The organism is Clostridium sp. LY3-2 (assembly GCF_024705715.1).
Classification (GTDB): Bacteria; Bacillota; Clostridia; order Clostridiales; family Clostridiaceae; genus Clostridium.
In genome coordinates, this window is record NZ_JAMDLQ010000025.1 from 1 (window position 1) to 115,343 (window position 115,343).

Genomic DNA, 115,343 nt, shown 5'->3' on the forward strand with positions numbered 1-115,343 from the left:
TTGGTTTAAGGCACCGGTCTTGAAAACCGGCGTACCTTTGCGGGTACCCAGGGTTCGAATCCCTGTCTCTCCGCCAGTTTTAATCTTTACATTTAAAACGTAAGGCACATGGAGAATTACTCAAGTGGCTGAAGAGGCGCCCCTGCTAAGGGCGTAGGTCGGGCAACTGGCGCCCGGGTTCAAATCCCGGATTCTCCGCCAAAAAACACCTAACTATAGTTAGGTGTTTTTTTATTATAATTTTATAAGTAAAAAATATATAAACAGTATACTTTTTACAATTATTTCTTCGAGTATATAATTATAAGTAATAAAGGGGGGAGAATTTTGAAAAAAGTTTTAATATCATGCATAAGCATTATTATGCTATCAGCTTTAATATTAACAGGATGTGGTGATAAGGATTTATCTATTAAAAGATTATTTGACGATCTAAAGACAGGGAATATAGAAGATGCTAGAAGTCTTATAGTAAGCCCTAATATGGAAAGTATATTTGGTAATGTAAAATTAGACTTAGTAAAGTCAGATTTAGGGAAAGAATATTATAGTCATATATCATTTGATATGTCTGATGTTAATATAAAAGATGATACAGCATCAGCTACAGTAAAATTTACTTATCCAGATATGGAAAAGGAAGTAGATAAAGCTAGTAAAGAAGTATCTAACGTTAAAAATCCAAAAGATATAAAAGATTTTAATAAATTAGTTATTTCAAAAGTAACTGCTAATTTAAAATCAGGAAATTTTGATAAAAAAGAGAGCAATTTAGAAATGAGATTTGAAAAAGGGATAAATGAATGGTTAATAAAAGATAATAATGAGTTAAATAATATTATTTTTGACGAGTTGAATTTAGTTAATGAGTCATTGATTCCAGATTAATAATAAAAAGACAAGTATATATATCAAAAAATAAGTAAAATTTCAAAAAAACTGTTGACAGTAAAGAATTACATTGATATAATCATACTTGTCTTTGATACGGAGAGATGGTCGAGTTGGTTTAAGGCACCGGTCTTGAAAACCGGCGTACCTTTGCGGGTACCCAGGGTTCGAATCCCTGTCTCTCCGCCATTTAAATATTTAAATTTAAAATGTAAGGCACATGGAGAATTACTCAAGTGGCTGAAGAGGCGCCCCTGCTAAGGGCGTAGGTCGGGCAACTGGCGCCCGGGTTCAAATCCCGGATTCTCCGCCAGAAACATCTAACTTAAGTTAGATGTTTTTTTTATATAAATAATTAAAATATAGCAAGTGGTTTAAAATATAGAAGTGTACTATAATTAAAAATAAAGGAGCTGAAGTTTTATGAAAGAAAAATTAATTGATATATTTATGGGAATTGCAATAGTTGTAATAGGATTAGCTTTCTTAGGTGAAGCATTAGGTTTTTGGGATGTATCATTATTTGATGGTTGGTGGACATTATTTTTAATAATACCAGCAGCTATAAATATATTTAAAAATGGATTTAAAATATTAAACTCAGTTACACTTTTTATAGGTGTTTCACTTTTATTAAGAGCACAAGGAATATTTAGAAATGTAAATTCAGGATTATTATTATTTAGTGTATTACTTATAATAATTGGAGTAGATAAAATTTCAGATATTATAAAGGGAAAAAATAAAAATAATAGAATAAATTAATATATAGCCTACTCAAGATAATAGAGATTGAGTAGGCTTTATTTTTGATATAATTATAATAAATAAAAGTATAGGAGATAAATTTATGGGAATTAGATTTATTTATGGTAGAGCAGGTTCAGGTAAGACTAGATTCTGCTTAAATCAAATAACTAAAAAGATTAATGATGAAAAACAAAATAGATTAATAATGATAGTTCCAGAACAATATACCTTTCAAACAGAAAAAGATTTACTCGCTTTAGCTGGAGAAAAGGCTTTATTAAGAGCGGAAGTTTTGAGTTTTAAAAGAATGGCACATAGAGTTTTTGAGGACGTTTCTGGAAGAGTCCACAAAACAATGAAAGATGAAGGTAAGAGTATGCTTATCTATAAAATATTAGAAGAAAAGGGAGAAGACTTAGAGTATTTTAATAAGATTTCAAAAAAACAAGGTTTTATAGGGATAGTATCAAAAACTTTAACTGAGTTTAAGAAATATAATATTTCCAAGGAAATTTTGATAGAAGGTGCAGAAAAAACAGAGGATCTAGAATTAAAAGAAAAACTTATAGATTTATCAGAGCTATTTGATGATTATAACGAGAAAATAAAAGATAATTTTATAGATAGTGATGATGAACTTACTATATTAGCTAAAAAATTAAAATATTCAAAGCTTTATGAGGGCGCTGAGATTTGGATAGATGAATTTACAACATTTACGCCTCAGCAGATGGAAGTTATAAAAGAACTTGCAAGTGTATCAGATAAGATAAACATAACTTTATGTATGGATAGAAATTCTGTTAATAAAGATGAAGTTACAGATATATTTAATGCAATAAGTACAACTGAAAAAAGAATAGTTAAAATGATGGAGGAAAATAATATAGGTTATTTAGAACCTATTGATATAAATAAAGGAACTCCTTATAGGTTTAGAGATTCTAAAGAGCTTTCTCATATAGAAAAACATTTCTTTTCATATCCTTTTAAAATATATAAAGGGGTAAATGATTCTCTAAGACTTTATAAAGCTAATAATAGTTATGATGAAATAGATATGGTAGCTAGGGATATAGTTAGGCTAGTAAGAGATAGAGGTTATAGGTATAGAGATATCTCTGTAGTTTGTAGAGATATAGATTTATATGAAAAGGTGGCATCTGTAATATTTAATCAATATGATATTCCATATTTTTTAGATAAAAAGATAGAGGTATTAAGTAACCCATTAGTTATATTAATAATTTCAGCTTTTGAAATATATATTCAAAACTGGTCTTATGAAAGTGTATTTAAATATCTAAAGAGCGGACTTATTAAAATAGATAGAGATTATGTAGATAAATTAGAAAACTACGTTTTAGCTCACGGAACAAAGGGGAATAGATGGAAAAGTAAAGAAGTAAATGCAGGGTTTTGGGACTCAGAAGATATTTATGAAAATCCTGATGAATTAGAAATAAAAGAAATTATGGAAGATATAAGAGAACCTTTATTAAAGTTCCACAAAGAAATAAAAGGAGAGAAAACTGTTAGAGAGATATGCGTTTCTATATATGAGTTTTTGGTGGATTTAGATGTATTTAGTACAGTAGATTTATTTATAGAAAAATTCACAAAAGAAGGGTTAGAAAGCAAGGTTAAAGAGTACGAGCAAGTTCCGTCTATTGTTATGGAAGTTTTAGACCAGGCTGTAGAAGTACTCGGAAAAGATAAGATAACAGTTTATGATTTTTATAAGGTTTTAAACACTGGCTTTGAAAATAAGGAGATTGGAGTAATTCCAGTAGCTTTAGACCAAGTCAATATAGGAGACATAGCAAGGATTAAAGGAAGAGACGTTAGAGCTTTATATATAATTGGTGTTAATGATGGAGTACTACCTTCAGCTAGCAAAGACGAAGGTATACTTTCAGATTTAGATAGAGACAACTTAAAAGAAATGGGGATAGATTTAGCTCAAACCACAAAATCAAGAGCCTTTGAGGAACAATTTATGGTATATACAGCTCTTACTATAGCTAGTAGATATATGATGATAACTTATCCTATGGCTGACTTTGAAGGTAAGTCTTTAAGACCTTCTATAATAATTCCTAGATTAAAAAGAGTTATAAAAAATCTTAAAGAAGAAAGCGAAATTTTTAACTATGCAGAGGAAAATGATAAGTTTGATAAAGTAACAACTAAAATACCTACCTTTAATGAGCTTATACTAGCGCTTAGAAGGCAATGCGATAGAGAAGATATAGATAGTTATTGGAATGAAGTTTATACTTGGTTTTCTAAGGAAGAGGATTATAAAGAAAAGATAGATTTAATAGTAGATGGAGCTTATTACACTAATTTAGGAGATAAGATAAATAAATCTAAGATAAGGTCATTATATGAAAATGAGTACGGAAATTTAAGATTTGATGTATCTAGATTAGAAAAGTATGCTCAGTGTCCTTTTTCATACTTTGTAAAGTATGGATTAAAGGCAAAGGATAGAAAGATATATGAGTTTTCGTCTCCAGACCTTGGATCTTTTATGCATGAAATATTAGATAAGTTTACTAAAAAAATAAAAGACGAAAATATTTCTTGGTCTGATTTAAATAAAGAAAAATGCAAATCAATAGTAGATCATTTAATAAATACTAAATTAAACGAAGAGAGCAATTCTATATTAAACAGTACTAAGAGATATAAATACTTCACTGATAGATTTAAAAGAGTAATAACAAGGTCTGTAACTGTTATTTCAGAGCAGATGAAAAGAGGAGAGTTTGAAGTATTTAAAAATGAATTTGCTTTTGGAACCAGTGATGGGTTAGAGCCTATAAAACTTGATTTACCATCAGGAGATAGGGTAAGCCTTACAGGAAGGATAGATAGAATAGATAAACTAGATATGGATGGTGAAACGTATCTTAGAGTAATAGATTATAAATCAGGGTCTAAGGAGTTTGATTTAAATGAGTTATATTACGGACTTCAAATGCAACTATTAGTTTATTTAGATGCCCTAATAAAAGATTCAGAGCACTTCTTAAAAACTGGGGCTGTTCCTGGGGCTATACTTTACTTTAAAATAGATGACCCAATAATTAAAAGTAAAGATGATATGGATATAGAAGAGGTGGAAAAAGAAATACTTAAAAAGCTTAAGATGAATGGTCTTTTATTAAAAGATGCAAAGCTTGTAAGGGCTATGGATAGGAGTATGGATACAGTTTCTCTTATAATTCCAGCTGCATTTAAAAAAGATGGAGATTTTAGTAGCAGAGGTTCATCAGTTGCAACAGAGGAGCAGTTTGACCTTTTAAGAAAATATGTAAATGAAAAAATGGTAGAGCTTTGTGAAGATATGTTAAGCGGCAAGATAAAAATAGAACCTACAAAGACTCCTAAAATGGCATATTGTGAATACTGCGATTATTCTTCTATATGTCAGTTTGATACTAGTATAAAAGATAATAAATACAAAATAGTACTTAAAAAGAGTGATGATGATTTGTGGAATAAGATAGATGAAAAGGTTAATGGAAAGGAGGAGATTTTAGGTGGGGACAAAGTGGACTAAAGAACAACAATTAGCTATAGATACTAGAAGGTGCAACTTATTAGTAGCGGCAGCTGCAGGTTCTGGAAAGACAGCGGTATTAGTTGAAAGAATCATAAAGATAGTAACTAATGAAGAGAACCCTGTTGATATAGATAGGTTATTAGTAGTTACTTTTACAAGTGCTGCAGCTTCAGAGATGAGAGAAAGGATAGCATTTGCTATAACTAAGGCACTAGAAGAAAACCCAAGTTCAACTGTATTACAAAAGCAATTAACGCTTTTAAGTAGGGCAAATATAACTACTATGCACTCATTTTGCTTAGATGTTATAAAAAATAATTTTCACACTATAGATTTAGATCCAGCATTTAGGATAGGTGATGAAACAGAAGGAGTTTTACTTAAAAATGAAATTATAGATGAACTTTTTGAAGAACTTTACGAAATTGAAGATAAGGAATTTTTAGATTTAGTTGAGGCTTATTCTAGCAGTCGTGATGATTTAAGATTAAAAGAAATAGTTTTAGACTTATTTAAATTCTCTATGAGTGGTCCTTGGCCTGAAAAATGGCTTTATGATAAAGCGGAAGAGTTTAATTTAAATTCTATAGAAGATTTAGATAAAACAGATTGGCTTAAGGTAATTTCAGAAAATACAGCTATAGAGATAGATAGTTATATAAATACTTATATGAAATGTATAGAGATTATTAATTCTGTAGAAGGGTTAGACCCGTATCTTCCAAGCTTTAATGATGAATTAACTGGATTAGTTAATTTAAGAGGAAATATAGAAAATGGTTTAATAAGTATAAATGAGAGCTTATTAAGAGTTACATTTGGAAGATTAAAAACAGTTAAGAAAACAGCTGTAGGGGATGAAAGTTCTTTAGAGTTTGTTAAAAAATCTAGGGATGGAATAAAGAAAAAGATAGAAGAACTTAAAAAGACTTTTTCTATGAAGCCAGAAGAGGTTTTAAATGGAATTAAAATTTGCTATCCATTTATGAAAAAACTAGCTTGGTTAACTTTAGAATTTAGTAAAAGGTTTAGTGAAAAGAAAAAAGAAAAAAATATATTAGATTTTAATGATTTAGAACATTTATGCTTAAAAATCCTTATAGAAGATAGAAACGAAAATGAAGTAAGACCATCAAAGGTAGCTATTAAATTTAGAGAGTATTTTGATGAAGTTTTAGTAGATGAATATCAAGATTCTAATAACGTTCAAGAGGCTATAATAGATTTAGTTTCAAGAAAGCATTTAGATAATCCAAATGTATTTATGGTTGGAGATATAAAACAAAGTATCTATAAGTTTAGGCAAGCTAAGCCAGAGCTATTTTTAAGAAAATATAACTCTTATAAAAGAGAAGAAGGTTTTAATGATAGAGTTATACAGCTTTATAAGAACTTTAGAAGTAGGGAAGAAGTTATAAATGGATGTAACTTTATATTTAAACAAACTATGTCTTTAAGTGTTGGGGATTTAGAATACACTGACGAGGAAGCTTTAAATTTAGGAGCAAGTTTTAAAGACGCAGAAAAAGATACTACTGTTGGAGGGCCTTTAGAACTTCATATATTAGATAAAAATGATACCGGTTCTTTTGATGATGAGGAAGATGATATAGATTCAATAAATCTAGAAGCTAGGGTAGTAGCTAAAAGAATAAAAGAGCTTATGAATAATTCAGAAGATGAAAAGTTTAGAGTAGTAGACAAAGAAACTGGAGAATACAGACCTCTTAAATATAAAGATATAGTAATACTTTTAAGAGCTACTAAAAACTTCTCAGATGTTTTTGTTGATGAATTAGGCTTAGAAGGGATCCCAGTTTACGCAGATACAGGCTCAGGATATTTTGAATCTATAGAAATAAGAACTATAATGTCTCTTCTTAAAGTTATAGATAATCCAAGGCAAGATGTTCCTATAATAGCTACTCTAAGGTCGCCTATAGTAGGGTTTAATTCAGAGGAACTTGCAGATATAAGGATGATAGATAAAAGTAAGTATTTTTATGAAAATATTTTATCTATAGCAAATGGTGAAGCTTCTGTATCTAGTAAATTATTAAAGGGATGCAAAAAATTTATAGAGAATCTTGAACTTTGGAGAGATAAGGCGATTTATATGCCTATAGATGAATTTATTTGGTATTTATATATGACTACTGGGTATTTCGGCTATGTAGGTGCTATGCCAAACGGAGTTTTAAGGCAGGCGAATTTAAAAATATTATTCCAAAGAGCTAAGCAATACGAATCTACAAGCTTTAAAGGTTTATTTAATTTTATAAACTTTATAAATAAGCTTAGAAAATCATCAGGAGATATGGGAAGTGCTAAGATTCTTGGAGAAAATGAAGATGTAGTTAGAATAATGAGTATCCACAAAAGTAAGGGGTTAGAGTTTCCTGTAGTTTTTGTAGCTGGTAGTGGAAAACAATTTAACCTTATGGATTTAAATAATCCTGTTTTATATCATGATGATTTAGGGTTTGGACCAGATTGTATAGATTTAGAAAAAAGATTAAGTTATCCGACTATTGCTAAAGAAGCTATAAAGAAAAAAGTTAGACTTGAAACTCTATCAGAGGAAATGAGAATACTTTATGTTGCATTTACTAGAGCAAAAGAGAAACTTATAATAGTTGGTTCAGCTAGGGATATAGATAAAACTGTGGAAAAGTGGTATAGTGCAGCTAATATTTTAGATAGTAGGGTATCAGAGTCAGAAGTGCTTAAAGGTAAATCATATCTAGATTGGGTTGGAATGGCGCTTTGCAAGCATAAAGATGGAGAAGTTTTAAGAAATAAAATAGGAGTTTCTTTAGGGGCTATAGTTGTTGATAACTCGATGTGGAAAGTTAAGCTGTGGGAAAAATCAGAGTTGTCTGTGGAAAAAACTTTAGAGGATGTGGATGAAATTGCAATAGATAACACCTTTATAAGATGTCCAAGTGCAGATATAAGTGAAGAAATTAATCACAGGTTAGGATATAAATATCCTTTTAGTGAAATAACTACTATTAAGAGTAACTATTCAGTTTCAGATTTAAAGAAAGCAAATATAGATAGCATTGAATATTATGAAGGTGAAAGTCTTTATAAAGAAAAGCTAACTGTAAAACCAAACTTTATGAAAGAAGAAAAAGGTCTATCAGGTGCTGAAAAAGGTACGGCAGTTCACTTTGTTATGCAAAAAATAGACTACGATAGAATAGAAAATATAAACAGCATAAAAGAGCAACTAGAAGAAATGTATGATAGCGAACTTATAAGCAAAGAAGAATTAGAAGCCGTTAACCCTTTTAAGATACAAAAGTTCTTTAAAAGTGATATAGGAAAAAGACTTTTAAAAGCTTTTAAAAATAATAAAATGATTCATAGAGAATTACCTTTCTTTACAGAAATATCAGTAAAAGAATTAAATAATGATATTTCTGATAGTTTAAAAGACGAAAAGGTAAGACTTCAAGGAGTTATAGATTTATTTTTTGAAGAGGATAACGAGATAGTTTTAGTTGACTACAAAACAGATTACGTTAAAGATAACGTAAAAGAAGAGATGGAGAAAAAGTATAGGATTCAATTAAATTATTATAAAGAAGCTTTAGAAAAAATAACTGGAAAGAAAGTTAAAGCTAGTTACCTTTATTTATTTTATTTAGAAAAAGAGATAGAAATATAAATAAAAAAGAAATGAGCTAGAAAGTTTAGCTCATTTCTATAATGATTTAAATGTTTAAAGAGAAATTTCTTAATAAAATATGAGTAATTAAGGTGACGTATTGATGTTAAAATCCATTGTGATATAATGTTATAGACATTTAAATTTATGTAATATTTTAGAAAAATTTAGAAAAAACTAAATTAAAATAATACACGTTTATTTCGAAAGGAAAGTTAAAATGAAAAAATTATCTATAATTATACCTATGTATAATGAAGAAGAATCGTTGCCACATCTTTATAAAAGATTAGATAAACTAGGAGAAAGTATTCCAAACTACGAATTAGAATTCTTATTTGTTAACGATGGAAGTAAGGATAGTTCTTTGGACATAGTAAAAGCCTATAGAAAAAGTGATAACAGAGTTTGTTACTTAAATCTTTCTAGAAACTACGGAAAAGAAGTTGCTATGGGAGCAGCTTTTGATTACGTTACAGGAGATGCAGTAGCAATAATAGATGCAGATTTACAAGATCCGCCTGAACTTATAATAGATATGCTTAAATATTATGAAGAAGGTTATGATGATGTATTTGCAAAAAGAAGAAGCAGAGACGGCGAAACGTGGCTAAAGAAGTGGACTTCAAAAAAGTTTTATAAGATTCTACAATCTGTATCAAAAGTACCAATTCAAACAGATACAGGGGATTTTAGACTTTTAAGCAGAAGAGCAATAGAAGCACTTAGAGCATTCCCAGAAAAACAAAGATACACTAAAGGAATGTTTAGTTTAATAGGATTTAAGAAAAAAGATATAGAGTTTGACAGAGACCCAAGAGTTGCAGGTGAAACTAAATGGAATTACTTTAAATTAATAGATTTAGCTATAGAAGGTATAACTTCATTTACAACTGCACCACTTAGATTATCAACTATAATAGGAACTATAACAGCATTTTGTGCCTTTGTTTATATGATATATACAGTAGTTAAAACTTTAGTTACAGGTGTTGACGTACCAGGTTATTCAAGCCTTATATGCGTAATGCTATTTATCGGAGGAATTCAACTTATATTCTTAGGAATAATAGGAGAATACTTAGGTAGAATATTTACAGAAGTTAAGAGAAGACCTTTATACTTTATTGATGAATATTCAGGAACTGATAACTCTAAATCACCTATTACGAACGAAATAACTAAAAACTGTGATACTAAAATAGAGAGGGACTTTGAATAATGGAAAAGGGTTCAGCTAAAGTAGAAGAATCAAAAAAAGTAGCTAAGTTTGCTATAGTAGGTGTTTTAAATACTCTTATAAGTTGGGTATTATTTATTGTTTTAAATTGGCTTGGAGTATATTACTTAGCAGCAAACATAATTGCAAACAGTATAGCTGTTGTTCATAGTTATTTATGGAACTCTATTTGGGTATTTAAATACAAAGGTTCAGCTAAAGCTAAGCTTAAAGCATCTATAAAATTTATTCTTTTAAATGTTGTAGGAATAGGTATAAATGCTTTAATAATGTATGTAGCTGTTGACTTCTTTAATCTAAATAAACTTATTGCTATGGTTGTAGCTACAGGATTTGTTATGGTATTAAATTATGTAGTTAATAGACTTTGGGTTTTCAAAGAAGAAGTAGAAGAAGTTATTGAAGAACTTGATGAAGTAAAAGAAGAATTAGACGAATTAAAACATTAAAAAAAACCTTAGGATTAATTTCCTAAGGTTTTTATATATTTAGTAGCATTTTCTAAAAGAATAGGATATGAATTTAAAGAAGGGTCATCTATTACTAAACTTAAAAGGTGATTTAAGATTTCTCCTATTATTTTAGAGGGCTTAATATTTAATTCTTTAATTAATGCGCTTCCATCGATATCTAAATCTTTTATAGAAATAGGTTCTTTTAAATTTATTATCTCGATAGCCTTTTCTTTCATAATATAAAATTTAGCTAGAGGTTCTTTATTTATAGCTAAAGATTTTATATCTGCTTCTTGAAGAGAAAAAAGATTATAAATATCATCTAAAGAAACTCTACCTATAAGTCTTTTAATAGCGCCTTTAGTAGGAGGGTCTAAAACATTCATATGTTCTCTAACTAGTTTTGAGACTCTGTCTATAGTCTTGTTATCAAATTTTAAGCGTCTTAAAGCTTTTTTAGTTATTTTTTCTCCTACTGTGTTATGACCATAAAATCTACCTTTGTTGTTTTCATCAAAGAAGAAAGAATCAGGCTTACCTATATCGTGAAATAACGCAGATAACCTAACTATTAAATCATTTGGAGTATTTTCTACAACTGATAGTATGTGTGAAAAGACGTCTTCATTATGATAAGGGTTGTGCTGATTAAAACCTACAGTTGGAACTATTTCAGGAAGTACATACTCTAAAAGATTAAGTTCTTTTAGAAGGTTTAATCCTTTTTTAGGGTTTTTTGAAATAAGTATTTTAGTAAGTTCATCTCTAATACGTTCAGCGCTTATATTTTTTAAAAGTTCTTTATTCTTTTCTATAGATTTTAAAGTCTCATCTTCTATAGAAAAATCTAATTGAGATGAAAATCTAATTGCGCGAATCATCCTTAAAGCATCTTCTTTAAATCTTTTATCTGGATTGCCACAAGTTCTGATAAGTTTTTTATTTAAATCTTCTTTTCCGTTGAAAAAATCTAAAAGACCTATTTTTTTATTGTAAGCAAAAGCATTTATAGTAAAATCTCTTCTAGATAAATCATCTCTTATATCAGTTACAAATTTAACACTATCTGGTCTTCTATTATCTTTGTAGTCACCATCTTTTCTGTAAGTTGTAACTTCAAAGGGCTCAGGGCCTATTAAAACTGTAACTGTTCCGTGTTTAAAGCCTGTTGGTATAGTTTTATTAAAAAGACTTATAGTATCGTTTGGCAAGGCAGAAGTTGCTATATCATAGTCTTTTGGAGTTTTTAAAAGAAGAGCATCACGAATGCAACCTCCAACCATAAAGGCTTCAAAACCATTTTTATAAAACTCATCTATTATAAATTGAACATTTTCTGGAATAAAGATATTCATATAATTCCTCCTAAAAAATAACCTTATCTTTTATTATAAAAGATAAGGTTATTATAACACTAATTAATTATTACCTTTGTTCCTTTTGGGATGTTATCAAATATCCATTTAGCATCATCTAAATTTAATCTAATACACCCGTGAGAAGCTGGTGTTCCTAAAGTATAATCTACTACTGTTTTAGCATCTTTTCCGTAAGGAAGGGAGTGGAATAAATAATCGCCTTTAAATTGAGTATAGTATTTTCCACCTTGACCGTACTTTTCAGAGAAGAACCAGTTTCCTTTTTCACGAATATCAAATACACCACTAGGGGTTTCTCTTCCTTTTATACCTGTAGAACAAGGCATTTCCTTTTCTAAGCTCCAATCATTTACCTTACCGTTATAGATATAAGTCTTTTGAGAGGGTTGGTCTACAAATATAAGGTAGGGAGTAAGACTTTCAACCCAAAGTGAATTTATATTTGAAGTTGAAATACTAGTTATTATATTAGAAGTTTGAGCTGAAGGCTCTTTTTTAGTTGTAGTATTTAGATATTCATCCTTTTGTTTTTTAAGTTCATCTATCTTGTTTAAGACATCTTTATCGTTTTTTAAGACATCTAAATTATTTTCTAAAAGTGTTATAGCTTTAGTATAATAATCATTCTTTGAAAGGTTTGAAGCTTCTTTTAAGATTGCTTCTTTTAAAGAACTCATACTTTTATCTATATAATTAGTTGAAGTAGAGTAAGATAAATCATCTTTAGGTATAGAACTTAAAGTTTCTATAGCTTCTTTAAAGTTACCTTTTTCAAATTCAGATATACCTTTAGTTAAAATAGAATTATCACTAATATTATTAGAAATTACAGATAAAGTATCAGTAACTTCTGTTTTAGCTAAATTATATTTATTAATTTCGTTTGCTATTATAAAAGCATCATCAGAATTTAAAGTTTTAGATTCAAGTCCTTTATTTACTTCTTCTAATTTTTCTCTAAAATAATTTGATAAGTTATTTTCAAGGAGTATCTCTCTAAAAAGATTAAAGTTACAGTTTTCAGATAAATAATTACTAGCTGTGTTAAATTTATTATCGTTAAAATAACTTTTATACTCTGTTAAAAATGACTTATACTTAAAGCCTTGAAGCGATAATATTATTAATATTGTAGCAATAGTTAATAATAATGCCGTAAGGGATTTTTTATATTTAACTTTTATATCTTTAAATTTCATAAACTCGCCTCCTAAACGTGATATATTAGAATTATTGACAAGTAAAAAATCTTTTAAACAAGCAAATATAAAATTTATAATGTTTAACTAATATGATAAGATATATATGTAAAATATTCAAAATAAGATAATTAAAGGAGAAGAGACGTGAAGAGGGATAACTTTTTTATAAAATTAAAAAACAATCTGTACAACTTAAAAACATTTCCTAAATACGTAAAAGAAGGTTTCGGTCGTGCAGTTTTATATGGATTTATATTATTTTTAATAGTAAGTGCGATTCAAGGAGTATACATAGGATACAAAGTAAATGAAGCCACTAGCAAAACAATAACTGAATTAGAATCATCAAAAAATGAGTTCAGTATTAAAGATGGAGTTTTAAACTTAAGTGAAGCACCAATAAAGGTTGAAGAAGCTGGAGCATTAGTTTATGCAGATAATAAAATAGATTTAAATAATGCATCAGAATTAAAAAATCAATATCCTAGTAAAGGTGCTTATGTTTTAATACTTAAAGATGGGCTAGAAATAGAAGGTGGAGGAATGAATCAGACTTTTAAATATACAGATTTATTTCCAAACGGTTTAACTAAACAAAACATAATAGACCAAGTTAAATATACAAGCAAAATTATGATTCCAGTAGCTATTATTATGTTCTCAGTATTTAACCTTATAAATACTATTTTAGATATATTAATAGTAACAGCTATAGGTGTGTTTATAAGTATGGCATTAAGAATAAGAACTAAGTTTAAAGATATGGCATCTTTAACTATATATGCGATGACACCTATATATATATTAGTTACTCCAATCAATATGTTATATAGCACATCATATTCAGATTTACCTCTTATTTTAGGAACAATAGTATTTATATTCTTTATTTTAAGAGATATAAAATCAGATTTAGTGAAGAGAAATAATTAATATAGTAAAATATAAAGGTAGAGATTCATCTCTACCTTATTTTAATTTTTAGGGAGGGTATTTATGAAAATAATTCATACTAGTGATTGGCATATCGGAAAGATTGTAAATGAGATGTCTATGATAGAAGATCAAAAGATAATATTAAATAAATTATTAGAGTTAACTAAAAAAGAAAAACCTGATGTTTTAATAATAGCAGGAGATTTATATGATAGATCAGTACCTCCAGTTGAAGCAGTAAGTCTTTTAGACGAAGTTTTAAGTAAACTAACAGTAGATTTAGGAATAAAAGTAATAGCTATATCAGGAAATCATGATAGTGGTGAGAGAATAAGCTTTAGCAATAAACTTTTAGAAAAGCAAGGATTATATATTGCAGGTGAGTATGAATCTTTATATAAAAAGGTAACATTAAATGATGAATTTGGAGAGGTTAATTTTTATTTAATTCCATATAAAGACCCAGCAATAGTTAGAAAGCTATTAGAAGATAAAGAGATAAGAAATCACAACGATTCTATGAAAGCTACATTAGATATAATAAATAAAGATTTAGATAAGACTAAACGCAACATACTTGTAGGGCATGGATATGTAACTATGAGTAATAAAGAAGAGGATATAACAAGTTATGAAGAAGCTAATATAGAAGTATCAGATTCAGAAAGGCCTTTAGCTATAGGTGGAACTGATATTATTGATGGAAGAATATTTGATGATTTTGATTATGTAGCACTTGGTCATCTTCACGGAAGACAAAAGATAGGAAGAGAAACTATGAGATATTCAGGTTCCCTTCTTAAATATTCTTTTTCAGAAGTAAATCAAAAAAAGGGAGTAGTTGTACTTTCTATAGATAAAGATAAAAAAATAGAAATAGATTTTAAAGAACTTATTCCTATAAGGGATTTAAGAAATATTAAGGGTGAGTTAGATAGCCTTATAGAAGAGGGAAGAGAGTTAAAAGACGGAAGAGATGATTACATTCAGGCTATATTAACTGACGAGGGTGAACTTATAGACCCTATGAACAAAATAAGGGCAGTTTATAAAAACACTATGATAATAACTAGAGAAAATAAAAGAGATAACTCTAATTTAGATTCTGCTAAAGAAGGCTTTAAAGTAAAATCAGAAGAGGAACTTTTCAAAGAGTTTTATGAAAACTTCGGTAATAGCGAGTACGATGATATTAAGGAAGATATCATAAAGGAAGTAATAAATGAAGTATTAAAAGAGGAGGTGTAGATAGGATGAGACCAACAAAACTTACAATATCAGCGTTTGGGCCTTATGGAGATACTCAAAAGCCCTTAGATTTTACAGAACTTAACGGACAAAACATATTTGTTATAACAGGTAAAACTGGAGCGGGTAAAACTACTATATTTGATGCTATATGTTATGCCCTTTACGGAGAGGGGAGCGGTGAACTAAGAACAGATGCTGAAAAGCTTAGAAGTGATTTTGCAACTTTAAAAGACGAAACCTTTGTTGAACTTGAGTTTGAGTTAAAAGGTGAGATATATAAAATAAGAAGAAGTCCAACTCAAGAGAGAGCAAAACAAAGAGGCGAAGGAACTACTATAAAAAAAGCTGAAGCAGAGCTTTTAATGCCTGATGGTAAGGTTATTACAAAGCCAAAGACAGTAGATTCAAAGCTTATAGAGATATTAGGGATAACTAAAGACCAGTTTAAACAAATAGTTATGCTACCTCAAGGTGAATTTAAAAAACTATTAGTAGCACCTTCTAAAGATAAAGAAGAAATATTTAGAAAAATATTTAACACATACAACTTTAAAAAGATTCAAATCAAACTAGAAGATAGAGCGAGGGAATTAAGAAAAGAAACAGAAGAATTAAGAACTAAGATGGGGGCTTTTATAAGTAATATTAAAGGTGAACATAATATTATTAATGATGAGTATATGGACTTCATTAAAGTTATAGGAGACCTTAAAATTCTTATAGATGAAGAAGAAAAAACATATAAAGAAAACAAAAAAGAATTAGATAGTTTAAAAAAAGATATAGATTTATTAAAGGAAAAAAAGATAGAAGCTCAAAACGAGAAAAAGCTTTTAGAAGATAGAGAGTTAACTGAAAAGAAATTAGAAGAATTAAAATTAAGGGAAAAAGATATAGAAGAAAAAACTGTTATTTTAAAAAAGATAGATTTAGCAAAAGAAATAAAATTTAAAGAAGATAAAAATACAGAAAATGAATTAAAACTTGAAAAAAGATATGAGGAAAATATAAATTTATCTAAAGAAATTGAAAAAAATAAAGAAATATTAGTAAGATTAGAAAATCAGGTTTTAATTGAAGAATCAAAGGAACCTAAAAGAAAAGAAATAACTATAGAAATATCAAAGCTTAAAGATATAAAACCAAAAATCTTAGAGTTTGATAAGGTAAAAGATTTAGTAAAAGAGAAGTTAAGTGAGCAAACCTCTTTAATTAAAGAAAAAGAAAAGAATAAAAAGCTTATAGAAGAATCTAAAATAAAAAAAGAAGATTTAGAAGATAGATTTAAAAATATAAGTAATTTAGAGATAGAAAAAGCAAATCTAGAAAAAGAAAATAATGAAAGAAATGCTGAAATAGTAAAACTTAGAGATGCATATAAGATAGTTGAAAGATACGAAAAAGCAAAAACAAATCACGAAGAAAAAAGTAAAGGTATTAAAACAAAAGAAGAAAAGTATTTAAAGATAAAAGAAAAATACGAAAAAACGCAAGATATCTTTATGAAAGAAAAGGCTGGTGTTTTAGCTAAAGGATTAGAAGAAAATAAACCTTGTCCTGTATGCGGTTCTTTAAACCATCCAAGCCCAGCAATTTTAACAAATGAAGCTATAACAGAAGAAGCTTTAGAAAAAGCAAAAGAGCTATTTGAAAAAAATAGAGAAGAATGGAACGCTTATCTAAACCAACTTGAAATTTTAAATAATAATATTAAAATTTCTAAAAAAGATATGGATGAGTTTTTAGAAAGCTTTAATAAAAGCATATATAAAGATGGGATTTTAGAGGAATTCTTAGAAAAAGGGAAGAAAGTCTCAAAAGAAATAAAAAATATAGAAGATAAAATTAAAAGCTTAGATGAAGAAATAAAAAATAAATCTAAATTAGAAGAAGAAGTTAAAAAAACTATAGCTTTTATAAAAGGATTAGAAGAGAAGCTTGAAAATATAAATAATAAAGATAGCATTTTATCTGGAGTTATAGGTGAAATAAAATCAAAATATGAAGCTTTAAAAGAGGAGATTCCAAAAGATATAATTTCTTTAGAAATATTAGAAAATAAAATATTAGAAAAAGAAAATGAACTAAAGAATTTAGAATTACTCTTAAAAAAATCTATAGAAGATAGAGATAACTCTAAAATAAAATTAAATAAATTAGAATCAGAAAAAGTTCAAGGAATTAAAATAATAGATGAATTAAAAAAAGAAATAGAATCTTTAAATTTAGAAATAAAAAAAGATATATTAGAAAAAGGATTTGAATCTAAAGAAGAATATGAAAAAATAAAATCATTTATATCAAGTGCTTTAAAAATAAAAGAAGATATAGATAGATACATTATAGAATTAAACCAAACTATAGGTAAGAAAAAGGATTTAGATGAAAAGTGTAAAGATTTAAAAAATATAGATATAGAAGAAGTAAAGGAAAAATTAGATATCCTTTTAGATAAAGAAAAAGATCTTGATAAGTTAAGAGAAGAAGAGATATCTATCCTTAAAAATAACAAAACTATGCTTAAAAACATAGAAGATTTAAACTCAAAGTTTGAAGATTCGGGAAAAGAGTATAAAGTTATCGGAGAACTTGCAAACACTACTAGCGGTAAGTCAGCACCTTATATAAGTTTTGAAAGATACGTTTTAGCATCTTATTTTGAAGATATTATAGATGCTGCAAATATTAGATTAAAGAAGATGACAAACAGTAGATATAAATTAATAAGAAAAACAGATAAAGCAAAGGGTGCAGGTGCTAAAGGATTAGATTTAGATATAATAGATGCAAATACAGGAAAAGAAAGAGATATAAGTTCAATATCTGGTGGAGAAAGTTTTAAGGCATCACTTTCACTAGCGCTAGGACTGTCAGATATAGTTCAAGAATCATCAGGAGGAGTATCCCTTCAAACTATCTTTATAGATGAAGGTTTTGGTACTTTAGATGATGAGTCTTTAGAAGCTGCAATTTCAACTCTTTTAGACTTACAAAGTGCAGGTAGACTTGTTGGAGTAATATCTCATAGAGAAGAGCTAAAGGAGAGAATAGGGGCTAAATTAGAAGTATCTTCTTCAATTAAGGGAAGCTTTGCTAAATTTAATGTATTTTAAATAAAAAGAGATTACGCTTAGGCGTAATCTCTTTTTTGTATCTGTATATGGTATGTATTAATTTAAACCATGATATTATAAAACTTTTTCAAAGAATCCTATAGGGTGGTGGCAAGACGGGCAAGAAGCAGGAGCTTCTGTACCTTCAAAAATATAACCACAGTTTCTACAACGCCAAGTAATAGGTTTGCTATTTTTATAAAGCAAATCATTACTCATTTCATCGTATAAAGATTTGAATTTAGCCTCGTGGTGTTTTTCGATAGATGCTATAAGCTTAAAAGCTTCAGAAACTTCTAAAAAACCTTCCCGATTTGCTATGTCTCCATATTCAGGGTACACAGATCCCCATTCATGATGCTCACCCTCTGCGGCATATTTTAAATTATCTAAGGTGCTACCAATTCCTATAGGAAAACCTGAATCAACAGTTATAATATCATGACTAAATCCTTTAATTATTAAGTCATAAAAGACTTTAGCATGAGCTCTTTCATTATCTGCAACTTCTAAGAAAACTGCTTCTACTTTTTTGTGACCTTCCTTTTTTGCTTTTTCAGCATAAAAAGTATATCTATCCCTAGCTTGAGCTTCGCCAGCAAAAGAGTTAGCTAAGTTTAATAGAGTTTTACTGTTTTTAAGACTTTTCATAAAAATCCCCTTTCTATCTGTAGCTTTTAAGGATAGTTTTAGCTAAGAACTTTGGGATTATTCAATTTAATCTTCTTCTCTATTATTTCCTGTGCAGAATATTGCAAGTGCATTTGCACCTGTGTGGCTACCTATTGCTAAACCTATATAATTTATAACAACTGGTATAGAAAACTCTTCTTTTATCATATCTGATAATTTTAAAGCATCTTCCATACAATCAGCGTGAGAAATATATATAGTTTGATTTTGAGGGTCTACAATTCTATTTTTAATCTCTTCGAAAAGAGTTTTAATAGATTTTTTTCTTCCCTTTACCTTTGAATAGCTAACTAAGCTGCCTTCATTAGAAACTCTTAAAATAGGTTTTATGTTTAGAAGACTTCCAAAAGTAGCAGCTGCACTTGAAATTCTTCCACCTCTTTTAAGGTGATTTAAATCATCTACAGTAAATATATGATTAATTTTATATTTAAAATCATTTAAATATTTTACTGCATCATCTAAAGTATAACCTGAATCTCTTAATTTGCAAGATTCCATTACTAGTAAACCGACTCCTAAAGAAGCAGATTTACTATCTATTATTTCAATTTTAGCATTTGGATACTGTTCTAAAGTTTCTTCTTTTGCAATTAAGGCGCTATTATAAGTTCCACTTAAACTAGAAGAAAAACTTACGTATAAAAGCGGTTTTTCAGATTTTGCATATTCTAAAAAAGTTTCTGAAAATCTAAAACTATTTATCTGAGAAGTAGTTGGCATAGTACCTTTTCGTATTTCTTCATAAAAATCAGAATAAGAAAGTGATGTGCCACAGTCTTCAATATAATCTTTATTATTAAAATTACAAATAAGTCCTAAATAGTCTATTGAGTTTTTTTCTATTAAATCCTTTGGTAAATCACAAGATGAATCTGTCAGTATATAAAAATTAGCCATGTTAAAAACCTCCTTTCAGTAAATACTATTAGTATATGAATTTATTTAGTTTAATTATGTAAATTATAACAAAAAAACCACCATAAACATAAGTAAAAAAAGTATTAAATTACATAAAATGGTTGTTACATGTCTTTTTAAATGATAAAATTAGAGATAGTAAGAAGTTAGGGGATGTTACTATGAATGAAGAAATAGATAAATTATTAGATAGCCTTAACGAAATAGAAGATAAAGAAATTGCAAAACAATTAGAAGAAATAATTAAAGTTAATAAAGATGGTGAAAATTTTATAATAAATTTATCTCATGATTTAAGAACACCTATAAATATTATTATAAGTGTGGTACAACTATTACTTAGTAGAGATAATATAAAAAAAGATTTAAAAACTGTAGAATATCTTGATATATTAAGAAGAAATAGCTATAAGTTATTAAAACTTGCAAATAATATGGTAGACGCAGCTAAAATATCAAATAATTGCTACAAGATACATAAAGAAAATATAGAAGTTATAAGTTTTATAGAAAACTTAATAATATCAATAGATAAATATGCAAAGCAAAAAAATATAGATATAATTTTTGATACAAACAAAGAGGAAGTAATTATAGGGATAGATCCGGACGCATTAGATAGAATTCTTATAAATATAATTTCAAACTCTATTAAATATTCTAAAGAAAATACAAGTATATTTGTTAATGTGTTTGCTAAAAATGATTATATAAATATTCATATAAAGGATTCAGGTAGAGGAATAAGTAGTGATAAGTTAGAACTAATATTTAACAGATACGAACAAGCAGAAGATTCAGATAGTAAGATGGGCTCTGGTATAGGATTAGATTTAGTAAAGGGGCTAGTCTACGCCCAAAATGGTAAAATAGATATAGCTAGTGTAATTAACGTTGGAACAGAGATAATTTTAAAATTCCCTAACAAAAAAGAAGTAAATATAAGAGAAAGTAAGAAAATGAACAGTGATGACAAAATTCAACAGTTAGAAATAGAATTTTCCGATATATATCTTTAATTTAATTTGCACTTACATTAGATTTATGTTAATATTATGCTGTTAAAGGCTAATAAGGAGCGTTAGTTAAATGGATATAACTTACCGCTACGGACGGTACATTATGGGTTCGATTCCTATACGCTCTACCAAATACTTAAAAACTGTTGTTTTGAAGTATTTTTTTTATTTAAAAGTTAAGAGTTTTTAAATAAATACACATAGAAATTGTGGTATAACTTAAAATAGGTGAATTGATATCTTTAAAATGTGATATAATTTAGCTAGTTAACGATACATAACCTTATGTTATTTAGAAAATTAAATAGAAGGTGAATTTAGAAGGAGAAGACTTATGAATTTCTTAGAAAGCTTAAAATTAGTATGGCGTGAGCATATATGCAATTATAAGCAAATATTCCAAATGGCTCAAAAAGATCTTAAGAAGCAGTTTTCTGGAACTGCCCTTGGAATAGCGTGGCCTATTATTAAAAACCTAATATTTGTTTTTGCTTATTGGTTTACAATTCAAGTTGGATTAAAGGGTGGAAAAAGTCCAGAGCATGTACCTTATATGGCATGGCTTGTAGTAGGACTACTACCTTGGTTCTTTATAAGAGATACTTTAGTTCCAGCTGCAAGTTCAATAAGAAAAAATAAATATTTAGTTACTAAGATGGTTTTTCCAGTGTCTACAATACCAACTTTTAAAGTATTGTCAGCATTCATTAGTAGTTTTATGTTTGTAGGGATAGGATTTTTAGTATGTTTTGCATATGGTATATTTCCGAATATTTACTGGATTCAAATAATTTATTATGCAGTAGCAGCGGGAATTTTATTAGTTGCGATATCTTTAACTACGTCAGCGTTAGTTGTTGTAAGTAGAGATTTAGAGTTTTTATTAAACTCTATAATCGTATTAATATTCTGGGTGAGTCCAATTTTATGGCCAATCGAAAATTTACATGGAACTATAAAAATGATAGTAAAATTAAACCCATTTTTCTATATCATAGAAGGATTTAGAGAATCTATGCTCTATGGAAAGTGGTTCTTCGAAAGTCCAGTTTTAACAGCTTATTTCTGGGCAGTTGTAATAATTTTATTTGTAATCGGTATATTTATCCATGGTAAATTAAGAGATTACTTTGCAGACATTTTATAATGTTTATAGAAGGAGATTATAATTATGTACGCTATCAAATTAAATAATATATGTAAAACATATAGAATATATCAAAAACCTTTTAAGAGAGTTATGGATTTAATATTCAATAAAAAAAACTATATTGAATATGACGCTCTTACAAATATAGATGTTAATATTGAAAAAGGAGAAGCTGTCGGAGTTTTAGGTAAAAACGGGGCAGGTAAATCTACTCTTTTAAAAATAATAACAGGTGTAGTAGCACCGACTTCAGGTAGCTGTGAAATTGAAGGTAAGATTTCAGCTATACTTGAGTTAAATTCAGGATTTGATGACGAATTAACAGGATATGAAAATATATTTGTTAAAGGGGCTATACTAGGTTATACAAAAAGCGAGATAGAAGCTAAAGTCGAAGATATTATAGACTTTGCTGATATAGGTGATTATATATATCAACCAGTTAGAACTTATTCAAGCGGAATGAAATCAAGATTAGGATTTGCTATTTCTGTTAATGTCGATCCAGATGTTTTAATAGTTGACGAAGCGTTAGCTGTAGGAGACGATATTTTTAAAACAAAATGTTTAAGAAAAATGAGTGAATTTAGAAAATCTGGTAAAACAATATTTTTCGTAAGTCACTCTCTTTATACAGTATCATCTTTTTGTACTAAATGTATGTGGATTAAAGATGGTCACTTAATAGATTACGGAGATACTTGTGATATACTCCCTAAATACGAAACATTTTTAAAAGAAGAAAAAGCAAAAGAAACTAAAAAGAAAAAGACAGAAAAGAAAACAGCTATCGATAAGAAAGACTTTATAGAAGTTAAGAACTTTAAATTTAAAGATGGTTCTAAATTTAAATATAAAGATTATATAGAATATTCATTTGATTACATCATAAAGCAAGAAATGCCAGGATTAAAATGGTCATTTACTATAAGAGATGCAGATACAAATGAGATATATAGCAGTGATAAAATGGAAGAATCATATTTAGTTCAAAATGATTTGGGGGAACATTCTATCAAAATAAGATTAAAGCCTGATTTATTACCAGGAAAGTATATGCTTTCAGGAGAACTTAGAGAGGGTACAGGTATTTTCTTTGTAGGATATTCAAACAAGAGAAGCTTTGAAGTTACAGGAAAAGAAGATACTTCTGGTAAGGGAATAATATATGTTGAACACGAATTAATTTCTAATAATTAGGAGAGTAAATTATGAAAAGAGTTCTTGGATATATAGACGAATTAGAGTGGGTCGATGAAACAGGTCGACTGTATCTTGGCGGGTATGCCTTCGTTGAGGGAGAATCTATAAATTTAGACCACAGAGTTAAAAAATCACTTATTATAAAAAATAAAGAGAAAAAGTATTATATTCCTGCACAAAACGTTTTTAGAAGCGATATAACAGAACAGTGTGGAGAAGGTAAATACAATTACGATTACTCAGGTTTTTACGGGTTTATAGACTTAGAATTTATTGATAATATGGGACCTTTATCACAAGGTACGTGGGAGATATCAATATATATAAATGCTAACGGTGAAGAAATAGAGCACCCTTTAAATTATTTAGGAGACCCTAAAGTTAAAAAGCAAAAATTCTTAGCTTTAAATAGTTATAAAAGAGCTAAAAGTTTAAGAATAAAGGGTTCTAAAGGAAGACTTGTTGTAGAATCTATAAATAAAAAGGTTTCTTTAAAAGAATATTTCAAGCTTGTAAAAAGTCAAAGTAAAACAGTTAAAAAGTTTAAAAAATACATTAAAAAACAAAAAAGAAAGCTCGGAAATAAATCTCTACAATTTGTATACTTCTTTACTAAAAGAATGAAAATAAGAAATAATAGAGTAGTATTTTTATCAGATAGTAGGGTTGATTTTTCAGGTAACTTTGAATTTATTCATAAAGAACTTTTAAGTAGAGGTGGATATGAGATAAATCATATACTAAAACCTAGTATAACGGCACCTAGAAGCTTAAAAGATATGTATTCTTTAGTTTATTATATTTCAACTAGCAGGTACATCTTACTTGATGATTACTATCCTCAAATATACAAATTTAAAATCAGAGAAGGCGTTGATGTTATTCAATTATGGCATGCAACAGGAGCTTTTAAAACTTTTGGATTTAGTAGACTTGGTAAAAAAGGTGGTCCAAAGGCAAGGTCTAAAAACCACAGAAACTACACTAAGGCTATAGTTAGTTCTGAATCAATAAGATCTCATTACGCTGAAGCTTTTGGAATTTCAGAAAGTTCAGTAGTTTCAACTGGTGTGCCTAGAACAGATATATTCTTTGATGAAGAATATAAAGATAAAACTATAGAAACTTTATATAGCAAATATCCTAGTTTAAAGGATAAAAAAGTTATATTATTTGCACCAACATTTAGAGGGAATGGACAAAAGTCAGCTTATTATGATTTTGATAAATTCGATTTAGAAAAATTAAGAAAAGAGTTTGGAGAAGACTATAAAGTAATAGTTAAATTACATCCATTTATAAATACTCCATTTGTTATTCCTGATACTTGCAAAGATTTCGTTATAGATTTATCATCTGAAAGAGAAATAAATGATTTATTATTTATAACAGATATTTTAATAACAGATTATTCTTCAGTATGTTTTGAATGTTCATTACTTAAAAAGCCTATGATATTCTTTGCATACGATTTAGATGAATATATAGCAAGTAGAGATTTCTACTATCCTTATGAAACTTTCGTACCAGGACCTATTGTAAAAAATATAGATGGTATGATAAAAGTAATAAAAGAAGAAAATTTTGAACTTGATAAATTAGATAAATTTAGAAAAACATTCTTTGATCAATTTGACGGAAAATCTACTCAAAGAGTTGTTGATCAATTATTAAAGATAGAAGATTAAAAATACTTTTAAGGAGTGAAATTATGATTTACGCAGAGATTTTAGCTGGTGGAAAAGGAACACGTATGGGAAATACGGAGATGCCAAAACAATTTTTAAAAATAGGAGAAAAGCCTATAATAATTCATACTTTAGAGACTTTTTTAGTTAACACTAAAATAAACAAAGTAATAGTAACAACACCTAGTCAATGGATTCAACACACAAACGATTTAATTAATAAATATATACCAAAAGATATGATAGAGAGAATAAAGGTTTGTGCTGGAGGTTCTGACAGAAACGAATCAATAATGAACGGAATAAAATTTATTGAATCAAATTACGGAATAAAGGAAGATGATGTTATAGTAACACACGATGCTGTAAGACCTTTCTTAACTCATAGAATAATAGAAGATAACATAAAAGCTGCACTTGAGTTTGGTGCTTGTGATACTGTAGTACCAGCATTTGATACTATAGTAGAATCAGTAGATTCAGAAAACATAAGTAGTATACCAAGAAGAGATTTTATGTATCAAGGTCAAACTCCTCAAAGTTTCAACATAACTAAATTAGTAGGAATGTATAATGCATTAACTAAAGAAGAAAAAGAGATTTTAACTGACGCTGCTAAGATATTTGTTGTTAAAGGTGAAAAAGTAAAATTAGTTAACGGGGAAGTTTACAACATGAAAATAACTACTCCATACGATTTAAAATTAGCTAATGCCTTAATAAAGGAAGACTTATAAGATGATTAATAAAGTATATAGATTAATAGCAGCGAAACAAATAACAGTTGAGTTTGAAGATAGATCTTTAGGTGGCAATGGAATAATTGTAAGACCTACAAGACTTTCAGTTTGTGCAGCAGACCAAAGATATTATACAGGAACTAGAGGAAAGGAAGCTATGAAGAAAAAGCTTCCAATGGCTTTAATCCATGAGGGCGTTGGAGAAGTTGTTTACGATCCAGAAGGAGAATTTAAACCGGGTGATACAGTAGTAATGATTCCAAACACTCCAACAGAAGAAGATAATATAATTGCAGAAAACTATCTAAGAAGCAGTAAATTTAGAGCTAGTGGATTTGATGGATTTATGCAACAATACGTATTCATGGGAAGAGACAGAATAATAAAATACGATAAGATAAATCACGATGTTGCATCATTTTTAGAACTTATAAGTGTATCAATGCACTCTATAGATAGATTTGATAAAAAATCACATTCAAGAAGAGATGTTTTAGGAGTTTGGGGAGACGGTAATGTTGGGTTTATCACAGCATTAATACTTAAAAAGAAATTTCCAGATTCTAAAATCGTAGTATTTGGTAAGAACGAAGAAAAGCTTAACTTCTTCTCATTTGTAGATGGAACTTACCAAATAGATAATATACCAGACGACTTAAAAGTAGATCACGCCTTTGAAGCTGTTGGTGGAAAAGCAAGTGAATATGCAATAGATCAAATAATAGATTATATAAATCCAGAAGGAACAATAGCTATACTTGGAGTTTCAGAAAATCCTGTTCCTATAAATACTAGAATGGTATTAGAAAAAGGGTTAAGTATCGTAGGTAGCAGTAGAAGTGGTAGAGTAGATTTTAAAGCTGCAGTTGATTTCTTAGAAGAGCATGAAGATGCTCAAAATCAACTTGAAAAACTTATATCAGCAGTTATAGATGTAAATGGAATTGAAGATATAGTTAAAGGCTTTGAACATGATTTAACAACACCATTTAAAACAGTTTTAAACTGGAGAATATAATTGTAAGCTAATATACTTTGGACCCTTTATTAAAAGGGTCCTTATTTTTGATTTATAGCGGGAGGAAGTTTATGAAAACTTTAGAAAGATTAATATTAAAATACCTTCTTAGAATAGTTTATTATGTTTGTTATATAGTTCCAGTTAAAAAAAGGATTGTATTTGCAACGTATAGAAAAGATACTATGAATGGTAATTACCAATATATATATTCTGAAATACAAGAAAGTCAAATAGATTATAAATGTGTATTCTTATTTCAAAAATACCAAGGCGGATTAAGTGGAACCATAAAGTATTTTCTTCATATGATGAGAGCAACTTTCTATTTAGCTACATCAGAGTTTTTCTTAATAGATGATTTCTACTTTCCAGTTTACGTAGTAAATAACCTTAGAAAAGGAACAGAAGTAGTTCAAGTTTGGCATGCATGCGGAGCATTTAAAAAATTTGGATTTAGTATTTTAGATAAAAACTATGGTGCAGATAATAATTACGTAAAATATATTCCTATCCATAGTAACTATACTCACGTATTAGTAAGCTCAGAGGAAGTTAAAAAATACTATGCAGAAGCTTTTAATATGAAAGAAGAAAATATAGACCCTATAGGAATTCCAAGAACTGATATTTTCTTTAATGAAGGTTTAAAAAAGATTGCAAAGGAAAAAGTTTATTCAAGATATCCAAAGCTTAGAGATAAAAAACTAGTTCTTTATGCACCAACATTTAGAGGAACAAGTCAGTCAGATGCAAAGATGAGTATAAACTTTGATATTTCAAGATTAGTTAATTCTCTTCCAGAAGATTATATATTAGGGTTTAAAATGCATCCTTTTGTAAAAGATACAGGGAATGTAGATAACGATAGAGTAATAAACTTATCAGATTATGAAGCTATAAATGACATACTAGTTATGACTGATATGCTAATAACTGATTATTCATCTATAGTATTTGAGTATTCATTACTTGAAAGACCTATGATTTTTTATGCTGATGATTTAGATACTTATATAGATGAAAGAGATTTTTATTATGATTATGAAAGCTTTGTTCCAGGTCCTATAGTAAAAAATACAGATGAACTTTTACACGTTTTAGAAAAAGATTGTGACTATGAAAAGATTAGAGAATTTAAAAATAAATTTTTCGATTATACAGATGGAAAAGCTTCAAAGAGATTTGTAGATAGGATTATATTAAAGAAAGATAAGTAGGTGATTTTATGAAGAAGGTTTTATTTATTTCTTCAACTGGGGGACATTTATCAGAGCTTATGCAATTGAAACCTATTTTTTCAAATTTTGATTATCATATAATAACTGAAAAGACAGATACAACTATAAAATTAAAAAAAGAATACGGAAAAAGAATAGATTATTTAGTTTATGGTGCTAGAAATTATATGCTTAGCTATATGTTTAAATTTCCATATAACATATTAAAATCTATTTATCTGTATTTTAAAATAAAGCCAGATGTTATAGTTACAACAGGGGCACACACCGCTGTTCCTATGTGTTATATAGCAAAATTTTTCAAAAAGAAAATAATATTTATAGAGACATTTGCTAGAGTAAAGTCTACAAGTATGTCAGGTAGAATGATAACTAAAATAGCTGATAAGTTTTTAGTACAACACGAAGAAATGCTTGATGTATATGATAAATCTATATATGAAGGAGATTTATATTAATGATATTTGTTATATTAGGTACTCATGAGTTATCCTTTGTTAGATTATTAAATTATCTTGAAAAGATGGATATAAAAGAAGAAGTAGTAATTCAATCAGGTAATACACCTTTTACTTCAAAAAAATATAAAGTTATCCCTTTTTTAGCTCAGGGAGAGTTTGATGAATATATAAATAAAAGTGATTTAGTTATTACCCACGGGGGAGTAGGCTCTATATTCACTGCGTTTAAATATAATAAAAAAGTTATAACTATGCCAAGGCTATCAAAATATAATGAGCATAACGATGACCACCAATTAGAGATATGCGAAAAGTTTGATAGAGAAGGCTATACTAAAAATTGTACAGACTATGATACTTTAGAAAAATCAATAAAAACTTATAAAGACATAGAATTTAAAAAATATAAGTTTGATAATAGTAGGATTTTAAACTATTTAAATAAAATAATTTTAGAGTAATAGGTTTAAAATTATTTTATAAGGTTAATCTAATAATATATTTAAGAGTAAGGAGACATGCTTATGTACGATACCTTAATAACATTATTAGATAAACATAACGAAAGCATTATAATAATTTCAAAAAAGTATAATATAAAAAATATTAAAGTTCTAGAGAGGCATCCTCAAAATGCTCAATTTAAAGAATCTATAAATGAAATGTTTACTAATAACTTAGATACAAATATTGAATTTATAAAAATTTCTGATTTGAGTGAAGACTTAAAAGATTTATTAAAGGGAAAAGTTTTAATAAATCTTACAGGTGGTAAAAGGATAGACTCTTTAGAACTTTTAAAATTATCATTAGAATTAAATATAGATAGAGTTTATTTAGATATATTGGAGAAAAAAGAATATTTCTTGGGAAATGGAGAAAAAAATATTTTAAAAGATATTGATTTAAATATAGAAGATATATTAAATAGTGGAGGAAATGATTTAATTTACGATTCTTCTAACCTTTCATACAAAGAAGATATAAAAAGATATACAAAATTAATATTTAATAATATAGAACTTTGGCACAAATACAAACAAAGAGTTTCTGATACTAGTATATTTGAACACCTTTATAAAGACCCAAAATACGTTATAATTCATAAAGAAAAATTAGAAAAAGAAGAATTAAAATTATTAAACAAAATACTTTTAAGTCTAAAAGAAGAAGGAAAAATAAAATTAAGAGATGAAGAAGACACTATAAAAGTAGAATTTTTAAATGATTATTTAAAAGGGTTTATCTTTAAGAGTGGAACTTGGCTTGAAGTATTTACTTAAAATATAATAAAAGAAATAGAAGATATAGACGATGTTAAAAGTGGGCTTATATTTTTGTGGAACAAATATGACGATGTTGTTAGAAACGAGCTAGATGTAGTTGCAGTTAAAGATTCAAATATGATATGCATATCTTGCAAAGACAGTGAAAAATACGATGAGAATGCATTAAACGAGCTTAGTATTTATAGTGAAAGGCTTGGAGGAAACAAAACAAAAAAGATTTTAGTTTCAACTAAAAAGCCTTCAAAGCAAACTATAGAAAAGCGAGCTAAAGAGATGGGAATTCATTTAGTTATACTAAATAAAGATAGAGAAAAATTTAAAAATGAACTTAAAAGTATTATAGATAAATAAAAGAAGCTAATAATTAAATTAGCTTCTTTTTGTTCCGATTTTTTCTCCAAATAATACTCTAGTTTCGTATCCAAGAAGAGATTGTTCAACTATATCTTTATCAATTTTTACTATACCTTTTTTAAAGAACAGGATAGTAGTAGAACCTCCAAATTTAAAATAACCTTTTTCGTCACCACGGTTTACGTGTTTAAAAGGTGTATAGCTTTGGATTATAGTTCCAACACAAGTTGCCCCAACTTCTACATATATTACATCTCCGAAATTATCTGATTTAAATAAAGACCATTCACGTTTGTTTTGACAGAATAATTTAGGTATTCTATCTAATGCTATAGGGTTAACAGAATAGTAGCTACCAGGTATTTTTGTTATTTCACCTGGAACACCAGAATCTATAAAGTGATATCTGTGATAATCAGTCGGACAAAGCCTACAGATTAAACAAGTTCCGCCTTCATATTCTTTAGCAATTTCGTCGTTTCTTAAAAGTTCTTTTAGGCTGTATTTGAAGCCTTTTACTTGAACTATATTATTCATATCAATATCTTCATAAGCTAAAAGTCTGCAATCGACTGGAGATATTAAGACATTTTTATCTTCGGGAATAGGTCTAGAAGTAGATTTTAATTTTCTTGCAAAGAATTCGTTGAAGTTTTTAAACTCACATGCATCTTTAGCGTATAAATCCATATCTATATTAAAATCATCTATAAATTCAGGGATTTTTTTTCTACTTAATTTAGTATTACAGAAAGAACCGTAAAGCTTAGATGGTAATTTCTTTTTTATTATCATCTTAGTTACTTTTTTACCTACAGGTGATTCGTAGCACCAAGCAAGGTACTTTTTACCTGCAACTTTTTCTTCTTCATATTTTTTAGTATCTCTATTATAAACAAGTATCATAGTATACTCCTTTAGATTTATTAAGACTTTTTTCGAAATATATAATAAAGTATAGAATAAAGTATATACATATGCAAGGAATAAAAAAATGGATTTGAAAAAATAGGGAGATTAATGTAAACTTAATAAGTATGTATTTAATTTACATTAAAAAAATAATGTAAATTAAAAATGTTTATGATAGAATGGATATAGTTAAAAATATAACAAAGGCATAAAAATTTAAAATTACAGAGGTTTTAAATTTAATATAGATGGAGGTCTTTATTAGAATGAAAAAGTTATTTATTAATGAAAAAGAGATAGAAGTAGCAGAAGGTACATCGATATTAGATGCTGCAAGAGCAAATGGTATAGACGATATTGCAACACTTTGTTACTTAAAAGAATGTGGAAATGTTGGAAAATGCGGAGTGTGTGCCGTAGAGATAGAAGGAAAACCAAACTTAGCTTTAGCTTGTTTAACTAAAGTAGAAGATGGAATGGTTGTTAGAACTAATACAGAAAAAGTTCAAGAAAGAGTTAAGATGAGAGTTTCAACTTTACTTAACAAACATGAATTTAAATGTGGACCTTGTCCAAGAAGAGAAAACTGTGAGTTCTTAAAATTAGTTATAAAAACTAAAGCAAGAGCAACAACACCTTTCTTACCAACACCAGAAGAAAAAGAAAAATTAGTTGATGAAAGAAGTAAATCAATTGTTATAGATAGATCTAAATGTGTTTTATGTGGAAGATGTCAAGCTAGCTGTAAAACTAAGTCAGGTACTGAAGTTATAAAAGTAGCTAACTTTAACGGAGTAAGACAAGTAGCACCAGATGCTGAAAAATGTTTTGATGATACAGATTGTATATTATGTGGTCAATGTGTAACTGCATGTCCAGTTGCAGCATTAAAAGAAAAAAGCCATATAGAAAGAGTTGAAGAAGCTCTTCAAGATCCTGAAAAGCACGTATTAGTTGCTATGGCACCTTCAGTAAGAACTGCCTTAGGTGAGTTATTTAAGATGGGTTACGGAGTAGACGTAACAGGTAAAATATACACTGCATTAAGAGAATTAGGTTTTGATAAAGTATTTGATATTAACTTTGGAGCAGATATGACTATAATGGAAGAAGCTACAGAGCTTATTCAAAGAATAAAGAATGGCGGACCATTCCCAATGTTAACTTCATGTTGCCCAGGATGGGTTAGACAAGTAGAAAACTACTACCCAGAATTAATAGAAAACTTATCATCAGCAAAGTCACCACAACAAATATTTGGTGCAGCTACTAAGACTTACTATCCAAAAATTTCAGGTGTAGAGCCTAAAAATGTATATACAGTAACAGTTATGCCTTGTACTGCTAAAAAATACGAAGCTGATAGAGAAGAGATGGAAGTTAACGGTTTAAGAGAAATCGATGCTGTTATAACTACTAGAGAATTAGCTAAAATGATTAAAGATAGAAAAATAAACTTCGCTGGATTAGAAGATAGCGATGCAGACCCAGCTATGGGAGAATACACAGGAGCTGCAACAATATTTGGAGCAACTGGTGGAGTTATGGAAGCTGCTCTTAGAACAGCTAAAGACTTCGTTGAAAACACTAACTTAGCTGAAATTGACTACGAAGAAGTTAGAGGATTAAAAGGAATAAAAGATGCAACTGTATCTATAGATGGGGTTGAGTATAAAGTTGCTGTTATAAATGGTTCTTCAAATCTTTTCGAATTTATTGAAAGTGGAAGAATGAAAGAAAAAGACTACCACTTTATCGAAGTTATGGCATGTCCAGGTGGATGTGTAGATGGTGGTGGACAGCCACACGTAAGTGCAGAAGAGAGAGAAAAACATAATATAAGAGCTTTAAGAGCATCTGTACTTTACAACCAAGACAAGAAATTAAATAAAAGAAAATCACACGAAAACGAAGCATTATTAAAAATGTATAAAGAGTTTATGGGAGAGCCAGGACACGGTGTAGCACATGAACTATTACACAGAAAATATAAGAAAAAAGATAAAAAATCAGAAGAAATAGTTTAAAATTAATGATATAATAACTTTAAACATGCGCCGCATAATCTATATGTGGCGCTTTTTTTCTAAGGAGGAAGGGAATACATATGAAAATTTTAGCAAGTGATTTAGATGGAACTCTAATGATTGATCAAAAAATTTCACCGAAGGATTTAGAGGGAATTCAAAAGCTTAGGGAACAAGGACATAAATTTGTAGTATCTACAGGAAGAACTGTAAATGGAATGAAGGAAGTTTTTGATAACTATGACTTAGAATGTGATTATATGGTTTTAAATAATGGAGCTGTTGTTTTAGATGGCGATGGAAAAAAGATTATAAGCAAAACTATAGATAAAGATATTCTAATTAAGATAGTAGAAGAATTTCATGATAAAGAAGAGACATTAATTTATTTCGATTACGGACAAGCTATAGGATTAATAAATAATCCTAATGTAGATATAAAAAACTCTGAGTTTTTATCATTTATCCCAGCAAATGTTATGGAAGTTTCAGAAGTTAAGGATTTAAATAAAGATGCCTCTATAATAGGAGTTTTTGCAAGCGATAAGTCAGTTGAAAGAGCAGAAAAAATTAAAGAGAGATTATATGAATTATTAGGTGATGATTTATCTATGTTTAGAAATCAATATTTTATTGATATAATGCCTAAAGGGTGTTCTAAAGGAAATGGATTAAGAGAAGTTTTAAGACTTGAAAATAAAGAGTTAAAAGATTTATATACAGTTGGAGACTCTTTAAATGATATATCAATGCTTGAAATTACAGAAAATAGTTATACATTTAATAGAGCAGAAGAAATAATAAAAGATATTGCAAATAATCATATAGATTTCGTGCATGAAATAGTAGATAAAATCATATAAATAATTTAATGATATTTAATAATTATTTGTGAATAATACTTGTTTTTAAACAGTGTATGAACAACTGTTTAAAACAAGTATTTTTTATTATTAATGTGATAAAATTTTATAAATAAGATAAAAATGAGTAGCAAAACTCATTTTAGAAAACAATAAATATAAGAAATATTTTTTGGGAGGAAGTTTATGAAAGGGAAAGTATATAAATTGCTTGAACGAATAAACTACCCTATTTTAGCAGTTATATTAGTTATAGTTATTGGAAGTTTAACATTATTTTTTAAACCATATGTTGGTATGGCAAATAACGGTGATTTTTATAGGATAATGATAAATAATAATTTATATTATCCAGACAAACAACAAACAGATAAAGATTATTTTAAATATTTTGAAAAAGATTATGGTATAAGCGAATTTTATAATGATAATTCTAAGATGCTTGTATCAACTCAATCGCTCGTAATAAAACCTGCAATATTTTTAGATAAAGTTTTCACCGGAAACGATAATTTATTTGATATAAGGTTTTTAGGAGCGATTCTTTTAGTTATCCATGCTATAGCAGCATATCTTATTATAAAAGGGCTTACATACGATTTAAGAAGTCCCTTTAAAAAGTTAATACTTACTCTGTTATATGTTTTGATTTTTATGGATACAGGTTATATAGCTTACTTTAATTCATTCTTTGGAGAAGGTGTAAATATACCTTTCTTTTTGCTTAGTATAGGCATAATGATATGTATGATTAAATTTAACAAAGTAACTTGGTATAATATTATTCTATTTTCAGTAATAACCTATATATTTATAGGGTCAAAGCAGCAGTTAGCTCCTACAGGCATTCTTGTAGCTATTTTAATTTTTAGGATGATAAGATTTGATAAAAAAAATAATGTTGCAATTATAGGCTTTTTTACGATAATTGCACTAATACTAGGATCCTTATTTTTATATAAGAAAATCGAAGGAGATTTTGATTATATAAATAGGTATCATGCTTTAAATAGAGGTATTTTGTTATATGAAAGTGATCCAGAAAAAATATTAGAAGAGATGGGGATAAATAAACAATACGCCCTCCTTCAAGGAACAAATTATTTTGAAGCTATTTCGCAAATTAATTTAAAAGATGAAAGTCTAAAAAAAGATTATTATGACCATTTTACAATGGGAAAAATAATAGCATATTATGCAAAGCACCCAACAAAAATATACAAAATGGCAAAAATAGGGTTTAAAAATGCCTATTATATAAGACCGGCTGTATTAGGAAATTATGAAAGAAGTGCAGGAAAAGAACCTGGAGAGAAGAGCTATTTCTTTTCTGCCTGGAGTTCATTTAAAACCTATCTATTACCTAAAAATTTAAATCTTTCTATAGTATATATAATAATTTTAGCTTGGCCAGTCATGAAGATATATTTTAGAGAAAGAAAAGATAAAAATGGAATAGAAAGCCTTATGGGAGAGCTTTTTATTTATATATTCTTAGTTGGACTATTGCAGATAATTGCATCCTTAGTAGGTGCAGGAGATGCAGATTTAACTAAACACGAATTTATGTATAATATGAGCTTTGATATGATGGTAATTTTATTTACCTACTCATACTTTAAACTAAAAGAAGAAAAAAGGGAGGCGAAATAAGTGAATTCTTTAGATATAAGAAAAAAAGTAGACCTTAGTATAACAACACTTATTGCATTTTTCTTTGCACTTGGACTTAGCTTTAGTATTTTAAATTTTAAACAAGGATATGAAAACTATACTTTGTTTCTAGTAGCAATGATGGTAACTATAGTTAGTTATTATACAAATGTAACTTTTGCATTATTAACTGTATTAGTAGTAGATTTTGGTTATATAACTTTTAAATTATACCAATATATAATTCACGGGATAGAGATAGATTTTAATACTTACTTTTGGCTTGCATTTATTTTTATAGCGGCATTAGTTACATCTATTTTGTCAGTTAATATAAACAAATTACAATAGAAAGTAAAAGACTTAGATATTAAAAATAAAAACTTAGTTATGATAGACGAAGACACTAACCTTAGAAACTTAAAATCATTTATGAATGAGATGCCTATTTATATTAGCATGACAAAAAGGCATAAGGAACTACCTTTATCTTTGATGATAACTAAATTAAAGTATAGTGAAAATATAAAAAATATTTTAGGTAAAGACGAGTATAGAAATGTTATGAAAGAAATTACTTCAGCAATAGAAGAATTATTAAGAGATGAAGACAGGAAATATATCTTAAATGAAGATTCATTTGCTTTTATTTTAATTACAAATAACGAAGGTGCAAAAGTAGTAAAAAACAGAATAAAGAAAAGAATAGATGAAATTGCAATAAGTGAAAGTAAAGTAACAGGAAGGCTTGTAAAACTAGAATTGCAAACAGGATTTTTAGAGTGGAACCCTGAAATAAAAAATACTTTAGAATTTTTAGAACGTGCGGAGTCTCAATTAGAATATGATGTTTAAAAAGAAAAAAATTCTTATGATTTTTTGCCTTTTTGCAATAATATTTAGTTTCAAACCTGTTTATGCAGTAGAAAAGGGTGAGAGTACATTAATTTTATTTGATACTTACAATAGGTATGGAATAGACGAAGATATATTAAATGAAGTTAATATAATAGCTATGAAAGCAAGTGATGAAGTAACTTTTAAAAATTACAAGTTTTATAAAGATGGAGATATATTCAAATATAAAAATATAATAATCCTAAACAACAACAGAGATGATATAGGAAAAACTCTAAAGTCTGACTTAACTAAATATAAAGGAAAACAGATAGGGATAGGTCAAAAAGTTAATGGACTTAATATAAGTTTAGATAATTTTCTAAATAGTAAAATAAGTTCAGAAAACAAAATCATTACCTATATAAAAGGTAATGATTCTTTAGATAAAGAAAAGTTTTTAGTTTTAGACGATGTAGATGCTTTTATGGATTTAAATTCTTTAGTAGAAAAGATAGATTTTTTAAATAATAGAGGTATTCCATTTATTTTAGATGTAAGACCTATTTATTTAAATACGGAACTACCTTCTATGGGAAAATTCACTGAAGTATTAAGATATGCTCAAGCTAAAGGTGGATTTATTATATTAGATACACCTTATATAGAGTTAAAAGACAAAGTTACATCAAAGGAATTAATAGATTCTATTAGTGCTGGGTATAGCAAATTAGTTGACTATAAGGTTTATCCCATAGCATTAGCTATTCCAGACTGGTTAATTTATAATGGAAAGTTGAAAGAGTTTTTAGAATCAAGTAATACATTGTTTATTAAAAATGATGAGAAATCGTCTTTAGATATAAATGAATTTAATGATCCGAAAATAGAAAATATAGTGACTTATTTTAACTATTCAAAAGACAAAAATATAGAAGATTTAAAGAGGGGCAGTGATTTTGCAGTTTCTATTAAAGCTAATTTAGATAATAAAGAGTTTATAAAAGATATAAAGAATGTTTCAGATAGTATTGATTTTAAAAATCCTGAGGATTTAAAAACAAATATAAAAATAGACGATAAAGAAATTAAATCAAGTGAACTTGGAATTTATTTAAATGGAAGTGATGTAACTCAAACTAGATTTATAAATAGCGAAGAGTTTAAAAATAAGGTAAATAATACAGAAAATAAAAACGAAGATAAAGGAATTGATATTAGTAAGTTTAGTAAAGTTGTAATTATGTTTGCAATAGCAGCTTGTAGTATTTTTATAATTATAGCGATATTAAGTAGAAAGATTGATAGGAAGAAGTACTTTAAATAAGGAGAATGATAATGAATATTTTTGATTATTTAGCTATTTATTCATTAATAGTGATTTGGATAATCATATTTATAAATGTGCTTTTAGTTATAGGAGGATATGTTTATTATACAAAGATAGAAAAACTAAAATTAAAAGAAGAATTAGATGAATATCCTTTTGTAACTATAATGGTACCAGCTCACAACGAATCAAAAGTAATAAGAAAAACTGTAGAGGCATTATTAGATTTTGATTACCCGAGTGATAGATATTAAGTAATAGTTATAAATGATAACTCAAGTGATAATTCTCATGAAATATTAACTAATATTCAAAAAGAAAAACCAGATAAAAATTTAATAGTTATAAGTACAGATAGTATAACTGGGGGAAAAGGAAAATCAACAGCATTAAATATCGGATTTAAAGAGAGTAAAGGGGAATATATCGCAATTTATGATGCGGATAATACTCCAGAAAAATCAGCACTTAAATACCTAGTTCAAACTCTACAAGAGGATGATAGCTTAGGGGCTGTTATAGGGAAATTCAGATGTAGAAATAAAAGAAAAAACTTATTAACTAAATTTATAAATATAGAAACTTTAACATTTCAATGGATGGCTCAAGCCGGAAGGTGGCAGTTTTTAAATCTTTGCACCATTCCAGGAACTAATTTTATAATGAGAAGAAATATTATAGAAGAAATAGGTGGATGGGATACTAAAGCCGTCACAGAAGATACAGAACTTAGCTTTAGAATATATAGAATGGGATATAAAATAAAATTTATGCCAAAGGCAGTAACTTGGGAACAAGAGCCACAAACCCTTAAAGTATGGATAAAGCAAAGAACAAGGTGGGCTGAAGGGAACACATATGTAGTAATTAAGAACTTCAAATATCTATTTAGAAAAGATGCAGGAGTAACAAGGTTTGATATTTTATATTACTCTATGATTTACTTCTTATTTTTATCAGCTAGTATAATCTCTGATGGATTATTTATATTAGGAGGTCTTAGTTTAATTACCCTACACTTAAGCGGATATAGTCTTTTCTTTTGGATTTTAGCAATTTTAGTATTTATTCTTTCAATAATGGTTGCTATATCTACAGAAAAAGGTGAATTAACAATCAAAAATACTTTTATAATCTTTTTAATGTACTTTTTTTATTGCAAGCTTTGGGCAGTTGTAGCTATTTTAGGATTTTATAGATATATAAAATTCACATTATTAAAGAGAGAAGTAAAATGGTATAAAACAGAAAGATTTTAGAAGGGAGGAAATCCTATGATAAGAAAAAGGAATAAAATTTTTAAATTTATTATAGCTTTATTTATATTCACGATAGGAATTATAAGTTTTGGATATAAAGAAGCAGATGCAATTATTAACCCTAAAAACGTAACAAAACAAACAGGTCAAAAAACATATCCTCTAGGAAGTGATGTAGTATTTAGAGGTGTATTTTCATCGCATAGTTGGTTTTTTAATACCGATAGAGAAAATTTTTGGAGAGTAAACTCTGCAGAACTTGAGTTTAACTACAGTATAAATCAAATATTAGATAAAAACGCTAAAGCATATTTAACTTTTTCAGTGAATGGAATTCCATTTAAATCTCAAGAAGTTAAATATAAAAAAGATACTACAACTCAAACTATAAAATTAACTATACCAAAAAAATTAATAACTGTAGGTAGTAATGAAATAAAGGTTGAATCCTATTCTAGAATTTCAGATTTACCTTGCGTTGATGATGTAAATAATGCAAATTGGTTAACTATAAATAAAAATACAAAAGTAGTAGTTAATTTTAATAAATTAAGAGCAGATAATATGATATCTAACTTCCCATACCCTTTTATTGAGGTTTCAGATGAGAAGAAAAGTAACAATCAAATAGTAATACCAGACAAAAATGAAAATAGTGAAATATCAGATTCACTTATGTTAAATACTCATCTTGGAGGACTTATAAAAGATCAAAAATACAACGGGACAATATCTAAATATAGTGATATGTCAAAAAATAAAAATACTATTTTTGTAGGTCTTTATGAGAATCTTCCAAAGGAACTTAAAAAAGAAGTTAATGGGGGAAAAGCTATTTCAGATAATGAGGGAATACTAAAGCTTATAGATTCGCCTTACACAAAAACTGATAATACTAAAGTTCTTATAATAACTGCAAAAAACGATAAATACTTAGAAAAGGCAGTTAGGACTTTGATGAACGAAAGTATAGTAAAGCAGCTAAATATAAGCGAATACAAGGTAACAGAAAATGTAGATGAATTAGATAAATTAGATAAAGACATAGATAAAGTTAAGTTTAGCAAACTTGCAGGAGATAACATCCTTTTAAAAGGACCTTTTAGAAGAAGCGTTAATTTAGGTTATTCTATACCTAAAAATAAAATATTAGCAGTTGGAGGGCAAGTTTCATTAAACTTTAGATATGCAGAGAATCTTGATTTTGATAGATCGTTAGTAACTGTTTATATAAACAAAGTTCCTATAGGAAGTAAGAAGCTTACGCAAGATAAGGCAAATGGAGACTCAGTAGTATTTAACATACCAAACGATATTAAAGATACAAGTTACCTTGATATAGAAGTTGCATTTGACTTAGAGATGAAAAACACTTGGTGTGAAAAAAGGCAAGAAGAAACGCCTTGGGCTTACGTAACTGGAGATTCATATATTTATATTCCAACAGCAGACAATACAAATTATTACTTTAAACAATACCCTAGTCCATTTATAAAAGATAATAATTTAAATGATCTTTTATTAGTAGTTCCAAAAGATATTAATTCAAGTGATTTAACTGCGTTAGGAGATATGTTCTCATATATAGGAAATGATGTTCACTACAACAGAGGAAGTTTAACTGTAGCATCTGGAGATAACGTAGGGGATTTAAAAAATGATAAAAATATAATAGTCTACGGAACTCCAAAAAACAATGAGTTTATTAAAGAGATAAATAATAACTTATGGTTTAAATACAAAGATAACTTTACTGCATTTGATTCAAATGCAAAAGAATTTTTAACAGACCCATACAGTAAAGAAATTTCAACATTCCAATTAGATGTTTCACCATTTAACTCACAAAGAGGAATGCTTGTTATGACAGCTCCAAACGAAAATATTTTAAAAGATTCACTAGAATATATATCAACAGATAAGGTATATAAATTAAATGGTGACTCAGCTATTATAGATTCTTATGGTAATGTTAAAAACTTTAAGATGAAAGAAGAAAAAGATACAAAACCTGTCTTTGATAAATTCAAAGAAGCAAGCACTTTAACAAAAGGACTTATAGGAGTCTTTGGATTATTCTTCATTTTAATAATTGTTTCAGCTTTACTATATATAAACAAATACAAAAAAGATAGTGAAGATGACACAACAAAATCACATAAAAAGACAATAAAAAAATTATTTAAAAAATAAAAAAATCCCTAGGCTAATAAAGCCTAGGGATTTTTAATTACTTAGTTTCTAAGTATTCGTCATAAGACATTTGTTTATCTATTATAGTTCCATCTTCTTTAATTTCTATAATTCTATTTGCCACAGTTTGGATAAACTCGTGGTCGTGAGAAGAAAATAACACTACGCTATTAAAGTCTTTAAGACCATTATTTACGGCAGTTATTGATTCTAAGTCTAAGTGGTTAGTAGGTTGGTCTAACATAAGAACATTAGCGTTTGAAAGCATCATTCTTGAAAGCATACATCTAACCTTTTCTCCTCCTGAAAGTACAGAAGCTTCTTTAAGTGCTTCCTCTCCTGAGAATAACATTCTTCCAAGGAAACCTCTTATGTAACTTTCTGACTTCTCTTCTGAGTATTGTCTAAGCCAATCAACTAATGAAAGGTTACAGTCGTTAAAGAATTCTGAGTTATCTTTATGGTAGTAAGAAGTTGTTATAGTTACACCCCATTTAAAATCTCCTGAATCTGCTTCCATTTCGTTGTTTAATATTTTAAATAATGATGTTATAGCTCTTTCGTTTGAACCAACTAAAGCTATTTTATCTTCTTTATTAACTCTGAAGTTTATATCTTTAAGTACAACTTCTCCGTCAATAGTTTTATTTAAACCTTCAACAACTAGTATGTCGTTACCAACTTCTCTTTCAGGTTTGAAACCAACGAAAGGATATCTTCTAGTTGAAGGTTGAATGTCGTCTAAAGTTATTTTGTCTAAAAGTTTCTTTCTTGATGTAGCTTGCTTAGATTTAGAAGCGTTAGCACTAAATCTTGCGATAAAGTCTTGAAGTTCTTTAATTTTCTCTTCTTTTTTCTTGTTTTGATCTTTAGCCATTTGAAGAGCTAATTGACTTGACTCATACCAGAAGTCATAGTTACCAACATAGATTTTGATCTTTCCAAAATCAACGTCAGCAATATTAGTACAAACTTTGTTTAAGAAGTGTCTATCATGTGATACTACGATAACAGTTCCTTCAAAGTTAATTAAGAACTCTTCAAGCCAGTTTATAGATTTTATATCTAAGTGGTTTGTAGGCTCATCAAGGATAAGAATACCTGGGTTACCGAATAAGGCTTGAGCTAAAAGTACTTTAACCTTCTCTGCACCTGTTAATTCAGAAACATTTTTAAAGTGTAATTCAGTACCAATTCCAAGTCCTTGTAGTAATGATGAAGCTTCTGATTCTGCTTCCCATCCATTCATATCAGCGAACTCACCTTCAAGTTCTGAAGCTTTTATTCCATCTTCATCTGAGAAATCAGGTTTTGCATATAGGGCATCTTTTTCTTGCATGATTTGATATAATCTAGCGTTACCCATAATAACAGTTTGAAGTACCTCAAACTCATCATATTCAAAGTGGTCTTGTTTTAAAACAGACATTCTAGTATTTGGAGCTATAGATACATCTCCAGTGTTTGGTTCAACTTCTCCTGAAAGTATCTTAAGGAATGTACTTTTTCCAGCACCATTAGCACCAATTACGCCGTAGCAGTTTCCTGGAGTAAACTTTAAATTAACATCTTCGAAAAGTTTACGTCCACCATATCTTAAACTAACATTTGATACAGTAATCAATCTTATTCTACCTCATTTCATAATATATTCATCTGCATATTATAACATATAACTCGAAAAAATGCCTGTTTCAAAAAAACAGTTAAAAATAATGTTATGTATATAGAAATTTGTTATAAAAGTTAACTTAATAAAATAGATTTAAATATAGAGTTTTTGTAGATGGAGGGTTAAATGAGGGGGTTATTTATAAAAAGTATTTTAGATAATACAGAAGGACTATTTAGTGAAGCTAGAAAAGGTAAAAAAACAAATATATTTTTGATAATATTTTTACCTATAATAATAATGTTTCTATCTGGAATATTACTTTCAGGTGCATTTTATATTTTTGCAATAGCTGCAAGTTTTGTTCCTGAAATTATAAAGTACGCATTTCAGATTAATTTAATAACTTCGACAGGAATAACTATATTACTGTATTTTCTATTTGTTAAGTTTATTGAAAAGAGGAGTATAAGTTCTCTTGGACTTAAGTTAGAAAAAGGATTTATATTTAAATACCTTAAAGGCTTTTTAATAGGGATTCTTATGATAGAAGTTGTTACTGTTATTATAGTTGGTTCTGGTAACGGAGTATTTGAAATAAAGGGAAAGCTAAATTTAGAGTTTTTAGTTCCTTTAATAATTACAATGATAGCTTGGGTTATTCAAGGGGCATCAGAAGAAATAATGATAAGAGGACATATGCTACCAAAGCTTGGAGTTAAGGTGGGAGCAGTTTTGGCAATTATAATATCGTCATCTTACTTTGGGTTGCTTCACTTAGGAAATCCTGGAGTATCTAAGATTTCTATTTTAAATTTGATATTGTTTGGGGTATTTTCAGCAGTGTATGCACTGCAAGAAAAAAGTATATTAGGGGTTTGTGCACTTCATAGTGCTTGGAACTTTGCACAAGGTAATATATTTGGATTTTTAGTAAGCGGTCTTAAAGCTGAGGGAGGTTCAATTATGGTTACTACTGTAACTGATAATGAAATAATAACAGGAGGAGCCTTTGGACCTGAAGGTGGGCTTGCAGTAACTTTTGTTTTAGTGGTTGGGGTGGTTTTAGTATCTCTTTATTCATTTAAAAAAGGTAGTTCAAAGTATAAATAAAAGATAGCTTTTTAGCTATCTTTTATTTGTGACGTATCTATTTTTTTAGACTTAAAATAATTAATTGCTTTCTCATCTACTTTATCTTTAATAGATTTAGTATCTACTTTGTTAAGTTCAGATTTATAACTTCCTTTAAATAAATCTTTTGCATCACTTGTAGAAGCTGGGAAGTTATAGCTTGATATTATATACTTATCATTAATTTTACTAAGAGTTATGGTACCAATAAATTCTCCACCTGAATTATAATAGGCTTTATCATTAGAGACTTTAAAAGACATACTAAATCCGTATACGTATGCTATTATTTTATCTGTTTTTGCCCTTGTTCCTATAAGGACATGTTCTTCAAAAGTAGGTATAGAAGAATTAGATAAATTAGCCTGCTCTTTTAAGCAGTTTGATATTAAGCTATTTAATTTATTTGAGTCGATCATATCTTTAGCCTTATTTAAATCCTTAGTATAAGTTACAAATATAGTACAGATGATAATTAAAATAACTAATAAGAACTTTTTCACTTAAAAACCTCCTATACTTTTATATAATATGAAGTATAGAATAAACTAAAGCCTAAAAGGTGAAGAAACGGATACTATTAGTAACAGAGTAGTTACAAGAAAAGGTGTATAATATATGTATATTAACTTTTGGGAGGAATAAAAATGGCAAAGATTCAAAAAACCAATGCTATGAGAATATTAGATAAAAATAAGATTGAATACAATTCATTAACATACGATGCTACAGATGGTCATATAGATGGGGCAGCAGTTGCAAAGAAAACTGGGCAAGCGCCTGAAACTGTATATAAAACATTAGTTACTATAGGGAGTTCTAAAGAACTTTATGTTTTTGTAATACCTGTTTTAGATGAATTAGACTTAAAAAAAGCAGCAAAGGCAGCACTCGAAAAAAAAGTTGAGATGATTCATGTGAAAGATATAAATAAATTTACAGGTTACATAAGAGGAGGTTGTTCTCCTATAGGAATGAAGAAAAACTACAAAACATTTATACAAAAAGAAGGATATGACCTAGAGAAGATAGTTTTTAGTGGGGGAAAAATTGGACTTCAGATAGAGATGAATCCAAAGGATATAGAAAAAGCTATAAATGTTTCTTTTGTAGATATAGTTAAATAAAAAAATAGACCAACCGAAATTTTCGGTTGGTCTTTATATATAAAATTATAAAACATAAAAGAAAACAGATAAAAAGTGACATAGAGTTCCAAGCATTATGAAAATGTGGAATATCTCGTGGTTCCCAAAAGAACCTATTTTAATTCTTTCGGATTTTAAGGCGTAAATAACACCTCCGATTGTATACATTATTCCTCCTAAAACTAAAAGTATAAAACCTCCTGTAGGCAATACTTTTGAAAGAGGGTAAATAGCAAAGATTGCAAACCAACCTACAGCTATATACATTACGCTAGAAACCCATTTAGGGCATGTTACCCAAAACATTTTAAAGATTATTCCAGCGATACCGAAAGATAAAACAGCAGTAAAAAGAATATAGCCGACCTTGTTATGTAGTGCAATCAAGCAATAAGGTGCATAAGATCCTGCTATAAGGATAAAAATCATAGAGTGATCTAATTTTTTAAGGTTTTTTATTACTTTGTCTGTTGAGATTACTGAGTGATAAGTAGCTGATGCGCTATAAAGTAATATCATACTTATTCCAAACATAATAGAAGACACTATAGCAACTGCAGTTCCTATATCAAATATAGATTTTAAAGTCAGGGCTATAAGAGCTAATACTGAAAGGATAGCGCCTATAAAATGTGTTAATCCGTTAATTGGTTCTCTTAAATATTTTTCCATTTGAATTACCTCCAAAACAGTACGTAGTTTTTAAAACTACATCTTATAGTCTTATTATATGATGATATATTAAAAAAGGTCAAAATTAATTATTCCCTAAAAAAGATTGGTTTATCCAATTTATGTTATAATACCTTGAAATATCTCTTAAATACTATTATTATTAAAATATATACTACTACACGTAGTTTTTAAAACTAGATTGGAGGATCCTATGAATAAAAATGAGATTTTAAGTTATTTAGACCAGTTAGAATTAGATAAAAACATCACTCTAGACGAGATTCCAGAGATTGATTTATATATGGATCAAATTATTCAATTATTTGAAAATAAATTTGATAGCACTAAAAGAAATGAAGACGATAAAGTGCTTACAAAGACTATGATAAATAATTACGCTAAGGGAAAACTTCTTATTCCTATAAAAAATAATAAGTATTCAAAAGAGCATCTTATACTTATAAGCCTTATATATAATTTAAAAACTGGGTTATCTATAGGTGATATAAAAGAAGCATTAAACGAAATAGTAGAAAAAAATGAAACAGAAGAAGAGATACTTTTAAGAGAATTATATAAAGAATATTTAAAAGGGTCAGAAGAGGATTTAAAAGAATTAAAATCTAGTTTAGATAAGATAATAAATAGAATAAACGATTCAGAAAAGATAAATGAAGAGTATGAAAAGAAATTATTACTTCTTTTGTCTATGATAAATATGAGCAATATGTATAAAAGAATGAGTGAAAAACTTATAGATGAGTATTTTAAAAAATAACATAAAAGGGAGAGTATCAAATGAAAGATTTAGATGATTTAAAAAGAGAACTCTACAAGATAGATGGAAGAGGATATAAAGCGTATAAAAGCCTTGAGGGGGATTATAAATTCTCAAATTATGTTCTTCATATAGACCACGTACAAGGTGACCCCTTTGCAGCACCATCAAGAATAAGAGTAAGCCTTAATTCTAATTTTAATAAAATACCAGAAGAACTTTTCGATACAAATAACAAAAGAATTGCTGTTTGTGATTTTTTAACAAGAACATTTAATAAAAATATAAATAAGTATGCAGGAAGAGTAAGTGGTTCTGGAAAAAGTGGAATAATTAATATAAGTAGATGTACTCAAGAGATTTTAGATAGAACGGCTGTAACTATAGATAAAGAAAAGTTAGAAGCTAGATTTGAAGTTGGCTTTCCAGCTAGAGGCAGAAGTGTTTTAGCAAAAGAATTAGAAAAAATACTTTATGAGTTTTTACCTAAAATAGTTGAAAACAGCTTGATTTATAACAATATAGATAAAGATAAGCTTACAAACAGAGTAAAGCTTGTTGTAGATCAAGAGTTTATAAGAAAAGAATTAAAGAAACTGGATTTAGTAGCTTTTGTAGCTAATGGATCAATACTTCCTAGGGAGAGTGGAGTTTCAGAAAAGCCTCTAAAAGAAGCTAAAAGATTCAAATCACCTAAAAATTTAGAAGTAACTTTAAATTTACCAAACAAAGGTGAAATTAAGGGGATGGGAATAAAAAAAGGTATAACTATAATAGTTGGTGGAGGATACCACGGAAAATCAACTCTTTTAAACGCTTTAGAACTTGGAGTATACAACCATATAGAAGGTGATGGAAGAGAATATGTTATATCTAATGATGATGCTGTTAAAGTTAGAGCAGAAGACGGTAGAGCTATAACTAAAGATGATATATCATTATTTATAAGTAATCTTCCAAACGGTAAAGACACAGTGAAATTTACTAGTGAAAACGCTAGTGGAAGCACATCTCAAGCTGCAAATATAGTTGAAGCTATAGAGTCTAAGACTAAATTATTACTTATAGACGAGGATACATCTGCAACTAACTTTATGATAAGAGACGATGTTATGCAAAGATTAGTTTCTAAAGAAGAGGAACCTATAACTCCTTTTATAGAATTAGTTAAAAGCATATATGAAAAGAAAGATATATCTACTATATTAGTAGTTGGAAGTTCAGGAGATTACTTTGATATTGCAGATACTGTAATTCAAATGGATGCATACGAACCTAAAAATGTTACAGAGAAAGCAAAAGAACTTTCAACAGGTCTTATTCTTAAAAGAATAGAAGGAAAAGATATTAAAATTAATATAAATTTCGAGAGAAAAATATTAAAAGGTTCAGTAGAAAAAGGACCAAAAGGAATTAAAATAAAGACTCTTGGAAAAGACGGATTAAGTATAAACAGAGAAGATATAGACTTAAGGTCAGTTGAGCAAATAGTAGATAGAGAGCAAGTTACAGCTATAGGAAATTTAATTAAGTTTGCAGAAGAAAACATAATTGATAACAATAAAACTTTAATAGAAGTTACTGATAAACTAATTAAACAAATAGAAAAGAAAGGGCTTATATCTATAAACACTACAAAAGGTGGAGTAGGAAACCTTTCTATGCCTAGAAGGTTTGAGATAATGGCTGCTTTTAATAGATATAGAAAATTAAAGATAAAATAAAAAAAGTTATACCACAAAATAAGTGGTATAACTTTTTTTATATATTATATTTAAAATTAATCTTTTATTTTATACTTCATACTTAAAGGTTCAATTAAAAATAAGCCTATAGCTGCAAGTAATATAAAAGGAATATAAAAAGTAACTATTCCATACATATCTAAAATTTGAGATATTCCATAGATAACAACCATATAAATTCCCGTAACAAAAGTACTATATAAAGTTGCTATAAGAGGGGTATTACAGTTTGGACATTTAGTAACTCTTCTCATAGAGACATCATTCATATTAAATTCCTTATTACATTTAGGACAAGTCTTTTCTTTATTAAAAATTTTTTTAAGCAAAAAATCACCACCAATATAAGTTGTTTTTAGGAAAATTATAACATAAAAGCAATTCCTTAAGAAAGTAAAGGAATTGCTTTTATTATAACTTATATATTAAATTGTGTAATAAAATAATACTTTTATAAATTAATTGATTTGTTATATATAGTATAATTCATAAAATTATCATCAAATTTATAAATTTCAAGATTTAATTTATCATTTTTTATTTTAGCATCAACAATTTGTTCCCCATAAGATTTTTCTGCTACTAATTTAGTTTGACCTGTTTTTAAATTAAGAGAATATAAAGAACCTCCATAGTTTAGTGTTCCAAATGCACCACCAACAATTATGTATACTGTATCATCAGTACCACATGTTATTTTTAAAGGTGAGTATTGATAATTAGGATTGTTTGATTGGAATCTAAATTCAGAATATGAATTAGTTATAGTATTTTTTATTAATACAGTTCCAACTCCTTCCTCTTGACCAGTATCTGTTTTACCTACAATAGAAGCTTCGTAAACTGTATTGCTTATTTGCTTTAAAGGAGTTCTATTGCCTATATCATTTATTGATGATGAGCTTGGTGAAAATTTGATAAATTGAGATTCAGCAACTGAATTTAAAGTTGTACCTGATTCAGCTGCATTAGCAATTGTACTAGGTAATACCATAGTAGTTGTAAGTGATCCGATAATTAGTGTTGATAATATAATTTTCTTCATTTCAGTCCTCCATATATTTATAATTCATAAATATATTAAAAGAAAATACACAAAATGTAAAATTATAAAAAGTATTTCAAATAATAATAAATTAACAATTTAAATATAAAGGAAACAATTTGTATGTTGGATTATGTTGCAATATATCGAAACAATAAACTATGGGAAGTATAAATGATCACAATATGAACAATTAGTTAAAAAATTCAATAAAAAGTAAATTTGTGGAAAGTTTGATTACAAAATAATGAATTTATAAGTAATCAATTTATGTAGTTTATTACATAAAGGGGGATTTTTCATGAATTTAATTACATATCTTAAAAAATATCAAGAGGGAGAAAAAGAAGCGTTTGAAGTTATATTTGAGGAATTAGAGGAATTATTTAAATTCTTAAAATATAGGTTCAATGATGAAGAAATTGAAGAAGTTATATTATGCTTATTACCAGAACTTTTAAAAAAATTAAATATAGAAAGATTTAATGATGATAAACATATAAAAAATTACTTGAAAAGATGTTTTGAAAATAAGGCAATTGATATGATAAAAATTAGATATAGAGAAAATGAGATTATATCATATAATACAGAAGTATTAAATATCGAGGGAAATACAATCAATAACTCTATAGCATTACAAAGTGAATTAGAATTTAATAACATAATAAAAGATTTAAATAAAAGAGAAAAATATATAATAGAAAAATTTTATAAAGATAGAGATAGCATAATAGAGATAGCAAAAGATTTGAATTTATCTAGGCAATTCGTAAATAGAGTGAAGAATGAAGCTTTAGAAAAATTAAAGTTTAAATATAAGAAAATAATTAATTAGGAGGTGGAAATATGGAGAGTGAAGTGATGAAAGTTGCAATGTCTCAGGGTATTTGGGCTGTTTTAAGTATATTTTTGATTATATATATACTTAAAGTTCAGGAGAAAAGAGATTCAAAACAAGAAGAAAGAGAAAAAAATTATATTAATCTTATCAACGAATTAACAGAAAAAATGGATTTAATTAATAAAGTTGATTTGGGCATTGAAAAAATAAAAGAAAAAATAATTGTTTAGTTTATAAAAATAAAACAAAATTCGTATTAAGTGGTGAAAATAAAATTAAAAGGAGAGAGCAAAATGTTATTAAAAAAAGGATCTAAGGGAGTTTATGTAAAATTCCTTCAAATAGGTTTAAATATGGAGGAAGATGCTGGTTTAATACATGATGGGATTTTTGGTTATAATACGTATATAACAACAAAAAGATTTCAAAGAAAGTATAATTTGAATGATGACGGAATAGTTGGAAATGCAACTTGGAATAAACTGTGCGAAAGGGTTAGATATTGGCAAAGAATATTGAAAAATGCTGGATTTTACCATAGCAGTATAGATGGATTAGCGGGAGATGGAACTTGGGATGCATGGTGCAAGTATAGATGTCCTTAAAAGGATTTTGGTAATATATATATAAGTAAAAGACTTATGAAAAAATGTAGAATATCTTTATTTTAAAGTGTAATATACTACTGCATAATAGACAGTAAGTGTATTACACTTTAATTATTATATATACTTTTGAAATTACTAATTTATACATATGATTAATAGACTTTATTCAGAAAACTTAAAAAATCTATAATTTATAGATTGAAAATCAACTAAATGTTTTTAAAATTAATAGTAAATTTAATGTAAAGATTTTTTATTGAAATTGAAGTGTAAGTTTATTTATAAGCTGTAAAGTTAATTAGTGGAATAACTATATAAATATTATTTAAAAAATTAAATTTGCTAGTAAAACTATCACTGGTAAAGTAACTAAAGTTCTTTCTATAAACAGTATTATTAAATCCTTAATGTTTATTGGTATCTTAGAACCAAGTAAAAGCCCACCAACTTCTGACATGTATATAAGTTGAGTTACAGAAACTGCAGCTATTATAAATCTAGTCATATCACTTGCTATGTTAACTGCCATAACTGAAGGTAAGAACATATCAGCAAAGCCTATTACAAGTGTTTGAGATGCAGCAGCAGCCTCAGGGACTTGTAATAAATTAAGTAGTGGTATAAATGGTGCACCAAGCATTTGGAATACGCTAGTGTATTCAGAAATTATAAGTGCTAAGCCTCCCATAGCCATAACTATTGCTAAAACTCCGATCCACATATCTAAAACATTTTTAATACCTGCTATTACAAATTGCTTTGGATGAGTATTAGAATTTGCTTTTTTAAGAGCGTTTTCTAATCCAAATGAAAATGGTGTATAACCTTCTGGTATAACTTCAAGATTTTTAGTTTCTTGATCGTTATAGTAAGTATCAGGTTTTCTTGATAGTGGTGGTATTCTAGGGATTATTATAGCAGCTACTATACCTGCAAAAGTTACTGTTAAGTAAAATGGAACGAATAAATGTGCAAGGCCTACGTTAGTTAAAACTATTAAACTAAATGTAATTGAAACAGCTGAAAAAGTAGTTCCGATAACAGCAGCTTCTCTTTTAGAATAAAAACCTTGTTCATATTGCTTTGAAGTAAGTAATATACCGATACTTCCATCTCCAAGCCAAGATGCTATACAATCTATTGAAGAACGACCAGGTAAATTAAAAATAGGTCTCATAACTTTAGTAAGAAGTGCGCCTACGAATTCTAATAAACCAAAATCTAAAAGTAAAGGTAATAAAAATCCTGCAAATAAAAATACTGAAATTAAGCTAGGTAAAAGGTCATTTAAAACTAAGCCTGCAGTATTTTTAGACCATATAAATTCAGGACCAATTTCAAAGTATGCACAGATTACAAATACAGTACCAATTATTCTTAAAACAAACCAAAAAGGAGTAACATCGAAAAGACGATTAAAAAATTCAAATCTACTAGCAGTATCTATCTTTGCTATTCTTAATATCTTTACGATTAAGCTTCCTAAAGAAGATATTGAAATTAAAATAAGTGCAAAAGTTAAAAGATTATCGCCTAAAAGATTTAAAAAGTTTTTAGATAAAACAGCTATAGGAATAGTTATTTCACCATTTACGTTTATAGGAATCATAAATAAAAAGATACCTATTAAAGATGGTAGTAAAAATTTTAAAAATGAAATTTCTCCATATTTTGCTTTTAATAATTTGATTGAAATATTTTTAGTCGTGGTGCTTTCCATAATTCTCTCCCCTTTATCGTGATTATTTATGCAAATTAAATTCATATATATACATAATGCTTATATTAATCTTAATATAAAATGACATAAAAAGCTAGTATTTTTTAATAAAATCCATTAATTTATGAATAAAATATTTTATAAATGCATAAAAATACATATTTGCATTATAAAATGGAAAACCTTCCGAATGATTACACGTATTAATAAATTAATTAAGCAGATACTATTAGTGTAAATTAATTAATAAGGAGAGTGTTTGAAATGAAAAAAAATGCTATACAAAACGTAGAATGTTCATTATCAGATTTAAAAGAGGCTAAAGCAGACTTAGAGCAAGCGGTAAGTACTGTAGAAAAAGCAAGTAACAAAGAAATGATTCAAAAATCATTAGATTCTGTTTGTAATACAATAAAAGATTTAGAATGTACTATAAACAACTACCAAGAAAAATAATTTTATTAAAAAAAAGAACTCCCGATTAGTTTTACTAATTGGGAGTTTTTATATAAAAAAGGACTATTATATTAAAAACATTTAGGGGATAAATAATTTTAATATAATAGTCAGGGGATGCAAAAATTATTTTGAAGTTTTCATTTCATCTTCCATTTGTTTTTCTAATTTTTTAGCATATTCTTTTTCGTCTTTTTCTGCTTCTTTTTCTTCTTTATCTAATTCTTCATTGATTTTTTTACCTAATTTTTCAGCAGCTTTTTCATCTTCTTTCCAAGCTTTACTGTTTTCATCAGTTACATGTAAATCAACTTTTGCTTTATTTTCTATTTCATCTTTTAGAGCTTCTACTTTTGGTGAATGTTTATGTTCATTTTGTTTTTCTAATTTTTTAGCTTCCTCATCTAATTTGAATTCATGTTCTGCTTTTTTGATATCATTTCCTATTTTACTCATATAAATCATTCCTTTCATTTCTTCCTTTTATGATTTTATTATAACAACTAAAATAGCAAAAAAAATATTTATAAATCAAAATTAACAGTTATTGTAATAACCTTTAATAATTACAAAAAATAGTTCATAAGTTTATGAACTATTTTTTGTAATTTTATATATTGTTAACTTTTTTGGGGTTACAAATAAGTGGTTTTAAAGGTAATTATTTATGAAAATCAAAAAAAAGGAGAGATGAAAATGGATAAAATGGTGCAAGCTGCACAAAAGTGGTTAAATAAAAATTATGAAGGTAAAATTAAAGTGGATGAAGATGGAGTAACAGGATGGGGAACTATAAATGCATTAACTAAAGCATTACAAATAGAATTAGGTTTAAATCCTGATGGTTTATGGGGACCGGGGACATTAAGTAAGTGCCCAACTATAAATAAAGATAGTAGAAACAAAAATATAATAGGAATATTACAATGTGGGTTGTATTGTAAGGGATATGATGGAGATGAAATAGATGGATTATTTACATTAAGAACATCGGATGGAGTAGTGAAATTAAAAAAAGATTGTGGACTTTCTGATAATACAAGTGATGCAACGCCTATTATATTTAAAGCTTTATTATCAACTATGGATGGTTTTGTATTAGCGAGATCAGGAGATGAAAAAATTAGAAAAATACAGCAAAATTTAAATAGAGATTACAATAAGGTGATAGGTTTAATACCTTGCAATGGAGTTTATTCTAGGGAAACAAATAGAGCGTTGATAAAAGCATTGCAACTTGAAGAAGGGGTTGGAGCAGATGGAATATGGGGAAATGATACAATGAAATTATGTCCAACTATTCCAGGATCTAAGTCAAATAAAAGGTTTGTTTTACTTTTACAATATGCACTTTATGTTAATGGATTTGATCCGAATGGATTTGATGGATTATTTGGAGTGGGACTATCTAATGCAATAAAAGACTTCCAAAAATTCTGTTCATTAGGTGCAGATGGGTATGCAGGAAAACAAGTATGGGCATCATTGTTAGTAAGTACTGGTGATAAAAATAGAAAAGGGACTGCTTGCGATTGTGCACAGAGTATAACAGACGAAAGAGCAAAATCTCTTAAGAATAATGGATATAAGGTTGTTGGAAGATATTTGACTGGAAAGTATAAATTAACTTATAATGAAATGAATGTAATATTTAAAAATGGATTGAGAGTATTTCCTATATTTGAAATAGGAGGAAATAAAAACTCATATTTTACAGCAAAACAGGGGATGAAAGATGCAATTGACGCAATCAATGCGGCCAAAGAATTAAAGTTTGGTGATAGAACAATTATCTATTTTGCTGTAGATTATGATGCTTATGGATCTAATATAACGGAGAATATATTACCGTATTTTGAAGCAATTAAAAATAGATTTGATATAAATAATCAAAGAAATTATAGAATAGGCATATATGCACCTAGACATATATGCTCAATTGTTTCAACGAAAGGATATTCTTGTAGTAGCTTTGTCTGTGATATGTCTAGTGGGTTTAGTGGAAATTTAGGATTCCCGTTACCTAAAGATTGGGCATTTGATCAAATAACAACTATATCTGTTGGTGAAGGAAATGGGCGAATAGAAATTGATAAGGATATATGTTCAGGAAGAGACTTAGGAGTAGATAGTACACAAGAAGAATCTGATTTAATATATTATGCAAATAGGAGTAAAATTAATCAGCTACTAGGAGTCAAATTTGAACATGATTTATTAGAAGACACATTATATTGTGGGCCTCTTATATTAACTTATAAAGTATCTGAATCTGGGACTATTGGGTCAGGAAGTAGTAAATTAATTTTCAGTAAATCTGGTGTTGACCTTGAGATATCTAAAGATAAGGCAGCGGGAAAATTTCAGGTAATTGATGTTGAAGAATTAAAAAATAAATTTTTAACACCTATGGCAAAATCTATGAGTATGGTATTATACGATAATGGAGTTATAGCTATAAATTATTCAGTAGATTCCTTCAATCCATTTAGTTTTAATATTGAATTTGAATCAATAACTAAAATAAAAGATGGTTCTGATGTAAGGTTAACCCATACAATTAATATTAAGTACAATAATGGTGATACAAGCAGATATACAACTAAATCAAATCTTATAGTATATGTATTAAATGTAGCAATATTGGGTATGATTACTGATCAGCCTGTAGATGTAAAAAATAAATTTGGTACACCGGTTATAATAAAAGGTATGGAACAAAAATGGTATACAGATATAGTAAATAATTTAATAAATGCTATAGAGGGAATAGATTACAAACAGGTTATTAGTGTTGATGCTGATGGGTTTGGAATTAATGAAATGGTAAAATATATACAAGATAATATTGATAAAGTAAGTGATGCAACATTAGAAAAAATAAATACAATATGTGCAAATGCTGGATTTAATATAACTGAATTTATAAAAAATCCAATAGTTAAATTCGCTACGTATAATATTATAGCAACAATTGCTATGGTTCTTTTTATTGGTTCTTTGGGCATAGGGTTTTAAAATAGGAGAGAGTATATGAAAGAAATACATTATGATATATCATGCAAAGATGTTTTAATGAATTGTGAAATGAATTACAATACTAAATTTTTTAAAGTGCTTAGATGTGTGATGAAATTTTGTCTAGCCATATTATCAATTATCGCTTTATTAATAATTATGGCTATGTTTATTACGCCTAAGAGTATGGATTTAATGCTGATTATTTTTAGTATGTGCATAATAATTATGCCGATAATTATTTTTAAGGCGAGTTGTACTTTAAAAGGAATGTGTTCATCATTAAGAGTACTTGCAAGTCTAAAATTTTATAAGAGATCTATATATTATGATGATGAAAATATTATAATATATACAAAAATTTTAAATTTTAAAATTAAAAATAAGATTAAAATTGAAAATATAAAAGAATATAATAATTTATATTTTTTAAAGGCACCTAGAAATAGGACATGTATGAAAGATTTTAATAATATAGTTTTAATACCTAAAACAGTATTTAAAAATGAAGATGATGAAAATGACTTTAAAAGGTATTTTTATTTAAACATGAAAGATGATTTTGAAAAAGTAGATGAAGATTTTGATTGTTCTGTAGATACGAGTAATTTAAAAAAAGAAAAGACTTATGCTTTGATATGTGTTTTTTGTATGATAACTTATTTTTTTATAATAACAATAATATAGGTTATAAATAGTTTATATTAATAAATTAGAGGTGGTAACAGTTTATCATCTCTAATTTTTTTCTTTAGATTAAATTCTAATAAATTTATAAAGAATAATAGAAAAGATTATAATAAAAAGATATAAGATTTATGTTAATAAAGCTGATTCCGAAACAATTTCGAAATCAGCTTTTTGAATTTATATTTATAGAGCTCTTGATTACTTTATATCTTGCGTTTCAAATAATAATTTTCCTAGTGATATAATGACAATTGGAATTATCATTATAATTCCTGCTGTAATTACAGTTTGGAGTTCTTTAACACCATTAGATATATCTAATACTGTATTCAACCAAAATGTTTGTGATAATGTGAGGAATAGCCCCATTATAAAAGTCGAAATTACTGTTGCAATAGTTCCATCCCTTATAATAATAGGTACAAGGAATGTTATACTAGCAATACATAATGAAAATAATATATTAATTAGTATATATATTATAGTAAATGTTAGTTCAGAGTTGTCAAAAGGAACTCCCCATCCATAAAAAATTGTATAGATTCCACCGTTAATAATAATATTAAAAATTATTATTATTAAACACCCTATTAAATATGATAAAAATTTACTAATTAAAATAGAAAATCTACTATGTCCTGATACGATTAAATGGAATATAGTTCTTTTTGAAAATTCATTACCAATAAACATTCCAGAGAAAATCGCACAAGATATTAATGAAAATATTGCTGTAGATTCATCTAAAAGATTTTCACGGCCTGTAGGATTACCATGGAAATATATAGTGATAGTTCCTATTATAATAATTAACAATAATGTAAGTTTTAATTCTTTACTATATTTAAGTTTATATAATTCTGCCTTTAAGATATTACACATTTATTCGCCCCCGATGCTTTTTAAAAAATAAGATTCTAAGCTATCACCTTTTATTGTTATTTCTTTTGCATATATATTATTAAGAGCTAAGCACTCATTTATCTCAGAACCTTTTTCTATATGATCATATATTTTTAAAATATTATTTGGATAACCGATAATTTTTTTTATATTCAATGAATTCTTTAAGATATTCATTGCCTCATCTATATTACTAGCCTCGATAAATAAATGTTTTTTACATTTTTCATCTAATTCTAAAGCTGTTATTTCTTCAACAAGCTTACCTTTGTGTATTATTCCATAACAAGTTGCAAGTTTATGTAGTTCACTTAGAATGTGGCTTGAAATAATTATTGTAATTCCTTTTTCTTTATTTAATTTAATTAAAAGTTCTCGAAGGTCTTTAATACCAGTTGGATCAAGTCCATTTAAGGGCTCATCTAATATTAATAATTCAGGATCTCCAAGCAAAGCAATTGCTAAACCCAATCTTTGTTTCATTCCTAAAGAAAAGTCTTTAGCTTTTTTATGCTTTGTGTCATTTAGGTTGACTAGTGATAAAAGCGTATCTGTACAGTCTTTATCTAAAATACCTTTTTGAATTCTTTGGAACTCCAGATTTTGTTTAGCTGTCATTTCCAAATATAAAGCAGGAGTTTCTATAATAGATCCAAGCTTTGTTCTAGCTAGTGATATATTTTTTTCATCGTGTTTGTTGAACAATTCTATTTTTCCGCTAGATTTAAAAATTAAACCAGTTAGTATCTTAATTAATGTAGTTTTTCCAGCCCCATTTTCTCCAATAAGGCCATAGATTTCGCCACGTTTAATCTCAATATTTATATTTTTTAATATTGAAGTTTTTTTATAATTTTTATTTAGGTTTATTATTTTACAAATAATCTCATTCATTCCATCAATTCTCTATTAAATGTTGTTTTAACATCTAATATATTTGCTAGCAAATTGAAAAATAATCATCTTTGTTACTCACTATTAATCATCTCTAATTTTTTTGCTTTAGATTAAATTCTAATAAATTTATAAAGAATAATAGAAAAGATTATAATAAAAAGATATAATAAAATCAGTTTAAAATAAATTTAATATCGAGGGGTCGAAAAAAATGAGCAATAGAAATGAAATCAAATCAGCAAAAAGAGTAGTTATTAAAGTAGGAACATCTACACTAACTTATGAAAATGGAAATATAAACTTAGGTAGAATAGAGAAATTAGCTAGAGTTATATCAGATTTAATGAATTCAGGAAAAGAAGTAGTACTTGTAACATCTGGAGCTATAGGTGTTGGAAGTAGTAAGTTAAAGCTTAAAGAAAAACCCCAAAGTATTAGAGAAAAGCAAGCTGTAGCAGCTATAGGGCAATGCGAACTTATGCATATTTATAGTAAGTTTTTCGGAGAGTATAGCCACACTGTCGGACAAGTTTTACTTACTAGAGATGTAGTTGAAGACGATCATATAAGGGAGAATGTTGTAAATACATTTGAAACTCTTTTAGAGATGGGAATTGTGCCTATAGTAAATGAAAATGATACAGTATCTATAGATGAAATAGAAAATATAGTTAAGTTTGGAGATAATGATAATCTTTCAGCAATAGTAGCATCACTTATAAGTGCTGACCTTTTAATAATATTATCAGATATAGATGGATTCTATGATAAAAATCCAAGAGAAAATGATGATGCAAAACTTTTAGAAGAAGTTTTAGAAATAACAGAGGAACTTGAAAATGCAGCAGGTGGTGCTGGTACAAACTTTGGAACTGGCGGAATGATAACTAAGCTTATGGCAGCTAAGGTTTCAAATAAGGCTGGAGTTAATATGGTTCTTGCAAACGGAGAGTGTCCTGAAGTTTTAAGAGATGTATTAGAAGGAAAAGAAATCGGAACATTATTTATAAGAGATAAAAAATAAGGAGGAGAGAATTTTGAGCGAATTAATAATTAAAGGTCAAAAAGCTAAAGAAGCATCTTATATATTAGGAAATTTAAAGAATTCTGAAAAGAATTTTGCTTTAAATAAGATGGCTGATAAATTAATAGAAAAATCTTTGGACATAATAAAAGAGAACAAAAAAGATTTAGATAAAGCTATAGAAAAAGGAACTTCTAAATCTATGTTAGATAGATTATCTTTAGATGAAGATAGAGTTAAAGGTATGGCAGACGGGCTTAGACAAGTTGCAGCTTTAAAAGACCCAGTAGGGGAAGTTATAGAGATGTGGAACGCAGAAAACGGCCTTCAAATCGGTAAAAAAAGAGTTCCTATGGGTGTTATAGGAATAATCTACGAAGCTAGACCAAACGTAACTTGTGATGCTGCAGGGCTTTGTTTAAAGACAGGAAATGCAGTTATATTAAGAGGCGGAAGTGAAGCTATAAATTCTAATATAGCTATAGTTAAAGTTTTAAGAGAAGGTTTAAAAGAAGCAGGAATCACAGAAGATGCCCTTCAACTTATAGAAGATACAAGCAGAGAGTTAGCTACAGAAATGATGAAATTAAACGACTATATAGATGTTTTAATTCCAAGAGGCGGCGCGGGTCTTATAAAAACTGTAGTTAATAACGCAACAGTACCAGTAATAGAAACTGGAACTGGAAACTGTCACATATATATAGATTCAGATTGTGATTTTGATATGGCAGAAGCTATAGTTATAAATGCAAAAACTTCTAGACCTGCTGTTTGTAATGCAGCTGAAAGCTTAGTTATACACGAAGGTGTAGCTAAGGAAATCTTACCAAGGCTTTCAAAAGCTTTAGAAGATAAAGGTGTAGTTTTAAAAGGTGATAAAAAATCTAGAGAAATAGTTTCTTCTATAGAAGAAGCTTTAGAAGAAGATTTTTATAAAGAGTTTTTAGATTATATAATGAGTGTAAAAATAGTTAAAGATATAGATGAAGCGATTTATCATATAAACAAACATAATACAGGACACTCAGAAGCAATAATAACAAACAGCTATGAAAATTCTCAAAAATTCTTACAAAGGATAGATGCGGCAGCTGTTTATGTTAATGCATCTACTAGATTTACAGATGGAGGAGAATTTGGTTTTGGAGCAGAGATTGGAATAAGTACTCAAAAGCTTCATGCTAGAGGACCTATGGGACTTAAAGAACTTACAACAGTAAAATATATTATTTTTGGGAATGGTCAAATAAGATAATATTTTTTAGAAAGGGATGAGTTTATGGATATACAAATCAAAAAATTTAATGAATTAACAGCAGAGGAACTATACAGTATAGTAGTAGCTAGAACAGAAGTATTTATTTGTGAGCAAAAAATCACAAGTGAAAATGAATTTGATGGTATTGATAGAGAAGCGTATCATGTATTTATAAAAGAAAATGATAATACGAAGGCGTATTTAAGAATACTAAAAAAAGGACTTAGCTATAAAGATGGAGTAGGTATAGGGAGAATGCTTGTGGTAAAGGAAGCTAGAAGAAAAGGCCTTGCACAGGAACTTCTTAAAGAAGCGGTTAGGTTTATTAAAGAAGAGTTTAAAGGGGAGAGAATATTACTTTCAGCACAGTTATACGTTAAAGACCTTTACGAATCAGTAGGGTTTACGCCTATATCTGATGTTTATGATGAAGTAGGAATTCCTCACATTAAAATGGAATATAAAGAAAGATAAAATTTTGGACTCGCAATAATGCGAGTCCTTTTTTAATAATAATAAGGGCGGTCAGTTCTACGAGAAAAATAGTAACTGCCTTAATTGTCTGAATATTCTATAATTTAATTATAATACTTTTATTTTAAAAAAGCAAATGAAACTGTTACAAGAAAAATATAGTTTAATATACAAAATATGGTATAATATAAGGGGTTATTTAATTTTTAGGGGGATAAATATGGGGAAAATTTTTAAAAATAAATTTATTTCATTATTTTTATGTATGGGGATAGTTGTAGCTCCGTTTTTAACAGGGTGCAATTCAAAAGAAGTAAATTCTGATGCAAATAAACCTATAGCAAAAGGTGTTCAATGGGAAGTTAAAAAAGATAATAAAACTATGTATTTAATAGGAACTATGCATCCTATTAATCCAGATTATAATTATTTTTCTGATACTATAAATGATATTTTAAAAAAGACTGACGTTTTAGGGGTAGAGATAGACCCACTTCCTAGCGACTATACAGAAGTTCAAGCAAATGCAGTATATTCAGGAAATGACACTATAGAAAAAGATTTAAATAAAAAAGAAATAGAATCATTAAAAGATATAAGCAAGAGTTTAGGGTTAGATTATGAGAAGTTAAAATTTAATAAATCAAATTTTATAATTCAAAATATAAGTTCATGTATTTATACAGAAGCAAATTTAGTTATGGAAACTTTTGATGATAAGCTTATAGCTGTAGCTAAGACTTCAGGAAAATAAGTAAAGCAACTTGAAACTATACAAGACCAAATGAAACTTTTAGAAAAAATACATGGAATAGATGCTTTAAAACTTATGCTTAAAGATTACTCGAAAGAAAGCTTTGAAGAATACAAAAAAAGAGATGTAGATTATTCTAAAAAACTTATGGACTCGTATGCTAAAGGCGATGAAAAGTTTATGGAAGAAGCAGTATCTATGCAAAAGGAGAATAAAGAAGCATATGATGCTATGATTTTAGATAGAAATGTAGCTATGGTTAAAAAGATGGAAAATTATTTTAAAGAAGATAAAACATATACTATAGCGGTAGGTGCGCTTCATTTCTTTGGAGATGATAGTATAGTTTCTATGATGAAAGAAAAAGGTTATGAAGTTAATAAATTATAAAATAGAGCCTAGTTTAAAGTGTTTTAAACTAGGCTCTATTTATTTTTAGGGTCTGTTATATATTTTTTCATTTTTCTATAGGCTTGGCTCTGGGATATACCTAAGGCTTTTGCTACTTTGTAAGAAGTCTTATATCTTGTGTAAGCTTCTATAACTAGAAGCCTTTCAGCATCTTCTAGCCTATCTTTAAGTGTAGTGAAATCATCTGATTCTTCAATTTTAATATTATCAGAGGTACCAAACATTTCTGTTACTATTTCAAGGGTTATGTAATCAGAGTCTACAGAAAAAATAAATTTTTCTACTATATGCTCTAGTTGTCTTACGTTTCCTGGCCAATCATATTTTTTTAAGCTTTCAATTAATTCTTTACTAAAGGATTTATTTAAGTTATAAGTTTTATTTATATAATTTATAAAAAGTATAATAAGGCTTCCTATGTCTTGCCTTCTTTTTCTAAGAGGAAGTAAATCAATTTTTACAGTATTAAGCCTATAAAATAAATCTTCACGGAAAGTACCTTTAGAAACTAGTTCTTCTAAGGGGCTATCGTTTGCAACTATAAATCTAGTATTCACAGATATTTTTTTATTGCTTCCTGGTTTAAGATAGGATTTAGTTTCTAGTATATTTAAAAGTTTAATTTGAATACTAAAAGGGAGAGAGTTTATTTCATCTAAGAACAAAGTTCCCCCTTCAGAAAGTTCAATTAAACCTGACTTTTCTTTTGTTAATTCATCCTTTGAAAGTATAATTTCATATCCAAATAGTTCTTTTTCAATAGATTCTTCTGAAAGTGAAGAACAATTTAAAGTTAGAAAAGGTGAATCCTTTCTAGAGCTCATATCGTGAATTAATTTAGCTAAACTTGATTTACCTGTTCCAGACTCCCCTAAAATAGTAATCGGTATATCAAATTTAGATATTCTATTTGAAATTTTAATTGTTTTTGCATCAAAAATCCCTGTAGAGTTATATTTGTTATTATCCATAAGAATAAACCTCCTAAATTTTAAATTACTCAATAGATGTATAGGAATTATAACATTATAAATACCTATTTTTATTAAAATTTAAAAAATAAGTAATATTATACTTATCAGAGTAAAAAAGTTAATTCATTTGTAACTTAATAACAAAAATAACTGTTTTAATGAGTTATAAATGAATTAAAATCTATTTTGAAAATATTGGTTTTTTGTAAAGAGTTAATCTTTATAAAAAACTTTAGTATTTAAGTGTTTGACTTTGTTTGACTATAGAATTGATTATTGATATACCATTATTAAAGAGATTATTTAATTAAGAAAGAAGTGATAGAAATGTGTACAGGATTAACTTTAGTAACTAAAGATGGAGATCATTTATTTGGACGTAATATGGATATAGAGTTTACTTTCGGACAAGCTGTTGGGATTATTCCAAGAAATTTTGAATACATAAATATGTCAACAGGTGTTAAAGAAAAAACTAAAAATGCAATAATCGGAATGCTTACAATAATGGATGGGCATCCAATGCTTGCAGATGGTTTCAACGAAAAAGGTTTAGCTATAGCAGGACTTAATTTTCCAGGTTATAACTACAACGAACCTGAATTAATTAGAAGCAAGGTAAATATTCCAGCATATGATTTTATGTTATGGGCTTTATCTAACTTTGATGATTTAAATAGTGTAAAAGAAAAAGTAAATTCAGTAAATCTAATGGATACACAAATAAATGAAAAGGCACCTGCGCCAACATTACATTGGATGATAACTGATAAAACAGGAGACTCAATAGTAGTTGAACACACAAAACATGGCTTAAAGGTATTTGATAACAAGGTAGGGGTTTTAACTAACTCTCCAACATTTGACTGGCATGAAACTAATTTAAGACAATACATGGGAATGTATGCAGACCAAGCAGGAGAAACAACTTGGGGAGCTCAACAGTTAAACCCACTAGGAGTAGGTGCAGGTAGTGTGGGATTACCAGGTGATTTTACACCAGCTTCTAGATTTGTAAGAGTTGCATTTTTAAGACATTTTGCATTAGAAAATTGTAAAGATGAAGTGGATATAGGAGAGTTTTATCACATATTAAATAACGTAGCTATGGTAAAAGGTGCAGTTAGAACTCCTCAATACAAAAATGATGTAACTGCTTATTCATCTTGTATGAATCTTGAAAAAGGAATATATCACTATAACACTTATAACAACAATCAAATAAATGCTATAGATATGAATAAAGAAAACCTAGATGCAAAAGAAATTAAATTATTTGTATATAAAGATTCTTTAAATATAAATAATCAAAATTAATAATATATATTTGAATTTCAGTAGTAAGAAAATTAGATAATAGTTTAATTAATTTTCTTACTACTAAATTTAATTTATAGAAAATTAAATTTAGAAAGGATATGAAACTTATGGCTTTAAAAATAGAAAAAGGTAGTAACAAAAGAAAGTATATAATGATTTTTATTTGTATGCTTATACAAGCAATACCTTTTAGTGTTGCGCAAAATATTCAACCACTTTTCATACCATATGTAATTAAAAAATTTGATTTTTCACTAGCGGCATTTTCATTAATTTTTACATTTGGATCATTAGCTTCGGCTGCATGTTCTCCGTTTTTAGGAAAACTTTTTGGAAAGGTAAATATAAAAATATTATTTTTAGTAGGTAGTATTTTATCAAGCTTAGCTTTTGTTGGATTTGGATTTTCACATCATCTATTACAATTCTACTTGTTTTCAGCACTCGCACAAATAGGGTGTGTTATTTTTTCTGGGCTTGGTATTGCATATTTAATAGGCGCTTGGTTCCCTAAAAAAGGTAGAGGTGAAGCTTTAGGATTAGCTTTTGCAGGAGGGTCTATAGGTAATGTATTTTTACAACCACTAGTTTCCTCTATGTTAGGATCAAAAGGTCCTGATAAAACTTATATAATTTTTGGTATAGCTTCACTTGTAGCAAGTTTGATATTAGTTTTATTATTTATAAGAACACCAAAACCAGGAGAACTTAGTGATGAAGAGATTAATGGAAAAGCTGAAGATAAAGAGAAAGAGAAAAAAGAAGAAGGGTTCCAAGGTGTTGGAGCTGCTTTAACTAGAAAAAATAAATTTTTCTGGTTGTTTGGGATAGGATATGCATTTATAGGTGTAGCAATTGCAGCTTGTAGTACACAATATGCATCATATTTTAAATTACAATTGCATTTAAGTCCTAGTTTAATAGGTATATTAGGTTCAGTATTTGCATTCTTCTGCTTGTTCGGTAATATCGGCGGAGGTGCTTTATTTGATAAACTAGGTAGTTTTAAGGCTATGTTTATAGCATTTATATTACAAGGTTTAGCAATAATCGGAATGTTAATATCAAGATTTATTCCAGAGTTTTCATTTATGTTCTCAGTATGTTACGGATTATGCGTATTCTCATATATGTCAGGTCCAGCATTTATAACATCAGATATATTTGGTAAAAAAGAATCAAGTGTAAACTTAGGTACAGTAAGCTTAATGTTTGCTATAGGATTTGCATTAGGTTCAACTATATTTGGTATGTTTGCAGAAATGATAGGATTTAATATAGCTTGGATTGCCATGATTGTATTCTTAGTACTTGGATATTTCTTATTATTAACATCAATTAAAAAGGTTAAAAAACAAAATCAAAGTTTACAATAAATAATAAAAATAGCACCTAGAGTTTAGGTGCTATTTTTTATAATTTTATAGAAAAATTAAGTGATTTCTTATCTATATTATTAAAACTAATATCAGTAATAGATCTATTAGAATAAATATTTAATATAAGCCCAATAAGAAACATATTAGAAAAAATACTTACCTTACTGCTTGATAAAAATGGACTTATTGTATTTAAAAGAGGTGAAAAACCTAAATTACAAAGTAAAGTTAAAGCAAAGTTACAAGAAAGCATTGTAAATGCTGTTAATACAATTGATTTACCATAGCTATTTTTAATAGACCTTATATATTTAAATACCTTTACTAATAAAATTGTTATTAAACTTATTAAAATAGCAAAGGGGATATAGCCAAATCGACCTATAATGTATGTAAATATAAGCTCTGAATTTATAAGAGGAATACTTGATAAATCGATATTAGTAGCTTGTCCTATCAAGTTAGAGTTTGAAAGAACATCTTTAGTTAAAGAATAAATATAATATCCTGATGACTCAGGATTTGAAAAACTTAATAGAGAAGTTAATCTATAAATTAAATAATTGTTTTTAAATAAAACATAAAAACCAAAAATAAAAATAGAAAAACTAAAACCTAAAAAATTTAATTTGCTTCCTCTTTTAAAGACTAATACAAAAATACAAACCAAATATATTATTAGTCCAGATAATGAATTTAAATTTAATATAAAGGCTAACGGTATAATAAGTCTAAAAGTTGCACTTGGTTTTTCTATTAGTATTCCATTTATAGAAATCAGTAGGGGAATGATTAAAAGTATTGTTATCATAGGTTTAGGAACTATACTTAAATATAAATTATAGTTAAAGAGATTTAAAAACAAACAAAATAAACTAATATAATAAATAGCATTAGAATATTTATATAAAAATTTTATATTTAAAAATCTATAAGTAATATATAAAACTAAAAAGCCTAAAGAATAAGCAAAGATAGAGTTATAGAAACTTTTTAGGTTAAATGCATCTGTAGATATTTTAGATATAGAAAATAGTATTGTTAAGCAAGCAACCGCTAGGGATATAACTAAAGCCATTAAAAATACATCTAACTTTTTCTTGTGAACTAAGTTAAGTTCTTCTCCTATATCTTCAGAAGATCCCATTTCTAAAAGGGATTTTTCTAAAGCTGAATTTTCATCTAATCCTAAGGAGATATAGAAATAGAATTTATCTTCTATGTGGTTTAATAATTCTTCTCGTATTTCTAAATGCATATCTTTATTCTTTACTTTAGAAATAGTAGTATCTAAAAAAGATTTTACTTTATTGTTATCTTTAATATCCATTAAGAAGTACCCCCTAAAACTTTATTAACTGTTTTGCTAAATAAACTCCATTCTTTTTCCTTAGTTTTAAGATATTTTTTACCTTCTTTAGTTATTGAATAATATTTTCTTTTTCTATTAGTTTCACTTTCTTTCCAATAAGATTCTATTATTCCTTCGTTTTCTAGAGTGTGAAGAATAGGGTATAACGTACCTTCTTTAAATGAAAAAATTCCGTCAGAAGTAATTTCAATTGACTTTATCATTTGGTAACCATACATCTCTTCTTTATTTAATAAACCTAAGATTAAAAGAGATGTGCTTCCTTTTAATAATTCTTTATTCATGATAGCCTCCTTATACATAGGAATTCGATACATAGATTATCTATGTATTATTTTAACAATTAAAAGTAAAAATGTAAATATAGAACAAATATAAATCTATAAAAAATGGTAAAATAAAATTAATTTAAACCTTAGGGAGGAAGTATGGATAAAAAATTTTATACATTAATTACAGGAGGCACTAAGGGGATAGGCTTTGAACTTGCAAAACTATTTGCAAAGGATTTAGAAAATCTTATTTTAGTAGCTAGAAATGAAGAGGAACTTAAAAAAACAAGAGAGTTTTTAATAGAGAAATATAATATAGAAGTTTTAGTAATTAGCTTAGATTTAAGTGTGGAAAACTCTATTGATAAGCTTATAAAATTTGTGGAAGAAAATAATTTAATTGTGGATAAAGTTATAAATAATGCAGGGGTCGGAGACTTTGGTTATTTTAATGATACAGATAGAGATAAGGATAAAAGTTTAATAGATATAAATATAATAGCTTTAACAAAGTTAACTAAGTATTTCTTAAAAGGAATGGTTAAAAGAGAGGGTGGCGGAATATTAAATGTAGCTTCTACAGCAGCTTTTGTAGGAGGACCTAAGATGAGCATATATTATTCATCAAAAGCATACGTATTAACTTTAACAGAAGCTATTCACGAAGAAGTTAAAGATAAAAATATAAAAGTGTCTTGCCTTTGCCCTGGACCTGTAAAAACAACTTTTCAAGATAGAGCTGGAATTAAAAAATCAGAAAAAGCAAAGAAATATCTTATGGATGCAAAAGATGTTGCAAAGGAAGGGTATGAAGGTTTTAATATAAATAAGGCTATAATTATTCCAGGATTTAAAAATAAACTTATGTATTTTGGGACAAAAATTTTACCTAGGGGTATAATTAGAAAAATTATCTTTGCTACTAATAAGTAAAAAGGGAGAGAAAAGTATGTTTAAGGGCTATGTATTAGTTTCAGATATGGATGGAACACTGATTAACGATGAAAAAGAGATATCAAAAGAAAATATTGAAGCTATAGAAAGATTTATAGCAAATGGAGGACTCTTTACTATTGCAACAGGTAGAAGAAGAAATGGTTATGATAGATATAGTAATTTATTTAAAGTTAGCTTACCTGTTATATTAAGTAATGGAGGAACTATATTTGATTTTGAAAAAGAGGAACCTATACATAAAGTTCATCTTGAAGAAGAAAGAAAAAGTATAATAAAAAAATTAATTAATTCCAATTTAGATATTGAAATAACAATATGTAGTGAAGGGAAAAATTATGTTTTTAGAAAAAATAAATATACTGAAAGGTATGAAAAACTAGGTTTTGAAGCTATATTTGATATTCCAGAAGATATTTTAAAAAGAGAGTGGGATTCTATACTTATAGCAGGAGACGAAGATATATTAGATTCTTTAGAAGAGGAATTTAATTTAAAATATGATACTGAAATTCCAACTAGAACCGATAAAAATTATCTAGAAATAGTGCCAAAGGAAACTTCAAAAGGGAAGGCACTTCAAATGTTAATAGAAAGATATAATTTAAAAGATTCTATAGTAATTGCAGTTGGAGATAATATGAACGATAAAGATATGATAGAAGTTGCAACTTATGGATTTGCTATTAAAAATGGCAATGAAAGATTAATAAAAAATGCAAAATATTTAGCGCCAAACAATAACGAACACGCTATAGCATATATAATAAATAAGATTGAAGAAGGCTTAGATAAATAAAGATAAGGCATACTAAAAATTTAGTATGCCTTATCTTTATTTTAAATTAAACCTTGATTTTTTAAGAAATCTTTAGCTACACTTTCAGGTGATTTTTGAAGTTCATCTACCTGATAGTTAAGGTCAGTCATAGTTTCGTTATCTATTTTTCCGTTTAGCATATTAAAGATGTCTTTTAATTCAGGATGTTTTTCTAATATTTCGTTATTTACTATAGGAACAGCATAGTATGGAGAAAAGAAATTCTTATCATCTTCTAAAACTGTTAGGTTAAATTTCTTTAAAAGTCCATCAGTTCCAAAGGCGTCGATTACTTGACATTCGTTATTTTCAAGTGCTGAATACCTAAGGCTACCATCCATAGCTTTAACGTTTTTAAAGTTTAAATCGTAGAAGTTTTTAAGTCCTATTAAGCCGTCTTCTCTATTTTCAAATTCAAGAGTAGGAGATATTAAAAGCTCATTACTCACTTTAGATAAATCAGAGATTGTTTTTATATTATATTTAGAGGCAACCTCTGGCATCATAGCTAAAGTATAAGTATTATTAAAGCCTAAAGGATTAAGAACATCTATATTGTATTTACTATTCATTTCTTCTTTAACTTTATCAAATGCTTTCTTTTCGTCTTTAATAGGCGATTCCTTTAAAATATTTAAAAGAATAGTACCAGTATAATCTACATACATATCAAGATTTCCTGATTTTAAGGCATTAAAAGCAACAGAAGAACCACCAAGGTTTAGCTTTCTCTCTACGTTATAATCTGTGTGAGCTTCTATTAAATCAGCATACATATTACCTAAAATAAGTTGCTCTGTATAGTTTTTAGAACCTATAGTTATAGTTTCTTTTTTACTATTTATAAAAGACATAACAGAAGTTACTAGTATTACTAAAATCAAAAGGCTTGATATTATTTTTAGCCCTATAAAATTCTTTTTTGAAGATCTAGGGTTAAGTCCTTTTGGAGTAACTAAAAGTTCTATCTTACCGAAGATATAATCTACTAGTAAAGCAAGTAAACAAGCAGGTATAGCTCCAGCTAAAATCATGTTGTTATTAACAGTTTGAACTCCTGAGAATACTAAATAACCTAAACCACCAGCTCCTATAAATGCAGCAAGTGTCATAAGACCTACAGCAGTTACAGCTGATATTCTAACCCCTGCCATTATCATAGGAAGTGCTAGAGGAAGTTGAATTTTAAATAAAGTTTGATTTCTAGTTAAACCTATTCCTTTTGCAGACTCTAAGATAGTCGGATCAATTCTAGTAAGACCTGTAAATGTGTTTTTTACGATTGTAAGTAATGAATACATAACAACCATAAAAATAGCAGGTACACTACCTATCCCAAGAAGCGGTATTAATAGTCCTAAAAGAGCCATCGAAGGGACAGCTTGAACTAAATTAACAAAGCCTAAAATAGGTTTTCTAAGTTTAGAAACTCTAGATATAAGTATTCCTAAAGGAACTCCGACTAATATGGCTATAAATATAGCTGTTAATGTTAAAGTCATGTGCTGAATAAGTAAATCTAAAATTTCACCTTTTTTTGAAATTATAAAATCAAAAAAACTAGCCAAGTACGCTCACCTCCATATCGAGGAACTGCTCGCTTAAAACAGAAAGTAAACTACTTCTAGTAATAAGACCAACTAGCTTATTATCTTTTGAAGTAACAGGAATATATCCAACTGAATGTTCATTCATAACAGCAAGTATCTGAACTAATGTATCATCTAAGTTAACAGTTAAAAGATTTTTACTCATTATATCTTTTAAAAGAGTAGATTTATCTAGTGAACGCTTGATATCTTTAAGAGTCACTATTCCAAGTAAAGTATTATCTTTATCTGTGATAAGCAAACTATCAACCTTACTAGTTCTCATAATTTCTATACCTTGAAGTATAGTTCTTGAACTTTTAATTGATACTGGATCTTTTATCATAATATCAGTAGCTTTTATAAATTCAGGGTTATTCCAAACTCTTTCAGTTCCTATAAAGTTTTTAATGAAATCATTAGAAGGATTTCTTAAAATATTTTCAGGTGTATCGTATTGAGCTATTTTACCTTTGTGCATAATACAAATTTTATCTGCAATCTTTAAAGCTTCGTCCATATCGTGAGTTACGAAAACTATAGTTTTATGGAATTCTTCTTGAAGAGAAAATAATTCCTCTTGAAGAGCACTTCTAGTTATAGGGTCTAATGCACTAAAAGGTTCATCCATAAGTATGATTTCAGCATCGGTTGCAAAAGCACGAGCAACACCAACTCTTTGTTGCTGACCACCACTAAGTTCAACTGGGTATTTATTTAAGTTTATATCAGGATCTAAACCTACCATCTTTAGTAGTTCAATAGTACGGTTTTCGATTTCTTCTATTGTTTTTTCTTTTTTTAATCTAGGAATAAGTTCGATATTTTCCTTTATTGTAAGATGTGGGAATAGACCCGTATTTTGAATGACATAACCGATATGTCTTCTTAGATTAATTGGATTTTCTTTAGATAAAGGTTTGCCATCTATAAAAATTTCCCCAGAAGATGGCTCAATTAGCTTATTGATTAGTTTTAGTGTGGTGGTCTTACCACAACCACTAGAACCGATTATGACGACTAGACTACCTTTATCTATATTCAAGGAAATATCATCTAATATAAGATTATTTCCAAGTTTTTTAGATACGTTTTTTATTTCAATCATATATAGCCCTCCTTAAACTGACAACTTAAAAAATAAGTAAAGTTGTCACAATGAGTATATAAATATCATAACACTCAGATTGCAACTTCAAAAGATTAATTTAGCATACTAGAGTATTTTAAAGTATTATCTAATAATACAGAGTATTAGGATAGTAAGTATCTATTAAACTCATAAATAATGAAAAATTTCAAAATTAAGCAGTATTTAAAGAAAAATTTAAATAAAAAAAGAACATTTCAAAAAGAAATGTTCTTTTAAAATCTAAGCTCTAAAGACAACTTCTTCTTTAGAGAACATCTTTTTAGTTATAATTACTGAAGCTAATACATAAATAATTTGCCAAAAGAATACTATACCGATATGTGTAGGATTAAAGACTCCTGCCATAAGCTCTTTCATAAGCGCAACTGAATTTGCAACAGGCAGATTAAATATAAGCATAGACATATTTTTTGCATCCATAAACATAGGGATATAAGAAAGTATCATAACTGGCATTATAATTCCAGAAAGATAAGTTCCAGCTTCTTTTACAGACCTTGCAAAAATACTTATACTTATTTGAAGAGCGCAAACAGCTAATAATAAAAGCAAGCAAAGTATTATCATTATAGCTAAAGCCTTTGGAGATAGCATAAGTCCAAGGTCAGCATTATCACCACTCATAAAATTCGTTAAGGAGTAATAGATTGAACCTAAGCTAAGTATAAGGGCTAGTCCTGAAACAACACACATAGCTATTATCTTACCCCATAAAAGTGAGTTTCTATTACAAGACGTAGATAAAAGTGGTTCGAAAGTATTTCTTTCCTTTTCACCAGCACCTAAGTCAGCTGCTATAGCAAGAGCTGGAGATAGCATAAATATTATTATAAATGTTGGAACCATACTTCCAAGCATAGATGAATTTCCGTTAATTTCACCGCTATTATTTAATCCAGATTTTATATCAACATTAAATGGTTTTAATATTTTAGGGTCAATTCCAGATTGAACTAGCCTATCGCTTACTATTTTGCTTTCAAGACCTCTAAATAGCTCGTGAACTGTGTTAGAAGCTATTTGTGATTTGTTTGAACTATCGTCTACTAATATATCAACATTTAAATCTTTTTCAGATTTAACTCTCTCATCAAAATTAGAAGGTATATTTATTATAAGTTGAATATCACCGTCTTTTAATGCTTCTTTAGGGTCGTCTGGGGTTTTTATATTGATATTTTGCTGAGATTTTAAAATATTAGCTATACTAGAATTTGAATCACCTTGGATAACTATATTAATATTTTTATTTGCATCATCTACTGTATTTTCCATACTTTTATTCATAAACATAAAGATTAATGGAAAAACTATTATAGGAAGCAATATTGAAAAGAAAATAGTTTTCCTATCTCTAAAAATATCTTTAAGTTCTTTTTTTAAAACTACTAAAAAACTATTCATGTTTTGACCCTCCAATTAACTCTACAAACACATCTTCTAAGTCATCATTATTATATTTCTCTTTTAAATCAGAAATAGTTGAATTTTCAAGTAAAACACCTTTATGAATTATAACAACTCTATCGCAAAGTTTTTCAACTTCTTGCATAGAGTGACTAGAAAAAAGAATAGTCTTACCTTCGTTTTTGCATCTAGTTATGAATTCATGAATAGTACGCACGGCGCTAACATCAAGGCCAGTACTAGGTTCATCAAATAGCATTACGTTTGGATTATGAACTATAGAACGAGCGATTGATACCTTTTGTTTCATTCCTCTAGAAAAAGTAGAAACCTTCTTTTTATCTATATAATCTAACATATCAAATTGAGTTGCTAGTTCGTTTATTCTAGTATCTGCGTCCTTATCATTCATACCATAAAGATTAGCAAAGTATTTTAAATTTTCCCTTGCTGTAAGCCTATCATATAAACCTACATCTCCCCCAAAAAGGATTCCAATTTCTTGCCTAACCTTAGTAGGTTCTTTAGAAGATGATATTCCATTTACTATAGAGTCTCCAGATGTTATTTTAAGCATAGTTGATATCATTCTTAAAGTCGTTGTTTTTCCAGCACCATTTTCACCAAGAAGGCCAACTATTTCACCGGGATTTACTTTAAAAGATAAATCTTTTACTACAGTTGTCTTTTTAAAAGTTTTAGTAAGATTATTTAAAATTAACATAAATGTCCCCCTCTTTATATTTGTAATTTTTTACCATAGTATAGCATAAAGGAAAATTTTTGTAAATAGTATTATATACTATTTTAAACATTTATTTTAAACTCTTAATTGAAGGTTCTATAATTTTTAATAAGTAAATATAATATATAAAAGCCTTTAGGAGGGTATATTTTGAAAAAGAAAACAATAGGGTTTATATTTATATGTTTAATAGGAATTATTATATTTGGATTTAAGGAAGCTGAAGATAATACTGAAAAAGAAAATAGCGCAATTCAATCAACTATAGTTTTTAATGTTTATGGTGTAGATTCTAAAGAAACAGAAGTTAAAAAGGAAACAGAACTTAGAATAGCTAGAAAAGATTATGATATTAAAGAATCTTTAGAAAGTATATTAAATACTATTTCAGAGGAAAAGTTTGAAGGGTTAAAAATAGATGTGAAATCTATAGTAAACGAAGATGAAAAGAGCATAGTAAATATAGATTTAAGAGATATAGGAAATAAAAGCTTTAAGGAAGATTATTTTAAAGGGGTAGAAATAGGAGGAATAACAGAAAGTATTTTAATAGAAAATGTTCTTCAAAGAGAATTTGAAGGGGAGTGGATAGACGGTGTTCGCTTTACTTATAATGGTGAAAAAATAAAGAATAACCATATTCCTTTATTGGAATATGTTAATTATAGATAAGATTAGTCTAAAGGAATGTTTGGCGTTTAATGTCATGCTTTCTTTAGATTAATTTGTTACATAAAAAAGAAAATTAATAAAATTTGTAAAAAAATAATCTTTAGAACTAAGTAATAATGCGGTTTTTTAAATAATATACTGTTAACATAAGAAAATTATGTATTGACTTACGAACGAGCGTTCGATAAAATATAATCAAACGTTTGTTCGCATTAGAAGGAGTGTTAGTTATGAAATCAAATTCAGCAGTATTTGTTAAGTTAAATTATAAAACAATAGGGGAATTTAAAAGTTTAATAGTAGATAGAGAAGGAGATTTTAATAGTTCAGATAAATATTTAATGTGTGCTGGCAAGTACGATAAAAACGGTTGGACTATTGTCTTTAAAGCTAAAGATTATAAAGAAGCAGAAGAGATAGTTAATAGAGAATCACGTAAAAAGTCTAAACCATATTCTGCAACTGTATATAATAGTAATAGAAAAATTTTCTCTTAAAAAAATAAGGATATATTTCTAAAAGAAATACATCCTAAATATCATATTGAACATTTGAAATAACTAAAGATAATTCGTCTACTAGGCTAACTGTGTTTCCTATAAGACTTGAATTTTTTTCACTTTTTATGATTTTAATGTATGGTCTAAGTGGGTAGTTTGGAATTGTTTCTTGAACAACACCTATATCACCATTACTTAATTCTACTATAGTTCCAAATGGAAAAGGAACTATAACCTTAGAGAAAACTCTAACCATTTCAAAATCAAAGGCCTTGTCGGCATTTGCCATTATATACTCTAGTGCATCACTTGCACAAAGAGCTCTTCTATAAGGCCTGTTCGAAGTTAAGGCATCATAAACATCTGCAATAGCTACTATTCTAGCTAAATTATTTATTTTACTTCCAGATAATCCGTTAGGATATCCAGTTCCATCAATCTTTTCGTGGTGTTGATGGATTATTAACTTACTTGCCGTCGTAATATTACAATTCTTGCTTATGTAATCATATCCCTTTTGGGGATGCTCTTTCATTATTTGGAATTCGTCGTAAGTAAGAGGTCCTTGTTTTACTATTATTTCTTTTGGTATAAGAACTTTACCAATATCGTGTATAAGCCCACCAACACAGAGATTTACAAGATCTCTTTTAGGTAACTTTAGGCCAACCCCTAAAACAACAGATATTATAGCAACATTTACAGAATGTTGGTATGTGTAATTATCCATACTTTTTATATCTACTAAAGAAACTAGAAGGTTTTTGTTATTTAAAATATTATCTAATAGTTCTTCTGCGATACTATGGATTGAGTTAAAGTATTCATCACATTGTTTAAGTTGTTCATATTTCCCCTTTGGTGTGATTGGTGTGCAAGAAATAAGTCTTTCGACATTGTTGAAAGTTTCTTTTAAAACTTGAACAGATTTCTGACGAAGCTCAGGTTTTATAATGTCATCAATTTCTAAATCACTATATTTATCTACTATATAAATAGATAGTATGTTTACTCTTTTTATTCTTAGAATAAGATTTTCAGTTAAAGTAATACCTGCTTTTAAAAGAACTCGACCATCATTGTCGTATAAAGTTTTCCCAAGTAAAGATCCCCCTCTAACGCACTCTATAGGAACTAATCTCATCATGCACCTCATAAAACACTTTCTTAATATTAATTATACATAAAAAAATATCAATATTCTACAATATGTAAAAAATAATAGTTCATTACAAAGTACATAAAAATTAGTTTATTTAATATTTTTAAACTAATTAAATAAACTAATCAATAAAAAAATAAACATTATTTATAGGAGATTATTAAAAAGAGAGTAAATTAAAAAGAGATACATATTTTTATGTATCTCTAAATTATTTTATAGGTCTAATATATTTTTTTCATAAGAGCTATAAAGGTCTCTAAGTTCTTTCATTTTATCTTCAAGTTCTATATAAAGGTCTGAAGCTTTTTCATAATCCTCTAAAGAGAATGCATTTTTGATTTTTGTAAATAAAGACTTATTGTTTGAAGTGTCTTTCATAATATAATGTCTTAATTTATTTATTTCAGTCCAGTTATAAATATCTAAATCTAAAGCTTTATCTAATGAATGAAGTGCTCTATAACTTCTTACTAAATCCATATAATTATTTATAACTCTATGTTGGATTTCCATAGACCACCTTGAAAGAGAACCTATTTTAAAACTTTCGATTATCTTATCGTTAAATTCAGGATTTCTTTTTAGGCATTTTAATTTATCTTTATTAGTATCAAGTTGATTTAAATTTTCGAAAACTGTTCTAGGAACAAATCCAAAATAAGAATTTCTTTCTTCTTCAGTAAAGTGTTCGAAAACATCATACTCACTTCTATAAGCTCTATCTTTTTCAAGGTAAGTTGCATTTTCTCCAGCTTTTTTTGATAATTCATTTAATAAATCATCTTGAGATTTATTATTAACTGCTGCATAACAAATACCATCTAACATAGCAAGGTAAGATACTGCCATAGCTATATAAGTGTTTGTATGAGGGTTTGGAGATCTTAATTCAAATCTTGTAGCTAATGGATTTTCAAAATCACGGATAAGACCGATTAAGATTGTTCTATTTCTTGATGGATTTTCAGGAGCTAGTCCAAGTGAAGTAACTGTACATACAGGGGCTTCGAAACCTGGCTTTAGCCTCTTAAGTGAATTATTAGTTGAAGATATAAATGGATTCATAACTTCATAGTTTTTAAGCATACCCATTAAAGCGCCATAACCGATTTTGCTTAAATAATGGTCCTTTGGTACGTGGAACATATTAATTCTGCTTCCATCTTTAAGTTTAGCACTAACTCCAAGGTGTACGTGCATACCAGAACCTGCAACATCTTCTATAGGTTTTGCCATAAATGTAACATCAAGACCGTTTCTTCTGAAAGTCTCAGCTATAAGAATTCTTATAAATAATTCATTATCAGCAGCTTGAAGAGCAGAAGAATATTTCCAATCTATTTCTAATTGCTCAGTTATGTGGTTGAATTTTCCGCTAGATTCAAGTTTTGCACGAACTCCACCAACTTCTTTGTGACCCATTTCAGGTTCAAAACCGTACTTTTCCATAAGTTCAAGTGTTTTTTCAAGTGCCGTTCTAACATTACCCTTAGTACGATTCCAATAATGCTCGCAAAGGTGTTGTGAAGTTGAAAGGTCTTCTATATTTGCTGTATCGTTTGGAGTTTTTACCCAGAATTCAAGTTCGGTTGCAGAAGTTATCACTAATTCTTCTATATCATCTTTAGTGATATTGTAACAATCTAAGATACTAGGATTAGTATCAAAAAGATTTAAAAGAGTTGATTTGAATGTTTCTATTGAAGATTTTAAGATGTTTCTAGAGTCTACAGCCTTGTTGTTATGATGTAAGAAACAAGGAATTCTTAAAGTACCAACAGGTTTGTTTGTTATAGGGTCTATATTATCGTAATTATAGTCAATAAACCAATTACATTCTAAATCTGCAATCATATCGACTTTAGCATCGTTAAGAGTTGCTATTTTAGGTAGGACAACCGATGAACCGTCAGTCTGAACAGCTACACCATGTAAGAAAGCTTCCATATCGTCTAAAAAAAGTTTAACTGGTATTTTTTCGTCAGTATCATTGCCGGCAAGATCTATACCTACTAATGAAACAAATCTAATTTGTGGATTTTCTAATAGTATTTTTGATAAGTCTTCTTTGTTATGAAGATTTTTAGGTATTGTATAAATCATATTTTCAATCATAAGTCGTATTCTACACATAAAAGAATAATAAGTGTAGAAATGTTCACATCCTTCCATATAAAGTCGAATAAAAATCAATAAATAGATGATAACATTCGCAATATTTAAAAAGATTTTACTATAATTAGTGATTATAGTCAATAATTGAATTTATAGTATTAAGATAAAGTATTAAAATTAAATTTATATATAGATTTATTTATTTTAAAGTAATAAAATTAAAAGCAAGATGATAATAGACAGGAGTGATTAAGCTTTGGATAAGAAGGATATGCCAATAGGATTTTTTGATTCAGGAGTTGGAGGATTAAGCGTTTTAAGAGAAGCGCTAAAGCTTATGCCAAATGAAAATTACATATATTTTGGGGATTCAAAAAATGCTCCTTATGGAACAAGAGACATGAAAGAAGTTAGAGATTTAACATTTGATGCAGTTCATTTTTTATTTGATAAAGGTGCAAAAGCTATAGTAGTAGCTTGTAATACAGCAACTAGTGCAGCTGTTTCTGAACTTAGAAGAACTTATAAAGATGTACCTATAGTAGGAATAGAACCAGCAGTTAAACCAGCAGTTGAACTGGGAAAAAAAGGAAAGATAGTAATAATGGCAACTCCTTTTACTCTAAAACAAGAAAAGTTTAAGAGGTTGATGAGCAAATACGAAAGAGATGCAGAAATAGTACCTATGCCTTGTGCAGGGCTTGTTGAATTTATCGAAAAAGGTGATTTAGATAGTGATGAAGTTCATGATTATCTAAAAGGTAAATTTAAAGATTTTAATAAAGGCGATATAGCCTCTGTTGTTTTAGGGTGCACTCACTATCCATTTATAAGAGAGACTTTAAGCGAAGTTTTAGGAGATGAAGTTTCTATTATAGATGGAGGAGAAGGAACTGTTAAAGAAGTTAAGAGAAGGTTAGAATTAGCAGATCTATTAACAGATAGAGAAGAAAAAGGAAAAGTTTCTTTTTATAATTCTTGTGAAAGAGAAGAGATTTTAGAATTAAGTAAGAAACTTATAAAATATTAGGGAATTTATTTAAAAGTGAAGAGTAAATCTTCACTTTTTTTTATTATGTGCATAGTATAAAGTGAGTATTATTAATGATTTAACAACATACATATAGATGAGAAAGAAAAATTTATCCAAATGTTTGTGAAATAGTTGACAAACATTTTGGGCTTTGGTATATTATAGGTGAAGAGAGAATTGTCAGAAAATTTAAAAAAGACAATTAATTTAAAAATTTTAAGAGGTGATTTATTATGATGATTAATGTAAGAGAATTTTTAGGAAACAACTTTGGTATAGAGGATGCAATAGTTTTAAGAGAGGAGATTAAGAAAAATTTAAATAGCGGAGTTACTTTAGATTTTACTGGAATGGAAAGAGTACCTAGCACATTTTTAACTTGTCTATTCAGTGACCTAATAAACAAAAACGGAAGAGAAGCTATTTTTAACGCTATAAATGTTAATAACTTAACAAACTACAGTGATTTTGCAAGAGTTGTAATGGGAACTACATTCTTAAATTAATATGAGGTAACAGAATGAGTGAAAAATTAATATTATATGAAAAGCTACTGTCTTTTAATTATTGAGATAGTAGCTTTTTGTGCTTTTAAACCTAAATATTACATATAGAAAACACATTTTTTATTTTTAATAAAAGGCTTTCTTTATAAATAGAAGTAAATGATATATAATTTCAGTATATATACCTATTATCTTTAAGTTTAAATATAAGTGAATTTATATATATAATTAAGGATAATATTAATAATATAGTTTTAAAACGAGAGGAGATTTTAATTATGAAAAATCCAATAGTAACATTTGAAATGGAAAACGGAGGAGTTATAAAAGCAGAATTATATCCAGAGATAGCTCCAAACACAGTTAAAAATTTTGTAGACCTAGTAGAAAGAGGATTTTATGACGGATTAATCTTCCATAGAGTAATACCAGGATTTATGATCCAAGGTGGATGCCCAGAAGGAACAGGAATGGGTGGCCCTGGATATGGAATAAAAGGTGAATTTAGATCAAATGGATTTAAAAATGATTTAAAACATACTAAAGGTGTTTTATCAATGGCTAGAGCTATGCACCCAGATTCAGCAGGAAGCCAATTCTTTATGATGGTAGCAGATGCTCCACATTTAGATGGACAATACGCAGCTTTTGGAAAAGTTATAGAAGGTCAAAACATTGCAGACGAAGTTGTAAAACAAAAAACTGATATGTACGATAGACCTTATGAAGATCAAGTTATGAAGAAGGTTACAGTTGATTTAGGAGACTACAAACACGAAGAACCTGAAGTAATAGAAGAGTAAAGAGGTACCTGTTATGCAAAGAAATAAATGTATGTTAGTTCACGGTCTTTCAAAAGATGAAATTAATTCTTTAAGACTTTTAGGTAAAGTAAAAGAAATTACTCCTGAAAAAGTTACATTAAAGATAAAGCATATAGCAAATGATGAGTATAAAGAAGAGGACTTAATAATAGAAGAAGTTCCAAACGAAAAAGCAATATTATTTAATGATTTTTCTGATGCTGAAGTTCAAGCTATTATTAAAAAAGTTAGAAATGCTGTAAAAGGTGGAGTGTTAGCTGTTGTAACTCCTCTATCTAATAACTGGTCATTTAAATATTTAATTAATCATCTTATTGAAGAAAGAGAGATGTATCTAAAAGGACAAAAGGGGAGATAAGACTTGAGTAGAGTTGGAAGCAAAATAAAAGAAGCTAGACTTAAAGCGAATATGCCTCAAAAAGTCTTAGCAAAAAAACTAGGTGTTTCTGAAAAATATCTAAACGATGTTGAACTTGGTAGAAAAGTAGTTCAAGAATCTTTTATAACTAGAGCATCTAAAGTTTTAAATACAGATTTAAATGATATCAGTATGGTAGTTACTGATGAGGACTTAATGAATGAAAGAAGAGAATTAGAAAAAAGCAAACCTAAAGTTAAAACTAAAATAGAGAAGGATGCTGTTTGGGAAAATGCATTTTCAAGTGTATTAAAAAATGTTCCCATCTATGATTATTCTTTAAGAAAAGCATTAAGTTATAAAGAACTTCCTATCCATTCAAACAAAGTAGAAGGATATGCTCAAGATAAAGTACTTTATTTAAAAGTGCAAGATGATGAGATGTCTGGATTTAGAATGATAGAAAATGATTTAGTTTTCGGTCATTTAGTAACAGAGATGAATGGAAATGGTTTTTATCTTATAAATTATAAAGGTGAAAATAAAATAAGAGAGCTTAGAAGACTTGATAGTGTTAAGGTTCTAGTTATGAGTAATGGGGGAAGACCTATGACTGAAACTATGAACGTACAAGACATTAAAGTAATAGCAAAGCTTGATAGAGTTGAAATAATACTTTAATAGAAAAAACATCTAAACAAAGGTTTAGGTGTTTTTTTGTTTATCGCAAAATTATGCTTTAAATCATATTATATAAGGTTTAAAAATAAATTTTGGAGAAAATAATATGAAAAATAAATTAGGTGGATTTTTAAATATCTTAAAGGATATAGATAGAAGTCTTGCAGAAAAGATTAATTTATTCCCAAATAAACTGATAAATAAAAGCGAAATTGAAGTTGTTATAATAAGTGGGGATAATGTGGATAAAATAAAAGAAAATGTGGATAACTTAGGGGGAAGGTATGAAGATTTAGGTTATGGATATGGAATAGTTAATATTCCTGTGGATAAACTTAGGGATTTAGAGAGTATTAGAGCTATTCAATATATAGAATTACCTAAAACATTATATACAAGTGATTATGAAAGCAATCGTGCTATTTGTGTACAGCAAGCCCAAAGCACTTTTGATACATCGGGAGAAGGTGTAGCAGTTGGATTTATAGATACAGGAATAGATTATATGCATCCTGCCTTTAGAAACTTAGATGGTACTACTAGAGTAGATTATATTTGGGATTTAAGTTTAGGTGGTAAAGTATTTGATAAAACCAAAATAAACGAAGCTATATCAAAAGATGATAGTAGTATAGTGCCGTCTTTTGATTTGATTGGACATGGAACTCATGTAGCAGGGATAGCTTGTGCTGGTGGAAACATTCCTGTAAATCAGTACGGAGTAGCTTCTAAATCATCAATTATGATGGTAAAAGCAACTAGAGGAAAGTTTACTATAAGTACTCAAATAATGAGAGGTATAAAGTTTTTAATAGATAAATCTAAAGAATTAGATAAACCTTTAGTTATAAACATAAGTTTAAGCACTAATGATGGAGCACATAACGGTTCATCTCTTTTAGAAAAATATATAAGCACAGTTTGCGATTTAGAGAGGGTAACTATAGTTATTGCAGCTGGAAACGAAGGAAGTGCAGCACACCACGTAGGTGGGATTTTGAGGAATTCTCAAAATATAGATATAAATGTAGCTAGTGATGAGAAATCAATAGAATTAGAATTATACCAAGAGGTTTTACCTGATTTAAGCATTCAAATAACTGCACCAACAGGAAAAAAGAGTGATGTTATTATATTAAAAACTGGATTAAATGAAGGGGTAGTAGATGGAAATAGAATTATAGTATATGTATCTGGACCTAAACCTTTTGATTTAGTAGGTGAAATTATAATTAGTATAGTTTCGAAAGGAGAGTACTTAACAGAAGGAACTTGGAAACTAACTTTAAATGTAATAAATGAATATAAAGGAAATTATGATATTTGGCTTCCTATTTCAGAAGGGCTTAATAAAAATACTAAATTCTTAGCTCCAACTATTGAAAATACACTTGGAATACCAGCTACAGTTAGTAATGTAATATCTGTAGGAAGCTATAATAGTATCACAAATAGCATATCACCATTTAGTGGACGAGGAAGTATATTTAGAGGAGTTAAGAAACCAGATATAATAGCACCAGGTGAAAATATAAGTTCAACTATTCCAGATAGAAGTTTTGATTCTAAGACAGGAACTTCTATGGCAGCGCCACATATTACAGGGGTTTCAGCACTTCTTATGGAGTGGGGGATAGTTAAGGGAAATGATAAATTTTTATTTGGTGAAAGGCTAAAGCATTATTTAGTAAAGGGAGCTAAAAGAAATAGAAGAGATGAAATATATCCTAATATAATTTGGGGCTACGGAACAGCTTGTGCTTACGATTCATTTGAACTCTTAAGAGAAGATTTAAACTTGCCACAAAACAGTATGAGATCTGATGAAAGACTTAGAAAAATCATAGAATACGCAGGGGATATAAGTGTAGTTACAGAGAAATATCCTGAAATTAAAATATATGATTTAGATGAAAAAATAGCGGTTTTAGATTATCCAGATAGTTTAGATATAGAAAAAATACAAGCTGAATTTAAAAACAGAATAGTTTATGTTGAAAATTCACCGGTTTATACACTAAACGAAATATCTCCAGTTGAAGCATCTGGGGCGTATCTTTTTAATAATAATCCTTATTTAAATTTAAACGGAAGAGGAGTTTTAGTTGGAATAATAGATACAGGAATAGATTATTTAAGTAGTGAATTTATGAGAGAAGATGATACTACAAGAATAGAATCTATCTGGGATCAAAGCGTAGAAGATCCAAACAACAAAAATTCACAGATGTTTGGGGCTGTTTATAGTAAGGAAGATATAAACGAAGCTATAAAATTAAAATCGTCGGGAGGAGATCCGTATCAAAAGGTAAATTCAAAAGATTTTATAGGGCATGGAACTGCTGTAGCTGGGATAATAGGAGCTAGAGGAATAAACAAAGAAATAGCTGGTGCAGCACCTGATTCTGATTTTATTATAGTAAAACTTAAAGAGGCAAGCAAAAGGTATCAAGAGGATTTTGGATTAGATTCTGTAGGTGAAGGAAGATACGAAAATACAGATATATTACTTGGAATAAGATATATTTTTGAAGAAATAAGAAGGCTAAAAAGACCAGCTATAATATATGTTCCTTTAGGAACTAATATAGGTTCGCATGACGGAAGTGCTATGATTGAAAGATATATAGATGAATTATCTAAAATTAGGGGGCTTGCTATAGTTACTTGTGTAGGAAATGAAGGAGATTCAGCAACTCATACTAAAGGAATTTTAGAAAATACAAGCGATAACAAAACTATAGAACTTAGTGTTGGTAAAGGACAGAGGAATTTAAACTTTGAAATTTGGTTTAGAAAACCAGATAAGGTATCCTTATCTATAATATCTCCATCAGGTGAAATTATAGAAAAAATACCAGCAAAACTAAAGCAAACTGAGGAAGTAAGGTTTATTTTTGAAGGAACTACTATGAATATATCATACTTAATACCTGAGGAAATAACGGGAGATGAAGTAATTAAAATAAAAATAAAAAATTTAAAAGAAGGTATATGGCAATTTAGGTTATTTGGGGATTATATAGTCGATGGAAGATATGATTCTTGGATTCCTCAAAGGAATTTGCTAGACTCCGAAACAAAATTTTTAAATCCAAGTCAATATAACACAATACAAATACCAGCAACAGCTAGAAAAACATTAGTAGCAGCTTATTATAATCAAAACAATAATGCCACTGTAGGTCAATCAGGAAGGGGATATACAAGAGATGGAAGAGTGAAACCTGATATAGCTGCAGGTGGTATAAATGCAAAGGTATTAGCACCTGGTGGAGGGGTAAATGTCTCGTCAGGTTCTTCTATAGGAGGAGCGGTATTTGCAGGATGCGCAGCTCTTTTAATGCAGTGGGGAATAGTTGAAGATAACGACCCTAATATGTATTCAACTAAGCTAAACACATATATGATTAGAGGAGCTAGAATGAGAGAGGGAGATATGTATCCAAACAGAGAGTGGGGATATGGAATGCTTGATATGAAAGGTATATTTGATAATATCAGAGCATCTACTTCAAGAAACAATTCAGAATATAAAGTTGGTAATTTATTTATAAGAAAACCATTATAATCACAAAACTTATGACTAAGCATAAGATGTTTATAAGATAGAAATGTTTAAGGAGTAAAGTATGGCTCAAAAAGGAAGACTTAGAGTTCAGTGTTTTGATGGAGAAAGTTATATACCTATTGAAAATTGCAAAATAACAGTTATACCAGAAGTTACTAGAAAAAATGTTAAGAAAAAATTGATGAGGTCTGTGGAATTAGTTACAGACTCATCAGGCTCTACGATAACTATAGATTTAGATGCACCACCACTTGAGTATTCGCAAAAACCAGATGGAAGCATTCCTTATAGTTTATGTGATATAAAGGTTGAAAGCGAAGGATATAATCCTTTAACAATTGAAGGGTGTCAGATTTATCCTGAAGAGACTGCATATCAAAAATGTAATCTAGAAGCTACTGGAAATAGATCTACAAGAAGCGATATTATAGTTATACCACCAAACAGACAAGTAGGAGACTTTCCAAGTAAAATCCCAGAAGAGGTTGATAAACCACTTCCAGCCCCTTCAAGTGGGGTAGTTTTACCAAAACCTGTTGTACCTGAATATATAATAGTACATGAGGGTGGACCAAATAATACAAGTGGAAAAAATCATAAAGTTTTATATAAAGATTATATAAAAAATGTAGCATCTAGCGAGATATATTCTACTTGGTCTGAAAATACTATAAGGGCAAATGTATTTTGTATAATTTCATTTACATTAAATAGAATATACACAGAGTGGTATAGATCTAAAGGAAAGAATTTTCAAATAACTAATTCTACTGCATACGACCACGCGTTTACATTTGGAAGAAACGTGTATGATAATATTAGTGATATTGTTGATGAAATATTTGCAACATATGTAAGAAGGATAGCAAGAAAGCAACCGCTTTTAACTCAATATTGCGATGGTAAAAATGTAAAATGTCCAGAATGGTTAAGTCAGTGGGGAAGTAAGGACTTAGGAGATCAAGGAAAAACGCCTTTTGAAATTTTAACCTATTATTACGGAAATAATATAGAACTTGTTACTGCAGATAAGGTTACAGGAATACCAGAATCTTATCCGGGATATGATTTAACTATAGGATCAAGAGGAGAGCCTGTAAAAGAAGTTCAAAGGGAATTAAATAGAATAGCTAGAAATTATCCTTTAATTCCAAAGGTTGCAGTTGATGGAATCTTTGGAGAAAAATCAGCAGAGCAAGTTAAGGTTTTTCAAGGTATATTTGGATTAAATAAAACTGGTGTTGTAGATTATAAAACTTGGTATAAAATTTCAGAAATATATGTAGGAGTCACTAAAATAGCAGAATTAAAACAATAAAAAGTAAAGCCTTTGTAGATATTAATCTATAAGGGCTTTACTTTTAAAGATACATACTTAGTATATAATAGATATATTAAGTAAAGGTGGTGTTTAAAAATGCTTAGTAGAAAATTAGCTTCAGATATTTCAAAAAAAATGATGGAGATAATTCCGTATAACGTAAACATAATGGATGAAAAAGGTGTGATAATCGGAAGTGGTGACTCTAGTAGATTAGGTAGAGTTCACGAAGGGGCTTTAGAAACATTAAAAGAAAAAAGAAGCATAGAAATTGAAAAAGAAAATGGGGGAACTAAGCCAGGTGTTAACACACCAATATTTTTTAGAGGAGATGTTATAGGTGTAATCGGAATAACTGGTAAGCCTAGTGAAGTTAGACAATTTTCTAAAATAGTATCTATAACAGCAGAACTTTTAATTAATCAAGAGTATTCATTAAACGAGTATTTAATAGAAAAGAAATTAAAAGAAGAATATATTTATGAATTGCTTTATTCAGATAAAGAATATGACGATGATTTTATACAAAAAGGAAAGATGCTAGATATCGATATATCAAAAGATAGGTTTGCTATAGTTTTAAGGTACGAAAAAGAATCAGAAGAAAAAATAAAAAAAGTATTAGATAAAAAGCTATCTAAGGATGAGTTTTTTATAAATATAGGTTCAGATAGGATAGCATTAATTTCTGTTTGTGATTATAAAGAAGAATATAGAGGTAGAAAAATTTTAAGCTATTTAAAAGATTTTAATATAAAAATTGGTGTTGGAGAAGGTTTAAAGACTATCCATCATTCCTTTATACAAGGAGTAAAAGCTTTAAATATAGGAGAAAAACTTAAAGGTAAAGAAAATATATTTTTCTATAATAAAATAAAACTATTTTATTTTATGGAAGAATTTTTTAGAAAAGATGATAACAAAGAAATAATTAAAAGATTAAAAAGAGAAGATAAAGAACTTTTTTATACTTTTATTACATATTTTGATATGAATGGTGAGAAAAATAATACAGCAAAGAAACTTCATATCCACAGGAATACCCTAAGCTATAGACTATCTAAAATCGAAGAAATAACAGAACTCAGCTTTGAAAATTACATTGATTTGTTTCAGTATCTATCTAGCTATATAGGATATAAATTAGAAGATATTTGTGCAAATGAACAAAAATAAACACTGTAAATCGTTATAAAAACGATGAAAATGTTTACTTAAACAATTACAATAAATAATGCAATTATTAAACGATTGGAGGAATTTAAGTGAATATAACAGTAACAGCTTTAGGAGCTATAGTAGCATTAGTAGTTGCTATAGTATTAATAATAAAAAAGGTTCACCCAGCATATGGCTTAATTTTAGGGGCAGTAGTTGGAGGTTTAGTTGGAGGCGCAGGTCTTGCAGGGACAGTTACATTAATGATGGATGGCGCAAAAGGTATGATTCCAGCGATTCTTAGGATTTTGACAGCTGGTGTTTTAGCAGGTGTTTTAATTGAATCTGGAGCAGCTGCTAAGATAGCAGAAACTATCGTAGAGAAGATAGGTGAATCGAGAGCTTTAGTTGCACTTACTTTAGCAACTACAGTTTTAACTATGGTAGGTGTATTTGTAGACGTTGCAGTAATAACTGTATCACCTATAGCACTTGCTATAGCACAAAGATCAAATTTAACAAAAACAGCAATACTTATAGCTATGGTAGGTGGAGGTAAGGCAGGTAACATAATGTCACCTAACCCAAACACTATAGCAGCTGCAGATAACTTAGGAGTTCCACTAACTTCAGTTATGCTAGCAGGTGTAATACCAGCTATTTTTGGAATTATAGTAACTTGCATTATATCAAAAAGATTAAAAGCTAAGGGTAGCTTAGTTAAAGAAGAAGAAAAAATGAAAGAGATAGAGGATATGCCAAGCTTCTTTGCGTCTATATTAGGTCCTGTTGTAGCGATAGTTTTATTAATGCTTAGACCTATTGCAAATATAGCTATAGACCCTCTTATAGCATTACCTGTAGGTGGAATTATAGGGATAATAGCTATGGGAAAAATAAAGCACTTAAACAGCTATGCTACATTTGGATTAGCAAAGATGTCAGGAGTTGCAATACTTCTTATAGGAACAGGAACATTAGCTGGAATAATAGCAAATTCAGGCTTAAAAGATTTAATAATAGAAGGTGTAAATATGATAGGTCTTCCAAGCTTTGCGCTTGCACCTATTTCAGGAATACTTATGTCAGCTGCAACAGCATCTACTACATCAGGAACAGCAGTTGCAACGTCTGTATTTGGACCGACTATTGTAGGTCTTGGAGTAGCACCGCTTGCAACAGCAGCTATGATTCACGTTGGAGCTACAGTTTTAGACCATTTACCTCACGGAAGCTTCTTCCACGCAACAGGTGGTAGTGTAGCTATGGAAATGAACGAGAGACTTAAACTTATACCATATGAATCATTAGTAGGTTTATCAATGACTATTGTATCTACTATAATATTTGGATTTATTTTATAAGAGACTTTATAGATAGGAGAGTAAGAGATTATGAAATTCGTATTAGCACCAGATTCTTTCAAAGAGAGCATGACTTCAAAAGAAGCTTGTGAAGCTATGGAAAGAGGAATAAAAAAGATATATAAAGATGCAGAATGTATAAAAGTACCTATGGCAGATGGCGGAGAAGGTACTGTATGTGCATTAGTTCAAGCAACAAAGGGAAAAATGTATAAAGCTACTGTAAAAAATCCTTTAGGAGAAGAAATAGAAGCAAACTTTGGAATGCTTGGAGACTCTGAAACTGCAGTTATAGAAATGGCAGAAGCTAGTGGGATAGAGCTAATAGGAAAAGAATTAAGAAATCCTATGATAACAACTACTTATGGAACAGGAGAAATAATTAAAAAAGCCTTAGACCTTGGAGCTAAAAAAATAGTTATAGGAATAGGCGGAAGTGCTACAAATGACGGTGGAGTAGGAATGGTTCAGGCACTTGGAGGAAGTTTTAAAGATAAAGATGGAAACGAAATAGGTTTTGGAGGAGGAGAACTTTCAAAAATCCAAACTATAGATATTTCTAATTTAGATAAAAGGCTTAAGGGTATAGAAATAGAAGTTGCATGCGATGTAAGTAACACCCTATGTGGAGAACTTGGAGCATCTTATATATTTGGTCCTCAAAAGGGAGCAACCTTAGAGATGGTAAAAGAATTAGATTCTAATTTAAACCACTATGCAGATAAGGTCTATGAAACTTTAGGCAAAGATATTAAAAACATCAAAGGTTCAGGGGCAGCTGGAGGACTTGGCGCTGCACTTGTTGGATTTTTAGATGGAAAGCTTAAAAGAGGAATAGAACTTGTTATAAAACATACAGACCTTAGAGAAAAATTAAAGGGAGCTGATTACCTTTTTACAGGAGAAGGTAGTATAGATTCACAAACTATATTTGGTAAAACTCCTATGGGAGTTTCAAAGGAAGCAAAGGATTTAGGAGTAAAATCAATTGCTTTTGGAGGAAGAGTCCTTGAAGGTTCAGAAAACTTATATGAAGTTGGAGTAACTGCGATTTTCGGAATAACTCCTGGAGTTATAACTTTAAAAGAAGCTTTAGAAGATGGAGCTAAAAACTTAGAGAGAACTGTAGAAAATGTAGTTAGATTATTATAATTTATTTAAAAAGGATGTTGAATTTAAAATTCAACATCCTTTTTTACATGATTTTTCTATTCTTAAAATAAAACCATATACATTGGCAAATAAAGACTAAGCTAAGGAGACCAAATATAGGGTATAGAGTAGTTATAAGGTTTCCAAATCCTATTAAGGAAATAGGGAAAGCTACTAACAAAACTAAAAAAATACCCTTTTTAAATGGGACTTTAAAAGTTTGTTCTAATGATTTACCTATTGAATATACATCTGAAACTTCAGTTGAGAACATTTCTAATAGTATAACCATAAGTAAAAGGGCTTGTATAACTGTACTAAATCTGTTTGCTACAAATAAAAGCGGAATTTCAAACTGATATATTTCAGGTTGATTAACCATAAGTAAAAGATTTAGCATCCCACAAAGGACAGCTAAGAGTATTGCACCTAGCGAAACTCCTAAAGTCATAGTTCTAGATTTTTTTATACTTGCACTAAGAGGAACTAAAACTCCAGAACAACAAAGGATATTATAACCACAATAAAGTATAGTAGATACCACTATTCCGTTTTCTTTTTTTGGAACTATACTCATTAGATTTGTTATAGATATTGATTCAGGTGCTTTAAAAATATATAACAAAGTTATAGTAGTTATAGTAACTATAAGAGTTGGTACTATTATAGAGTTAATCTCTATAAGACCATTTGTTTCTCTTAAAAGAAAGAATGCTGAAATTGTAATCATAATTAAAGTTCCGATTACTTTTGGAATATCAAAAAACTGATGAATAAGAGCGCCACTTCCAGCTAGGATTATAGAGGCACTAGATATTAGATAAAAGGTAGTTGTAATACCTGTTATCTTCCCGAAAAAGTTAGGGCTTATCTTGTGAATCATATCACTATAAGACACTAAATTATACTTTATACTTATTTTACAAATAATCCTTCCCATAAACACATAAAATAATCCGCAAAATATTATTCCGATAAAGCTATAAACACCAAATGTCGTAAAAAATTCAGTAATCTCCTTTCCAGAAGCGAGTCCCGCACCAACAATAGTTCCGATAAAGACTGCAGCTATCTGAAAAATCTTTAAAATTTCTCTTTTCAAAAAATATTCCTCCAAATATTAATGCTATATAACAAATATATAGTTACATAATTAGAATTATTCTACTATATTTTGAATAAGTGGATTTTAATAAGGGAAACTATTATAAAAGAACTATTGATAGGTGGGATATTATGAGAAAAAGAAAATTCTTTTTATGTATAGTATTATTATTATTATTTGTTGTAGGTTGCTCTAAAGGAGTAGGAAGCGGAGAAGAAAATATAGATTACTTTAGAGCTGATATTGCTAAAGAAAAGGCTTTAGAGTATATGGGAAGGCTACAAAAAGGAGATTTTGAAGGAGCTAAAGATATATTATCTCCTGAACTTGCTTCAAAATTTGACTTTAAAATCGGAAAGGGGCTTAGCATAGCATCCTTCATACCAGGGATGATAACAGAAACGGGTAATAGTGTTTATATTGAAATATATGTAGCTAAAGTAAATAAAGAAAAACCAAGATGTGATTTAGATAAATATATTTTAAAAGTTTCAAATATCAAAGGAAACGAATATAAAATAGAAGAGATTAATAGTAGCAACGTAAAAGAAATATTTGTAAGAGGTGAAGAACTTAGGATGATTACAGCAGATACAGGAAGTAGTGATGTAATTCTTAGGATGAAGGATTTGCCTGTTGAGATATTCCCAAAAGAAGATGAAGTAGGGATACAAAAAGATAATGTACCTAAAAACAAATTTCAAAATTTAGGAATTAGTTATTCGGGAGGAAGGATAGCTTTCTCTACAACTAACGGTAAAGATTCATTTTTAGGCTTAGCACTAATTGAAGATGCTAACGTAACTATGGGAAAAGTTTATTCAGGGAAAGAAATAGCAGAAGAAGCTCCTATAGATGAAGAATCTTTAAGGAAAGTATTCGAAAAACCATTAGCTCAAAAAATAATAGGGTATGATATTTTAAAAGATATACAAATAAAAGAAATGTTTTTTACAGAAGAGGAAAATGAACTATTAGTTCAATACAGTAAAAAAGGAACGGAATCATTAGGACTTAAAATTTATAAAAACCCAGACGGAACTCCGAGTAAAATAGACTTAGAGAGTATATTCCCATTAGATAAATATAGCGTTAAATTTTTTGATGAAATTAAATCATACATAATCATAAATGTAGATAAAGCAAAGGGAGCAAAAGATATATCTCAAGAGCTTTTAGGACAGTACATTATAGATGTTACTGAAGATACTATAGATAAAATATAATTTACAGAAATAAAACTTAACTTATGATATTATAGGTATAAAGATAACAGATGAAAATATTTGGAGGAATAAATGAAAAAGGAATGGAACGGTAAAAGATATCATAATTTAAATTATTTCCTTAGAGAAAAATTTAAAGAAAAAGTATTTAAAATCTCTTTAGATGGAGGGTTTACTTGCCCGAATAGAGATGGCTCTAAGGCTACTGGAGGCTGCCTTTTCTGTAGTGAAAGTGGATCTGGAGATTATGCTGGAAATAAGCTTTTATCAATAAGCGATCAATTTGATAACGTTAAAGAAATGATGAGTAAAAAATGGAAAAGTGGAAAATACATAGCGTATTTTCAAGCTTACACTAACACTTACGCTCCAGTAGAAGAACTTAAAAGAAAATACAAAGAAGCTATAAGTAAAGAGGGAGTAGTAGCACTTGCTATAGCTACTAGACCTGATTGTTTAGATGATGATGTCTTAGATTTAATAGAAGAAATAAGTAAAGATTTATATGTTTGGGTAGAACTTGGACTTCAAACAGTTTCTGATGAAACTGCAAGAAAAATAAATAGAGCATATAAATTAGAAGTATACGAAGATGATATAAAAAGATTAAAAGAAAGAAACATAGATTTTGTTACTCATTGTATATTTGGATTACCAGGAGAGACAAAAGAAGATATGATAAAAACTATAGACTACGTAGCACATACTGGTTCTAAAGGAGTTAAGTTCCACTTACTTCATCTTATGGAAAACACAGCTATGGTTAAACTTTATGAAAGAGGCGAATTAGAATTCTTAAGTCAAGAAGACTATATAGATTTACTTTGTGAAGCTGTTATGAGAATACCTCAAGATATGGTAGTTCACAGACTTACAGGAGATGCACCTAGAGAACTTTTAATAGGACCTATGTGGAGCCTTAAAAAATGGGAAGTTTTAAATGCTATAGATAAAGCATTTGAAGATAATGATGTTTATCAAGGTAAAAAATTTAAATAAAAATTTTAAGGGTTATCGCTAAAGTTTGTTGTGATAACCCTATATTAATTTAAAATAAAGGCGGGATTAATTATGAAAGTAGATGTTATTGTTTCACCAGAACATATAAATAAAGATTATATAAAAGATAAGGTGGTAGTTGTGATAGATATGCTTCGTGCAACAACTGTTATGACTACTGCCTTTATGAATGGATGCAAGGAAGTTATACCTTGCCTTACAGTAGAAGATGCTTTAAAAGAAGCAAGTAAATTAAAAAGAGAAGAGTATATTTTAGGTGGGGAGAGAAAAGCACTGAAAATAGAAGGCTTTGATTTAAGTAACTCACCCTTAGAATACACAGAAGAAGTAGTAAAGAATAAAACAGTTATAATGTCTACTACTAACGGGACTAGAACTTTAACAGACTGCAAGGATGCTAAAAGAGTATTTGTTGCATCTATGCTTAACGGACAAGCTGTTGCAAAAAAATTAGTAGAAATAAATGAAGATGCAGTTATAGTAAATGCAGGAACAAATGGTAATTTCACTATGGATGATTTTATTTGCGGAGGCTATATAATTGATGAAATGTTAAAGCTTACAGGAAAAATTGATTTAACTGATGTAGCTAAAACTAGTAAGTATATATATGAAAATAATAAGGATATAATAAGCTTTATAAGTGGTGCTAGGCATTATGGAGTGATGAAGGAATTAAATCTTTTAGAAGATGTTTCTTATGCTATTAAAAAAAGTGTTACAAATATTGTACCAGAATACAAAGAAGGACATATTATAAACTAAATTAGATAATTAACAATAATAATCAAGGGGTATATTGTATGGTTAAATGCATGTATACAAAGACTATAAAATGTAGGTGTATAGATGTTTTTGAGGATGAGAAGTATGAAAGACAATATATGATTAATATGAAGGTAAACGATTCTGGAAAAGTAATATTAATAATTACAAATCATCCTAGAAGAGTGAATGAGAGCTTTTGTAATAAAATTATAAAAAGGGTTTTAAAATATTTATCTTTAAAAATAAATAAAAAAGATATAAAAGAGATAAATATAGTAAACATACTTTCAAATTACGATATAACAAACAAAAATTTATCTGATGAAGAAAATAATAAATATATTTTAAAAGCTATTAAAGACGCTGATATTATTATAGGGGCTTGGGGAAAACCTTTAAGAAAAGAAGCTTTAGAGTTTGTAGATACTATAAAAAGTATATTTAAATCTATAAGAAATGAGATGCTTTTAAGTTCTAAAAGAAAAGTATTTTTAAAAGTTGGAGATTCAAGCAACTTTGGTTACCCAAAGCACGTGCTTGCTTGGAAGTATGATGATGAATTAAAAAATTATTTTAACTAAAAAAGACCACTGCAAATATGCAGGGGTCTTTTTAGGATAGTTTTTAATAAGTTTCTTTCCATACTTCGAAGTATGCTTGAGGGTGTAAGCAAGCTGGACATCTAACTGGAGCTTCAGCACCTTCAAATATAAATCCACAATTATCACATTTCCATAAAGTGAATTTATCTTCTTTTTTAAATACAGTTCCGTCTTCTATATTTTTAGCTAATGCTCTGTATCTTTTTTCGTGTGCTTTTTCTGCAAGAGTAATCATTTTAAATGCAGATGCTATTTCAGGGAAACCTTCTTCTTCAGCAACTTTTGCAAATGTAGGATAAAGGTTTGAATTTTCATCGTGTTCACCTTCAGCTGCGAAGATTAAGTTAGTTTTTGTATCACAAGGTAATTCTACTGGGTAAGCAGCATTTATTTCTATTGATTCCCCATTAAAATCATCTTTTAAGAATTTGTAGAATCTTTTAGCATGTTCTTTTTCATTTTCAGCAGTTTCCATAAAGATGTTTGAGATTTGTACAAATCCTTCTTTTTTAGCTACGCTTGAGAAATATGTATATCTTGTTCTAGCTTGACATTCTCCTGCGAATGATTTCATTAAATTTTCAGCTGTTTTTGTTCCTTTTAAACTTTTCATTTTAACTCCTCCTAATTAAAAAATAATCATTAATTACAAACCTGAATAAAATTATTAATTAATAATTATTTTCCGTTAACTTATGACTTTATTATAGTCCTAGAGTAGAGTGAAATCAATGTATAAAATGTAAATAAAAAGAAAATAAAACAATAAAAAAAGCCCATTAAATCCCAAAAAAGATATCTAGGATTTAATGGGTTTATTAAAGTTAAATTACTTGGAAAACAAAGAATTTTAAGTAGTATGATTCATCAGAGTTCCAAAGGATTGGGTGGTCTGATGATTGAGTTCTAAATTCTATTTGTCTTAAAGTTCTGTGTGCATCGTGCGCTGCATCGGCTATAGTTTTTCTAAGTAAATCTTCTGCCATATAGTGTGAGCAAGAGCAAGTTACAAAGTAACCGCCTTCTTTAACCATTTTAAGACCTCTAAGATTAATTTCTTTGTAGCCTCTAGTTGCGCCTCTTACAGTATCTCTTGATTTAGTAAAAGCAGGAGGGTCTAATATAACAACATCGAACTTTTTACCATCTCTTGACCATTCAGAAAGTACATCAAAAGCGTTATGACATTCAAACTTAACAGTATCTTGTAAGTTGTTAAGATTTGAATTTCTAGTAGCGCAATCAACAGCATGCTGTGAAACGTCTATTCCTAGAACTGATTTAGCTCCAGCTATACCAGCATTTAAAGCAAATGAGCCTGTGTGAGTAAAGCAGTCTAAAACGTCTTTATCTTTACATATTCTGTGGATTGCAGCTCTATTTTCTTTTTGGTCTAGGAAGAATCCAGTTTTTTGTCCGTTTGCTAAATCAACTATGTATTTAACGCCGTTTTCTGTTATTTCTATATCTGTATCAAATTCTTCTGTTAAGAATCCTTTTCTTTGCTCTAAACCTTCGATTTCTCTAGTTTTTAGATCACTTCTTTCGTAGACTCCTTTAGCGCCGTATTCATCTACTAATAGTTTAACTATAATGTCTCTGTATTTATCCATACCTAAAGTAGAAATTTGAATTACGTAGTAATCTTCAAATTTATCTACAGTTAAACCAGGAAGGAAATCAGCTTCACCGAAGATAAATCTACAAGAAGAAGTATCTATTACAGTTTTTCTGTAATCCCAAGCGGCTTTAAATCTCTTTTTGAAGAAATCGTAGTCTATTTCTTCTTCTATATCTCTAGTCATTATTCTGATTGCAATTTTACTTGCATCATTTATATATCCTTTACCTACGAAGTAATGTTTATGATTATAAATCTCTACGATATCTCCGTTTTCGTATTCACCATCATATTCTTTAATTTCATCTGTATAGATCCAAGGTCTGCCTTGTTCAGCTTTCGCTTTTTTGCTTAATTTATGTAAATAGAATTTACTAGCCATTTAATTAGCTCCCTTCATATATAAGTCTTTTAAGATTATAACATAAGATTCTTATTTTAAATTTTCTATTTCTTCACTTAAAATCAGGTCTATAACTTTAAGTAGTTTAAAAGTACAAGCTGCACCACTACAGATACCAGTTCCAGCACCGGTTGAAAGTTTTATATCATTTAAAGTTTTTGAACCCTTTTTTATAGAATTTCTGATTTGCGCTTTTGAAATACCTTTGCAAGTGCAAATAATTATTTTATCTTCTGAAATATTATTATTCATTATTGTCTCCTAAAAAATAAAAGTTAACTATATTTAAGCATTAAAAAAGCTTTAAAGCAATTTATCTAAAATGTATTAATTAAATAATATGTCTTGTATTTTATTTAGATAGGTTATATATTATAAAAAAGGTTTTTACGAATGAGTAGTATTAGGAGGAATAAAATGTCAATATTTTTAAAAGAGGAAGCAAATAGATGTCTTTTATGCAAAAAGCCAAGATGCAAGGAATTTTGCCCTATAAGTACAAATATTCCTGAGATAATTGAGCTTTATAGAGAAAATAAAATAGATGAAGCTGGGAAGATTTTATTTGAAAATAATCCTTTATCAGCAGTATGTGCTATAGTTTGTCCTCACGAAGATCAATGTGCAGGTAATTGTATAAGAGGAATAAAAGGCGAGCCAATACATTTTTATGAGATAGAAGAAGAGATTTCTTTAAAATATTTAAGAAGTGCTAAATTCAACAAACCAGAAGCAAATAGAGATAGAATAGCTATAATCGGTGGAGGACCAGCTGGAATAACTATAGCGTTTGTATTAGCTAAGAGAGGGTTTAAAGTAACTATATTTGAAGCTCACGATAAAATAGGAGGGGTATTAAGATACGGTATCCCAGAATATAGACTACCAAATACTATAGTTGATGATATTTCTAAACAATTAAAATCATTAGGTGTAAAAATAAGACCAAATACAATGATAGGACCAGTTATAACTTTAGATAGATTATTTGAAGATGGTTATAAATCAGTATTTATTGGAACTGGGGTTTGGAATGCTAAAAAGTTAAACATAAAAGGTGAGACTTTAGGTAATGTTCATTATGCAATAGATTATTTAAAAGCACCAGAAGTATATGATTTAGGCGCTACGGTTTGCGTTGTAGGAGCTGGTAATGTTGCTATGGATGCAGCTAGAACTGCAAAGAGAAATGGTGCAAAAAAAGTTTATGTAGTATATAGAAAAGGCTTCGAGCAAATGACAGCAACTAAAAAAGAAATAGAAGAAGCTAAAGAAGACGGAGTAGAATTTATGTTATTTAAAGCTCCACTTGAGTTATTAGAGGACGGAATAAGAGCTGTAAAAACAGAAAACGAAGAAGTAGACGGAAGAATAGTTACAAAGACTATAGACGGAAGCGAAGAAATCATTAAATGTGATTCTACAATAATAGCTATAAGTCAAGAACCTAGATCAGTTATAGTTTCAAGTACGAAACAATTAGAAACTAATAAATGGGGACTTGTGATAACAGACGAAGAAGGGCGTACAACAAGAGAAGGTGTATTTGCATCTGGAGATGTCGTTACAGGAGCGAAAACAGTAGTTCAAGCTGCAGCCCACGCTAAAGTAGTTGCAGATGCTATAGAAAAGTTTTGCGAAGAAAACTAATTAAAAAAGGGTAAAAATGCTACGCCTTAAATATAGGCGTAGCATTTTTTTACTTAATAGGGTTTTTATTTGTTGTAGTCCATTGATTATCCCCTGCAGTTTTCTTCTTTCTATGCTCTGCGCCAGTTATATTAGGGTCAGTTGGCGTAGAAACCCATTGATTATTACAAGCTGATTTCTTTTCACCTGTCATTAAAAGCACCTCCTTTAAATTTTATAAATTTAGTTTTTGTAAAATCATTTATAAAATTCTAGGAAAAAAATGCAAAGAAAAAAAGATGTGAGGGGGTAACATCACATCTTTTTTTAAACAGTGGTCAATTTTATAAGTTATTTTAAATTCTAATAATGTTTAGAATTAGAACTCGCCATTTTCATGATCTTCTATTAATTTTTCAATTTTCTTTTTGCATCTGAATCCATGACAGCACCCTGTAGCAGCACCAGTTTCTTCTTTTACTTTATCTAAAGTATTAGCTCCGTTTTTGATAGCTAATTTTATTTTGTCTCTAGTTATTGCTTTACAAATACACACTTTAGTCATTTTATCCATAACTTCTGCATTAACATCTTTATTTTCCAAAGTTTTGTCCTCCTACTTTTAAAAATTAAAAACCGTAGTACGTTATTATATATATTTTTGTTTAGTTATTTTTTGAAATTGATTGTTATGAGATTAGTTTATCACCGAGATAATTAAAAGTCAATACTAAACGATAATAATTATTAATTGTTATTTTATTTTAAGAATTCAGGTATAATTGACTTTTTAAAAGGCATAATATATAATGGTTTTTAATAAAGACTATGATTAGGAAAAGTAATTAATAAAATTGTTTTATAGAGAGCAACTGTTTGGTGTAAAGTTGTAACAAATATTAGTGAAAATCACCTATGAGTTGGTGACTGAAAGGAAATTTCTTATTAAGTTTACCCGTAATCTTGCGTTAAAAGATAGAGTATTATATTGTACTTGAATTTAAAATTAGAATTTATATAGAGAGAAAACTATTATAATAGTTCTAATTATTATACCAATAGGTGGTATAGAAAGTTGTTACTTCGTCCTATAAGTTTAGGGGGAGGTTTTTTTATTTTATAAGGAAAGTAAGACTTAACATTTTATATAGAGTTTTATTAATTTTAAGCAATCAGGAAAGGAGTTTTTTACATGTACAAAAAAGTTGAACTTACAAATGGATTTGTAGGGATGGAAAAGCAAATCTCAGATATGTGGGATGCTAGAAATGTAATAAAAAAGAACTTTGATTTAAATCAAGGTGGAGAATACTTCACATTCTACGATGGACCGCCAACAGCAAATGGTAAACCACACGTAGGACATATCTTAACAAGGGTTATGAAAGATATAATCCCAAGATATAAAGTAATGAAGGGTTACCAAGTTATTAGAAAAGCTGGATGGGATACACACGGTCTTCCAGTTGAACTTGAAATAGAAAAGAAACTTGGAATTTCAGGTAAAGAACAAATAGAAGAGTACGGTGTTGATAAATTCGTACAAGAATGTAAAGATAGCGTATTCACATATGTTAGCATGTGGGAAAAAATGACTAAGCAAATAGGTTACTGGGTAGATATGGAAAACCCTTACGTAACATACCACAATCCATACATAGAATCAGTATGGTGGGCGTTAAAACAAATGTGGGATAAAGAACTTTTATACAAAGGTCACAAAGTTATGCCATACTGCCCTAGATGTGGAACTGGTCTTTCATCACACGAAGTATCACAAGGATACAAAGATGTAAAAGATTTAACAGCTGTAGCTAAGTTTAAAGTAGAAGGAGAAGATAACAAGTTTATATTAGCTTGGACTACAACTCCTTGGACATTACCTTCAAACGTAGCATTATGTTTAAATAAATCTTACACTTATATAGAAGCTAAAGTAGGGGATGAAACTTATATTTTAGCTAAAGATTTAGCTCCAAAAGTTCTAGGAACAGAAGGAGAAGATTTTGAAATAGTTAAAGAGTTTAAAGGTGAAGAATTACTAGGAATGAAGTATGAGCAATTACTACCATTCCACAAACCAGAAGGAAGAGCATTTGAAATTATCCACGGTGATTTCGTAACACTTTCAGATGGTACTGGTATAGTTCATATCGCACCAGCATACGGTGAAGATGATAGCCTTGTAGCTAAGAAAAACAATATGGCATTTATGAACTTAGTTGATGCAGCTGGATGCTTCGTAGATGAAGTAACTCCTTGGGCTGGTAAAAACGTTAAAAAATGCGATCAACAAATTTGTGATTACTTAAAAGAAGAAAACAAATTATTTAAAGCAGAAAAGCACACTCACTCATACCCACACTGCTGGAGATGTGATACACCACTTCTTTACTACCCTAAAGATAGTTGGTTTGTAGCTATGACTACTTTAAGAGATAAGTTACTTCAAAACAACGATAAAATTAACTGGTTACCTGACAACATAAGAACAGGTAGATTCGGTAAATTCTTAGAAAATGTTATAGACTGGGGTATCTCAAGAGACAGATACTGGGGAACTCCACTTCCAATATGGGAATGTGAATGCGGACACAGAGAATGTATAGGAAGCATCGCTGAATTAAAAGATAAAGGAATCGATGTTCCAGATGATATAGAACTTCACAAACCATTTATAGATAAAATAAATTTAACTTGTGAAAAATGTGGAAAGCATATGACTAGAACTCACGAAGTTATAGACTGTTGGTTCGATTCAGGATCAATGCCATTTGCACAACATCACTACCCATTCGAAAACAAAGAGTTATTCGATCAAAACTATCCAGCTCAATTTATTTCAGAAGCTGTTGACCAAACTAGAGGATGGTTCTACACATTACTTGCAATTTCAACTGCAATATTTGATAGAAACCCATTTGAAAACTGTATAGTTTTAGGTCACGTTCTAGATAAAAAAGGCTTAAAGATGAGTAAATCAAAAGGAAACGTAGTAGATCCGTTTGAAGTATTAAACTCACAAGGTGCAGACGCTACTAGATGGCATTTCTACACTGCAAGTGCTCCTTGGCTTCCTACAAGATTCTCAATAGATGATGTTGGAGAAGCAGGAAGAAAGTTCTTAAGCACATTATGGAATGTATATTCATTCTACGTTTTATATGCTGATTTAGATAAATTTAATCCTAATAAGTATGCTGATTTCGTATCAGAAAACGTAATGGATAAATGGATTTTATCAAAATTAAACTCACTAATTAAGAGAGTTGAAAAAGGATTAGATTCATATGACATAACAGGTTCAGCTCTTGCAATTGAAGAGTTTACTGATGAATTATCAAACTGGTATGTAAGAAGAAATAGATCAAGATTCTGGTCATCAGAGTTAACTGATGATAAAATTGGAGCTTACGTAACATTAAATAAAGTATTAATTACTTTAGCAAAAGTTGCATCTCCATTTGTACCATTTATAACAGAAGAGATATATCAAAACTTAGTAGTTAGTTTAGATTCTAACGCTACAGAAAGTATTCACTTATGTAAATGGCCAGAGCCAAACAACGAAGCTATAGATAAAGAGCTAGAAAAAGAAATGGATTTAGCTTACACAATAGTTAAACTTGGAAGAAGTGCTAGAAACGGTGCTAATGTTAAAAACAGACAGCCACTTTCAAAAATTCTAGTATCAACTGCATCAATTCCAAATTACTATGGTGATATCATAGCAAACGAATTAAACATCAAAGATATTGAGTTTGGAGCTGATCTTTCTAAATACGTTAACTTTGAAATAAAGCCTAACCTACCAGTACTAGGAAAAGCTTATGGTAAGTTAATACCAGGAATAAGAAAAGAAATCGCATCTAGAAACCAAATGGAATTAGCACAAAAGATCCAAAACGGTGGAACAGAAGTGATAAATGTTTCAGGAACTGAAATTACTTTAGATTCAGATAGCATTCTTGTAACTATGCAAGGTCTTGAAGGTTTTGCATTTGCAGGTGAAGGAGAAACAGGAGTAGTTCTTGATACTCATATTACAGATGAATTAAGAGAAGAAGGTCACGTAAGAGAAACAATTTCAAAAATTCAAAATATGAGAAAAGAAAAAGGCTTTGAAGTTGCAGATAACATCAACCTTTATGTAGCTGGAAATGAAATGCTTGAAGAAGTAATTAAAAAATTCCAAGATACAATTAAGAAAGAAACTTTAACTAAGGAAATCATATTTAATGGTGAGTTTGACTACACAGAAGTAACTATAAACGGTGAAAAATTAAATATGACTGTAGAAGTTTTAAAATAGTATGTTATATAAAGGCTAGGACTCATTTCTTTGGGAACTAGCCTTTTTTCATAAAATTATGATAAAATCGCAAAAATTGAGGAAAACTACAATTAAAGAAGGGATTTTATTGTATTAGGTAGAATATATTAGTATAATAAAGTATCAAAATATTGATTAGGAGTGATAAAAGATATGGCTACTTCTATTAAAGACGTTGCAAAAGAAGCTGGAGTATCAATTGCTACTGTTTCTAGAGTACTAAATGATATAGATGTTGTAAACGAGGACACAAAAAAGAAGGTTCTTGATGCAATCAAAAAACTAGGGTACAGACCTAACATAGTTGCTAGAAGTTTAAAAACTCAAAGGACAAAAACAATTGGAATACTTATTCCAGACATATCAAGCCAGTTCTATCCTGAGATAGTTAGAGGCGCAGAAGACGTTTCTAACATATATGATTACAATATAATCTTAGGAAACTCAGACTTTGATATAGAAAAAGAAAAAGAGTACCTAAGAGTTATGAAAGAAAAGATGGTTGACGGAGTTATCTATATGAGTAGTTCTCTACAAGATGAAATCTTAGATTTAATAAACGAATTAGACTTAAGAACTATCCTTGTAGAAACAAAAGATAAAGAAGGAAAACTACCTAGCGTAACTATAGACAATATTGCAGCAGCAGTAGACGGAACAAACTATATGATTAACAAAGGTTTCAAAAATATAGCTTTTGTTGGTGTGGAAAGAGATGCTGTAAATGCTTGGGGAGACAGATTTAAAGGATACCAAAAAGCTATGGAAGAAGCTAATTTAACAGTTTCTGAAGAGTTAGTATACACTTCAGATTTAAGAGTTAAAAGTGGCTACAAAGCAGCAGAGCAATTCATAAAATCAGGTAAGAAGTTTGATTCAGTAGTTTGTGCTACAGATGAACTTGCAATGGGTGTAATTAACGGATTAAGAGATAATGGAATTAAAGTTCCAGAAGATGTAAGCGTTATGGGATTCAATAATAACGTTTTAAGTGAGATATTCTATCCAAAACTATCTACAATATCACAACCAAGTTATGATATGGGATCAGTTGCGATGAGAATGCTTATAAAAATATTAAATAAAAAAGAGTTAGATCAAGCACATTTCGTATTACCACACGGAGTAATTGAAAGAGATAGTGTAAAATAACCTTAAAACAAATCCTAAACTTTTGTTTAGGATTTATTTTTTTGCCCTTATGGTAAAATTTACTTGAAAGATTTTGAATATTTTTGAATGAAAACGATTGATTTTTGTTATGAAATAGATTACAATAAACTTGTAAAAGATTTCAGGAGGTAAATATGTTAACAGAAAAGAGACATCAAATAATCATTAATCTATTAGAAGAAAAAGGTATAGTAAAGTTATTAGACTTAATGCAAAGCACAGATTCATCTGAATCTACTATTAGAAGAGATCTAACTTTTTTAGAAGCTCAAGGTATTTTAAGAAGAGTTCACGGTGGTGCAAAACTTGTAGAGAACAAAACAAAAGAACCAACATATAAAGAGAAAACTTTCAAAAACGTTCAAAGCAAAAAAGACATAGCAAAATATGCCTCAATGTTTATAGAAGATAATGATACAGTTTTTCTCGATGCTGGAACAAGTACTTATGAAATCATACCTTATTTAAAAGAAAAAAGTGTTTTTGTAGTGACAAATGGATTAAATCATATAGATGCACTTATTGAAAACAACATAGACTGCTATATGCTTGGAGGAAAGATCAAAAGTACAACCAAAGCAGTAACTGGAAGTGATGCTATTAAATCTTTAAATAAATTCTATTTTGATAAAGCCTTTTTAGGAACAAATGGAATAGATAAAGAAATGGGATTTACGACTCCAGATACAGATGAAGCAATCCTAAAAGAATTAGCAGTTAAAAAATCAAAGAGAGCATTTATATTAGCAGATCACAGTAAATTCAACTCAAAAACACTTGTTAAATTTGCAGAATTAGACGAAGCAATAATTATAACAGATAGTAGAAGCAATATAGAAGACATAAAAGATATTACAGAAATAAAGGTGGCGGAATAAATGATATATACATTAACTTTAAATCCTTCAATAGACTACATAGTAGATGTAGATAATCTAACGCTAGGACTTGTAAATAGAACAAAAACTGATTTAAAATTCCCAGGTGGAAAAGGTATAAATGTATCTACAGTTCTTGCGAATTTAGGAACAGAAAATATAGCACTTGGATACTTAGGTGGGTTTACAGGTAAATTCATAGAGGATACTTTAAAAATTCGAAATATAAAAACTGACTTTATAAAAGTTAAAGAAGATAGCAGAATTAATGTAAAAATTAAATCAAACAAAGAAACTGAAATAAACGGAGAAGGTCCTAGTATTTCAAAAGAAGAGCTAGACTCTTTAATGAAAAAGTTAGGTGAATTAAAGGATGGAGATATATTAGTTCTTGCAGTAAGTATTCAAAAATCATTACCTAGTGATTTATATCTTAAGATACAAGAAAAAGTAGTTACAAAGGGAGTTAAAGTTGTTGTAGATACATCAGGAAAGGCACTTTTAGAAGCTATAAAATTAAAACCATTTTTAATAAAGCCTAACAACCACGAAATAGAAGAAGTATTTGATGTAAAAATAAATTCAGAAGATGAGCTTATAGAGTATGGCAAAAAGTTAGTTTCACTTGGAGCTCAGAATGTAATAATATCTATGGCTAAAGATGGTGCAATTCTTATTTCAAAAGATGGAATATATAAAGGAAATGCACCTAAGGGAGAAGTTAAAAATTCAGTTGGTGCTGGTGATTCTTTAGTTGGAGGATTTTTATCTAAGTTTAATGAAACAGGTGACATAAAAGAATCCTTTAAATACGGAATAGCATCGGGAAGTGCAAGTGCATTTTCAATGGAACTTTGCAAAAAAGAGGAAGTATTAAATTTATTAAACATTATAAATATTAAAAAGCTATAGGAGGGACACTAATGAAAATATCAGAATTATTAAGTAAAGATACTATAAGATTAGATCTAAAAGCTAAAAATAAAAATGAAGTTATCGATGGATTAGTAGATGTATTAAACGATGCAGGAAAACTATTTGACAAAGAAACTTACAAAAAAGAGATCCTAGCTAGAGAAAACCTATCATCAACAGGGATTGGTGAAGGGATAGCAATTCCTCACGCTAAAACAAATGCGGTACATTCTGCTGCACTTGCTATGGGGATTATAAGATCAGGTGTAGATTACGATTCATTAGACGGTGCCCCTGTAGATATAGCTTTTATGATAGCAGCTCCAGAAGGAGCAAATAACGAACACTTAGAAACTCTTTCAAGACTGTCAGTATTACTTATGGACCCTAACTTTAAAAAAGGTTTATTAAGTTCAAAATCAGAAATAGAAGTTTTAGATTTAATAGATAGTTTTGAGAAAAAAGGTGAAGAAAGTTTAGAAGAAAAAAATGAAATTAATGAAAATAATAAATATGTTATAGCTGTAACAGCTTGCCCTACAGGAATCGCTCACACTTATATGGCAGCAGATGCTCTTAAAAAGCAAGGCGAAGAGATGGGAGTTACAGTAAAGGTTGAAACAAACGGATCAACTGGAGTTAAAAATGCACTAACAAAAGAAGATATAGAAAGAGCAGACGGAATAATAGTAGCAGCTGACAAGCAAGTTGAAACAGCTAGATTTAATGGAAAAAAAGTTATATTTGTTCCTGTAGTTCAAGCTATGAAAAAACCAGAAGAATTAATAAATAAAGCTATAAACGGAGAAGCAAAAGTTTATAATAATGAAGGCGGCTCTAAAGGATCAGAGAAAACAGAAAGAACTGGAGTTTACAAGCACCTAATGAATGGGGTTTCAAATATGTTACCATTCGTTGTTGGTGGAGGTATATTAATCGCTATATCATTTATGTTTGGTATACATTCAGCTGACCCAAACAGTGAGCAATATAACGCTTTTGCTCACCTTATAAATCAAATTGGATCAAAGAATGCATTCTCATTAATGATTCCTGTACTTGCAGGATTTATAGGACAAAGTATAGCAGATAGACCAGGTTTTGCACCAGCTATGGTAGGTGGACTTATAGCAGCAAATAGCGATGCAGGTTTCTTAGGAGGCTTAATTGCAGGTTTCCTTGGTGGTTATATAGTATTAGGACTTAAAAAAGTATTTACTTTCTTACCTGATTCATTAGAAGGATTAAAACCAATCCTTATATATCCTTTACTTGGTATATTCTTAACAGGTGTTATTATGTACACTGTAGTAGTTGGACCTGTAGCTAGCATTATGGTTTGGGTTCAAGATTTCTTAAACTCAATGGGAACTACAAACTTAGTATTACTTGGAGTAGTTCTTGGTGGAATGATGGCTATAGATATGGGTGGTCCTATAAACAAAACAGCATATACTTTTGGTATTGCAATGTTAGCATCAAAAAACTACTTCCCACAAGCTGCTATAATGGCTGGGGGAATGGTACCACCTCTTGCAACAGCATTAGCTACAACATTCTTTAAAAATAAATTTACTAAAGATGAAAGAAATGCTGGTAAAACAAACTATGTTTTAGGTTTATCATTCATAACAGAAGGTGCAATACCTTTTGCAGCAGCAGACCCTATAAGAGTAATACCAGCTTGTGTTATTGGTTCAGCAGTGGCTGGAGGGTTATCAATGTTATTTAAAATTGGATTACCTGCACCACACGGCGGAATATTCGTATTCCCAATAGTAGAAGGAAATCCATTCCTTTACTTACTAGCAGTAGTAGTTGGAGCTATTATATCAGCAGCTATTATGGGATTTACAAAGAAAAAAATAGAAGCTTAATTTTTAAAAAGCTACATCAAAATTTTTGATGTAGCTTTTTTTGACTTTTTTGTAGTTTTTTATTAATTGCTGATATGATATAGTAATATAGAACATTTAGGGGGAAAATTCAAAAAAGGGAGAGGTGAGCTAATGAATAAGCAGACGAGACTTGGTGAAGAGAAGATAGGGAAATTACTTAGAGTTTTCTCGATACCAGCCATAGCTGGGATGGTAGTAAACATGCTATATAATATTATAGATAGGATGTACATAGGACATATTCCAAAGGTAGGGAATCTTGCAATTACTGGAGTTGGAATTACTATGCCTATTATGACTATAATATTAGGTTTTGGTATGTTAGTTGGATTAGGTACAGCTGCAAGAGTATCTATAAAACTTGGTCAGCATGATAAAGAAGCTGCAGAAAGGCATTTAGGAAATGCATTTACTTTAATTATAATAATCAGTGTTATAATAACGATTTTAGGACTTATATTTATGGATCCATTACTTACTGTTTTTGGAGCTAGTGAAAATACTATAGGATTCGCTAAAGATTATATGAATGTAATATTTATAGGAACTATAGTTAATATGTTAAGCTTTGGATTAAATCATTCTATTAGAAGTGATGGTAATCCTACTGTAGCTATGCTTTCAATGTTAATTGGAGCAATATTAAATATTATATTAGACCCTATATTTATATTTGGATTAGATATGGGAGTTAAAGGTGGAGCTATTGCGACAGTAATATCACAAGTAGTAACAACTGTTTGGATTCTTTATTATTTTACAAAGGGTAAAAGTATAATAAAGCTTAAAAAAGAATACTTTAAATTAGATAAATTAACTGTTTTAAGTATATTCTCAATAGGGATGAGCCCTTGCAGTATGCAAATTGCAGCAAGTGCTGTACAAGTTATAGCAAATAATACATTAAAACATCATGGTGGAGATTTAGCGATAGGTGCTATGACTATAGTATCTAGTGTAAGCTTAATATTCCTTATGCCTATATTTGGTTTAAATCAAGGTTCGCAACCTATAATAGGTTACAACTATGGAGCTAAAAAGTATCATAGGGTTAAGGAAACTGTTAAATACGCGTCTATAATAGCAACTATAATAGTTGTTATAGGCTGGTGCATAATTCAATTTATGCCACAAGTATTAATTGGAATGTTTAATAAAGACCCGGAACTTGTAGGAATTGCAACAAACGGACTTAGAATTTATTTATTTATGCTACCTGTTATAGGTTTCCAAATAATAAGTTCAATCTACTTCCAAGCTATAGGTAAAGCTAAGATATCTATGTTCTTAAGTTTATTAAGACAGGTTATTTTATTAATACCATTGATGCTAATATTACCTAAGTTCTTAGAACTTGATGGAGTTTGGTTATCTGGTGCTATAAGTGACTTCTTATCAGCAGTTATAACAGGAATAATATTCTACGCATCAGTTAGAAAGTTGAAAGAGCCAGAAGATTTATAAAATGATTAAAAGCAGACTAAGATTTCTTAGTCTGTTTTTTATATTACTTATAGAATTTAAAAAAGTAACTTAAGTTACGAGTAAAATTAAAGCTTTAATATATAATATTAAGTATATAATAATAGTATCGGTCTATATAGATTTAAGGAGGGGAGATAATGAGTGAGAATAATTCACCAAAGATTCCGATTATGGTAAGTGGAACTCATTATGGAAATTTGCAAAAAATAAGAGACGGAAAAAGAACTTTTGGAATAACGCCACACATACCAGGTGGCTTTATCAGTATAGAAAATTTAGAAAAAATAACAAGTGTAGCTAAAAAGTATAATGGTGTTATAAAGATAACTTCAGGTCAAAGACTTCTTATAACAAATCTTAATGGTGAGGATTTACCTAAGATTTGGGAAGAACTTGGGATGGAGCCAGCCGTAAAAAAACAAAACTCTGTTAAAAATGTAGAGATGTGTCCCGCTGGATTTTGTAAGAGGATGAAGCTAAACACTATAGGTATAGGAATGAAACTATCTAAAAAGTATCAGTGGATGGAAGTTCCGTGTAGAACTAAGATAGGTGTAGCTGGATGTAGAAATGCTTGTGGAAGCGTGTACTCTAAAGATATAGGAGTTATAGGGGATAAAGAAGGCATAAGAGTAACTGCTGGAGGTTCAGCTGGATATACTCAAAGAGCTTCAGATGTTATAGCTACTAATTTATCAGAAGATGAAACTTTAAAGCTTGTAGATAATATTTTTAAAGTGTATATAGCAAATGGAAATCCAGGTGAAAAGCTTGGAGACTACATAGATAGAGTAGGAATAGAAGAATTTAAAAAAATGGTTTTATAAAAAAATCCCAAAGGATAGAGAAGTTAAGTTCTCTATCCTTTGGGATTTTTAATTATCTAACGTCAATATAAGCATCTGCTACTTTTTTAAAGCCGTTATCTATTAAAGTTTCAAACACTAAAAGTCTAACTTCTAGGCTTGATGGGATTCTATTTTCATTACAGATAAAGTTTATTCCGTCTTTAACTGATGATGTTAGAATTGATAAATCACTTTCAGTAAGTGAAAAGTTTGCATCTTTTGCAGCACTTAAAATACTTTGGTGAATTTTATTTTCTTCAAAATTGACTATTTTACCATCTCTTTTAATAATTTTCATAAAATACCCTCCTTATTATAAATAAAGCAATTTTTATTTATGAAAAAAGAAACTTAAAAGTAAGTTTCTTTTAATTCTAAAAATTATAGTATTCCCTCAGTTTTAAGAATATCTTCAAGCTTTTGAAGTTTCTCGTTTAGAGATATGAATTTTTCTTTTATATCGTCTTTTGATATTTCTTCGTTGTCTAATCCAGTTTCTAAATCTTCAACAGTTTTTAAAGCTTCTTCTATATCTTGTTGTGCTAATTTAAGGTTTGATTCGTTCATGTTTTTTTCTCCTTTTGAATACCATCTATTTAACTTAAGTTTATATAATTATCCTATCACTACTAAAAGACCAGTGCAAGGCATATATTTAATTGTTAACAGTACTTATTTTATGGAGGTTTTAATGATTAATTATATTTGGTTTTTTATGATTTTTTTGGGAATTATAGTTGCCTTATTTACTGGTAATGCAGATAAAATAACAGAAGCTATAGTTAACGGAAGTGATGGAACTGTTAAATTTATTATAGGTTTAGTTGGAATAATGTGCTTTTGGAGCGGTGTTATGAAAGTTGCTGAAAAGAGCGGTTTTACAGGTAAGATAGCTATAGTTTTAAGACCTATTTTAAAACTATTATTTAAAGATGCAGCTAAAGATGAAAAAGCGCTCGGGGCTATAGTTATGAACATAACGGCAAATATGATGGGACTTTCAAATGCAGCAACACCTTTTGGAATAAAGGCTATGGAAGAGATGGATAGATTAAATAAAGATAAAGGAACAGCTTCAAATGATATGGCTTTATTTTTAGTTTTAAATGCTGCCTGTATTCAGTTAGTTCCAACTACTATAATTTCTATAAGAACTGCAGCTGGGTCAAACAATCCAGGGCTTATAATTTTACCTGCAATTATAACAACAGGGATAGCTGCTATAGTTGGAGTTGTTTGTTGTAAAGTTATGCAAAGGCATTTTTAAGGGGGAAGATATATGGAGTACTTTACTAAAAGTGTTATACCTTTTATAGTTTTAATAATTTTAGGCTACGGGATGATAAAAGGAAGAAAGGTATACGAATGGTTTATAGAAGGTGCAAAAGAAGGTCTTCAAACTTGCCTTAGAATTTTTCCTTGCCTTTTAGCTATGTTAGTTGCGGTTCAAATATTTAAAGGTGCTAATCTTTTAGATATGATAAATAGGATTTTAGCTCCAGTTTCAGGGTTTATAGGGCTTCCAGAGGAGATAGTGCCTTTAGTTTTACTTAAGCCAATCTCAGGGAGCGGCGCTATAGGGATGTTTACTGAAATAATAAATACTTACGGGGCAGATTCTTTTATAGGAATACTAGCATCTGTAATTATGGGAACTACAGAAACTATATTTTATACTATAACTGTTTATTTCGGTGCAGTAGGTATAAAAAAGATAAGGCATACTTTGTGGGGCGCAGTTATGGCAGATGTTACAGCTGTTTTAGTAGCTATATTCATAGTAGGTCTTATAATATAAAAACATATCCTATAATATGTAAAATATGTTAAAATATATTATGGGGGTGGATTTATTGATAAAAATAGATGGAGTAACTAAAATATATAATAAAACATATAAAGCAGTTGATAATTTAAATTTAGAAATAAAAGATGGAGAGATTTTTGGAATTTTAGGACCAAATGGTGCAGGAAAAACAACTACTATTAAGATGATAACTGGAATTTCAGAAATAACTAAAGGAAATATAAGTATAAATGGAATAGACATATCAAAAGAAGGGATAAAGGCTAAAGAGCAGTTTGGATACGTTCCAGATAGCCCTGATATGTTCTTGAAATTTACGGGACTTGAATATATTAATTTTATGGCTGATGTATACTTTGTATCTTCAGAGGATAGGAAAAAAAGAATAGAGGATTTATCAAAAAGATTTTCTATGGAAAATGCTTTAGGTGATAAGATTCAAAGTTATTCTCACGGTATGAGACAAAAAATAATTATTATGGGTGTTTTAATTCATGAGCCAAAGGTTTGGATCTTAGATGAACCTTTAACAGGGCTTGATCCTAAGTCAGCATTTTTATTAAAGGAAATGATGAGAGAACACGCAGATAAAGGAAATACAGTAGTATTTTCAACTCACGTTTTAGAAGTTGCAGAAAAATTATGTGATAGAGTATGTGTTATTAGAAAAGGAAGGCTTGCTTTTTTAGGGACTTTAGAAAGTATGAGGGAGGAATCTAAGGAAAATGACTCTTTAGAGAAAATGTTCTTAGAGATGACAGAAGATGAGAAGTAGGCTTTATATATGTTTAAAGTTTTTCTTTAAAAATAGCTTAAAGGAGCTATTTAATTTTGGTAGTAACCCTTTAATTGGAGTAGGGCTTTGCGTTTTAGTTTGCTTTCTTTTAAACTTACCATTAGTTTTATTAGTTAATGGTTTATTTAAGGCGTATGAATCTTTAAATCAAGTTGGAAGCTTAATATCATTACTATTATTTATAGGTGCTTCTTCAACTTTTATTATGGGGATATATACTGTTTTTAATAATTTCTTCTTTTCAAATGATGTAGATTATTTGATGCCTTTGCCTTTTAAGCCAGGAGAAATAATGCTAGGAAAGTTTGTATCTACTTTTATTGTTTTATATTTTTATGCAGCAATAATAATACTACCATTACTTCAAATAGGAGATATGGCAGGGTATAGCAGTGCATATTTTATAATGGTATTTGTAGTTATAATACTTTTACCTATACTACCTTTAGGGTATTGTATACTTATTTCATTATTACTTATGAGGTTAACAAACGTTAGTAAAAATAAAGATGTATTTAAAATAATCGGCGGAGTTTTAGGGCTTGCCTTTGTAGTTTTAATAAATAGAGTAACTTCAAATTCTTCTTTTAGTGAAACTGAGATGGTAGAGATGCTAACTAAAGAAAATGGGATGATGGATGTTTTAAACGGAGCATTTATAACTAATAAATTTGCAGCAGAAGGATTAGTTTCTGTTGGAAATTCAGGAAGCTTTAGTAGTATTTTTATATATGTAATAATATCTATTTTAATTATTGCTTTTGTTTATTTTTTAGGACAATTTTTCTATAAAAAAGCTATTATGGGTTCTTCTGAAACCTTTAGTAAAAAAGAAAATATACTTAAAAACAAAAAGGTTAAGCTAGAAAAAGAATCACCTTTAAAAGCTTTAATAAAGAGGGATTTAATTATAATATTTAGAACACCTTCATTTTTCTTAAACTGTGTAGTTATGCTTATATATTTTCCAGCTATAATATTTGTAACAAGTTCTACAGGAAATCTTGTAGATATAGGAGGAGAAGCTTTATCTAAAACTGGGTTTGTAGATTTTTATTTACCTATGGTAGTAATGCTTCCTTCTATGATATTTATGACTGGATTTGGACTTGCAGCGCCAAACGCATTAAGCAGGGAAGGAAAAAATGTAATAATATCTAAATATATACCAGTAGATTATAAGGTTCAATATAAGGCTAAAGTTATATCGTCTTTAATTATAAATATGTTAGGAGTAATTATTTCTATAGCATTTCTTATATACTTAAAGATGCCTTTTAAAACAGTAGTTTTAGGAGGGATATTATCATTTTTATCTGTTTTAGTAATAACTCTTTTTGGGGTTTATATGGATTATAGCAATCCAAAGTTAGATTGGACAGATGAAAAGCAGTGCGGTGATGGAGGAATCAAACACCTTATAAACTTTGTTTTATTAATAATACTTGGTTTGATTTTAGGTGGAAGCGGATATGTAATAGGAAAGAGTACTGAGTTTAGCATAAATACAGCAGCGATTGTAGTGTTTGCACTAAATGTAGTTGTATTAATAAGTATAGCGCTAGCTCTTTATAAGATGAGTTTAAATCGTGTATTTAACACTTATAAAGAACACGAAATATAAAAGGATGCTTTGCACTAAAACATAGTGCAAAGCATCCTTATTTTTATTTAATAAATTTAGAATTTACTTTATCTACAAGTAATGCAATAGCATTATCTCCTGAAACGTTACAAGCAGTTCCAAAACTATCTTGAGTTATATAAAGTGCTATCATTAAAGCAAGTTGAGCTTCTGAAAAACCAAGGTTAGACTGAAGAACACCAAGGGCTGCCATAACAGCACCACCAGGAACTCCAGGGGCTGCAACCATTGTTATACCAAGCATACCGATAAAACCTAGCATTTGAGGGAA

At 28.8% G+C, this 115,343-nt stretch carries 104 protein-coding genes, 4 tRNA genes and 2 pseudogenes (1 of these 110 running past the window's edge); 78 read left to right on the top strand and 32 right to left on the bottom strand.

Annotated features, from left to right (window positions below):
* The first annotated feature begins 110 nt into the window (after positions 1-110).
* The 9 genes from M4I33_RS08325 to M4I33_RS08365 all read left to right on the top strand — a co-directional run bounded on the left by M4I33_RS08325 (position 111) and on the right by M4I33_RS08365 (position 10,580).
* Positions 111-201: transfer RNA gene (locus tag M4I33_RS08325), tRNA-Ser, on the top strand.
* 126 nt (positions 202-327) lie between these two features.
* Entirely contained in the window at positions 328-888 is a 561-nt protein-coding gene (locus tag M4I33_RS08330; RefSeq protein ID WP_257916354.1) for a hypothetical protein, read from the top strand.
* A 101-nt stretch (positions 889-989) separates the two neighbouring features.
* Positions 990-1,080, top strand: a tRNA-Ser gene (locus M4I33_RS08335).
* Between the two features lie 33 nt (positions 1,081-1,113).
* A tRNA-Ser gene (locus M4I33_RS08340) sits at positions 1,114-1,204 on the top strand.
* 110 nt (positions 1,205-1,314) lie between these two features.
* Positions 1,315-1,656 (top strand): hypothetical protein, encoded by a 342-nt coding sequence (locus M4I33_RS08345; RefSeq protein ID WP_194192046.1) that lies wholly within the window; start codon positions 1,315-1,317, stop codon positions 1,654-1,656.
* A gap of 85 nt (positions 1,657-1,741) precedes the next feature.
* Positions 1,742-5,212, top strand: coding sequence for a helicase-exonuclease AddAB subunit AddB (addB, locus tag M4I33_RS08350; protein WP_257916355.1), 3,471 nt, complete (start codon positions 1,742-1,744; stop codon positions 5,210-5,212).
* Complete coding sequence (addA, locus tag M4I33_RS08355; RefSeq protein ID WP_257916356.1) at positions 5,193-8,891, top strand: helicase-exonuclease AddAB subunit AddA; 3,699 nt, start codon at positions 5,193-5,195, stop codon at positions 8,889-8,891. Before addB ends, addA begins: the two co-directional genes overlap by 20 nt.
* Before the next feature lie 220 nt (positions 8,892-9,111).
* Positions 9,112-10,113, top strand: a complete 1,002-nt coding sequence (locus M4I33_RS08360) for a glycosyltransferase family 2 protein (RefSeq protein ID WP_257916357.1) — start codon at positions 9,112-9,114, stop codon at positions 10,111-10,113.
* Positions 10,113-10,580 (top strand): GtrA family protein, encoded by a 468-nt coding sequence (locus M4I33_RS08365; protein ID WP_257916358.1) that lies wholly within the window; start codon positions 10,113-10,115, stop codon positions 10,578-10,580. Before M4I33_RS08360 ends, M4I33_RS08365 begins: the two co-directional genes overlap by 1 nt.
* A gap of 14 nt (positions 10,581-10,594) precedes the next feature.
* Here M4I33_RS08365 and M4I33_RS08370 read toward each other — a convergent pair whose 3' ends face one another.
* Complete coding sequence (locus M4I33_RS08370; RefSeq protein ID WP_257916359.1) at positions 10,595-11,941, bottom strand: CCA tRNA nucleotidyltransferase; 1,347 nt, start codon at positions 11,939-11,941, stop codon at positions 10,595-10,597.
* Positions 11,942-12,000: 59 nt separating this feature from the next.
* Positions 12,001-13,164, bottom strand: coding sequence for a L,D-transpeptidase (locus tag M4I33_RS08375; RefSeq protein WP_257916360.1), 1,164 nt, complete (start codon positions 13,162-13,164; stop codon positions 12,001-12,003).
* Between the two features lie 147 nt (positions 13,165-13,311).
* Between M4I33_RS08375 and M4I33_RS08380 the strand changes: the two genes are divergently transcribed.
* The 3 genes from M4I33_RS08380 (at position 13,312) to M4I33_RS08390 (ending at position 18,467) form a co-directional block, all read left to right on the top strand.
* Positions 13,312-14,100: a DUF1189 domain-containing protein gene (locus M4I33_RS08380; protein WP_257916361.1), complete on the top strand. Its 789-nt coding sequence runs from the start codon at positions 13,312-13,314 to the stop codon at positions 14,098-14,100.
* Positions 14,101-14,163: 63 nt separating this feature from the next.
* Entirely contained in the window at positions 14,164-15,351 is a 1,188-nt protein-coding gene (locus tag M4I33_RS08385; protein ID WP_257916362.1) for an exonuclease SbcCD subunit D, read from the top strand.
* Positions 15,352-15,356: 5 nt separating this feature from the next.
* Entirely contained in the window at positions 15,357-18,467 is a 3,111-nt protein-coding gene (locus M4I33_RS08390) for an AAA family ATPase (protein ID WP_257916363.1), read from the top strand.
* A 75-nt stretch (positions 18,468-18,542) separates the two neighbouring features.
* On the opposite strand, the gene rbr (M4I33_RS08395) is transcribed toward M4I33_RS08390, so the two are convergent.
* On the bottom strand, positions 18,543-19,118 hold the full coding sequence (rbr, locus tag M4I33_RS08395; protein ID WP_257916364.1) for a rubrerythrin: 576 nt from the start codon (positions 19,116-19,118) through the stop codon (positions 18,543-18,545).
* A gap of 66 nt (positions 19,119-19,184) precedes the next feature.
* Positions 19,185-20,060 carry a DegV family protein gene (locus M4I33_RS08400; protein ID WP_257916365.1) on the bottom strand — a complete coding sequence of 292 codons (876 nt, stop codon included), beginning with the start codon at positions 20,058-20,060 and terminating at the stop codon, positions 19,185-19,187.
* Positions 20,061-20,242: 182 nt separating this feature from the next.
* Here M4I33_RS08400 and M4I33_RS08405 point away from each other — a divergent pair, with 182 nt between their 5' ends.
* The 12 genes from M4I33_RS08405 (at position 20,243) to M4I33_RS08460 (ending at position 30,241) form a co-directional block, all read left to right on the top strand.
* A complete protein-coding gene (locus M4I33_RS08405; protein WP_257916366.1) occupies positions 20,243-21,100 on the top strand; it encodes a sensor histidine kinase KdpD in 858 nt (285 codons plus the stop codon).
* 56 nt (positions 21,101-21,156) lie between these two features.
* Positions 21,157-21,231 (top strand) — tRNA-Arg (locus M4I33_RS08410).
* 203 nt (positions 21,232-21,434) lie between these two features.
* Positions 21,435-22,247 carry an ABC transporter permease gene (locus tag M4I33_RS08415; RefSeq protein WP_257916367.1) on the top strand — a complete coding sequence of 271 codons (813 nt, stop codon included), beginning with the start codon at positions 21,435-21,437 and terminating at the stop codon, positions 22,245-22,247.
* Between the two features lie 24 nt (positions 22,248-22,271).
* Positions 22,272-23,450 (top strand): ABC transporter ATP-binding protein, encoded by a 1,179-nt coding sequence (locus tag M4I33_RS08420; protein ID WP_257916368.1) that lies wholly within the window; start codon positions 22,272-22,274, stop codon positions 23,448-23,450.
* Between the two features lie 11 nt (positions 23,451-23,461).
* Complete coding sequence (locus tag M4I33_RS08425; RefSeq protein ID WP_257916369.1) at positions 23,462-25,141, top strand: CDP-glycerol glycerophosphotransferase family protein; 1,680 nt, start codon at positions 23,462-23,464, stop codon at positions 25,139-25,141.
* Between the two features lie 23 nt (positions 25,142-25,164).
* Positions 25,165-25,878 (top strand): 2-C-methyl-D-erythritol 4-phosphate cytidylyltransferase, encoded by a 714-nt coding sequence (locus tag M4I33_RS08430; RefSeq protein ID WP_257916370.1) that lies wholly within the window; start codon positions 25,165-25,167, stop codon positions 25,876-25,878.
* A gap of 1 nt (position 25,879) precedes the next feature.
* Complete coding sequence (locus M4I33_RS08435; RefSeq protein WP_257916371.1) at positions 25,880-26,899, top strand: zinc-binding dehydrogenase; 1,020 nt, start codon at positions 25,880-25,882, stop codon at positions 26,897-26,899.
* 71 nt (positions 26,900-26,970) lie between these two features.
* Positions 26,971-28,119: a CDP-glycerol glycerophosphotransferase family protein gene (locus tag M4I33_RS08440; protein ID WP_257916372.1), complete on the top strand. Its 1,149-nt coding sequence runs from the start codon at positions 26,971-26,973 to the stop codon at positions 28,117-28,119.
* Positions 28,120-28,127: 8 nt separating this feature from the next.
* Complete coding sequence (gene pssD / locus M4I33_RS08445) at positions 28,128-28,598, top strand: PssD/Cps14F family polysaccharide biosynthesis glycosyltransferase (protein WP_257916373.1); 471 nt, start codon at positions 28,128-28,130, stop codon at positions 28,596-28,598.
* Positions 28,598-29,062: a PssE/Cps14G family polysaccharide biosynthesis glycosyltransferase gene (pssE, locus tag M4I33_RS08450; protein WP_257916374.1), complete on the top strand. Its 465-nt coding sequence runs from the start codon at positions 28,598-28,600 to the stop codon at positions 29,060-29,062. The genes pssD and pssE overlap by 1 nt, the downstream gene beginning before the upstream one ends.
* 63 nt (positions 29,063-29,125) lie before the next feature.
* A complete protein-coding gene (locus tag M4I33_RS08455) occupies positions 29,126-29,884 on the top strand; it encodes a hypothetical protein (protein WP_257916375.1) in 759 nt (252 codons plus the stop codon).
* 15 nt (positions 29,885-29,899) lie between these two features.
* Positions 29,900-30,241, top strand: a complete 342-nt coding sequence (locus M4I33_RS08460; protein ID WP_257916457.1) for a Card1-like endonuclease domain-containing protein — start codon at positions 29,900-29,902, stop codon at positions 30,239-30,241.
* 18 nt (positions 30,242-30,259) lie between these two features.
* Here M4I33_RS08460 and M4I33_RS08465 read toward each other — a convergent pair whose 3' ends face one another.
* On the bottom strand, positions 30,260-31,150 hold the full coding sequence (locus M4I33_RS08465; protein WP_257916377.1) for a phosphatidylserine decarboxylase: 891 nt from the start codon (positions 31,148-31,150) through the stop codon (positions 30,260-30,262).
* Positions 31,151-31,422: 272 nt separating this feature from the next.
* Between M4I33_RS08465 and M4I33_RS08470 the strand changes: the two genes are divergently transcribed.
* The 8 genes and pseudogenes from M4I33_RS08470 to M4I33_RS08505 all read left to right on the top strand — a co-directional run bounded on the left by M4I33_RS08470 (position 31,423) and on the right by M4I33_RS08505 (position 41,318).
* Positions 31,423-33,183, top strand: coding sequence for a ferredoxin hydrogenase (locus M4I33_RS08470; RefSeq protein WP_257916378.1), 1,761 nt, complete (start codon positions 31,423-31,425; stop codon positions 33,181-33,183).
* Positions 33,184-33,263: 80 nt separating this feature from the next.
* Complete coding sequence (locus tag M4I33_RS08475) at positions 33,264-34,046, top strand: HAD family hydrolase (protein ID WP_257916379.1); 783 nt, start codon at positions 33,264-33,266, stop codon at positions 34,044-34,046.
* Positions 34,047-34,232: 186 nt separating this feature from the next.
* A complete protein-coding gene (locus M4I33_RS08480) occupies positions 34,233-35,699 on the top strand; it encodes a hypothetical protein (protein ID WP_257916380.1) in 1,467 nt (488 codons plus the stop codon).
* Complete coding sequence (locus M4I33_RS08485) at positions 35,700-36,050, top strand: hypothetical protein (protein ID WP_257916381.1); 351 nt, start codon at positions 35,700-35,702, stop codon at positions 36,048-36,050.
* Positions 36,051-36,089: 39 nt separating this feature from the next.
* On the top strand, positions 36,090-36,554 hold the full coding sequence (locus tag M4I33_RS08490) for a diguanylate cyclase domain-containing protein (protein WP_257916382.1): 465 nt from the start codon (positions 36,090-36,092) through the stop codon (positions 36,552-36,554).
* Complete coding sequence (locus M4I33_RS08495) at positions 36,544-37,863, top strand: DUF2334 domain-containing protein (RefSeq protein WP_257916383.1); 1,320 nt, start codon at positions 36,544-36,546, stop codon at positions 37,861-37,863. The genes M4I33_RS08490 and M4I33_RS08495 overlap by 11 nt, the downstream gene beginning before the upstream one ends.
* Positions 37,864-37,874: 11 nt before the next feature.
* Positions 37,875-39,125, top strand: a pseudogene (locus M4I33_RS08500) (glycosyltransferase family 2 protein).
* A 15-nt stretch (positions 39,126-39,140) separates the two neighbouring features.
* A complete protein-coding gene (locus M4I33_RS08505; protein WP_257916384.1) occupies positions 39,141-41,318 on the top strand; it encodes a cellulose biosynthesis cyclic di-GMP-binding regulatory protein BcsB in 2,178 nt (725 codons plus the stop codon).
* Positions 41,319-41,355: 37 nt separating this feature from the next.
* Here M4I33_RS08505 and M4I33_RS08510 read toward each other — a convergent pair whose 3' ends face one another.
* The gene (locus M4I33_RS08510) at positions 41,356-42,942 is read right to left on the bottom strand and encodes an ABC-F family ATP-binding cassette domain-containing protein (RefSeq protein ID WP_257916385.1); all 1,587 of its coding nucleotides are present in this window, start codon (positions 42,940-42,942) and stop codon (positions 41,356-41,358) included.
* Positions 42,943-43,116: 174 nt separating this feature from the next.
* On the opposite strand from M4I33_RS08510, the gene M4I33_RS08515 reads away from it, so the two are divergent.
* On the top strand, positions 43,117-44,043 hold the full coding sequence (locus M4I33_RS08515) for a CPBP family intramembrane glutamic endopeptidase (RefSeq protein ID WP_257916386.1): 927 nt from the start codon (positions 43,117-43,119) through the stop codon (positions 44,041-44,043).
* An 11-nt stretch (positions 44,044-44,054) separates the two neighbouring features.
* On the opposite strand, the gene M4I33_RS08520 is transcribed toward M4I33_RS08515, so the two are convergent.
* A complete protein-coding gene (locus tag M4I33_RS08520) occupies positions 44,055-44,567 on the bottom strand; it encodes a hypothetical protein (RefSeq protein WP_257916387.1) in 513 nt (170 codons plus the stop codon).
* A 144-nt stretch (positions 44,568-44,711) separates the two neighbouring features.
* Here M4I33_RS08520 and ybaK point away from each other — a divergent pair, with 144 nt between their 5' ends.
* Positions 44,712-45,191, top strand: a complete 480-nt coding sequence (ybaK, locus tag M4I33_RS08525) for a Cys-tRNA(Pro) deacylase (RefSeq protein ID WP_257916388.1) — start codon at positions 44,712-44,714, stop codon at positions 45,189-45,191.
* A gap of 45 nt (positions 45,192-45,236) precedes the next feature.
* Here the strand turns inward: ybaK and M4I33_RS08530 are convergent, their stop codons facing one another.
* On the bottom strand, positions 45,237-45,884 hold the full coding sequence (locus tag M4I33_RS08530) for a hemolysin III family protein (RefSeq protein ID WP_257916389.1): 648 nt from the start codon (positions 45,882-45,884) through the stop codon (positions 45,237-45,239).
* Between the two features lie 214 nt (positions 45,885-46,098).
* Between M4I33_RS08530 and M4I33_RS08535 the strand changes: the two genes are divergently transcribed.
* Both M4I33_RS08535 and M4I33_RS08540 read left to right on the top strand, forming a co-directional pair.
* A complete protein-coding gene (locus M4I33_RS08535; RefSeq protein WP_257916390.1) occupies positions 46,099-46,665 on the top strand; it encodes a DUF1836 domain-containing protein in 567 nt (188 codons plus the stop codon).
* A gap of 20 nt (positions 46,666-46,685) precedes the next feature.
* Complete coding sequence (locus M4I33_RS08540) at positions 46,686-48,389, top strand: ABC-ATPase domain-containing protein (RefSeq protein ID WP_257916391.1); 1,704 nt, start codon at positions 46,686-46,688, stop codon at positions 48,387-48,389.
* A gap of 56 nt (positions 48,390-48,445) precedes the next feature.
* On the opposite strand, the gene M4I33_RS08545 is transcribed toward M4I33_RS08540, so the two are convergent.
* Together M4I33_RS08545 and M4I33_RS08550 are read right to left on the bottom strand one after the other, a co-directional pair.
* Complete coding sequence (locus tag M4I33_RS08545; protein ID WP_257916392.1) at positions 48,446-48,739, bottom strand: hypothetical protein; 294 nt, start codon at positions 48,737-48,739, stop codon at positions 48,446-48,448.
* Between the two features lie 122 nt (positions 48,740-48,861).
* Positions 48,862-49,455 (bottom strand): DUF4652 domain-containing protein, encoded by a 594-nt coding sequence (locus M4I33_RS08550; protein ID WP_257916393.1) that lies wholly within the window; start codon positions 49,453-49,455, stop codon positions 48,862-48,864.
* Between the two features lie 301 nt (positions 49,456-49,756).
* Between M4I33_RS08550 and M4I33_RS08555 the strand changes: the two genes are divergently transcribed.
* From M4I33_RS08555 to M4I33_RS08565, 3 genes are all read left to right on the top strand, one after another.
* Entirely contained in the window at positions 49,757-50,293 is a 537-nt protein-coding gene (locus M4I33_RS08555; RefSeq protein ID WP_257916394.1) for a sigma-70 family RNA polymerase sigma factor, read from the top strand.
* 11 nt (positions 50,294-50,304) lie between these two features.
* Complete coding sequence (locus M4I33_RS08560) at positions 50,305-50,529, top strand: BhlA/UviB family holin-like peptide (protein ID WP_257916395.1); 225 nt, start codon at positions 50,305-50,307, stop codon at positions 50,527-50,529.
* Between the two features lie 123 nt (positions 50,530-50,652).
* Complete coding sequence (locus tag M4I33_RS08565) at positions 50,653-50,904, top strand: peptidoglycan-binding protein (RefSeq protein ID WP_257916396.1); 252 nt, start codon at positions 50,653-50,655, stop codon at positions 50,902-50,904.
* A gap of 328 nt (positions 50,905-51,232) precedes the next feature.
* Here M4I33_RS08565 and M4I33_RS08570 read toward each other — a convergent pair whose 3' ends face one another.
* Entirely contained in the window at positions 51,233-52,627 is a 1,395-nt protein-coding gene (locus M4I33_RS08570) for a YjiH family protein (protein WP_257916397.1), read from the bottom strand.
* 264 nt (positions 52,628-52,891) lie between these two features.
* Between M4I33_RS08570 and M4I33_RS08575 the strand changes: the two genes are divergently transcribed.
* Positions 52,892-53,083: a hypothetical protein gene (locus M4I33_RS08575; protein WP_194192007.1), complete on the top strand. Its 192-nt coding sequence runs from the start codon at positions 52,892-52,894 to the stop codon at positions 53,081-53,083.
* Positions 53,084-53,209: 126 nt separating this feature from the next.
* Here M4I33_RS08575 and M4I33_RS08580 read toward each other — a convergent pair whose 3' ends face one another.
* Positions 53,210-53,539, bottom strand: coding sequence for a hypothetical protein (locus tag M4I33_RS08580; protein WP_257916398.1), 330 nt, complete (start codon positions 53,537-53,539; stop codon positions 53,210-53,212).
* Between the two features lie 240 nt (positions 53,540-53,779).
* On the opposite strand from M4I33_RS08580, the gene M4I33_RS08585 reads away from it, so the two are divergent.
* On the top strand, positions 53,780-56,101 hold the full coding sequence (locus M4I33_RS08585) for a glycoside hydrolase domain-containing protein (RefSeq protein WP_257916399.1): 2,322 nt from the start codon (positions 53,780-53,782) through the stop codon (positions 56,099-56,101).
* 15 nt (positions 56,102-56,116) lie between these two features.
* Positions 56,117-56,788, top strand: a complete 672-nt coding sequence (locus M4I33_RS08590) for a hypothetical protein (protein WP_257916400.1) — start codon at positions 56,117-56,119, stop codon at positions 56,786-56,788.
* A gap of 201 nt (positions 56,789-56,989) precedes the next feature.
* Here the strand turns inward: M4I33_RS08590 and M4I33_RS08595 are convergent, their stop codons facing one another.
* Both M4I33_RS08595 and M4I33_RS08600 read right to left on the bottom strand, forming a co-directional pair.
* Positions 56,990-57,673 (bottom strand): ABC transporter permease, encoded by a 684-nt coding sequence (locus tag M4I33_RS08595; RefSeq protein ID WP_257916401.1) that lies wholly within the window; start codon positions 57,671-57,673, stop codon positions 56,990-56,992.
* Positions 57,674-58,588 carry an ATP-binding cassette domain-containing protein gene (locus M4I33_RS08600; protein ID WP_257916402.1) on the bottom strand — a complete coding sequence of 305 codons (915 nt, stop codon included), beginning with the start codon at positions 58,586-58,588 and terminating at the stop codon, positions 57,674-57,676.
* A 214-nt stretch (positions 58,589-58,802) separates the two neighbouring features.
* Here M4I33_RS08600 and proB point away from each other — a divergent pair, with 214 nt between their 5' ends.
* From proB to M4I33_RS08620, 4 genes and pseudogenes are all read left to right on the top strand, one after another.
* Positions 58,803-59,615 carry a glutamate 5-kinase gene (proB, locus tag M4I33_RS08605; protein ID WP_257916403.1) on the top strand — a complete coding sequence of 271 codons (813 nt, stop codon included), beginning with the start codon at positions 58,803-58,805 and terminating at the stop codon, positions 59,613-59,615.
* Positions 59,616-59,628: 13 nt separating this feature from the next.
* Positions 59,629-60,873, top strand: a complete 1,245-nt coding sequence (locus M4I33_RS08610) for a glutamate-5-semialdehyde dehydrogenase (protein ID WP_257916404.1) — start codon at positions 59,629-59,631, stop codon at positions 60,871-60,873.
* Between the two features lie 24 nt (positions 60,874-60,897).
* Complete coding sequence (locus tag M4I33_RS08615) at positions 60,898-61,350, top strand: GNAT family N-acetyltransferase (protein ID WP_257916405.1); 453 nt, start codon at positions 60,898-60,900, stop codon at positions 61,348-61,350.
* A 265-nt stretch (positions 61,351-61,615) separates the two neighbouring features.
* Positions 61,616-62,494, top strand: a pseudogene (locus M4I33_RS08620) (TraB/GumN family protein).
* A 35-nt stretch (positions 62,495-62,529) separates the two neighbouring features.
* Here M4I33_RS08620 and M4I33_RS08625 read toward each other — a convergent pair.
* Entirely contained in the window at positions 62,530-63,486 is a 957-nt protein-coding gene (locus tag M4I33_RS08625) for a sigma 54-interacting transcriptional regulator (protein WP_257916406.1), read from the bottom strand.
* Between the two features lie 330 nt (positions 63,487-63,816).
* On the opposite strand from M4I33_RS08625, the gene bsh reads away from it, so the two are divergent.
* The gene (gene bsh / locus M4I33_RS08630; protein ID WP_257916407.1) at positions 63,817-64,806 is read left to right on the top strand and encodes a choloylglycine hydrolase; all 990 of its coding nucleotides are present in this window, start codon (positions 63,817-63,819) and stop codon (positions 64,804-64,806) included.
* Between the two features lie 110 nt (positions 64,807-64,916).
* Positions 64,917-66,185 carry a conjugated bile salt MFS transporter gene (locus M4I33_RS08635; RefSeq protein WP_257916408.1) on the top strand — a complete coding sequence of 423 codons (1,269 nt, stop codon included), beginning with the start codon at positions 64,917-64,919 and terminating at the stop codon, positions 66,183-66,185.
* 37 nt (positions 66,186-66,222) lie between these two features.
* On the opposite strand, the gene M4I33_RS08640 is transcribed toward M4I33_RS08635, so the two are convergent.
* The gene (locus tag M4I33_RS08640) at positions 66,223-67,518 is read right to left on the bottom strand and encodes an FtsW/RodA/SpoVE family cell cycle protein (protein ID WP_257916409.1); all 1,296 of its coding nucleotides are present in this window, start codon (positions 67,516-67,518) and stop codon (positions 66,223-66,225) included.
* Positions 67,518-67,844 carry a PadR family transcriptional regulator gene (locus M4I33_RS08645; protein WP_257916410.1) on the bottom strand — a complete coding sequence of 109 codons (327 nt, stop codon included), beginning with the start codon at positions 67,842-67,844 and terminating at the stop codon, positions 67,518-67,520. Before M4I33_RS08645 ends, M4I33_RS08640 begins: the two co-directional genes overlap by 1 nt.
* Before the next feature lie 144 nt (positions 67,845-67,988).
* Between M4I33_RS08645 and M4I33_RS08650 the strand changes: the two genes are divergently transcribed.
* Positions 67,989-68,765, top strand: coding sequence for an SDR family oxidoreductase (locus M4I33_RS08650; RefSeq protein WP_257916411.1), 777 nt, complete (start codon positions 67,989-67,991; stop codon positions 68,763-68,765).
* Positions 68,766-68,781: 16 nt separating this feature from the next.
* Positions 68,782-69,585, top strand: coding sequence for a Cof-type HAD-IIB family hydrolase (locus M4I33_RS08655; protein ID WP_257916412.1), 804 nt, complete (start codon positions 68,782-68,784; stop codon positions 69,583-69,585).
* Positions 69,586-69,626: 41 nt separating this feature from the next.
* On the opposite strand, the gene M4I33_RS08660 is transcribed toward M4I33_RS08655, so the two are convergent.
* The 4 genes from M4I33_RS08660 to M4I33_RS08675 all read right to left on the bottom strand — a co-directional run bounded on the left by M4I33_RS08660 (position 69,627) and on the right by M4I33_RS08675 (position 74,479).
* A complete protein-coding gene (locus M4I33_RS08660; RefSeq protein ID WP_374707706.1) occupies positions 69,627-71,174 on the bottom strand; it encodes a glycine betaine ABC transporter substrate-binding protein in 1,548 nt (515 codons plus the stop codon).
* Positions 71,167-72,303, bottom strand: a complete 1,137-nt coding sequence (locus tag M4I33_RS08665; protein ID WP_257916413.1) for a betaine/proline/choline family ABC transporter ATP-binding protein — start codon at positions 72,301-72,303, stop codon at positions 71,167-71,169. The genes M4I33_RS08660 and M4I33_RS08665 overlap by 8 nt, the downstream gene beginning before the upstream one ends.
* Positions 72,304-72,567: 264 nt before the next feature.
* Entirely contained in the window at positions 72,568-73,752 is a 1,185-nt protein-coding gene (locus M4I33_RS08670; RefSeq protein ID WP_257916414.1) for an ABC transporter permease, read from the bottom strand.
* Entirely contained in the window at positions 73,745-74,479 is a 735-nt protein-coding gene (locus tag M4I33_RS08675; protein ID WP_257916415.1) for an ATP-binding cassette domain-containing protein, read from the bottom strand. Before M4I33_RS08675 ends, M4I33_RS08670 begins: the two co-directional genes overlap by 8 nt.
* A gap of 171 nt (positions 74,480-74,650) precedes the next feature.
* Between M4I33_RS08675 and M4I33_RS08680 the strand changes: the two genes are divergently transcribed.
* Together M4I33_RS08680 and M4I33_RS08685 are read left to right on the top strand one after the other, a co-directional pair.
* Positions 74,651-75,172: a hypothetical protein gene (locus M4I33_RS08680; RefSeq protein WP_257916416.1), complete on the top strand. Its 522-nt coding sequence runs from the start codon at positions 74,651-74,653 to the stop codon at positions 75,170-75,172.
* A gap of 230 nt (positions 75,173-75,402) precedes the next feature.
* Positions 75,403-75,669, top strand: a complete 267-nt coding sequence (locus M4I33_RS08685) for a hypothetical protein (RefSeq protein ID WP_194191990.1) — start codon at positions 75,403-75,405, stop codon at positions 75,667-75,669.
* 34 nt (positions 75,670-75,703) lie between these two features.
* Here M4I33_RS08685 and M4I33_RS08690 read toward each other — a convergent pair whose 3' ends face one another.
* Together M4I33_RS08690 and M4I33_RS08695 are read right to left on the bottom strand one after the other, a co-directional pair.
* Positions 75,704-76,816, bottom strand: coding sequence for an HD-GYP domain-containing protein (locus tag M4I33_RS08690; RefSeq protein WP_257916459.1), 1,113 nt, complete (start codon positions 76,814-76,816; stop codon positions 75,704-75,706).
* A 234-nt stretch (positions 76,817-77,050) separates the two neighbouring features.
* On the bottom strand, positions 77,051-78,952 hold the full coding sequence (locus tag M4I33_RS08695) for a glutamine synthetase (RefSeq protein ID WP_257916417.1): 1,902 nt from the start codon (positions 78,950-78,952) through the stop codon (positions 77,051-77,053).
* A gap of 256 nt (positions 78,953-79,208) precedes the next feature.
* Here M4I33_RS08695 and murI point away from each other — a divergent pair, with 256 nt between their 5' ends.
* The 10 genes from murI to M4I33_RS08745 all read left to right on the top strand — a co-directional run bounded on the left by murI (position 79,209) and on the right by M4I33_RS08745 (position 90,920).
* Complete coding sequence (gene murI, locus M4I33_RS08700) at positions 79,209-79,982, top strand: glutamate racemase (protein WP_257916418.1); 774 nt, start codon at positions 79,209-79,211, stop codon at positions 79,980-79,982.
* A gap of 236 nt (positions 79,983-80,218) precedes the next feature.
* A complete protein-coding gene (locus M4I33_RS08705) occupies positions 80,219-80,491 on the top strand; it encodes an STAS-like domain-containing protein (RefSeq protein WP_257916419.1) in 273 nt (90 codons plus the stop codon).
* Positions 80,492-80,769: 278 nt separating this feature from the next.
* Positions 80,770-81,294 carry a peptidylprolyl isomerase gene (locus M4I33_RS08710; RefSeq protein WP_257916420.1) on the top strand — a complete coding sequence of 175 codons (525 nt, stop codon included), beginning with the start codon at positions 80,770-80,772 and terminating at the stop codon, positions 81,292-81,294.
* 13 nt (positions 81,295-81,307) lie between these two features.
* Complete coding sequence (locus tag M4I33_RS08715; protein ID WP_257916421.1) at positions 81,308-81,673, top strand: DUF3783 domain-containing protein; 366 nt, start codon at positions 81,308-81,310, stop codon at positions 81,671-81,673.
* 3 nt (positions 81,674-81,676) lie between these two features.
* Positions 81,677-82,354 (top strand): helix-turn-helix transcriptional regulator, encoded by a 678-nt coding sequence (locus M4I33_RS08720; RefSeq protein ID WP_257916422.1) that lies wholly within the window; start codon positions 81,677-81,679, stop codon positions 82,352-82,354.
* Positions 82,355-82,460: 106 nt separating this feature from the next.
* Positions 82,461-85,925, top strand: a complete 3,465-nt coding sequence (locus M4I33_RS08725; protein ID WP_257916423.1) for a S8 family peptidase — start codon at positions 82,461-82,463, stop codon at positions 85,923-85,925.
* A 61-nt stretch (positions 85,926-85,986) separates the two neighbouring features.
* Positions 85,987-87,243, top strand: coding sequence for a peptidoglycan-binding protein (locus tag M4I33_RS08730; protein WP_257916424.1), 1,257 nt, complete (start codon positions 85,987-85,989; stop codon positions 87,241-87,243).
* 99 nt (positions 87,244-87,342) lie between these two features.
* Positions 87,343-88,422, top strand: a complete 1,080-nt coding sequence (locus M4I33_RS08735) for a sugar diacid recognition domain-containing protein (RefSeq protein ID WP_257916425.1) — start codon at positions 87,343-87,345, stop codon at positions 88,420-88,422.
* 89 nt (positions 88,423-88,511) lie between these two features.
* A complete protein-coding gene (locus tag M4I33_RS08740) occupies positions 88,512-89,768 on the top strand; it encodes a GntP family permease (RefSeq protein WP_257916426.1) in 1,257 nt (418 codons plus the stop codon).
* A gap of 30 nt (positions 89,769-89,798) precedes the next feature.
* Positions 89,799-90,920 (top strand): glycerate kinase, encoded by a 1,122-nt coding sequence (locus M4I33_RS08745; RefSeq protein WP_257916427.1) that lies wholly within the window; start codon positions 89,799-89,801, stop codon positions 90,918-90,920.
* A 43-nt stretch (positions 90,921-90,963) separates the two neighbouring features.
* Here the strand turns inward: M4I33_RS08745 and M4I33_RS08750 are convergent, their stop codons facing one another.
* A complete protein-coding gene (locus M4I33_RS08750) occupies positions 90,964-92,022 on the bottom strand; it encodes a transporter (RefSeq protein ID WP_257916428.1) in 1,059 nt (352 codons plus the stop codon).
* A 134-nt stretch (positions 92,023-92,156) separates the two neighbouring features.
* Between M4I33_RS08750 and M4I33_RS08755 the strand changes: the two genes are divergently transcribed.
* The 4 genes from M4I33_RS08755 to M4I33_RS08770 all read left to right on the top strand — a co-directional run bounded on the left by M4I33_RS08755 (position 92,157) and on the right by M4I33_RS08770 (position 95,620).
* Positions 92,157-93,251: a hypothetical protein gene (locus tag M4I33_RS08755; protein ID WP_257916429.1), complete on the top strand. Its 1,095-nt coding sequence runs from the start codon at positions 92,157-92,159 to the stop codon at positions 93,249-93,251.
* A gap of 72 nt (positions 93,252-93,323) precedes the next feature.
* A complete protein-coding gene (locus M4I33_RS08760) occupies positions 93,324-94,250 on the top strand; it encodes a TIGR01212 family radical SAM protein (RefSeq protein ID WP_257916430.1) in 927 nt (308 codons plus the stop codon).
* 72 nt (positions 94,251-94,322) lie between these two features.
* A complete protein-coding gene (locus M4I33_RS08765; protein ID WP_257916431.1) occupies positions 94,323-95,036 on the top strand; it encodes a 2-phosphosulfolactate phosphatase family protein in 714 nt (237 codons plus the stop codon).
* Between the two features lie 38 nt (positions 95,037-95,074).
* Positions 95,075-95,620, top strand: coding sequence for a DUF1643 domain-containing protein (locus M4I33_RS08770; protein ID WP_257916432.1), 546 nt, complete (start codon positions 95,075-95,077; stop codon positions 95,618-95,620).
* A gap of 43 nt (positions 95,621-95,663) precedes the next feature.
* Here the strand turns inward: M4I33_RS08770 and rbr (M4I33_RS08775) are convergent, their stop codons facing one another.
* The 3 genes from rbr (M4I33_RS08775) to M4I33_RS08785 all read right to left on the bottom strand — a co-directional run bounded on the left by rbr (M4I33_RS08775) (position 95,664) and on the right by M4I33_RS08785 (position 97,917).
* Complete coding sequence (gene rbr / locus M4I33_RS08775; RefSeq protein ID WP_257916433.1) at positions 95,664-96,254, bottom strand: rubrerythrin; 591 nt, start codon at positions 96,252-96,254, stop codon at positions 95,664-95,666.
* Positions 96,255-96,465: 211 nt separating this feature from the next.
* Complete coding sequence (locus M4I33_RS08780; RefSeq protein ID WP_257916434.1) at positions 96,466-97,644, bottom strand: class I SAM-dependent rRNA methyltransferase; 1,179 nt, start codon at positions 97,642-97,644, stop codon at positions 96,466-96,468.
* Positions 97,645-97,695: 51 nt separating this feature from the next.
* Positions 97,696-97,917: a (2Fe-2S)-binding protein gene (locus M4I33_RS08785; protein ID WP_257916435.1), complete on the bottom strand. Its 222-nt coding sequence runs from the start codon at positions 97,915-97,917 to the stop codon at positions 97,696-97,698.
* Between the two features lie 165 nt (positions 97,918-98,082).
* Here M4I33_RS08785 and M4I33_RS08790 point away from each other — a divergent pair, with 165 nt between their 5' ends.
* Complete coding sequence (locus M4I33_RS08790; protein WP_257916436.1) at positions 98,083-99,315, top strand: NAD(P)-dependent oxidoreductase; 1,233 nt, start codon at positions 98,083-98,085, stop codon at positions 99,313-99,315.
* A gap of 49 nt (positions 99,316-99,364) precedes the next feature.
* On the opposite strand, the gene M4I33_RS08795 is transcribed toward M4I33_RS08790, so the two are convergent.
* Together M4I33_RS08795 and M4I33_RS08800 are read right to left on the bottom strand one after the other, a co-directional pair.
* The gene (locus M4I33_RS08795) at positions 99,365-99,508 is read right to left on the bottom strand and encodes a hypothetical protein (protein WP_257916437.1); all 144 of its coding nucleotides are present in this window, start codon (positions 99,506-99,508) and stop codon (positions 99,365-99,367) included.
* A gap of 165 nt (positions 99,509-99,673) precedes the next feature.
* Complete coding sequence (locus M4I33_RS08800; RefSeq protein WP_374707707.1) at positions 99,674-99,898, bottom strand: (2Fe-2S)-binding protein; 225 nt, start codon at positions 99,896-99,898, stop codon at positions 99,674-99,676.
* A gap of 588 nt (positions 99,899-100,486) precedes the next feature.
* Between M4I33_RS08800 and ileS the strand changes: the two genes are divergently transcribed.
* The 7 genes from ileS to M4I33_RS08835 all read left to right on the top strand — a co-directional run bounded on the left by ileS (position 100,487) and on the right by M4I33_RS08835 (position 110,803).
* Positions 100,487-103,606: an isoleucine--tRNA ligase gene (ileS, locus tag M4I33_RS08805; protein WP_257916439.1), complete on the top strand. Its 3,120-nt coding sequence runs from the start codon at positions 100,487-100,489 to the stop codon at positions 103,604-103,606.
* A gap of 174 nt (positions 103,607-103,780) precedes the next feature.
* Complete coding sequence (locus tag M4I33_RS08810) at positions 103,781-104,779, top strand: LacI family DNA-binding transcriptional regulator (protein ID WP_257916440.1); 999 nt, start codon at positions 103,781-103,783, stop codon at positions 104,777-104,779.
* A gap of 155 nt (positions 104,780-104,934) precedes the next feature.
* Complete coding sequence (locus tag M4I33_RS08815) at positions 104,935-105,678, top strand: DeoR/GlpR family DNA-binding transcription regulator (protein WP_194191967.1); 744 nt, start codon at positions 104,935-104,937, stop codon at positions 105,676-105,678.
* Entirely contained in the window at positions 105,679-106,590 is a 912-nt protein-coding gene (gene pfkB, locus M4I33_RS08820; RefSeq protein ID WP_257916441.1) for a 1-phosphofructokinase, read from the top strand.
* A gap of 11 nt (positions 106,591-106,601) precedes the next feature.
* A complete protein-coding gene (locus M4I33_RS08825; RefSeq protein ID WP_257916442.1) occupies positions 106,602-108,470 on the top strand; it encodes a fructose-specific PTS transporter subunit EIIC in 1,869 nt (622 codons plus the stop codon).
* A 132-nt stretch (positions 108,471-108,602) separates the two neighbouring features.
* Positions 108,603-109,955 carry an MATE family efflux transporter gene (locus M4I33_RS08830; RefSeq protein WP_257916443.1) on the top strand — a complete coding sequence of 451 codons (1,353 nt, stop codon included), beginning with the start codon at positions 108,603-108,605 and terminating at the stop codon, positions 109,953-109,955.
* A 158-nt stretch (positions 109,956-110,113) separates the two neighbouring features.
* Positions 110,114-110,803, top strand: a complete 690-nt coding sequence (locus M4I33_RS08835) for an NAD(P)/FAD-dependent oxidoreductase (RefSeq protein ID WP_257916444.1) — start codon at positions 110,114-110,116, stop codon at positions 110,801-110,803.
* A gap of 52 nt (positions 110,804-110,855) precedes the next feature.
* Here M4I33_RS08835 and M4I33_RS08840 read toward each other — a convergent pair whose 3' ends face one another.
* Positions 110,856-111,122, bottom strand: coding sequence for an ATP cone domain-containing protein (locus tag M4I33_RS08840; RefSeq protein ID WP_257916445.1), 267 nt, complete (start codon positions 111,120-111,122; stop codon positions 110,856-110,858).
* An 83-nt stretch (positions 111,123-111,205) separates the two neighbouring features.
* Positions 111,206-111,391: a hypothetical protein gene (locus M4I33_RS08845; protein ID WP_194191962.1), complete on the bottom strand. Its 186-nt coding sequence runs from the start codon at positions 111,389-111,391 to the stop codon at positions 111,206-111,208.
* A gap of 124 nt (positions 111,392-111,515) precedes the next feature.
* Between M4I33_RS08845 and M4I33_RS08850 the strand changes: the two genes are divergently transcribed.
* The 4 genes from M4I33_RS08850 to M4I33_RS08865 are packed head-to-tail and all read left to right on the top strand — an operon-like array spanning position 111,516 to position 115,051.
* A complete protein-coding gene (locus tag M4I33_RS08850; RefSeq protein ID WP_257916446.1) occupies positions 111,516-112,091 on the top strand; it encodes a nucleoside recognition domain-containing protein in 576 nt (191 codons plus the stop codon).
* Positions 112,092-112,103: 12 nt separating this feature from the next.
* A complete protein-coding gene (locus tag M4I33_RS08855; RefSeq protein ID WP_257916447.1) occupies positions 112,104-112,622 on the top strand; it encodes a spore maturation protein in 519 nt (172 codons plus the stop codon).
* 55 nt (positions 112,623-112,677) lie between these two features.
* Positions 112,678-113,406, top strand: a complete 729-nt coding sequence (locus M4I33_RS08860; protein ID WP_257916448.1) for an ABC transporter ATP-binding protein — start codon at positions 112,678-112,680, stop codon at positions 113,404-113,406.
* Positions 113,396-115,051: a hypothetical protein gene (locus tag M4I33_RS08865; RefSeq protein WP_257916449.1), complete on the top strand. Its 1,656-nt coding sequence runs from the start codon at positions 113,396-113,398 to the stop codon at positions 115,049-115,051. The genes M4I33_RS08860 and M4I33_RS08865 overlap by 11 nt, the downstream gene beginning before the upstream one ends.
* Before the next feature lie 43 nt (positions 115,052-115,094).
* On the opposite strand, the gene M4I33_RS08870 is transcribed toward M4I33_RS08865, so the two are convergent.
* Positions 115,095-115,343: the 3' end of a dicarboxylate/amino acid:cation symporter gene (locus M4I33_RS08870; protein WP_257916450.1), read on the bottom strand. 918 nt of this gene lie beyond the right edge of the window; 249 of the gene's 1,167 nt are visible here — the last part of the coding sequence; its start codon lies off the right edge, out of view; its stop codon occupies positions 115,095-115,097.

Excerpts from the sequence above, each read along its gene's own strand:
- M4I33_RS08345 (WP_194192046.1), top strand. The coding sequence starts at position 1,315 with ATGAAAGAAAAATTAATTGATATATTTATGGGAATTGCAATAGTTGTA.
- addB (WP_257916355.1), top strand. The coding sequence starts at position 1,742 with ATGGGAATTAGATTTATTTATGGTAGAGCAGGTTCAGGTAAGACTAGA.
- M4I33_RS08360 (WP_257916357.1), top strand. The coding sequence starts at position 9,112 with ATGAAAAAATTATCTATAATTATACCTATGTATAATGAAGAAGAATCG.
- M4I33_RS08365 (WP_257916358.1), top strand. The coding sequence starts at position 10,113 with ATGGAAAAGGGTTCAGCTAAAGTAGAAGAATCAAAAAAAGTAGCTAAG.
- M4I33_RS08370 (WP_257916359.1), bottom strand. The coding sequence starts at position 11,941 with ATGAATATCTTTATTCCAGAAAATGTTCAATTTATAATAGATGAGTTT.
- M4I33_RS08375 (WP_257916360.1), bottom strand. The coding sequence starts at position 13,164 with ATGAAATTTAAAGATATAAAAGTTAAATATAAAAAATCCCTTACGGCA.
- M4I33_RS08385 (WP_257916362.1), top strand. The coding sequence starts at position 14,164 with ATGAAAATAATTCATACTAGTGATTGGCATATCGGAAAGATTGTAAAT.
- M4I33_RS08390 (WP_257916363.1), top strand. The coding sequence starts at position 15,357 with ATGAGACCAACAAAACTTACAATATCAGCGTTTGGGCCTTATGGAGAT.
- rbr (WP_257916364.1), bottom strand. The coding sequence starts at position 19,118 with ATGAAAAGTCTTAAAAACAGTAAAACTCTATTAAACTTAGCTAACTCT.
- M4I33_RS08400 (WP_257916365.1), bottom strand. The coding sequence starts at position 20,060 with ATGGCTAATTTTTATATACTGACAGATTCATCTTGTGATTTACCAAAG.
- M4I33_RS08405 (WP_257916366.1), top strand. The coding sequence starts at position 20,243 with ATGAATGAAGAAATAGATAAATTATTAGATAGCCTTAACGAAATAGAA.
- M4I33_RS08415 (WP_257916367.1), top strand. The coding sequence starts at position 21,435 with ATGAATTTCTTAGAAAGCTTAAAATTAGTATGGCGTGAGCATATATGC.
- M4I33_RS08420 (WP_257916368.1), top strand. The coding sequence starts at position 22,272 with ATGTACGCTATCAAATTAAATAATATATGTAAAACATATAGAATATAT.
- M4I33_RS08425 (WP_257916369.1), top strand. The coding sequence starts at position 23,462 with ATGAAAAGAGTTCTTGGATATATAGACGAATTAGAGTGGGTCGATGAA.
- M4I33_RS08430 (WP_257916370.1), top strand. The coding sequence starts at position 25,165 with ATGATTTACGCAGAGATTTTAGCTGGTGGAAAAGGAACACGTATGGGA.
- M4I33_RS08435 (WP_257916371.1), top strand. The coding sequence starts at position 25,880 with ATGATTAATAAAGTATATAGATTAATAGCAGCGAAACAAATAACAGTT.
- M4I33_RS08440 (WP_257916372.1), top strand. The coding sequence starts at position 26,971 with ATGAAAACTTTAGAAAGATTAATATTAAAATACCTTCTTAGAATAGTT.
- pssD (WP_257916373.1), top strand. The coding sequence starts at position 28,128 with ATGAAGAAGGTTTTATTTATTTCTTCAACTGGGGGACATTTATCAGAG.
- pssE (WP_257916374.1), top strand. The coding sequence starts at position 28,598 with ATGATATTTGTTATATTAGGTACTCATGAGTTATCCTTTGTTAGATTA.
- M4I33_RS08455 (WP_257916375.1), top strand. The coding sequence starts at position 29,126 with ATGTACGATACCTTAATAACATTATTAGATAAACATAACGAAAGCATT.
- M4I33_RS08465 (WP_257916377.1), bottom strand. The coding sequence starts at position 31,150 with ATGATACTTGTTTATAATAGAGATACTAAAAAATATGAAGAAGAAAAA.
- M4I33_RS08470 (WP_257916378.1), top strand. The coding sequence starts at position 31,423 with ATGAAAAAGTTATTTATTAATGAAAAAGAGATAGAAGTAGCAGAAGGT.
- M4I33_RS08475 (WP_257916379.1), top strand. The coding sequence starts at position 33,264 with ATGAAAATTTTAGCAAGTGATTTAGATGGAACTCTAATGATTGATCAA.
- M4I33_RS08480 (WP_257916380.1), top strand. The coding sequence starts at position 34,233 with ATGAAAGGGAAAGTATATAAATTGCTTGAACGAATAAACTACCCTATT.
- M4I33_RS08490 (WP_257916382.1), top strand. The coding sequence starts at position 36,090 with ATGATAGACGAAGACACTAACCTTAGAAACTTAAAATCATTTATGAAT.
- M4I33_RS08495 (WP_257916383.1), top strand. The coding sequence starts at position 36,544 with ATGATGTTTAAAAAGAAAAAAATTCTTATGATTTTTTGCCTTTTTGCA.
- M4I33_RS08505 (WP_257916384.1), top strand. The coding sequence starts at position 39,141 with ATGATAAGAAAAAGGAATAAAATTTTTAAATTTATTATAGCTTTATTT.
- M4I33_RS08515 (WP_257916386.1), top strand. The coding sequence starts at position 43,117 with ATGAGGGGGTTATTTATAAAAAGTATTTTAGATAATACAGAAGGACTA.
- ybaK (WP_257916388.1), top strand. The coding sequence starts at position 44,712 with ATGGCAAAGATTCAAAAAACCAATGCTATGAGAATATTAGATAAAAAT.
- M4I33_RS08530 (WP_257916389.1), bottom strand. The coding sequence starts at position 45,884 with ATGGAAAAATATTTAAGAGAACCAATTAACGGATTAACACATTTTATA.
- M4I33_RS08535 (WP_257916390.1), top strand. The coding sequence starts at position 46,099 with ATGAATAAAAATGAGATTTTAAGTTATTTAGACCAGTTAGAATTAGAT.
- M4I33_RS08540 (WP_257916391.1), top strand. The coding sequence starts at position 46,686 with ATGAAAGATTTAGATGATTTAAAAAGAGAACTCTACAAGATAGATGGA.
- M4I33_RS08550 (WP_257916393.1), bottom strand. The coding sequence starts at position 49,455 with ATGAAGAAAATTATATTATCAACACTAATTATCGGATCACTTACAACT.
- M4I33_RS08555 (WP_257916394.1), top strand. The coding sequence starts at position 49,757 with ATGAATTTAATTACATATCTTAAAAAATATCAAGAGGGAGAAAAAGAA.
- M4I33_RS08560 (WP_257916395.1), top strand. The coding sequence starts at position 50,305 with ATGGAGAGTGAAGTGATGAAAGTTGCAATGTCTCAGGGTATTTGGGCT.
- M4I33_RS08565 (WP_257916396.1), top strand. The coding sequence starts at position 50,653 with ATGGAGGAAGATGCTGGTTTAATACATGATGGGATTTTTGGTTATAAT.
- M4I33_RS08570 (WP_257916397.1), bottom strand. The coding sequence starts at position 52,627 with ATGGAAAGCACCACGACTAAAAATATTTCAATCAAATTATTAAAAGCA.
- M4I33_RS08575 (WP_194192007.1), top strand. The coding sequence starts at position 52,892 with ATGAAAAAAAATGCTATACAAAACGTAGAATGTTCATTATCAGATTTA.
- M4I33_RS08580 (WP_257916398.1), bottom strand. The coding sequence starts at position 53,539 with ATGAGTAAAATAGGAAATGATATCAAAAAAGCAGAACATGAATTCAAA.
- M4I33_RS08585 (WP_257916399.1), top strand. The coding sequence starts at position 53,780 with ATGGATAAAATGGTGCAAGCTGCACAAAAGTGGTTAAATAAAAATTAT.
- M4I33_RS08590 (WP_257916400.1), top strand. The coding sequence starts at position 56,117 with ATGAAAGAAATACATTATGATATATCATGCAAAGATGTTTTAATGAAT.
- M4I33_RS08595 (WP_257916401.1), bottom strand. The coding sequence starts at position 57,673 with ATGTGTAATATCTTAAAGGCAGAATTATATAAACTTAAATATAGTAAA.
- M4I33_RS08600 (WP_257916402.1), bottom strand. The coding sequence starts at position 58,588 with ATGAATGAGATTATTTGTAAAATAATAAACCTAAATAAAAATTATAAA.
- proB (WP_257916403.1), top strand. The coding sequence starts at position 58,803 with ATGAGCAATAGAAATGAAATCAAATCAGCAAAAAGAGTAGTTATTAAA.
- M4I33_RS08615 (WP_257916405.1), top strand. The coding sequence starts at position 60,898 with ATGGATATACAAATCAAAAAATTTAATGAATTAACAGCAGAGGAACTA.
- M4I33_RS08625 (WP_257916406.1), bottom strand. The coding sequence starts at position 63,486 with ATGGATAATAACAAATATAACTCTACAGGGATTTTTGATGCAAAAACA.
- bsh (WP_257916407.1), top strand. The coding sequence starts at position 63,817 with ATGTGTACAGGATTAACTTTAGTAACTAAAGATGGAGATCATTTATTT.
- M4I33_RS08635 (WP_257916408.1), top strand. The coding sequence starts at position 64,917 with ATGGCTTTAAAAATAGAAAAAGGTAGTAACAAAAGAAAGTATATAATG.
- M4I33_RS08640 (WP_257916409.1), bottom strand. The coding sequence starts at position 67,518 with ATGGATATTAAAGATAACAATAAAGTAAAATCTTTTTTAGATACTACT.
- M4I33_RS08645 (WP_257916410.1), bottom strand. The coding sequence starts at position 67,844 with ATGAATAAAGAATTATTAAAAGGAAGCACATCTCTTTTAATCTTAGGT.
- M4I33_RS08650 (WP_257916411.1), top strand. The coding sequence starts at position 67,989 with ATGGATAAAAAATTTTATACATTAATTACAGGAGGCACTAAGGGGATA.
- M4I33_RS08655 (WP_257916412.1), top strand. The coding sequence starts at position 68,782 with ATGTTTAAGGGCTATGTATTAGTTTCAGATATGGATGGAACACTGATT.
- M4I33_RS08665 (WP_257916413.1), bottom strand. The coding sequence starts at position 72,303 with ATGATTGAAATAAAAAACGTATCTAAAAAACTTGGAAATAATCTTATA.
- M4I33_RS08670 (WP_257916414.1), bottom strand. The coding sequence starts at position 73,752 with ATGAATAGTTTTTTAGTAGTTTTAAAAAAAGAACTTAAAGATATTTTT.
- M4I33_RS08675 (WP_257916415.1), bottom strand. The coding sequence starts at position 74,479 with ATGTTAATTTTAAATAATCTTACTAAAACTTTTAAAAAGACAACTGTA.
- M4I33_RS08685 (WP_194191990.1), top strand. The coding sequence starts at position 75,403 with ATGAAATCAAATTCAGCAGTATTTGTTAAGTTAAATTATAAAACAATA.
- M4I33_RS08690 (WP_257916459.1), bottom strand. The coding sequence starts at position 76,816 with ATGAGATTAGTTCCTATAGAGTGCGTTAGAGGGGGATCTTTACTTGGG.
- M4I33_RS08695 (WP_257916417.1), bottom strand. The coding sequence starts at position 78,952 with ATGATTGAAAATATGATTTATACAATACCTAAAAATCTTCATAACAAA.
- M4I33_RS08705 (WP_257916419.1), top strand. The coding sequence starts at position 80,219 with ATGATGATTAATGTAAGAGAATTTTTAGGAAACAACTTTGGTATAGAG.
- M4I33_RS08710 (WP_257916420.1), top strand. The coding sequence starts at position 80,770 with ATGAAAAATCCAATAGTAACATTTGAAATGGAAAACGGAGGAGTTATA.
- M4I33_RS08715 (WP_257916421.1), top strand. The coding sequence starts at position 81,308 with ATGCAAAGAAATAAATGTATGTTAGTTCACGGTCTTTCAAAAGATGAA.
- M4I33_RS08725 (WP_257916423.1), top strand. The coding sequence starts at position 82,461 with ATGAAAAATAAATTAGGTGGATTTTTAAATATCTTAAAGGATATAGAT.
- M4I33_RS08730 (WP_257916424.1), top strand. The coding sequence starts at position 85,987 with ATGGCTCAAAAAGGAAGACTTAGAGTTCAGTGTTTTGATGGAGAAAGT.
- M4I33_RS08735 (WP_257916425.1), top strand. The coding sequence starts at position 87,343 with ATGCTTAGTAGAAAATTAGCTTCAGATATTTCAAAAAAAATGATGGAG.
- M4I33_RS08745 (WP_257916427.1), top strand. The coding sequence starts at position 89,799 with ATGAAATTCGTATTAGCACCAGATTCTTTCAAAGAGAGCATGACTTCA.
- M4I33_RS08755 (WP_257916429.1), top strand. The coding sequence starts at position 92,157 with ATGAGAAAAAGAAAATTCTTTTTATGTATAGTATTATTATTATTATTT.
- M4I33_RS08760 (WP_257916430.1), top strand. The coding sequence starts at position 93,324 with ATGAAAAAGGAATGGAACGGTAAAAGATATCATAATTTAAATTATTTC.
- M4I33_RS08765 (WP_257916431.1), top strand. The coding sequence starts at position 94,323 with ATGAAAGTAGATGTTATTGTTTCACCAGAACATATAAATAAAGATTAT.
- M4I33_RS08770 (WP_257916432.1), top strand. The coding sequence starts at position 95,075 with ATGGTTAAATGCATGTATACAAAGACTATAAAATGTAGGTGTATAGAT.
- rbr (WP_257916433.1), bottom strand. The coding sequence starts at position 96,254 with ATGAAAAGTTTAAAAGGAACAAAAACAGCTGAAAATTTAATGAAATCA.
- M4I33_RS08780 (WP_257916434.1), bottom strand. The coding sequence starts at position 97,644 with ATGGCTAGTAAATTCTATTTACATAAATTAAGCAAAAAAGCGAAAGCT.
- M4I33_RS08785 (WP_257916435.1), bottom strand. The coding sequence starts at position 97,917 with ATGAATAATAATATTTCAGAAGATAAAATAATTATTTGCACTTGCAAA.
- M4I33_RS08790 (WP_257916436.1), top strand. The coding sequence starts at position 98,083 with ATGTCAATATTTTTAAAAGAGGAAGCAAATAGATGTCTTTTATGCAAA.
- M4I33_RS08795 (WP_257916437.1), bottom strand. The coding sequence starts at position 99,508 with ATGACAGGTGAAAAGAAATCAGCTTGTAATAATCAATGGGTTTCTACG.
- ileS (WP_257916439.1), top strand. The coding sequence starts at position 100,487 with ATGTACAAAAAAGTTGAACTTACAAATGGATTTGTAGGGATGGAAAAG.
- M4I33_RS08810 (WP_257916440.1), top strand. The coding sequence starts at position 103,781 with ATGGCTACTTCTATTAAAGACGTTGCAAAAGAAGCTGGAGTATCAATT.
- M4I33_RS08815 (WP_194191967.1), top strand. The coding sequence starts at position 104,935 with ATGTTAACAGAAAAGAGACATCAAATAATCATTAATCTATTAGAAGAA.
- pfkB (WP_257916441.1), top strand. The coding sequence starts at position 105,679 with ATGATATATACATTAACTTTAAATCCTTCAATAGACTACATAGTAGAT.
- M4I33_RS08825 (WP_257916442.1), top strand. The coding sequence starts at position 106,602 with ATGAAAATATCAGAATTATTAAGTAAAGATACTATAAGATTAGATCTA.
- M4I33_RS08830 (WP_257916443.1), top strand. The coding sequence starts at position 108,603 with ATGAATAAGCAGACGAGACTTGGTGAAGAGAAGATAGGGAAATTACTT.
- M4I33_RS08835 (WP_257916444.1), top strand. The coding sequence starts at position 110,114 with ATGAGTGAGAATAATTCACCAAAGATTCCGATTATGGTAAGTGGAACT.
- M4I33_RS08840 (WP_257916445.1), bottom strand. The coding sequence starts at position 111,122 with ATGAAAATTATTAAAAGAGATGGTAAAATAGTCAATTTTGAAGAAAAT.
- M4I33_RS08845 (WP_194191962.1), bottom strand. The coding sequence starts at position 111,391 with ATGAACGAATCAAACCTTAAATTAGCACAACAAGATATAGAAGAAGCT.
- M4I33_RS08850 (WP_257916446.1), top strand. The coding sequence starts at position 111,516 with ATGATTAATTATATTTGGTTTTTTATGATTTTTTTGGGAATTATAGTT.
- M4I33_RS08855 (WP_257916447.1), top strand. The coding sequence starts at position 112,104 with ATGGAGTACTTTACTAAAAGTGTTATACCTTTTATAGTTTTAATAATT.
- M4I33_RS08865 (WP_257916449.1), top strand. The coding sequence starts at position 113,396 with ATGAGAAGTAGGCTTTATATATGTTTAAAGTTTTTCTTTAAAAATAGC.